This window comes from Bradyrhizobium tunisiense, assembly GCF_042263385.1.
Classification (GTDB): Bacteria; Pseudomonadota; Alphaproteobacteria; order Rhizobiales; family Xanthobacteraceae; genus Bradyrhizobium; species Bradyrhizobium tunisiense.
Genome location: NZ_JBHLEV010000005.1, coordinates 169,812 through 283,778, shown reverse-complemented (window position 1 = coordinate 283,778; position 113,967 = coordinate 169,812). Strand labels below are relative to the sequence as shown.

At 61.7% G+C, this 113,967-nt stretch carries 101 protein-coding genes and 3 pseudogenes (2 of these 104 running past the window's edge); 42 read left to right on the top strand and 62 right to left on the bottom strand.

Annotated features, from left to right (window positions below; translation table 11 throughout):
* Nucleotides 1-1,477: the 3' portion of a sulfate adenylyltransferase subunit CysN gene (cysN, locus tag ACFDR6_RS23985; protein ID WP_375859716.1), read on the top strand. Its footprint begins 428 nt before the window's first position; 1,477 of the gene's 1,905 nt are visible here — the last part of the coding sequence; the start codon falls outside the window, past its left edge; the stop codon is at nt 1,475-1,477.
* A 1,728-nt stretch (nt 1,478-3,205) separates the two neighbouring features.
* Here the strand turns inward: cysN and ACFDR6_RS23980 are convergent.
* From ACFDR6_RS23980 to ACFDR6_RS23960, 5 genes and pseudogenes are all read right to left on the bottom strand, one after another.
* The gene (locus ACFDR6_RS23980; RefSeq protein WP_375859715.1) at nt 3,206-5,362 is read right to left on the bottom strand and encodes a peptidase domain-containing ABC transporter; all 2,157 of its coding nucleotides are present in this window, start codon (nt 5,360-5,362) and stop codon (nt 3,206-3,208) included.
* A 30-nt stretch (nt 5,363-5,392) separates the two neighbouring features.
* Nucleotides 5,393-6,478 carry an HlyD family secretion protein gene (locus tag ACFDR6_RS23975; RefSeq protein ID WP_375859714.1) on the bottom strand — a complete coding sequence of 362 codons (1,086 nt, stop codon included), beginning with the start codon at nt 6,476-6,478 and terminating at the stop codon, nt 5,393-5,395.
* Nucleotides 6,479-6,662: 184 nt separating this feature from the next.
* Nucleotides 6,663-6,833, bottom strand: a complete 171-nt coding sequence (locus ACFDR6_RS23970) for a hypothetical protein (RefSeq protein WP_375859713.1) — start codon at nt 6,831-6,833, stop codon at nt 6,663-6,665.
* A 471-nt stretch (nt 6,834-7,304) separates the two neighbouring features.
* A pseudogene (locus tag ACFDR6_RS23965) lies at nt 7,305-7,769 on the bottom strand (IS701 family transposase); the annotation flags it as partial.
* A gap of 69 nt (nt 7,770-7,838) precedes the next feature.
* Complete coding sequence (locus ACFDR6_RS23960) at nt 7,839-8,024, bottom strand: hypothetical protein (RefSeq protein WP_375859712.1); 186 nt, start codon at nt 8,022-8,024, stop codon at nt 7,839-7,841.
* Nucleotides 8,025-8,182: 158 nt separating this feature from the next.
* On the opposite strand from ACFDR6_RS23960, the gene ACFDR6_RS23955 reads away from it, so the two are divergent.
* Together ACFDR6_RS23955 and ACFDR6_RS23950 are read left to right on the top strand one after the other, a co-directional pair.
* Complete coding sequence (locus ACFDR6_RS23955) at nt 8,183-8,362, top strand: hypothetical protein (protein ID WP_375859711.1); 180 nt, start codon at nt 8,183-8,185, stop codon at nt 8,360-8,362.
* Nucleotides 8,359-8,493 carry a hypothetical protein gene (locus ACFDR6_RS23950; RefSeq protein ID WP_375859710.1) on the top strand — a complete coding sequence of 45 codons (135 nt, stop codon included), beginning with the start codon at nt 8,359-8,361 and terminating at the stop codon, nt 8,491-8,493. The genes ACFDR6_RS23955 and ACFDR6_RS23950 overlap by 4 nt, the downstream gene beginning before the upstream one ends.
* Before the next feature lie 13 nt (nt 8,494-8,506).
* Here the strand turns inward: ACFDR6_RS23950 and ACFDR6_RS23945 are convergent, their stop codons facing one another.
* The 12 genes from ACFDR6_RS23945 to bioB form a co-directional block, all read right to left on the bottom strand.
* Nucleotides 8,507-8,833 (bottom strand): DUF3892 domain-containing protein, encoded by a 327-nt coding sequence (locus ACFDR6_RS23945; protein WP_375859709.1) that lies wholly within the window; start codon nt 8,831-8,833, stop codon nt 8,507-8,509.
* Between the two features lie 1,226 nt (nt 8,834-10,059).
* Nucleotides 10,060-11,979, bottom strand: a complete 1,920-nt coding sequence (locus ACFDR6_RS23940) for a methyl-accepting chemotaxis protein (protein WP_375859708.1) — start codon at nt 11,977-11,979, stop codon at nt 10,060-10,062.
* 392 nt (nt 11,980-12,371) lie between these two features.
* The gene (locus ACFDR6_RS23935) at nt 12,372-12,647 is read right to left on the bottom strand and encodes a hypothetical protein (protein WP_375859707.1); all 276 of its coding nucleotides are present in this window, start codon (nt 12,645-12,647) and stop codon (nt 12,372-12,374) included.
* Between the two features lie 224 nt (nt 12,648-12,871).
* Nucleotides 12,872-13,711 carry a pantoate--beta-alanine ligase gene (panC, locus tag ACFDR6_RS23930; protein ID WP_375859706.1) on the bottom strand — a complete coding sequence of 280 codons (840 nt, stop codon included), beginning with the start codon at nt 13,709-13,711 and terminating at the stop codon, nt 12,872-12,874.
* 19 nt (nt 13,712-13,730) lie between these two features.
* Nucleotides 13,731-14,594, bottom strand: coding sequence for a 3-methyl-2-oxobutanoate hydroxymethyltransferase (gene panB / locus ACFDR6_RS23925; RefSeq protein ID WP_375859705.1), 864 nt, complete (start codon nt 14,592-14,594; stop codon nt 13,731-13,733).
* A gap of 48 nt (nt 14,595-14,642) precedes the next feature.
* Complete coding sequence (locus ACFDR6_RS23920) at nt 14,643-14,996, bottom strand: hypothetical protein (protein ID WP_375859704.1); 354 nt, start codon at nt 14,994-14,996, stop codon at nt 14,643-14,645.
* Entirely contained in the window at nt 14,993-16,258 is a 1,266-nt protein-coding gene (locus tag ACFDR6_RS23915; protein ID WP_375859703.1) for an adenosylmethionine--8-amino-7-oxononanoate transaminase, read from the bottom strand. The genes ACFDR6_RS23920 and ACFDR6_RS23915 overlap by 4 nt, the downstream gene beginning before the upstream one ends.
* A 219-nt stretch (nt 16,259-16,477) precedes the next feature.
* Nucleotides 16,478-16,840, bottom strand: a complete 363-nt coding sequence (locus ACFDR6_RS23910; RefSeq protein WP_375859702.1) for a hypothetical protein — start codon at nt 16,838-16,840, stop codon at nt 16,478-16,480.
* Nucleotides 16,837-17,469 carry a dethiobiotin synthase gene (gene bioD / locus ACFDR6_RS23905; protein ID WP_027545479.1) on the bottom strand — a complete coding sequence of 211 codons (633 nt, stop codon included), beginning with the start codon at nt 17,467-17,469 and terminating at the stop codon, nt 16,837-16,839. The genes ACFDR6_RS23910 and bioD overlap by 4 nt, the downstream gene beginning before the upstream one ends.
* Nucleotides 17,466-18,620, bottom strand: coding sequence for an 8-amino-7-oxononanoate synthase (locus ACFDR6_RS23900; protein ID WP_375859701.1), 1,155 nt, complete (start codon nt 18,618-18,620; stop codon nt 17,466-17,468). The genes bioD and ACFDR6_RS23900 overlap by 4 nt, the downstream gene beginning before the upstream one ends.
* Nucleotides 18,621-18,701: 81 nt before the next feature.
* Nucleotides 18,702-19,055: an aspartate 1-decarboxylase gene (gene panD, locus ACFDR6_RS23895; RefSeq protein WP_375859700.1), complete on the bottom strand. Its 354-nt coding sequence runs from the start codon at nt 19,053-19,055 to the stop codon at nt 18,702-18,704.
* A 51-nt stretch (nt 19,056-19,106) separates the two neighbouring features.
* A complete protein-coding gene (gene bioB / locus ACFDR6_RS23890) occupies nt 19,107-20,102 on the bottom strand; it encodes a biotin synthase BioB (RefSeq protein WP_375859699.1) in 996 nt (331 codons plus the stop codon).
* A 126-nt stretch (nt 20,103-20,228) separates the two neighbouring features.
* Here bioB and ACFDR6_RS23885 point away from each other — a divergent pair, with 126 nt between their 5' ends.
* Nucleotides 20,229-20,861 carry a GntR family transcriptional regulator gene (locus ACFDR6_RS23885; protein WP_375859698.1) on the top strand — a complete coding sequence of 211 codons (633 nt, stop codon included), beginning with the start codon at nt 20,229-20,231 and terminating at the stop codon, nt 20,859-20,861.
* Nucleotides 20,862-21,017: 156 nt separating this feature from the next.
* Here the strand turns inward: ACFDR6_RS23885 and ACFDR6_RS23880 are convergent, their stop codons facing one another.
* On the bottom strand, nt 21,018-21,452 hold the full coding sequence (locus ACFDR6_RS23880; protein WP_375859824.1) for a nuclear transport factor 2 family protein: 435 nt from the start codon (nt 21,450-21,452) through the stop codon (nt 21,018-21,020).
* 1,739 nt (nt 21,453-23,191) lie between these two features.
* Here ACFDR6_RS23880 and ACFDR6_RS23875 point away from each other — a divergent pair.
* The 3 genes from ACFDR6_RS23875 to ACFDR6_RS23865 all read left to right on the top strand — a co-directional run bounded on the left by ACFDR6_RS23875 (nt 23,192) and on the right by ACFDR6_RS23865 (nt 25,667).
* Nucleotides 23,192-23,551, top strand: coding sequence for a Dabb family protein (locus ACFDR6_RS23875; RefSeq protein WP_375859697.1), 360 nt, complete (start codon nt 23,192-23,194; stop codon nt 23,549-23,551).
* Nucleotides 23,552-23,649: 98 nt separating this feature from the next.
* Complete coding sequence (gene pabB / locus ACFDR6_RS23870; RefSeq protein WP_375859696.1) at nt 23,650-25,059, top strand: aminodeoxychorismate synthase component I; 1,410 nt, start codon at nt 23,650-23,652, stop codon at nt 25,057-25,059.
* The gene (locus tag ACFDR6_RS23865) at nt 25,056-25,667 is read left to right on the top strand and encodes an anthranilate synthase component II (protein WP_375859695.1); all 612 of its coding nucleotides are present in this window, start codon (nt 25,056-25,058) and stop codon (nt 25,665-25,667) included. Before pabB ends, ACFDR6_RS23865 begins: the two co-directional genes overlap by 4 nt.
* A gap of 414 nt (nt 25,668-26,081) precedes the next feature.
* On the opposite strand, the pseudogene ACFDR6_RS23860 reads toward ACFDR6_RS23865, so the two are convergent.
* Nucleotides 26,082-26,596: pseudogene (locus tag ACFDR6_RS23860) on the bottom strand (transposase); the annotation flags it as partial.
* 155 nt (nt 26,597-26,751) lie between these two features.
* On the opposite strand from ACFDR6_RS23860, the gene ACFDR6_RS23855 reads away from it, so the two are divergent.
* The gene (locus ACFDR6_RS23855) at nt 26,752-27,792 is read left to right on the top strand and encodes an IS110 family RNA-guided transposase (RefSeq protein ID WP_375859694.1); all 1,041 of its coding nucleotides are present in this window, start codon (nt 26,752-26,754) and stop codon (nt 27,790-27,792) included.
* Between the two features lie 252 nt (nt 27,793-28,044).
* Here ACFDR6_RS23855 and ACFDR6_RS23850 read toward each other — a convergent pair whose 3' ends face one another.
* The 5 genes from ACFDR6_RS23850 to ald all read right to left on the bottom strand — a co-directional run bounded on the left by ACFDR6_RS23850 (nt 28,045) and on the right by ald (nt 35,258).
* Nucleotides 28,045-30,063, bottom strand: a complete 2,019-nt coding sequence (locus ACFDR6_RS23850; protein WP_375859693.1) for an AIPR family protein — start codon at nt 30,061-30,063, stop codon at nt 28,045-28,047.
* A gap of 478 nt (nt 30,064-30,541) precedes the next feature.
* On the bottom strand, nt 30,542-32,383 hold the full coding sequence (locus tag ACFDR6_RS23845) for an AAA family ATPase (protein ID WP_375859692.1): 1,842 nt from the start codon (nt 32,381-32,383) through the stop codon (nt 30,542-30,544).
* A complete protein-coding gene (locus ACFDR6_RS23840) occupies nt 32,380-32,877 on the bottom strand; it encodes an ABC-three component system middle component 2 (protein WP_375859691.1) in 498 nt (165 codons plus the stop codon). Before ACFDR6_RS23840 ends, ACFDR6_RS23845 begins: the two co-directional genes overlap by 4 nt.
* A complete protein-coding gene (locus ACFDR6_RS23835) occupies nt 32,874-33,953 on the bottom strand; it encodes an ABC-three component system protein (protein WP_375859690.1) in 1,080 nt (359 codons plus the stop codon). Before ACFDR6_RS23835 ends, ACFDR6_RS23840 begins: the two co-directional genes overlap by 4 nt.
* A gap of 192 nt (nt 33,954-34,145) precedes the next feature.
* Nucleotides 34,146-35,258, bottom strand: a complete 1,113-nt coding sequence (gene ald / locus ACFDR6_RS23830; RefSeq protein WP_375859689.1) for an alanine dehydrogenase — start codon at nt 35,256-35,258, stop codon at nt 34,146-34,148.
* A gap of 466 nt (nt 35,259-35,724) precedes the next feature.
* Here ald and ACFDR6_RS23825 point away from each other — a divergent pair, with 466 nt between their 5' ends.
* From ACFDR6_RS23825 to ACFDR6_RS23810, 4 genes and pseudogenes are all read left to right on the top strand, one after another.
* Nucleotides 35,725-36,447, top strand: a complete 723-nt coding sequence (locus tag ACFDR6_RS23825; RefSeq protein WP_375859688.1) for a LuxR family transcriptional regulator — start codon at nt 35,725-35,727, stop codon at nt 36,445-36,447.
* An 8-nt stretch (nt 36,448-36,455) separates the two neighbouring features.
* Nucleotides 36,456-36,628, top strand: a pseudogene (locus tag ACFDR6_RS23820) (transposase domain-containing protein); the annotation flags it as partial.
* A 606-nt stretch (nt 36,629-37,234) separates the two neighbouring features.
* On the top strand, nt 37,235-37,864 hold the full coding sequence (locus ACFDR6_RS23815) for an acyl-homoserine-lactone synthase (RefSeq protein ID WP_375859687.1): 630 nt from the start codon (nt 37,235-37,237) through the stop codon (nt 37,862-37,864).
* Between the two features lie 9 nt (nt 37,865-37,873).
* Nucleotides 37,874-38,863, top strand: a complete 990-nt coding sequence (locus ACFDR6_RS23810; RefSeq protein ID WP_375859686.1) for a LysR family transcriptional regulator — start codon at nt 37,874-37,876, stop codon at nt 38,861-38,863.
* Here the strand turns inward: ACFDR6_RS23810 and ACFDR6_RS23805 are convergent.
* The 14 genes from ACFDR6_RS23805 to ACFDR6_RS23740 form a co-directional block, all read right to left on the bottom strand.
* A complete protein-coding gene (locus tag ACFDR6_RS23805) occupies nt 38,830-39,075 on the bottom strand; it encodes a DUF2274 domain-containing protein (protein WP_375859685.1) in 246 nt (81 codons plus the stop codon). The two genes, ACFDR6_RS23810 and ACFDR6_RS23805, sit on opposite strands and share 34 nt — an antisense overlap.
* Nucleotides 39,076-39,080: 5 nt before the next feature.
* The gene (locus tag ACFDR6_RS23800) at nt 39,081-40,295 is read right to left on the bottom strand and encodes a TraB/TrbI/VirB10 family type IV secretion system protein (protein WP_375859684.1); all 1,215 of its coding nucleotides are present in this window, start codon (nt 40,293-40,295) and stop codon (nt 39,081-39,083) included.
* Nucleotides 40,292-41,197 carry a P-type conjugative transfer protein TrbG gene (gene trbG / locus ACFDR6_RS23795; RefSeq protein WP_375859823.1) on the bottom strand — a complete coding sequence of 302 codons (906 nt, stop codon included), beginning with the start codon at nt 41,195-41,197 and terminating at the stop codon, nt 40,292-40,294. Before trbG ends, ACFDR6_RS23800 begins: the two co-directional genes overlap by 4 nt.
* 86 nt (nt 41,198-41,283) lie before the next feature.
* A complete protein-coding gene (gene trbF / locus ACFDR6_RS23790; RefSeq protein ID WP_027545494.1) occupies nt 41,284-41,967 on the bottom strand; it encodes a conjugal transfer protein TrbF in 684 nt (227 codons plus the stop codon).
* Nucleotides 41,968-42,452: 485 nt separating this feature from the next.
* Nucleotides 42,453-43,682, bottom strand: a complete 1,230-nt coding sequence (gene trbL / locus ACFDR6_RS23785) for a P-type conjugative transfer protein TrbL (RefSeq protein ID WP_375859683.1) — start codon at nt 43,680-43,682, stop codon at nt 42,453-42,455.
* Complete coding sequence (trbK-alt, locus tag ACFDR6_RS23780) at nt 43,679-44,059, bottom strand: putative entry exclusion protein TrbK-alt (RefSeq protein ID WP_375859682.1); 381 nt, start codon at nt 44,057-44,059, stop codon at nt 43,679-43,681. Before trbK-alt ends, trbL begins: the two co-directional genes overlap by 4 nt.
* Entirely contained in the window at nt 44,059-44,790 is a 732-nt protein-coding gene (gene trbJ, locus ACFDR6_RS23775) for a P-type conjugative transfer protein TrbJ (RefSeq protein WP_375859822.1), read from the bottom strand. Before trbJ ends, trbK-alt begins: the two co-directional genes overlap by 1 nt.
* Complete coding sequence (gene trbE, locus ACFDR6_RS23770; RefSeq protein WP_375859821.1) at nt 44,787-47,228, bottom strand: conjugal transfer protein TrbE; 2,442 nt, start codon at nt 47,226-47,228, stop codon at nt 44,787-44,789. The genes trbJ and trbE overlap by 4 nt, the downstream gene beginning before the upstream one ends.
* A gap of 10 nt (nt 47,229-47,238) precedes the next feature.
* Complete coding sequence (locus ACFDR6_RS23765) at nt 47,239-47,502, bottom strand: VirB3 family type IV secretion system protein (RefSeq protein WP_375859681.1); 264 nt, start codon at nt 47,500-47,502, stop codon at nt 47,239-47,241.
* Nucleotides 47,502-47,828 carry a TrbC/VirB2 family type IV secretion system protein gene (locus tag ACFDR6_RS23760; protein WP_375859820.1) on the bottom strand — a complete coding sequence of 109 codons (327 nt, stop codon included), beginning with the start codon at nt 47,826-47,828 and terminating at the stop codon, nt 47,502-47,504. The genes ACFDR6_RS23765 and ACFDR6_RS23760 overlap by 1 nt, the downstream gene beginning before the upstream one ends.
* Nucleotides 47,829-47,839: 11 nt before the next feature.
* Nucleotides 47,840-48,760 carry a P-type conjugative transfer ATPase TrbB gene (trbB, locus tag ACFDR6_RS23755; RefSeq protein ID WP_375859819.1) on the bottom strand — a complete coding sequence of 307 codons (921 nt, stop codon included), beginning with the start codon at nt 48,758-48,760 and terminating at the stop codon, nt 47,840-47,842.
* A 201-nt stretch (nt 48,761-48,961) separates the two neighbouring features.
* A complete protein-coding gene (locus ACFDR6_RS23750) occupies nt 48,962-49,390 on the bottom strand; it encodes a ribbon-helix-helix domain-containing protein (RefSeq protein WP_270163317.1) in 429 nt (142 codons plus the stop codon).
* Nucleotides 49,391-49,396: 6 nt separating this feature from the next.
* Complete coding sequence (locus ACFDR6_RS23745; RefSeq protein ID WP_375859680.1) at nt 49,397-51,379, bottom strand: conjugal transfer protein TraG; 1,983 nt, start codon at nt 51,377-51,379, stop codon at nt 49,397-49,399.
* A 32-nt stretch (nt 51,380-51,411) separates the two neighbouring features.
* A complete protein-coding gene (locus ACFDR6_RS23740; protein WP_270163319.1) occupies nt 51,412-53,175 on the bottom strand; it encodes a relaxase/mobilization nuclease domain-containing protein in 1,764 nt (587 codons plus the stop codon).
* Nucleotides 53,176-53,223: 48 nt separating this feature from the next.
* Here ACFDR6_RS23740 and ACFDR6_RS23735 point away from each other — a divergent pair, with 48 nt between their 5' ends.
* Nucleotides 53,224-54,108, top strand: coding sequence for a hypothetical protein (locus tag ACFDR6_RS23735; RefSeq protein WP_375859679.1), 885 nt, complete (start codon nt 53,224-53,226; stop codon nt 54,106-54,108).
* Nucleotides 54,109-55,260: 1,152 nt separating this feature from the next.
* Here ACFDR6_RS23735 and ACFDR6_RS23730 read toward each other — a convergent pair.
* The 5 genes from ACFDR6_RS23730 to ACFDR6_RS23710 all read right to left on the bottom strand — a co-directional run bounded on the left by ACFDR6_RS23730 (nt 55,261) and on the right by ACFDR6_RS23710 (nt 63,010).
* The gene (locus tag ACFDR6_RS23730) at nt 55,261-55,455 is read right to left on the bottom strand and encodes a hypothetical protein (RefSeq protein WP_375859678.1); all 195 of its coding nucleotides are present in this window, start codon (nt 55,453-55,455) and stop codon (nt 55,261-55,263) included.
* 756 nt (nt 55,456-56,211) lie between these two features.
* Entirely contained in the window at nt 56,212-57,543 is a 1,332-nt protein-coding gene (locus ACFDR6_RS23725) for a tyrosine-type recombinase/integrase (protein ID WP_375859677.1), read from the bottom strand.
* A 544-nt stretch (nt 57,544-58,087) separates the two neighbouring features.
* Nucleotides 58,088-58,927 carry a universal stress protein gene (locus ACFDR6_RS23720; RefSeq protein WP_375859676.1) on the bottom strand — a complete coding sequence of 280 codons (840 nt, stop codon included), beginning with the start codon at nt 58,925-58,927 and terminating at the stop codon, nt 58,088-58,090.
* A 118-nt stretch (nt 58,928-59,045) separates the two neighbouring features.
* Entirely contained in the window at nt 59,046-59,435 is a 390-nt protein-coding gene (locus tag ACFDR6_RS23715) for a response regulator (RefSeq protein WP_375859675.1), read from the bottom strand.
* On the bottom strand, nt 59,432-63,010 hold the full coding sequence (locus ACFDR6_RS23710) for a GAF domain-containing protein (protein ID WP_375859674.1): 3,579 nt from the start codon (nt 63,008-63,010) through the stop codon (nt 59,432-59,434). The genes ACFDR6_RS23715 and ACFDR6_RS23710 overlap by 4 nt, the downstream gene beginning before the upstream one ends.
* A 234-nt stretch (nt 63,011-63,244) precedes the next feature.
* On the opposite strand from ACFDR6_RS23710, the gene ACFDR6_RS23705 reads away from it, so the two are divergent.
* Complete coding sequence (locus ACFDR6_RS23705) at nt 63,245-64,018, top strand: SDR family NAD(P)-dependent oxidoreductase (RefSeq protein WP_375859673.1); 774 nt, start codon at nt 63,245-63,247, stop codon at nt 64,016-64,018.
* A gap of 19 nt (nt 64,019-64,037) precedes the next feature.
* On the opposite strand, the gene ACFDR6_RS23700 is transcribed toward ACFDR6_RS23705, so the two are convergent.
* From ACFDR6_RS23700 to ACFDR6_RS23680, 5 genes are all read right to left on the bottom strand, one after another.
* Nucleotides 64,038-64,715 (bottom strand): hypothetical protein, encoded by a 678-nt coding sequence (locus ACFDR6_RS23700; RefSeq protein ID WP_212088900.1) that lies wholly within the window; start codon nt 64,713-64,715, stop codon nt 64,038-64,040.
* 128 nt (nt 64,716-64,843) lie between these two features.
* Complete coding sequence (greA, locus tag ACFDR6_RS23695; protein ID WP_375859672.1) at nt 64,844-65,326, bottom strand: transcription elongation factor GreA; 483 nt, start codon at nt 65,324-65,326, stop codon at nt 64,844-64,846.
* 58 nt (nt 65,327-65,384) lie between these two features.
* Entirely contained in the window at nt 65,385-65,870 is a 486-nt protein-coding gene (locus tag ACFDR6_RS23690) for a hypothetical protein (protein ID WP_212088896.1), read from the bottom strand.
* 156 nt (nt 65,871-66,026) lie between these two features.
* Complete coding sequence (locus ACFDR6_RS23685) at nt 66,027-66,362, bottom strand: hypothetical protein (protein WP_375859671.1); 336 nt, start codon at nt 66,360-66,362, stop codon at nt 66,027-66,029.
* 266 nt (nt 66,363-66,628) lie between these two features.
* Nucleotides 66,629-67,309 carry an adenylate/guanylate cyclase domain-containing protein gene (locus ACFDR6_RS23680; protein ID WP_212088892.1) on the bottom strand — a complete coding sequence of 227 codons (681 nt, stop codon included), beginning with the start codon at nt 67,307-67,309 and terminating at the stop codon, nt 66,629-66,631.
* Nucleotides 67,310-67,520: 211 nt separating this feature from the next.
* On the opposite strand from ACFDR6_RS23680, the gene ACFDR6_RS23675 reads away from it, so the two are divergent.
* The 4 genes from ACFDR6_RS23675 (at nt 67,521) to ACFDR6_RS23660 (ending at nt 72,020) form a co-directional block, all read left to right on the top strand.
* Nucleotides 67,521-68,339, top strand: coding sequence for a hypothetical protein (locus ACFDR6_RS23675; RefSeq protein ID WP_212088890.1), 819 nt, complete (start codon nt 67,521-67,523; stop codon nt 68,337-68,339).
* Between the two features lie 8 nt (nt 68,340-68,347).
* On the top strand, nt 68,348-69,055 hold the full coding sequence (locus ACFDR6_RS23670; RefSeq protein ID WP_375859670.1) for a gamma-glutamyl-gamma-aminobutyrate hydrolase family protein: 708 nt from the start codon (nt 68,348-68,350) through the stop codon (nt 69,053-69,055).
* 23 nt (nt 69,056-69,078) lie between these two features.
* On the top strand, nt 69,079-70,728 hold the full coding sequence (locus ACFDR6_RS23665) for a M23 family metallopeptidase (RefSeq protein ID WP_375859669.1): 1,650 nt from the start codon (nt 69,079-69,081) through the stop codon (nt 70,726-70,728).
* Nucleotides 70,729-70,877: 149 nt separating this feature from the next.
* The gene (locus ACFDR6_RS23660) at nt 70,878-72,020 is read left to right on the top strand and encodes an FAD-dependent oxidoreductase (RefSeq protein ID WP_375859668.1); all 1,143 of its coding nucleotides are present in this window, start codon (nt 70,878-70,880) and stop codon (nt 72,018-72,020) included.
* 55 nt (nt 72,021-72,075) lie between these two features.
* Here the strand turns inward: ACFDR6_RS23660 and ACFDR6_RS23655 are convergent, their stop codons facing one another.
* Nucleotides 72,076-72,594, bottom strand: a complete 519-nt coding sequence (locus ACFDR6_RS23655) for a hypothetical protein (protein WP_375859667.1) — start codon at nt 72,592-72,594, stop codon at nt 72,076-72,078.
* Nucleotides 72,595-72,773: 179 nt separating this feature from the next.
* Nucleotides 72,774-74,321, bottom strand: a complete 1,548-nt coding sequence (locus ACFDR6_RS23650; protein ID WP_212088872.1) for an acetolactate synthase large subunit — start codon at nt 74,319-74,321, stop codon at nt 72,774-72,776.
* A gap of 329 nt (nt 74,322-74,650) precedes the next feature.
* Between ACFDR6_RS23650 and ACFDR6_RS23645 the strand changes: the two genes are divergently transcribed.
* Together ACFDR6_RS23645 and ACFDR6_RS23640 are read left to right on the top strand one after the other, a co-directional pair.
* Nucleotides 74,651-75,148 (top strand): L,D-transpeptidase, encoded by a 498-nt coding sequence (locus ACFDR6_RS23645; RefSeq protein ID WP_375848482.1) that lies wholly within the window; start codon nt 74,651-74,653, stop codon nt 75,146-75,148.
* A gap of 229 nt (nt 75,149-75,377) precedes the next feature.
* The gene (locus ACFDR6_RS23640; RefSeq protein WP_375848480.1) at nt 75,378-76,184 is read left to right on the top strand and encodes a DUF2927 domain-containing protein; all 807 of its coding nucleotides are present in this window, start codon (nt 75,378-75,380) and stop codon (nt 76,182-76,184) included.
* 19 nt (nt 76,185-76,203) lie between these two features.
* Here the strand turns inward: ACFDR6_RS23640 and ACFDR6_RS23635 are convergent, their stop codons facing one another.
* Entirely contained in the window at nt 76,204-77,328 is a 1,125-nt protein-coding gene (locus ACFDR6_RS23635; RefSeq protein ID WP_375859666.1) for a threonine synthase, read from the bottom strand.
* 276 nt (nt 77,329-77,604) lie between these two features.
* On the opposite strand from ACFDR6_RS23635, the gene ACFDR6_RS23630 reads away from it, so the two are divergent.
* The 4 genes from ACFDR6_RS23630 to ACFDR6_RS23615 all read left to right on the top strand — a co-directional run bounded on the left by ACFDR6_RS23630 (nt 77,605) and on the right by ACFDR6_RS23615 (nt 81,193).
* Complete coding sequence (locus ACFDR6_RS23630) at nt 77,605-78,861, top strand: GTP cyclohydrolase II (protein WP_317240877.1); 1,257 nt, start codon at nt 77,605-77,607, stop codon at nt 78,859-78,861.
* Between the two features lie 7 nt (nt 78,862-78,868).
* Nucleotides 78,869-80,107, top strand: coding sequence for a URC4/urg3 family protein (locus tag ACFDR6_RS23625; protein ID WP_375859665.1), 1,239 nt, complete (start codon nt 78,869-78,871; stop codon nt 80,105-80,107).
* A gap of 164 nt (nt 80,108-80,271) precedes the next feature.
* On the top strand, nt 80,272-80,901 hold the full coding sequence (gene upp, locus ACFDR6_RS23620) for a uracil phosphoribosyltransferase (protein WP_212088860.1): 630 nt from the start codon (nt 80,272-80,274) through the stop codon (nt 80,899-80,901).
* Nucleotides 80,902-80,980: 79 nt separating this feature from the next.
* Entirely contained in the window at nt 80,981-81,193 is a 213-nt protein-coding gene (locus ACFDR6_RS23615) for a hypothetical protein (RefSeq protein WP_212088858.1), read from the top strand.
* 18 nt (nt 81,194-81,211) lie between these two features.
* On the opposite strand, the gene ACFDR6_RS23610 is transcribed toward ACFDR6_RS23615, so the two are convergent.
* Entirely contained in the window at nt 81,212-82,324 is a 1,113-nt protein-coding gene (locus tag ACFDR6_RS23610) for a M48 family metallopeptidase (RefSeq protein ID WP_375859664.1), read from the bottom strand.
* Nucleotides 82,325-82,327: 3 nt separating this feature from the next.
* Nucleotides 82,328-83,473: a YjgN family protein gene (locus ACFDR6_RS23605; protein WP_375859818.1), complete on the bottom strand. Its 1,146-nt coding sequence runs from the start codon at nt 83,471-83,473 to the stop codon at nt 82,328-82,330.
* 342 nt (nt 83,474-83,815) lie between these two features.
* Here ACFDR6_RS23605 and ACFDR6_RS23600 point away from each other — a divergent pair, with 342 nt between their 5' ends.
* Both ACFDR6_RS23600 and ACFDR6_RS23595 read left to right on the top strand, forming a co-directional pair.
* Nucleotides 83,816-85,081, top strand: a complete 1,266-nt coding sequence (locus ACFDR6_RS23600; RefSeq protein ID WP_212088854.1) for a cytochrome P450 — start codon at nt 83,816-83,818, stop codon at nt 85,079-85,081.
* A 128-nt stretch (nt 85,082-85,209) separates the two neighbouring features.
* Nucleotides 85,210-86,484, top strand: a complete 1,275-nt coding sequence (locus ACFDR6_RS23595; protein WP_317240881.1) for a cytochrome P450 — start codon at nt 85,210-85,212, stop codon at nt 86,482-86,484.
* A gap of 357 nt (nt 86,485-86,841) precedes the next feature.
* Here the strand turns inward: ACFDR6_RS23595 and ACFDR6_RS23590 are convergent, their stop codons facing one another.
* On the bottom strand, nt 86,842-87,762 hold the full coding sequence (locus ACFDR6_RS23590) for a LysR substrate-binding domain-containing protein (RefSeq protein WP_375859663.1): 921 nt from the start codon (nt 87,760-87,762) through the stop codon (nt 86,842-86,844).
* Nucleotides 87,763-87,887: 125 nt separating this feature from the next.
* On the opposite strand from ACFDR6_RS23590, the gene ACFDR6_RS23585 reads away from it, so the two are divergent.
* From ACFDR6_RS23585 to mdlC, 4 genes are all read left to right on the top strand, one after another.
* Nucleotides 87,888-89,057 carry an acyl-CoA dehydrogenase family protein gene (locus ACFDR6_RS23585; protein ID WP_375859662.1) on the top strand — a complete coding sequence of 390 codons (1,170 nt, stop codon included), beginning with the start codon at nt 87,888-87,890 and terminating at the stop codon, nt 89,055-89,057.
* Nucleotides 89,058-89,066: 9 nt separating this feature from the next.
* A complete protein-coding gene (locus tag ACFDR6_RS23580) occupies nt 89,067-90,170 on the top strand; it encodes a CaiB/BaiF CoA transferase family protein (protein WP_375859661.1) in 1,104 nt (367 codons plus the stop codon).
* A 15-nt stretch (nt 90,171-90,185) separates the two neighbouring features.
* On the top strand, nt 90,186-91,037 hold the full coding sequence (locus tag ACFDR6_RS23575; protein WP_375859660.1) for an HTD2 family dehydratase: 852 nt from the start codon (nt 90,186-90,188) through the stop codon (nt 91,035-91,037).
* A 174-nt stretch (nt 91,038-91,211) separates the two neighbouring features.
* Nucleotides 91,212-92,834 carry a benzoylformate decarboxylase gene (mdlC, locus tag ACFDR6_RS23570; protein WP_375859659.1) on the top strand — a complete coding sequence of 541 codons (1,623 nt, stop codon included), beginning with the start codon at nt 91,212-91,214 and terminating at the stop codon, nt 92,832-92,834.
* Nucleotides 92,835-93,003: 169 nt separating this feature from the next.
* Here the strand turns inward: mdlC and ACFDR6_RS23565 are convergent, their stop codons facing one another.
* Complete coding sequence (locus tag ACFDR6_RS23565) at nt 93,004-93,780, bottom strand: SDR family NAD(P)-dependent oxidoreductase (protein ID WP_375859658.1); 777 nt, start codon at nt 93,778-93,780, stop codon at nt 93,004-93,006.
* Nucleotides 93,781-93,855: 75 nt separating this feature from the next.
* Here ACFDR6_RS23565 and ACFDR6_RS23560 point away from each other — a divergent pair, with 75 nt between their 5' ends.
* Entirely contained in the window at nt 93,856-94,317 is a 462-nt protein-coding gene (locus ACFDR6_RS23560; RefSeq protein WP_212088839.1) for a MarR family winged helix-turn-helix transcriptional regulator, read from the top strand.
* A 144-nt stretch (nt 94,318-94,461) separates the two neighbouring features.
* Here the strand turns inward: ACFDR6_RS23560 and ACFDR6_RS23555 are convergent, their stop codons facing one another.
* Nucleotides 94,462-95,256 carry an SDR family oxidoreductase gene (locus tag ACFDR6_RS23555; protein ID WP_212088837.1) on the bottom strand — a complete coding sequence of 265 codons (795 nt, stop codon included), beginning with the start codon at nt 95,254-95,256 and terminating at the stop codon, nt 94,462-94,464.
* A 41-nt stretch (nt 95,257-95,297) separates the two neighbouring features.
* Entirely contained in the window at nt 95,298-95,993 is a 696-nt protein-coding gene (trhA, locus tag ACFDR6_RS23550; RefSeq protein WP_375859657.1) for a PAQR family membrane homeostasis protein TrhA, read from the bottom strand.
* Nucleotides 95,994-96,174: 181 nt separating this feature from the next.
* Here trhA and ACFDR6_RS23545 point away from each other — a divergent pair, with 181 nt between their 5' ends.
* Nucleotides 96,175-97,644 (top strand): YcjX family GTP-binding protein, encoded by a 1,470-nt coding sequence (locus tag ACFDR6_RS23545; protein ID WP_375859656.1) that lies wholly within the window; start codon nt 96,175-96,177, stop codon nt 97,642-97,644.
* Complete coding sequence (locus tag ACFDR6_RS23540; RefSeq protein WP_317240888.1) at nt 97,641-98,669, top strand: YcjF family protein; 1,029 nt, start codon at nt 97,641-97,643, stop codon at nt 98,667-98,669. Before ACFDR6_RS23545 ends, ACFDR6_RS23540 begins: the two co-directional genes overlap by 4 nt.
* Here ACFDR6_RS23540 and ACFDR6_RS23535 read toward each other — a convergent pair.
* Entirely contained in the window at nt 98,578-100,254 is a 1,677-nt protein-coding gene (locus ACFDR6_RS23535) for a glycosyltransferase family 39 protein (RefSeq protein WP_375859817.1), read from the bottom strand. The genes ACFDR6_RS23540 and ACFDR6_RS23535 overlap by 92 nt on opposite strands.
* A 255-nt stretch (nt 100,255-100,509) precedes the next feature.
* Between ACFDR6_RS23535 and ACFDR6_RS23530 the strand changes: the two genes are divergently transcribed.
* On the top strand, nt 100,510-102,243 hold the full coding sequence (locus ACFDR6_RS23530) for an adenylate/guanylate cyclase domain-containing protein (protein WP_375859655.1): 1,734 nt from the start codon (nt 100,510-100,512) through the stop codon (nt 102,241-102,243).
* Between the two features lie 138 nt (nt 102,244-102,381).
* Here the strand turns inward: ACFDR6_RS23530 and ACFDR6_RS23525 are convergent, their stop codons facing one another.
* Nucleotides 102,382-102,738 carry a hypothetical protein gene (locus tag ACFDR6_RS23525; RefSeq protein ID WP_375859654.1) on the bottom strand — a complete coding sequence of 119 codons (357 nt, stop codon included), beginning with the start codon at nt 102,736-102,738 and terminating at the stop codon, nt 102,382-102,384.
* A gap of 185 nt (nt 102,739-102,923) precedes the next feature.
* Here ACFDR6_RS23525 and ACFDR6_RS23520 point away from each other — a divergent pair, with 185 nt between their 5' ends.
* Nucleotides 102,924-103,148, top strand: a complete 225-nt coding sequence (locus ACFDR6_RS23520; RefSeq protein WP_091966320.1) for a hypothetical protein — start codon at nt 102,924-102,926, stop codon at nt 103,146-103,148.
* 280 nt (nt 103,149-103,428) lie between these two features.
* Here the strand turns inward: ACFDR6_RS23520 and ACFDR6_RS23515 are convergent, their stop codons facing one another.
* Complete coding sequence (locus ACFDR6_RS23515; protein WP_375859653.1) at nt 103,429-104,085, bottom strand: glutathione S-transferase family protein; 657 nt, start codon at nt 104,083-104,085, stop codon at nt 103,429-103,431.
* A gap of 155 nt (nt 104,086-104,240) precedes the next feature.
* Here ACFDR6_RS23515 and ACFDR6_RS23510 point away from each other — a divergent pair, with 155 nt between their 5' ends.
* On the top strand, nt 104,241-105,464 hold the full coding sequence (locus ACFDR6_RS23510) for a polyhydroxyalkanoate depolymerase (protein ID WP_212088823.1): 1,224 nt from the start codon (nt 104,241-104,243) through the stop codon (nt 105,462-105,464).
* Nucleotides 105,465-105,503: 39 nt separating this feature from the next.
* On the opposite strand, the gene ACFDR6_RS23505 is transcribed toward ACFDR6_RS23510, so the two are convergent.
* A complete protein-coding gene (locus ACFDR6_RS23505) occupies nt 105,504-106,529 on the bottom strand; it encodes an AraC family transcriptional regulator (protein ID WP_375859652.1) in 1,026 nt (341 codons plus the stop codon).
* A gap of 185 nt (nt 106,530-106,714) precedes the next feature.
* Here ACFDR6_RS23505 and ACFDR6_RS23500 point away from each other — a divergent pair, with 185 nt between their 5' ends.
* The 4 genes from ACFDR6_RS23500 (at nt 106,715) to ACFDR6_RS23485 (ending at nt 110,969) form a co-directional block, all read left to right on the top strand.
* Nucleotides 106,715-107,164, top strand: coding sequence for a cupin domain-containing protein (locus ACFDR6_RS23500; protein WP_212088819.1), 450 nt, complete (start codon nt 106,715-106,717; stop codon nt 107,162-107,164).
* A gap of 94 nt (nt 107,165-107,258) precedes the next feature.
* Entirely contained in the window at nt 107,259-108,746 is a 1,488-nt protein-coding gene (locus tag ACFDR6_RS23495; RefSeq protein WP_375859651.1) for a flavin-containing monooxygenase, read from the top strand.
* 92 nt (nt 108,747-108,838) lie between these two features.
* A complete protein-coding gene (locus ACFDR6_RS23490; protein WP_375859816.1) occupies nt 108,839-109,912 on the top strand; it encodes a hypothetical protein in 1,074 nt (357 codons plus the stop codon).
* A 67-nt stretch (nt 109,913-109,979) separates the two neighbouring features.
* Nucleotides 109,980-110,969: an NAD-dependent epimerase/dehydratase family protein gene (locus tag ACFDR6_RS23485; RefSeq protein ID WP_375859650.1), complete on the top strand. Its 990-nt coding sequence runs from the start codon at nt 109,980-109,982 to the stop codon at nt 110,967-110,969.
* 29 nt (nt 110,970-110,998) lie between these two features.
* On the opposite strand, the gene ACFDR6_RS23480 is transcribed toward ACFDR6_RS23485, so the two are convergent.
* Nucleotides 110,999-111,793, bottom strand: a complete 795-nt coding sequence (locus ACFDR6_RS23480; RefSeq protein ID WP_375859649.1) for a transporter substrate-binding domain-containing protein — start codon at nt 111,791-111,793, stop codon at nt 110,999-111,001.
* 232 nt (nt 111,794-112,025) lie between these two features.
* On the opposite strand from ACFDR6_RS23480, the gene ACFDR6_RS23475 reads away from it, so the two are divergent.
* Together ACFDR6_RS23475 and ACFDR6_RS23470 are read left to right on the top strand one after the other, a co-directional pair.
* The gene (locus ACFDR6_RS23475; protein ID WP_375859648.1) at nt 112,026-113,219 is read left to right on the top strand and encodes an efflux RND transporter periplasmic adaptor subunit; all 1,194 of its coding nucleotides are present in this window, start codon (nt 112,026-112,028) and stop codon (nt 113,217-113,219) included.
* 12 nt (nt 113,220-113,231) lie between these two features.
* Nucleotides 113,232-113,967, top strand: the beginning of a protein-coding gene (locus ACFDR6_RS23470) for an efflux RND transporter permease subunit (protein ID WP_375859647.1). Its footprint extends 2,414 nt past the window's final position; 736 of the gene's 3,150 nt are visible here — the first part of the coding sequence; its start codon is at nt 113,232-113,234; the stop codon falls past the right edge of the window.

Here is a 113,967-nt window from a genome sequence, read left to right as displayed (position 1 = left end):
CATTTGCTCGCTCTTGGGCATCCGGCACGTGGTCGTGGCCCTGAACAAGATGGATCTGGTCGATTACCGCAAGGAAGTGTTTGATCGCATCGTGCACGACTATGTCGAATTCGCGTCGAACCTCGGCTTCACGTCGATCGCGGCTATCCCGATCTCCGCACGATACGGCGACAACATCATCCGCCTGTCCCGCAATACCGACTGGTTTCACGGCCCTTGCCTGTTGGACTATCTCGAAAATATCGACATCCAGTCCGAGACGGCCGGCTTGCCCTTCCGTTTCCCGGTCCAATGGGTGAACCGGCCGAACCTGGATTTCCGCGGCTACGCTGGAACGGTGGTCTCCGGCAGCATTTCGGTCGGCGACGAAATCGTTATTCCGGCATCGGGACGCAATTCGCGCGTCAAGCAGATCGTGACGTACGATGGCGACCTTGTGCGCGCCGAAGCCGGCGATGCGGTGACCATTACGCTGACCGACGAGATCGACATCGGCCGCGGGGATATCATCGCTAAGCCGACGGAACGACCGGAGGTCGCTGATCAGTTTGCCGCCCACCTGATCTGGATGGACCAGGAGCCCATGGTCCCGGGCCGGTCCTATGCCTTCCGGATCGGCACGCAATCGATTGCGTCCGGCAGCATCACGGCGATGAAATACCGGATCGACGTCAACACCGGCGCGCACGTGGCAGCCCGCACTTTGAGCCTCAATGAAATCGGCTTCTGCAATATTGCAACCGTACAGCCGGCAGCCTTCGATTCCTATGAAGCGAATCGGCGCACCGGTTCCTTCATCGTGATCGACCGCGACACCAACCGGACCGTCGGCGCTGGCATGATTGCCTTCCCCTTGCGGCGTGCCGCCAACATAGCCTGGCAGCCGCTCTCACTCGGCAAGAAGGAGCGCGCCGCTCTCAAGCACCAAAGACCCTGCATCATCTGGTTTACCGGGTTTTCCGGCGCGGGCAAATCGACCATCGCCAACCTCGTCGGCCAGAAGCTATTTGCGATGTCGTATCACACCATGCTCTTGGACGGCGACAATCTCAGGCACGGTCTCAATCGAGATCTCGGCTTCACCGAATCCGATCGGGTTGAAAACATCCGCCGCGCCGGGGAGGTTGCCAAACTGATGGTCGATAGCGGCTTGCTCGTGATCTGCTCGTTCATCTCACCCTACAAGGCCGAGCGAGACATGGTTCGCGATCTCGTGGACGACGGCGAATTCATCGAGGTCTTTGTGGACACGCCGATCGGCGAATGCGTGCGGCGCGATCCGAAGGGGCTCTACGCCAAGGCGAAATCAGGCACGATCAAGAATTTTACCGGCATCGATGCGCCGTACGAGGCGCCGAGCGCGCCGGAGATCCATTTGACAACACTGAACCAGCAGCCGGAGCGCTTGGCCGATACGGTGCTAAACTGCCTGGCCACACGAGGGATCATCGTGCCGGCCAACCGGACGGAGAACTAGCCGGCTCGGCTGTCGGAGCTGTTTGCCGAGGGACTGGCATTTCTCACCTCCAACCTGATCTGGCGGATCGGACCAAATGCCACGCCGTCACATGATGCCGAACTCCTGCACCATCCGGCGACGTCCGGTTTTGCGTGCCTTACATCGCAGCGAGCTCAGATCGGCGAGCTTGGATCGGTCTAGACTGGCCCGACGTTCTCCATCATGAGAGGCTCGGTCGAACGCGGCGCGCTTGGTTCGGCTTCTGTGGGTAATGTCACGCGTTCCTGGGTCAGTCGGGGCATCGACGAACAGCTGACTACGTCACTCTTGTGAAGGACGCCTTTGTGGTGTGGTAGAGCTCGTCTCCGGCATTACCTTTGCCCACACGGGCTCGTATCCGGTTCAGGCGGCGTTGTCGAAAAACGAGCGCCTGTCGGCCCGGCTCGCCGCATCGCGCCACGGGGATAGGCATGCCTTGGCCTTTGCTGCTCCAGTGCGACAATGTTCTGAGCAGTTCTTGGGAAACGACTCTGCCGCCGAATAAGCGGCCGCGTGGTGTCGCCCTTACCCAAACGAGCTGCTTGCATTCGACGTTACTCGGCCGGTTCGAATAATTTACGCAGAAATGTCGCCGCAGGGTGATTTATTGATCACCTCTACCACGTGCTCTTGAACGAAGCTGCAGGCCGCACGATCTTCTAGGATTCGGTCGGTCGTTCCACAACTCCCTCTCGACTTCGCTCTGGACGAAGCAAACCCAACAAAGAAATCGCATTTCAAGCTTCAGTGTCACTTCCGCTAAACATGTTTCTTGTATGTGTCGGGTGTCACGGCAACCAAGCCGACTGCACCAATCACTAGACGACACGGGACTATCGAACGGTGGGCTTCGACGGATCTTCTCAGGAACACTGGCTGAGAGCCGAAGCCAACGCGCACAGATTTTATCCGTTGGATTAGCCCCATGACAGCTGCGAATTCAGATGCTCACCTGCGTGCCGTGTTGAGACGCGTCCTGGAGGATGCTGTCCAAATGATGCCGGAACCGGCGCGAACGTCTTCCTTAAAAGCATGCCTTGCCGAAAAGATTTTAAATCTGGCCGCGGTCGGCGAAACGAATCCAAAAGCGATAACGCGGCTTGCCGTTCGGTTGATTCATGACTCATGTCCGAGCTGTTCGGGATGTGAAGGTTGGCGACCGGCCGTTAGGGCGACAGAGCGAACCGATCACCCACATAGCTGTGCTGCACATCCACTCCCTTCAGACTAAATACCGCAATCCGCGGCGAACGACGTATGCACTGCGTGCCTTTCACAGATCGCGTCATCTTTGATGAGCAGTAAGCCAAGGATTGCGCTGTAACGTCGAAGACGGGCCGCAGCTGGCAGAATGGCCGCCCGGCGATCAACGAGCCCGCCGCGCACGACGACCTGAACTTGCCCAACTGGCCACACTATTGCCGTGTAACCCCGACCGAGCTGCTGTCCGATCAAGAGCAGTGACCGCCGCCATCAGCTCGACACTCTTGCGATCGCAACGCATCATCGGACCCGCGCAGTAATCGCGAAGCGGTTTGGCTCGGTCCGCGTGCCCGATCACGTTCGTAAGACCCTCAACATTCGCCGAAAACCGCGACGCCACGTCCTCCGATTTTGCCGGAGCCATCCCGACCTCTCCGCATGCCGAGAGGTGAGTCTTCTTCTCGGCAAAGTCCGCGACACTCTGATTCAGTAAGGCTAAAGCTGTTAGCTGGATCCGACTTGCGCTCGCCACAAGTGAGCGTAAGCGCCTTCAGCAGTCAGCAGATCACGATGTTTTCCCTCCGCAACAACCCGACCATTGTCTAAGACCACGATCTTGTCCGCCCCAGAGATGCTGCTGAGTCGATGTGAGATGACGACAATGGTTTTACCGGCCCGACGCAGCTCCTCAATCAGGCGCAGGACAAACGCCGCAGCGACTGGGTCCAGAGAGGAGGTTGCCTCGTCGAGGATCAGGATCTGCGGATCCCGGTACAGAGCCCGAGCTAGTGCAAGGCGCTGCTTCTCGCCCCCAGAGAGGCGCACACCATTCTCGCCAAGATAAGCCTGGAAGCCACCGGGCCAGCGCTCGATCAACTCCCTTAGCCCTAATCGATCGCAGATTTTCAGGATCTTGTCGATGTCCGGCTCGAACTCGCCAAGAGCGATGTTTTCGATAACCGAGCCTGAGAACACGTCGATCGATTGCGGTACCGCAGCAACAACCTGACGCAAAGATGCGACCGAGAGGTCCTGGAGATCATAGCGGCCGATCCGGATGCGTCCACCCAAAAGCGGGTAGACATTCTGCAGCAGCGCCGCAAGGGAGCTCTTGCCTGAGCCGCTTTCCCCCACCACGGCAGTCATCTCGCCTCGGCGAAAGGTGACGCTGAGGTCTTGGAAAAGCTCCGGTTGCGCGCCATGACGGAACGTGACGTTCTCCAGGCGGATATCGCCAAGGTCGGACTTTGTTGCATCAATGCCGTCGCCGCTTGCCGGCTCCAGGTCGAAGATCTCGAACAGGCGATCCGCCGCGATAAACGCATCCTGAACGATCCGATTGGTTTGGATCAGGCTCGCAACTGGCCGGGTGATATAGCCGAGCAACGTATAGCAGGACAGTAGTTCGCCGGGAGTGACGGTCTGATCGAGGACAAGCGTCGTACCGAACCACATCAGCACGATGGTGAATACGGTCGAGAGGAAAGTCGAGGCAGTGTCTCCGAAGATCGAGATGACGCCTGAGCTGTAAACGGAGTGCAGCGTCTTGATGAAGCGGCTCTCCATCTTAAAGTTGGCGAAGCTCTCCATACCGAAGGCCTTGATCGTGGAAACAGCTCCCAGTGATTCAACCAGTTGCGCCTCCAGATCGGCCGCATTCTCCATGATGGCGCGCTCGCGCTTCCTATTCAGCCTGTTGATGGTCCAATACAGTAAGAGATATAGTGGGATGGAGATCGCCACGACCAAGGCGATTCTCCACGAGTAGACGAACATCAGCCCGAACGAGAACAGTATCACTAGCACGTTGACGAACATGGTGATCGAAACGTCATTCAGGAAGCTCCTGATCTTCACCGCGTCGTTCATGCGGGAGACGATTTCCCCGATGCGCATGCCATCGAAGAACTTCTGGGGCATGCTTAGGACGTGATTGTAGTAGCCAAGGATCAAGCAGACGTCGATCTTCTGCCCTGTTTGCAGGATGAGCAGGTTTTTGAGAAGATTGATCAGGATCTGCGGCACTAGGATCAGTAGCATGGTGACGCTCATCAGATTGAGCAGGTTGCGGTTGCCCGCTGTGATCACATGATCGACGATCTTTTGGACGTAGACGGCCATCGAGAGACCGAGGATTGTCGTCACCAGCGCCCCGACGAGGGCCTGCGTCATCACCTCCCTGTGTGGCGTAAGCAGGCGGGCGAAGCGGACGACGGGTGAGACGGTCTCGTCGCGGCGCTTGAAGGTGTCTGCCGGAACCAGGAGCACCAGGACGCCAGTCCATTGCGTCTTGAATTCCTCGTGCGACAGCTTGCGGATTTCACCATAGGCTGGGTCCATGATGATGACCCACCTAGCGTCGATCGCCTGAATTACGACGAAGTGATGCAGCACCTCGTTGACGATTACGTGCGCGATAGCGGGTTTGGGGATCTTGTACAGGCAGTCGAAGCCGCCCTTCACCCCCTTGGCGATGAACCCCAGCTTTTGGGCCGCTTGCGTGAGGCTCGACACCGTGGTGCCGGAGCGGTCGGTGGAGGCATACTGGCGGATGCGTGACAATGGCAACTTGTAGCCGTAGAAGGCTCCGACAGAAGCAAGGCTGGCGGCCCCGCAATCCGTGATGTCGCGTTGCTTGAACTTGGTGACCTTGCTCGACATGGCAGCTCGCGGACTATTTGAAGAATAATCTTAGTGGGTCGTCAGGAGCGGATTGAGCCAATCGTCGACCTCGTTGTACAGCAGTTGCAGGAGAGAACGGTCCGCCACGAGGAAGCGGGCCTGCACGGTCATGCCTTTCTTCAAATGACCGATGACCCCGTTTTTGAGCGCGAGATGGTTACGAGAGAGCGCGCAACGGACCTTGAAGATCGGCTTCCTGTCGTGCAGGGTGTAGTCCTGCGCCACGTCGAGCACTGTCGCGTCGATGACACCCCATTGATTGTAGTTAAAAGCATCCACTTGGAGCCGCACTGGCTGGGCCGGCCGCACGAAGCCGATGTCCTTTGGAGATACGTAGATCTCCGCTACCAGTTCGCCGTCCGGCGAGACCCAAGCAACGGTTTGCCCCGCCTGCACGTAGCTGCCCGGGGTGAGGCCAGAGAATTGCTCTAAAGCTCCTGCCACGGGGGCTCGAATGCGGGTCAGATCCCGTTCGTTCTCAAGCTGATGCAAATTGGCTGCGAGTTCCTTAAGGCGTAGGCTCGTGTCGAAGAGCTGCTGGTTCCATTCGGCGGATTTGCGCCGGGTGATAATGTCGCCTTTGACCGCAATGCTCTGGAGGGCGAAAGCCTTTTCATCAACGGCTTTTGCGGGCGCTGCAGCAACAGAGACCAACCGCTTGGCGCGGTCGAGTTCTGCCGCAGCATTGCTTTCGGCATATTGGTTCTCCCGCAGCAAGTTGAGAAAATGTAGCCGCTCGGCCATGGCGAACCCGGTCAGGAGATGGATATCGTCCTTCGCGTCCGTGGCGGCGGAGATCAGGGTTCCCAGGTCGCGGGCAAGATCGCTCTTAGCGCGAATTTCGCCTGTAAGCGCTCTGAGCTTTTCCTCAACCACCTCATCGTCAAGGATCAGGATCTGCTGGCCTTGGGCAACCAGATCGTTCTCAACGGCAACAATATGAGAGATGCGTCCGGAGACGGGCGCGATCAAAGGCGTCTTCTCGATGGTAGGACGAATCGTACCGGCACTTTGAACAGAGACCGTTATTGTGACGAGTGGCAACGACACCAATGCCGCAACCACTGAAAGCACAATGATCTTATAGAGAACCAAAGATCGTCCTGATCGTCGCGAGAGGATGCTCTCTGCGGTGTAGCCGACAGTTTCAGGAGAAAGTAAGATATTATTCATTGTGCAGCTAGACGCGGGTTGTCACTCATCAGGACCAGCAGCTTCCATGGAAACTGCTGATCTGTATTGAGTATGGAGCACAGCCCGTGCGCCATGTTCTTCATGTCTAGTGATGCTGATGTCTCAATATCACATCCGCTATATATGCACCCGCGATGAGTCCTATCCCAATAACTCCGCCAACGATTCCCAGAATCGCCCAACTTCCTCCCGAAGTTGCAAATGCTTCGTCTGCGGTTAATTCGGTTACACCGTAGGCTGACATATCGGTCTTCATTGTCGTCTCCTTTTCAGTCAGTGGTGCCGGCCGGCAGCTGCGGCCGCAGCACAGAGAGAGAAATTCAAGAGTCGTGCCAACGGAGGAAGAGCTCCAGAAACAGCTGCGCGCCTGCTTGGCTCGGGTGGCGAATAGTTCGCTATCTCTCGGACTCCACATCGCCCGATAACGTCCACCGACGCCGACGACCGCCGAACGACCGCCATTGTTGGATGCCACTTTGACGCCGCCCGCAATTTGCAGGATTCAGGCCCGGCAGATGGGGTGCCTGTTGCTCGCGATGTCCTCTTCGCAACAATCCGGTGATGTTGACACGAAGCCGCGCGTCTGATGTCAGACAAGGGACATGATGCAGGCGGGCATTCCGGCAGGTTGAATGGATAAGCGCTCTTGCGAACTGCTCGTCTCGCTCCAATTCTCGCAGAACGTACCTTGAAAGTCTTGTTCAGTTGCCTAGCCTAGTTAGCACTACTACGGCAGATTGACTTGCAGCTTTTCACGGATTCGTTTTCGGGGTATGGGCGCCGCCGAGCTGGCGGCCGAAGAATGAGATCGACGGTGGCGTGACGTCCGGCCGGCAAGCTAGGCTGCGGCGGAGGTCTGTTGACTCTTTTCTTCGCTCCGCCTGTGCCAGGCGACGGTATTGTAGAAAGGCGTAGGCGATCTTTGCCATCAGCGCGCGACGATGAAGACCCTGCCAGGCTCGCCCCTCAAAGTGATCAAGCCCGAGCTCCTCAACTGCTGATGCGCCTGTTCGCAAATCCATCGTGCCTCGATGGTGGCAGCTAATGTGCGCAGATCTGTCGCGGCGGGCAGGTTGGCGAGATAGTACCTCTTTTCCCCTGACGTCCTTTGCTCACCAAGCCTCCTAAGGGGAAGACGCTGCTGGCCCCTATCCTTGATCCGCTGGCGAGGTCCATCGGCGATCCGCCTCCGCTCACGCGATCTCTGGCGTGGATCGTGGCGTTCGGTAGTCGACCGGTACGTCGGCGCTTTCGAGCAGCGTCAACGAGTTCCGTCGGCGTGCGTCTGGGCTGGGGCCGCCGCCACCAAATGCGCAATCCGGTAGCCGTTGTCGTGCAGGTAGCGCAGAAAAACGCGGGCATCATAGCTGACGTCCAAGCCTGCGGACCGTGCAGCAGAATGATTCCCATCTTTTGTGATTTCGAGTTGCTCGATCATCTTCTCCAATTCCTGCTCCGGGGGTCATGTTTTCCCAGTTGGCCGCCCAAAGATCAGTGCCAAAGACGAAGATGCCACGTGACTGCAGAAGGTCGCGCGTCGCAGGCGTCGAGCCGAAATAGGGAAGGCAAAAAAACGGCGTTGAGGGCGTTTTAGACGAGGCGCCGTTGAGCGCAATAGGCAGGCTCCATGGCAAACACAAAACTGACGACGAATTCGAGAAAGAAGCCCAAGAGCGTTTCGAGGCTGCGCTCCGTGGCGCGCTGAAAACGTCGCCGGTGCCCTTGAAGGAAGAGCCGAAGGTGAAAAAGGCCAAAGCTAAAAATCGGAAAAAGGATACGAAATGAGCTTCATCCAGCGAGAACTGGGTCGCATCGGCGTCGTCTTGCGGGATGGTTTTAACCACCCCAACCGCGCGGAGCTTTATGCGGCCCAGCAGGCTTTGTTTTGGGCTCAGGAGCCGACCGGATTCGCTTAGCCCCTAGATTAGATCACGGGCATTCGGGGAGTGAAAGAAGATTGTCGGGTTGGATGCCGTCAGCAGTTGTCTTGATGTACTTATTCCCGTTATGTGTGGCGACGATAACATCAACGGTGCGGCCACCTTCAGCGACAAAGAACTCCCATTCGCGGGATTCGATTTCTCGAATTGTCTGATCGACCGATTGCTTCCAGCGACCGCCGTCAGCGGATTTAACAGTGATTAGCGCGGGAGTCCGATTGCTGCGGGTGTAGCCTGAGACACCGTGGTTGTTTGGGTTAGAACCCGTCAGAGGTATTGCGCTTGCGCCGCACCAACGGACCAAGTCAACCAACACGCTGCAAACATTGATCTGAACATTCTCCCTCGGCCGTATACATCCAACGAACTTGTTGTCCCGTTCCAACCATAGTCATTGGTAGCTGACCGGCCGGGTTCACCGGCAGCTTCAGATTAAAAGACTCCCGAAGCCGCACGGGCTAGGCACGCAATCCGCCAGCGCACTCGCTTTAGATCAAGACCAAGGCAAGCAGGCTCGAGCAGAGCAGCGCAACGCCGGCCGCGGTCAGTGCCAGGAGGCTACGCGAGACGAAGTCGTGATTGGGCATACATCGCTTTCAGTTGCGGCGAAGACCATGAGCCCCATTGCTGCCTTCGCGGTTTGATCGACGAACGCATAAATGATTATTCGAATCGCGTGCACTATTTCTGCTGTTGTCAGAAAGACATGCTTTTTTCCAGCGCGCTCAGTTGACCGCGCGCCGTTTTGCAACGAACAGGGCGTTGAGGACCCGGAAGGACGAGCCTAATCCGGGCTGTCTCTGCGGCCCAACATGCTCGCCTGATTTGGAGGTCGCCGTGTTTGCACGCCGATTCTCAAACGCTCCAGAGTGCGAGGTGTTTCATAAATCCGATACTGCTAGCGGAGTAAGCTTTTTGCCATGCGTGGACTCATCATTCTCCTTGTGACCTTTGCAATTGCGCTGGCGGTCCATGGCCGACACCAGAATGGTTTCGTGCCGGGACCGACCGCGCCCACGCCACCCGTCAACGTACCCTAGCGAGCGCCAATGGCGCGGGCGCAGATTGCGCTGCCAGCGTGCTTGAGATCTGCGGCTGCTGTCTGTCCGGACCCGAGTGCCGTTGGCCCAACTCAGCAGCGTGCTGTATGACTGAGTGTAGATTGGTTAAGTGACGATGACAGAGCGGGAATTGTCGCGATTGGAGAAGCAAGCTGCGGATGCTCTTCGTCGCGCACGACGACTGCCCGTGGGTACGAGCCGAAACGATCTTCGTCAGCTCGCAAGGGCGCTTCTTTGGCTGCATCGAAACGGTATGGAAGCTCTGGAGCAGGAGCGATCGAACATGGAACATGGTCGGCGATGAGAGGAGTTACGGGTTAACTCCTGTGCAGGCCGTTGTTCGAAGGACAGGACGTGCGAGGCCTTTGGTCGCGCACGTGAAGACGCTTTCGCCCGCACCCTTGCCTTGAGCAAACTGGCGCAATCTTCGAAAACGCATCGATGTTCCGGCTCCGGCCGCTCGTGACGTTGAGCTGCCAGCTTAAGCCGCCTGGACCCTCCCGAGGAAACTGCCGAGCTCGCGCCTCAGCCGCGCGCTTTCCCCAGACAACAGCTCGGCAGACATCAGCACCTGCATCGACGCCCCTCCTGTCTCCTTTGCGCCGTTGGTCACTTCAATGGCGCTCGCCGCCACCTGGCTGGTTCGGGCTGCCGCTTCCTGCAAATTGGACGCGATGCTCTTGCTCGTTGCGACCTGCTCTGCGATGGAGTTGACCACGGTCACGGCGATCTCCGAGATGCGGCCGATAATGACGCCGATGTCGACAATTGCGCTGACCGAGTCAGTCGTTGCCGTCTGAATGCCGTGAATGTGCTCGCTGATCTCGACGGTCGCGTGCGCCGTTTGCGTTGCGAGAGACTTCACTTCATCAGCGACAACCGCAAAACCTCTGCCGAAATCGCCCGCGCGCGCCGCTTCGATTGTCGCGTTCAGCGCGAGCAAATTGGTCTGGCGCGCAATCGTGGCGATCAGCTTGACCACGCTGCCGATCCGCTCCGCCGCAGCCGCCAGACCGACCATGCGCTGGTCGCTGAGTTCGGCCCTGCGAACCGCTTCGCGCGCGATATCGGCGGCCTCTTCGACCTGCCGGCCGATGTTGACGATCGTTGCCGCCATTTCGTCCGTCGCTGTCGCGACAAGCTGAACATTGCCAGATGCTTGCTCCGATGAGCTGGCGACTTCGACCGAGAGTTGCCGGCTGTGATCAGCCGTGCAAGTAAGGCTGCGGGCGGACGCTTCAAGGTTTGAGGAGGCAGAGGAGACAGTATCGATAACCTTGCCCACAGCGGTTTCGAATTCGCCGGCGAGCCGAGCGATATCGGCCTTCCGCTGCTCGGCGGCGGTACGATCCTGTTCAGCCTTTGCATCGATTTCGGCTCGCGCCCTCTCGCGCGCTTTCAGCTTGAACAGTTCGACCGCTTCGGCCATCTCGCCGAGTTCATCCTTGCGGCCAAGGCCTGGCAGAACGACGTCGAACCGACCGTCGCCGAGCTGGCGCATGGCCAGTGTCATTGAAGCGACTGTCTTTGCGACGCGCCGGCCGAACAGCAACGCGAGCAGGCCAACGAGCAGTGTTGCAAGCCCGATCAGCCAAACCAGCTTCCGCTGGATTTGTTCTGCTTGCATTTCGGCAGCCTGCGAGTGCATGTCAGCGGCGGCCATGATTTTTGCAAGCGCCGGGCTGATGCGGTCGTAGATTTGCCCGAGATCGTCCGCCTGATCGCTCAGCGCCTGCTGCGTCACCATGAGGGACAGAAAGCTCGACTTATATGCGCGGATCAGTTCGAGGAGCTGGGATTTTATGTCCGCGGGTAGGCTCGCCTGAGCAAGCGCGATCTCGAATTCCGCCTCCCGGTCAGCCAGTCGATCGCCATCTTTGTCTTCGCCACGGAGAATGAAGTCTTTCTCGTGCCGGCGCATCGTCAGCATCAAGATCGTGAGGCGTGGCTGGTTCAGGTCGGCTAGACGTTCCTCGACGGCGTGCACGGCCTTGCGCAGCTTGCCCTGGAATCCATCATCTTCGTTGAAGCCGAGGTTACGTTGCGCCGCGACCACGTTTCGAAAGCGCGTCGCATAGAGATTGATCACAGATCGCAACGCGGTCGCTTCCTTCCGTGGGTCGTCGTCGGGCAGAGCCGACACAAAAGCTTCGACCCGGCTCAAATCTGCAAGCTGCTCCACATGACTCTTCGCATGCTTCGTGATCGCCATTTCGCTGGGCTTGCGCAGGAAGTCGCTCGCGATTTGCCGTGACTCCAGGAAGCTTTGTGACAACGATGCGACATGATCTTTGAACTGGGCGCTGTCATTCGCCTCGCTCTGGACCAGGCTCGCGTAGTTCAGGGCGGCGGCGCAGAGTGCACCTGTGACAAGAACTCCCGAAATCCCGAGCAGTGCCATTTGGCCGCGCAACCCAATGCGGAAGCCCCGGCAACTCCTCAACTGCCCGATAAGTCTGCTCGCTGCCCCGGTCATTGTACCCCGTGATGAGTTTTATGCGCCCGGTAGGGTGCTGTTTGCCGCTGATCCGATGAGCGATTATTCAGTATCGAGCAGAATTAGAGCTGGCGTGCTCTGCTCGTCGATGAGTGGCTTGCTAATTTAGATTGATTTCGGAATTCTGAATTCGCGCTTATAGGCACACACTTTTCTTCCAGCAGCACGGGCACGACGCAGCCGGTCGCGTTACAACTCTCTGCATGATCGGTTTGTGTCGGAGAACATGAAGACGTTGGGGTTTGGCCCAGTGGACCGCTCATCAGGATGTTCAGAGAACGACAACTTGCTATCGTTCACGCCCGCCGCCACATGGTCGGCGCTTCGGGAAGCGCTTCGCGGCCGATTTGTTTGAGGTCGTCGAGGGTCGTCTCACCTCTACGGGCGATTTTGGCCGCGCCCTGTTCATGCCGAACTGGCTGCTCCGCCGCGATGAACCAGTGCTCGGATCGCACGACTTCACTCCCGAGCCGCATCAAGCTGTACATCATTTGTTGCTTCTCGCGCTTGCTGCGCAGAAACAATGTCTCGGCATACGCGCCCATGCGGAACCGGTAGAAATGGCTTGCCATGTCCTGCTCCTATGCCGCGTCACCGGAATTGAGAGGGATTTGACCACGTCATTGTTGCCGGCCCGCGGCTCATAAAACGGGGTTGACCTAACCCTGCATGGTAAGGACATTTGGATGCTGATTAATGCAATTTATCTCGACCCGGCGCTTAAATTCCGCGTTCGCGCGAATGTACCGACGGATTTCACCGCACCTAATCCACTTAGCTGGTGCTAGGAAGTCGGTCACGCCAGTATCACATTGTCGATCAGCCGCGTCGAGCCTACGTAGGCTGCGGCGCATAGTGCCGCCGGGCGGCGTAGCGGACTTTCGGCGGCCTTGAGCGTGTCATGGTCGACAAGCTCAAGGTATTGCAGCCGATCGATCTCGTTCAAATGCCCTTTGGCGATTGCAAGCAGCTTTTCAACATCGCGTTCTCCTGAGCGATACTTGTCCGCTGCGGCGAACAGTCCACGGCTGATGGCACGAGCCCGCCGACGTTCTTCCTCGCTGAGATAGCGGTTGCGACTGCTCATCGCGAGCCCATCCGCTTCCCGGACCGTCGGCACGGTAACGATCTCGATCGGAAGATCGAGATCAAGTGCCATGTGACGGACGACCGCGCATTGCTGAAAATCCTTCTGTCCGAAAAACGCGACATCCGGCTGCACCATGTTGAACAGTTTGCAGACGACCGTCGCGACACCGCGAAAGTGCCCAGGCCTGAACGCTCCGCAGAGTGGTTTTGCTAGGTCGCCCGGCTCGACGAAGGTCTCAAATTGAGCCGGATAGACTTCGCCGGCAGCCGGCGCAAAGACGATGGCAACATCGGCATCGCGGCAGAGCCTCTCATCGCGCGTGAAGTCACGCGGATAGGTGCTGAGGTCCTCGTTCGGTCCGAATTGAGTGGGGTTCACGAAGATGCTGAGAACGGTGACGTCAGATTGCGCCCGGCTCGCCTCGACCAGCGCCAGGTGACCTTCGTGCAGATAGCCCATGGTCGGCACGAATCCGACGCGTTGACCGGCCCTGCGGGCGTTTGAAAGAGCGCGACGGAGTTCGGCGACGGTCGTGATTGTCTGCATTGCTTTGCTGTACCTCAGGTTAGTTGGGAGCCCAGTTTGCGATCGTTTCGCCAACACCTTGGGGAAGCCCGTAGGATTCCTGCGGTCCCGGGAACGCACCGCCGCGGACATCTGCGGCCCAGCGCGACAGCGCCTCCTGCAGCAGCTGAAAACCCTCTGCATAAGCGCGAACGAATTTAGGCCGATGACCTTCAGTCAATCCGAGGACATCATGGAATACGAGCACCTGGCCCGAGCAACTGGGACCCGCGCCAATTCCAATGGTCGGTATCGTCAGGAATTCCGTCGCGCGCGCGGCGAGCTCCGCCGGGACGCCTTCCAGGACCAGAGCGAAGCATCCGGCCTCCTGCAGACGGTGGGCGTCGTCGAGCAAGCGCAGCGCGTCGTCGGCCTTCCGGCCCTGCACCTTGAAACCACCCATGACATTGACGCTCTGCGGAGTGAGGCCCAGATGCCCCATTACAGGAATTTCGCAATCGACCAGGGCACGGACCATTTCGATGCGCTTCGCTCCGCCTTCGAGTTTAACCGCTGCTGCGCCACGCTGCAGAAAGCCCCCGGCGTTGCGTATCGTCTCCTCAATGCTGAGATGAAAACTGAGAAAGGGCATATCGGCAACGAGCAAGGCACGAGCTCTCGTGCGCGCAACAGCATCCAGGTGATGGTTCATCATGGCCATACTGACCGGCAGCGTGTTGTCAAATCCCAGGCAGACGTTGCCAACACTGTCCCCGATGAGAATGACATCGACGATGGGATCGGCGATGCGCGCCGTAACCGCGTCGTAAGCGGTGGTCATGACGATACGGCGCCCCTCCTCCTTGCATCGCTGCAGAACTGGAATCGTGACACGCTCAACAGGCTGCTCTGAAATGTGGCTCATCTAAGATCCCGATCGCTCCACTGCCCGCATCCCCGGACTCGGGGCTTCCTACGGAAGCTGAGAGAAGACTGTCAATGGTGGAGGCGAAACGGAGAGGCACGTTTCCAAAGCCAGCGGCGGGCAGATAGAAACGTCTAATGATTGCGCAATCATCAGAAGCGCAAGCTTTTCCAGCCGCCACATTTGCGCGGAGCGATTTTGTATCGCGCCGGCCACCACCGCGACAGCGCGGTACCGCTCTTCCCACATCTGGCGAGTTTGCGCCGGGCCCGGCATCGGGCATATCTGCGAGAGCGGCTCGGATGCTTTGCCAAAGCTATCGGCAGGTTCAGGTTCGGCCAGCATATTCGTCTTATGGCAGCAATTGGGTTCCGTTAGCTCGCGCTCGAGCCGCACCTTCAAGCCACCGCATCGGCAGCATCCCTGATACCGGCGTAGATCTGATCAAGATCTGCGGCCGTGACGCAATAAGGTGGCATCACGTAGATCGTGTTGCCGAGCGGTCGCAGCAGGAGATTTCGGCGCTCGAAGAAGGCCTGAAGCTTCGGACCGATGTTTGCCAGATACCCCGGATCGCTCGTTTTCAGATCGAGCGCTGTGATGGTGCCGGTCCGGCGGACATTTGCAAAGCGCGGATCGGCGCGGAATGGCTCGATTGCATGCTCTTGCATCGTGGCGACAGACGCGACGCGGCGGCGAGATTCCTGATCTTGCCACAGATCCAGATTCGCTTTTGCGGCGGCGCAGGCCACCGGATTCGCGGTATATGAACTCGAATGAAAGAACGTACGCGTACGATCTTTTGAGTAATGCGCATCGAATATATCCGCGCGGCAGAGCGTCACTGCCAGTGGGAGCGCCCCTCCGGTGAGGCCTTTCGAATAGCAGGCGATATCTGGAGTGATATTGGCCTGCTCGCAGGCAAATAGCGTTCCGGTACGGCCCCAGCCCGTCATGACCTCGTCGGCAATGAACAGGACGCGAGAGGCCTCGCAGATCCGCCTCATCTCCCTTAGCAACCAAGCGGGGTACATCAGCATCCCGCCTGCCCCCAAAATCAGAGGCTCTACAATAAAGGCGGCGGGAATTTCGTTTCGGCATGCGGACTCGAGCGCATCGAGGGTTGCCTGCTCACAGCCTTCCGCAGGGAACGGAATTGCGGTAACGTCGAACAGCAAGGACCCGTATGCGTCATTGAACACGCCCCGGGCCCCCACCGACATCGCCCCAATTGTATCGCCGTGATAGGAATGTTGCATCACGACAATGCGTGTCCGCGGCTCGCCGATATTATTCCAATAGCCGATCGCCATTTTCAAGGCGACTTCCACGCTGGTAGAGCCGCTGTCGGAGAAGAAGACATGGTCGAGCCCACGGGGTGCGAGCTTCAAGAGTAGCGCCGCAACCTCCTCAGCCGGATCGTGGGTATAGCCGGCAAAGATGATCTGGTTGAGTTTGCCCGCCTGTTCCTGAATCGCACTGACAATGTGCGGTTGGCAATGACCGTGGGTCACGACCCACCAGGATGAGATTGCATCGATGATTCGGCGGTCATCCGCGGTGTAGAGATAAGCACCATCGCCACGCAGAACCCTTGTCATCTCGCCCTGAAGCGCGTGTTGCGTGAACGGATGCCAGATCGCCGACTTCTTCTTTGGCGTCATGACTTGAAATCATCACCACGGAATGAGGCCTTGAGCGCGGGCTGTGGCGTGTTTGCAGCGAGAGGAAACAGCCTGGGCACTCGCCCAAGCCAACGCACACCCGATCGCTCTCGCAACTCGTGCACGTTCTTTCCTTCCGCAATGAAGGTATTGATCCGATCGACGTAGACGCGGCGCATTGTTGCTCCTCTATTTGCTTCCTACATATGCGCTGCGAAGCTAGCGCTGATAATCGACATTCATCTTGCCGCCCCGAACCCATACTCTCTTGCATCGTCGTAAAACCGGCCTTGCCGCCGAAGTGAAGATCAAAAAGAACTCATCCAGTGTTGGCGGAATATTCGAAAGGAGAGCGCCATCCTCCCCCGTGTTCAGAACGAGGCAGTTGCCTGCGAAGCAGCCGTCAACCGACATGTATCTTGCTTCGAGCGGCGGATTGAAGGGGACGCGACGAGCTTCACCATCTGCAGGAATGAGCCGAGACTCAAACCAGCTTTTTGAAACCAAGAAGTCATCCAGTATTGCGTGAACCGATGCCAGATCGACGACTTCTTGGGTTGAGGTCATGTTGATGGGCATCATGGCCTGAAATCGTCGGCACGGAACGAGCTCTTGAACGCGTCCTGCAGCATGTCCGGTGTGAGAGGCGAAAGCCAGGGCAGTCGCCCCAACCAACGCACCCGACCCATCTCGCGAATTGCGCTCTGCGTTTCTGCATTTCTTTCGCCAATGAATGCTATCCCAAGAATCTGAATCTGGCGCTTTCGCAGAGCTTCTATCGAGAGCAGCGAGTGATTGATCGTCCCTAGTCGCGTGCTGGCGCAAAGCAGGACGGGAAGCCGCCAACGCTCGAAGATGTCAATATAAAGTGTGCTGCCGTTCAGTGGTACCATTAGCCCGCCGGCACCCTCGATCACGAGCGGTCGCTCGCCGGTCTCCGGCACATGGAGCGAGTCCGCGTCGATGCGAACTCCGTCGATTTCGGCGGAATAGTGCGGAGAAGCCGGCGTCCGAAGGCGGTAAACCTCCGGCACGATGCGATCGCCTGGGAGACTGGCCAGCCGCGTAACGACCTCAGTATCGGTCTCTTCTTCGAGGCCGGCCTGAATCGGTTTCCAATAGTTCGCGCCGAGGAGATTGGCGAGGCCTGCGGAAAACACCGTCTTTCCGATCCCGGTATCTGTGCCTGTCACGACGATCTGCTGGCTCATCGGGCTTCACCTCTCGTCTCCTCGAACAGCGCATCGAGCATTGCACGCACGTCATCCTCCCCGACGTTGAGTGTCAGTGAAATTCGCAAACGGGCCGTGCCCGCGGGAACGGTTGGCGGCCGGATTTCGCGGATATCGAAACCGCGCGTCTGCAGTCTCGATGCGAGCCGCATCGCCCGCGCGTTGTCGCCAACGATATAGGGCACGATCTGCGAGGCCGAAGGAATTTCCCCGCCGCGCACGCCGATCTCCCGATGCGTGAACGCGACAAGCTTGGCCAGACGCTGCTGCCGCTCGGGTTCCTGCTGCAGGATGAACAGGGCCTCCCGCACGGCAACGGCCATCAATGGTGAGGGCGCTGTGGCGAAGATAAACGGGCGGCAGCGATTGACCATGAAGTCGCGCATGGCCGTTGAGGCAGTGACGAGCGCGCCTGCAGCGCCCAGCGCCTTGCCGCAGGTATGAACGACCAACAGATTTCCTCGCCCCTCATAGGGGGCGGCCAGTCCTCGTCCCAGCTCCCCGTAGACGCCTGTGGCATGGGCCTCATCGACCATCAGGAACCCGTCGTGCCGGTCCGCGATCGCGACGAGGTCTTCGAGCGGCGCAAAGTCGCCATCCATGCTGTAGAGACTTTCAACCACGATCCAGACACGGCCCATTCCGCCCTGGGTACGCCAGTCGCGGATTGTGCTTTCGACCGACTGGGGGTCGTTATGGGCGCTTATGCGAAAGTCGGCCCGGCCAGCTCGCGCACCTTCATGGATGCTTGCGTGTACGAGAGCATCGAGAACGAGCAGATCGCCGCGCTGCGGCAACGTTGTCAAAACCGCAAAATTCGCGGCATAACCGCCGCCAAAGAAGAGCGCCGTCTCCGCCCCAAAGAACCGAGCCGCTTCTGCTTCGAGACGTTCATGCTCCTCGCAATTGCCGCGCAGAAGCCGCGACCCACCCGCTCCGATCGGAGTGCCGGCCTCGATTGCCGCCAAAACTGCCTTTTTCATGCGCGGGGCGCTCGCAAGCGCAAGATAGTCGTTCGATACAAAATCGATGCCTTCGCGCGGCCTAAGGCGGCGCAGCCGGTCATCCTCTTTCAGGGCATGCAACGCCGCGACATAGTCGGCGACTTTGGCCGTATGGATTGAGCTCATTCACCCCTCCCAGGGTCGCCATAAATCATGCAAATTTCATCGGCCGCCAGGACAATGGCTCCGGCATCGGCCCGTCTGCTTTCAATCCGGTAAGATGCGGTTCTCCCGGTCAACCAGCACAACGCGTGGCCTGAACGTCTTTGCTTCCACCTCATCAAGGGAGGCATAGGCAACGATGATGACCTTATCTCCAGGCATCGCAAGTCGCGCGGCCGCACCATTGAGGCCTATCATGCCGGACCCCTTGGGTGCCTCGATCACATAGGTGGCAAAGCGTGTGCCGGTGTCGATGTTAAAGATTTCGACGCGCTCGTTGATCAGGAGTCCCGCAGCGTCCAACAGCGCGCGATCGATCGAAATCGATCCTTCATGGTGCAGATCGGCTTCAGTGACCGAGGCGCGATGGATTTTGCCTTTCATCAACGTAATCTGCATGCGTCACCTACATTGGAATTTTGCTCAGCCGGGCTCGCCGAACCGTTTCACTCAAGACAGCCCGGACGTGATGCCGAGCCGGCGCAGCAAATTGGCGTCGCGGTCGACTTTCGGATTCTTCGTGGTCAACAGCACGTCGCCGAGGAAGATTGAATTCGCGCCAGCCAAAAAGCACAGCGCCTGCAGTTCGTCCGTCATATACTGCCGTCCGGCGGACAGACGTATCACGCTCTTCGGCATCATGATGCGGGCCGTTGCGACCAGACGCACCAGCGCGATCGGATCGGGACGCTCTGCCATTTCATCGACCGGCACGCCCTTGACCTGGTTCCACAGATTGATTGGCACGCTTTCCGGATGACGGGAGAGATTGGCGAGCAGGACGAGCATGGAAAGGCGGTCCTCGACGGCCTCGCCCATGCCGATAATGCCGCCGCAGCAGACCTTGATGCCAGCCTCGCGCACATGTGCAAGCGTGTCGATGCGGTCCTGCAAGGTGCGCGTGGTGATGATCTTGCCGTAGAAGTCCGGCGAGGTATCGACGTTGTGGTTGTAGAAGTCGAGCCCGGCCTCTGAGAGGCGCGTAGCCTGCTTCGGCGTCAGCATACCGAGCGTGACGCAGGTCTCCATGCCGAGCCCCTTGACCGCACTCACCATGTCGCAGACCTGATCAAGATCGCGGTCTTTTGGACTGCGCCAGGCCGCCGCCATGCAGAAGCGAGTCGCTCCGGCATCCTTGGCGCGCTGCGCGCTGGCGACCACATCGGCGCGATCCATCAGGCGGGTGGCTTTCAGACCGGTGTCGTAGTGCGCGCTCTGCGAGCAGTAGCCGCAGTTTTCCGGACAGCCGCCGGTCTTGATGCTGAGCAGGCTTGCGGTTTCGATGTGGTTTGGATCGAAATTGGCGCGATGAAGGCTCTGCGCCTGAAACATCAAGTCGGCAAACGGCAGGTCATAGAGTGCTTCGGCCTCGGCCCGCATCCAGTCTCGACGAAGCTGCGCGCTGTTGCCTCCGTCGCTTCGCTTCACGTCCACAGCAGCAACCATAAGAGCCGTGCCCCCATTCACGATCAATCATAGATAAAACAAGCGATTATCTATGATAACGACCCTCGACCAATGCTAGAGGATGTTCTAAGTGAACGCATTCGTTTTTCTGGTAGATAATCTATGATGATGGACGAGAACACGACGGTTGCCGGCCGCATCGCTGACTCGATCAGCGAACGCATTATCTCCGGCGCGCTGCAGCCAGACGCTCCACTCCGGCAGGATCATGTCGCGCGGCAGTTCAATTCCAGTCACGTTCCGGTCCGCGAGGCCTTTCGGCAGCTGGAAGCCCAACACCTTGTCGTAGCTCGGCCCCGTCGCGGCGTACGGGTTGCTCCTCTCGACACCAAGGCGGTGAAGGAGATCGCCGAGATGCGCGCCGCGCTCGAAGTGGTCGCATTGCGCAATGCGGCTCCAAAGCTGACATCGGCTCATTTGGCACGGATCGAGCTCGCCCTTATTGAAGGAGATAATGCCGAGACAATTGAGGAGTTTGAAATGGCCAACCGAGCCTTTCATCACGCGCTGGTTTCGCCCTGCGCAATGCCGCGCCTGCTCGCTAGTCTCGATGGACTGCAACTTGCAAATTCGCGGTTGGTGTTCGCAATGGCGCGAAGTGCCGGCTGGCGACCGCGGTCCAACCAGGATCACCGGCTGATTCTGCAGGCCCTGCGAGCCCGCAACGTCGATCAAGCCTGCAACCTGCTCGCGCGCCACATTCAAACCATTGAGCGCCTTGCGCTTCCCACGTCCTGACTGGAAGAGGCTTCCGGTCCGTTGACGAAGTTGTCTAGGTTGACGCCGATCGCCATCATCACCACGCGATGAAGACGCGATCGCGTCCGGCGTAAGCATCGCGCATGCGCCATCGACGACCCCAGGACAGGGAGAGACTCGCTGGCGCCTCTCACCTCAGTTTGCCATCTTCGGGAGATGAATTTGCCGGCCGAGTGCCTGCTCGACGAGATCAAAGGTGTCGACGAGCACACGCATGCTGATGAGCCGACCGGCCTTGAACTGGGCGAACTGCGCCGCGCGCAGCGAGATCGACTTGTGGGATTCCCGCGCCGTTAGGGAACAGCGCAGCATAGAGGCTGCGGAATCCACGCCGAGCATGGTGGTCTCGCGGTCGAAACGGCGAATCTGGACATTGTCAGAGATCTCCCGGATGACGTCGAGCACGGCGCGCTTGCCATGCCGAGTGCCGAGAAATGGGAACATGTCGATCGGACCATAAAGCGTCCAATCGACCTCCTCGTCGAGGAGGGCCTCGATGTCCTCAAAATGCCGGTCATTGATCGCGCGATGCAACGTTCGCGAGAAGCGCCAGAAGCTATGCTCCGTCATTTTGGTGTTCCTGAAACCAGTTTGCAATAACGGAGCTGCTTCTTGGTATCTGTATCGACGCATCTAGCTCGGTGGACCTCATTGCGGTGGGCTGGGGCCACCTCCATAGCCCCGCCACGGGGGCGAACCAAACGTCCATGTTCCCTCGCGCACAGTGTTGGAAAGCGTTACGGCCATGAGCTCCCCCACCCGCAAGGCTGCAAGTGACATCGAATACCAGTAGGATGATCCGGCAAACGACGTCATGAGTTCAAGCGGCGAGGCGTGATACTTCGAGGCATCCGCTTCGGCACAGGACGTTTTCAGCCAGGGCATCAACAGGCTCCTGGCTTCGTGACGAAGGTAGCAATCGTAGCCACAGTACGGCCTCTGCGTCGACACGTCCCGCAGGTATCCGGTGCCGAGAACTTCTGCGCATGCGGCGCAGGCCGCCCTGTTGAGCGGAGCCCTGTGTTTGGCCAATACGAGCTTCATGATGGAGATCCACGCCTTCCCTGCGGTCGGTGCGCAGTTCGCGAGATTGTCGCGCGCTGTTCGACGTCAACGATTTCGGCGCCGCAATAAACGTGCGGCATTCCGGACCGCAGTAGGAGGCGCGTCCTCAGGGTCGGGCGCCGTCGCAGCCGCCGATGACCGCTCAGGCGGCCGGCAATCGCCGTAACCAATTGCTGTCCGCTTCGCAACGGGACTTGAAGTGCTCAACGCACCTCTTTGAGCAGAGGGCGGTTCGCGAAGAGTAGTAACGAATAAGGCCAAACTTTCCGGCGCAAATGGCGCACCGTTTGACGGTGTTGCGCTGAAGTTTTTGATGGTCTTTGGACATGTCCGTCTCCAATTCCTGCATCTCCCATTGCGCGTTGGAGGGCTCAGGCTTGCGACCAGCGGCGGGGCGCGACGTAGCTCAATCCGCGTCGCGCTTCGGCATCCATTTCCGCCTGCACTCGTTGCTTTGACCTTGACCTGCCCACCGTTCGATCGGGCACCGTCGATAAGCGCAAAGTTTATCTCTTTGTTCTAGAAGAAATTCGCCAATCTCCTTCCTGCTAGCGCATACGTCATGCGACGTTTCCCTATTTTGCGCAGAAATTCATCGCAGAAATCGACTATTGGTCCGGCATAGCGGCCTTACCGCAGAGGGACGATCGGCTGACATCCGACCAGCTCAGCCCGATCGTAAAACGGTCGCCCAAAGGTGCTTCTGCACCCCCTAGAGTGGCTGCGCGTGACGGGCCTATTGAGGACACGTCTTGAGCGTGTCGCCTAGGTCGTGGCCGGCCCGATCGCGACGCCGTCTCGACAAAGCTGGAGCGCTCACGTGCCGAGACCATCAACCGCCTCAAAACGCCGATGTGAGTTGCACCTCATGAGCGGCTACCGCCTCCCGGGAGAGCCGATTGTGCTGTTGACTACCGCTACGCGCATGGACGAACGACGAATTCACGGGGCACCTTCGTCTACGCAGATCCCAACAAGAAGAGCTGCAAGACCGATGGCGTGTGGCTGGGTTTGAGGGCGGTTTCACCCTGACACCGAGGCAACGATGACCGCCCGAGTGCCGGCGCCTCACGTCGCGGGATCTGGCTTGCGCTGGGCCTGCCGCAAATGGCGCCCCGCTTGACCGCGGGCAGAAGCTCTAGCAGCAAGGCCGTTGCGGCGATTGCGACCCGCTGCGGTAATGTTGCAGCGCGCTCAAGGCCAAGATAGTTATGCGCCTACTTTCCTGTCACCCCAGGTCCATCATGATTCGTCACATCGTTTTGTTTACCGCCAAGGATAAGGCCCAGATCGACGAAATGATCGAAGGCCTGTCAGTTCTCACCACAATCCCACATGCACGCCTGCTCGAGGTTGGTCGCAATCGCAAGACCGACCAGTTCGGCAACGATATCGACGTAGTGGTCTACGGTGAGTTCGACAATGAGAGGGAACTCGCAGCCTACAGGGCTCACGACCTATACCAGGAATCGATTAGCCGGGTGCGACCGCTCCGCGAGCTGCGGTTTGCGGCCGATTACACCGTATCAACGGATGCGCGCTTGGCCTCAACGGCTGCAACAGGTCAAGTTACTCGGCGCCTCGAGCCGACTGGCGGGGGCTAACCTGACAATCGGCCTCAAGGGTCCCCGGGTCCCAGACCAGCGCTCTCGGTCGGCTCGGGATCACAATCTGAACACATCTCACAGCAGGCAAGTCATCGGTGACTGACAGCCCAGTGCACGTCAGCGAGCTGCCGTGGATCGAGCCCGTCATGGCGATGCGATGTCTGGCTCATCGACCGCAGCTTACGTTTCTCGATAGCGCGGCCAAGCATGAATTGCTCGGCCGCTATTCATATCTGAGCTGCGATCCGTTCAGTACCTTTATGGTCGCGGACGGACAGGCGCGTTGGAACGGAGAGCCTCTTGAAGGCGACCCGTGGGAAGCTCTTCGCGCCCTTCTCGCCAACTATTCGCAAGAGCATCGCTCCGATCTCCCCCCGTTCCAGGGAGGCGCAGCCGGCTTCCTTGCTTACGATTTAAACAGGACGTTAGAGCACTTGCCGACGCCCGCAATTCCCGGGCAGGGATTGCCCCAATCGCTCCTGCATTTCTATGACGTAGTCGTGAGCTACGACCACTGGCACAACAAATGCTGGATCATTTCCACCGGATGGCCGGAGCAGGATCCTATACGTCGCGTAGAGCGTGCACGCCGTCGAGCCGACGAATTTGCAGCACTGCTTGCCAACCCAGAGACGCCGCGGGATACATCCTCCGGCAGCGTGGGCGCTTGGCATTCGAACTTCAGCCGCGAGGACTATGTTGCGGCGGTCAAGCGCGTCGTCGGCTTGATTCTGGCCGGAGACGTCTTCCAAGCCAACATTGCGCAGCGCTTCAGCGCGAGGGTGCCGATTTCCTTCGACCCCCTCACCTTCTACAGCCAGCTACGATCATCGAACCCCGCACCGTTTGGGGCGCTCCTGCGCTATGGCAAGCTGACCGTCGCATCGAGCTCGCCGGAGCGTTTCCTGAAGCTTGGTGGAGGCCGGGTCGAAACACGCCCCATCAAGGGCACGATCGCGCGTTCCGCTGATTGGAAGGAAGACCAACGCCGAGGTGAAATCCTCGTTGCGTCTGAAAAGGACCGCGCCGAGAACGTCATGATCGTCGACCTCCTACGCAACGATCTGTCACGTGTCTGCACTGCGCGTTCGATCGAAGTTCCAGCGCTGTGCGACCTCGAATCCTATGCCTCGGTGCACCACCTCGTGTCGGTCGTTACGGGTGAACTTGCAGGAGACCAGGACGCCGTTACCTTACTTCGCGCTTGCTTTCCCGGCGGCTCCATTACCGGAGCGCCAAAGGTGCGCTCGATGGAAATCATAGCGGAAATCGAGCGTGTGGCACGCGAGCTCTATTGCGGGGCGATCGGCTTCATTGGTTTTAACGGGCACATGGACACGAACATTGCGATTCGCACTGTAACGATCGACGGCGATGTGGCTGTCTTTCATGCAGGCAGCGGGATCACGGCGATGTCGGACCCAGAGGCCGAATACGAGGAGACGCTCGCCAAGGCGAAGCGCATCTTCGATGCGTTTCGTGCTGAACGATCCGGTGCAGTTTGATTTTCATCATCGACAACTACGATTCCTTCGTCTTCAACATTGCCCGCTATTTCCGCAACCTTGGTGAGGCAACGGAGGTGGTCCGGAACGACGAGATCAGCGTCAGGGACCTTGTTGGCTTGAGGCCGCGCGCAGTGGTCATCTCACCGGGTCCCTGCACTCCACTTGAGGCCGGAATATCCACGGCCGTCGTTCGCGAGCTTTCAGGTCGCGTACCACTTCTGGGCATTTGCCTCGGACACCAATGTATCGGTAGCGTTTTCGGCGGAGGCGTGGCGCGTGCACGTCGCCCTATGCATGGTCGGTCCTCCACTGTAACGCATGACGGTCGAGGGCTGTTCAAGGAGCTCCCGTCTCCACTTCGCGTTGGGCGCTACCATTCTCTTGTCGTTGAGCTCGATGAGGCATGCGCGCCGCATCTCACGGTGACAGCGCGTTCGGACGAAGGCGAGGTCATGGCTCTCGCACATCGTTTCCAACCAACATTCGGCGTGCAGTTTCATCCGGAATCGATACTCACGGAACATGGGCACGTACTGCTTATGAACTTCTTGCGCCTGACGGAGGCTTGCTGGGCGAGGATCGAGCCAATTGCCGGATCGCTATGATCGGGCTCGGCAACGGTTCGATCCCGTCGCAACCGATGACGCTCGGGCGCGGAGGGGTATTCAGGCCTGATGCCGACGCACGGTGCTCGCATCAGCGATGAAGCGTGTAGAACAGCGCCTGAGGTCCTCCTCCTCCTGAATTTCGGACTAGGTTGATTGCCGTGCCGGGCGGAACGGCCAACACATGGCTCCGACCAAAGGGCAAAAAACGGGCGCGGCGAAGATTCGTGCCGGATGCTACTCAGGGCCGTGACCAGCCTGGCACAAAGCGAGTTAGTGCGCTATCCATGAACCATCAGGCCGGCTCGGCAAAAGTCTCATTTACCTGTGTCTGTACCGGCATGCATCAAGGCGATGGTGATCTTGCACAATCGTGAGAGCCCGATGAAGGCGTACTCCGACGGGAGTGACGGTCTCCTGTCGGTCGGCCGTGTCAAGTTGGCTCAGATAGCGCGCGACGCTCTCCTCCTCCCGGTATTCACGACCTTGAACTTGCTCCCATCGATGGCGACGCTCGCCATCGTGAAAAGGCCCATCCCGCGGCAGAGCTCGACAAAGCGCGCACAGACCTTGCGCAAGCCCAGGCTGTTGTCTTCGCGGAAGTCCGCGATCGTCTTGTGATCGGGAGCAAGCCGGCCCAGCAGCCACATCACGTCGATGTTGCGTCCGGCCTCTCGTTCCAGCCGCCCGCTTGACTGCACCCGGGTTCAGATTGCCGTAGATGTAAAGCTTCAGGAGAACCGAGGGTGATACGACGGCCGGCCAGTTGCCGCCGACGCAACTCCACCGAAGCACATCTCGGCCAGATCAAGCGCATCGACAAACTCGTCGATCGCGCGAATAGGGTTGTTCTCGTCAATGAAATCATCGAGGCATTCAGGCAGCAGCGTCCGTTGCCCACGATCCGTCCCCGCAACGAAGCGCCTCATCAATTCCCCCTCAGAATCAGGGGAGAATCATAACAGCGGCACTCTGTTTTCACACATGGGGTAATTCCGGGCTCGGAGCCATACTCAGGCTCTGGGAATCAGCTCTCCAGTTCGACGAGGCCTACCTCGGGGCCTTGCAATAACGGAGAGACGCAATGGAGCGCTATGTGGGACTAGACGTGTCACTGAAACTGACTTCGATCTGCATCGTCGATCAGACAGGAAAGGTCGAGCGCGAAGGGGTGGTTACGTCTGACCCGGAGGCGATCGCGACATTCATCAAATTGCACGCGCCACACGTCGTTCGGATTGGGCTCGAGACGGGAGCAACGTCGACATGGCTGTGGACCGAACTGAATAAGATCGGGTTACCCGTTATCTGCATTGACGCCAGGCATGCGAAGGCGGTTCTGAAAATGCAGATCAACAAGAGCGACCGAAATGACGCTGCTGGCATAGCGCGTATCATGCAATGTGGTTGGTACAAGGAGGTTTGCGTCAAGGATCTCGATAGTCATGCGACCAAGGCCCTTCTTGTCAGTCGAGCTCTGCTCGTCAAGATCAAGCGGGATATCGAAAATCAAATCCGAGGGCTCCTCAAGAATCTTGGGCTTGTCATCGGACGAGCAAAGATGAATATGTTTGCTGTGCGCGCCGCGCAGTTGGCCGAGGATCGGTCAGAGCTTTTTGCCGCGGTAGATCCATTGCTGAAGGCACGCGAGGCCGTCGAGCAACAGATTGTGGACCTTGACCGCAAAGTACTGCGGCTGGCTCGCAACAATGCTCAGGTGCGACGGTTCATGACGGCTCCTGGCATCGGCCCGGTCACGGCCCTTTGCTTCCTTGCGACGATCGATGACCCCGCTCGCTTCAAGAGATCACGAAGCGTCGGAGCCTACGCAGGGCTAACGACCCGCCGATACGCATCCGGCGAGATTGACTGGACGGGCCGAATCTCGAAATGCGGCGATAAGATGCTGCGAAGTTACCTCTACGAGGCGGCCAATGTGCTGCTCACACGCGTAGCAAAATGGTCAGCACTCAAAGCGTGGGGCATTCGGCTTGCAAAACGAAGCGGGCTACGCAAGGCCAAGGTTGCGGTTGCCCGAAAACTTGCTGTCATTCTGCATCGGATGTGGATCGATGGTACCGAATTTAAATGGTCATCAAAGGATGCTGCTGATCAGCCTGCATAAAGGATAACGAGTTCCCGCCGAACAGCGGGAGCGAACGTCCCTGCCGGGACGCTGGCGTTGGTGAGATCGCCCCTGGCTTTGCGGTGCTCGAAAGGGCAAAGCGCGCTTCACACATTGATCCGCTAACGTCATCTTACGCCATCATGCGGAGGGCACGCCCCTACCGCGGAGAGAACCATGGACCCGGCAAGAATGTTCAAGGAGAGCTTGACCTCACGCCCGGAATTAGAGAACAGCCAGGGTCACAAGCGGTCATTTTTCCTTTTTTTCATTGTCCGGGTGGTCGGATGCGAGGGATGCAGCGGTAGTTTCACCTGTGATGGGAGATCCGGCCGCATCGTACAAGATGCCGTTCACTTGCTTCTTGCGGCGTCCAGAATCCACCAGTTGTGTAATCGCTCGTTGAACCCTATAGCCGGACACCTCCAGCTTAGCGGCCAATTCAACGTGAATGTTCTTCGACCACGGCTGGGTAGGCAATAAAGTGTCTACTTGATCGACAAATTCATCCGATAGCCGGGAAGTGTCGTTCCGCTGTGCTTCTCTGAAGGCCCAGCTCGACTCATCGTGTTTTAGAGCCTCGATGCCCGGCAGCGAATGCAGAGCTCCGAACTCTTTGCAAACATCCTTGCAGAACGCTGCGCTCGGCTCCTGACGAAGCGAGCTTAATCGTCGTTGCTCGACAAAGCGGAAGCATACGTCCATCAGGCCATGATCGATTTTGTCCAGGTCGATCTTTTTGCAGAACTCAGATGCAGAGAAACTGAACCGACCAATTATCTTGGAGACGTACAACAAGACGATGAGCCCGCGCCAACTTCTCAGCGCGCGTTCGCCCCAGCCTTCTCGCGCCCCGAGCATCTCACGCTCGGCAGCCTTCAAAAGTAGCACGAGACGAGGCCACATTTCGATTGGCGCGCTCTCCGAAAACACCTGTTCGTAGCGTTCTTGATTTCGCATGAAGCGTGATTTAAGCCGTGCCGCTCGTGCAGGCTGCTTCATGATGATCGCCACGTATCCTGCGGCAACGTACATTGGAGTTACAAATCTCTCCGGCGGCTTTCCGATGTTCCTGTAGTAGTTTTTGCGACGCTCATAGTAGAAGTCGTGTCGTTCGAGAATTTGTTCAATGTCTCTTTGAATCTTGTTCGTCGCGTGCAGGGCGGCCTGTTCGATGGCGCTTTGATTATTCGTCGCGCGGATGATTTGATCGCGTAACTGCTCCTCGCCGGAGACGATTATCTTTATAGACACGGTCCTGTCAGCTGATCGGCTCGAGCCAGAGCGAAAGTGTCGATATATCGACTCGGTCGTCTGCAGACCGTTAACAACCTGGATGTCTTGCATCATCATGTTCTTGCCCCCGCGTATGACCGCATTGGTGGCTAGGATGGTCACCCCATTGTTCAGCCAGAGAAAGTCAGGTCCATTCTCGTCGTCGAGCGAGGCCGCGATGTCGAGGTTGACCTTGTTCTCTCCCAAATAGTCGCGGACATTGGAATCGAACAAATACCGCCTGAGATTACCCTGCGCATCACAGATGAAATTGTAGTAATCGATAAGCTTGGCAATCAAGATATAACCACCGGCCGGCCCCGCCAGATGATCTTGAAACGGCAGCTCTAATGTGAATTGTTTGACTTGTCGGTATCGCTCTATCAGTTCAGTCGAACCCATGAACGTGAAGGTTGCGACGGTGTCGCTGAAGAAGCTGGCCGCGAGGTGACGCATTTGCTCCGCGCGAGCGCTGACACTTTCGCCGATATTGCCGGTGTCACCTCGCGAACCATATACAAAATTGAGAGTGATTTTGGGATTCGTTATTGCGAGCTTCTCATAGGTGCGAGCCAACAAGCTGCGCGACTTCAATAGCTCGGCCGAATATTTACCCTTGAAGTTTGTTGCACCAATCGAAAGATCGAACAGCTCCTGGATGGTCGCCAGCATGTTGTTCAAGGTCTGCTCTTTGAATGTATCGTGATGCTTGCAGCTAATCACGACGACATCGACTTGCGCGTTGGACCGGGGCCACGCTGCGGTCGTATCGGAGACCAGATGGCCATTGACGAAAATGAAGAAGCCGTCGATGCCGCCATCATACTGGCCGTCCACCCAGCCCGCTTCCAGCTCTTCGTCTGATAAGTCGTATTGCTTCAGGATTTGCTCAAAGCAGAAATACTCAAAAACCTCGCCTACATCGTTGGAGGGCTTCTTGTCTGCCAATCTCTGGGCGATGATGCCGTCAATGAGGATGCTATCGTTCTTTGCCATGGGTTCCGCAGTATGGTGGTGTTGTAGCAATCAACCGCGACTCGTGGTTGAAGGCAATAGCCAAAGTCCGCATGGGGTCACAACCTGCCCTATTGACGGCGGTCCACCTATGTCCGCTATCTGCATAAGCGGGGCGCGTTCGTGGCGCTGCTACCGAATAAGACTAGTGCGGCCAATCCGGCCGCAGTGTGGTGGCCGGGAGGGCGGTGAGGAATAGGACGTTAGGAGAGTCTTATGGCGGACAAGGAAGCCTTTGCCTACCTCTTCGCATACCTGTGAACACAGATCCTGGAATGCTTTCCAGCCGATGCCGTGCAGCGCCAAGTCGCTCCACGGTCCTTCGGCTCGCGCGGGTTCAGCCGCGGATTCGAGGGTGGGATTTTCTTGCGCTATGAGGGCAGTCTTCATTTGCATGAGCAAAAATCACGTCAGGATTTGTTGGCATCCCGATGCATCGATCTTGATGCGCTCGAAGCTGCTAGATCGGAAAGAAGCCGTAGCGGCCGTTGGTCGCCTGCTTCGTGAAAAAATGTGTCGTCATATTCGCTAGAAGATCGGCGGTGGGATCCTCGTTCTCGACAATTATTATTTGAAAATTCGCGGAACGCGTCGTCAAGTCTTTGTAAAATGCCTGCTTCACATGGATCTTCTGATCTGGGGCGAGGTCATCTTCATGGTCTGCCTCGCGAAAGGTCACGAGCGGCGAGTCGAGCACGATAAAACCGGTTGGCTTTCGCTTCATTGTCTTGATTGCGAGCTGCAAGCCGATCGTGAACGCAGCATGTGTAAGTGCGCGCAGGCCCTTGCCTTGCTCACCACGGCGTCGACTACCGAGTACCAGATCGTAGTTCTTCTCTTCATAGTAGACCGGTTTCTCGTACGGGAAGTGCCACGCCTCGAGCAGCATTTCGACCGCAACACTCAGCGCTTGGACAGACGCTGCTGGCAGGCCAGGGCGCTCTTCGTTTGTCTTCCCAGCGGTGCTTAGAGCTGCCTCCGCATCCGACTTTCTCAGTCGAAGTGCATTGAGCCGATCAGCAAGGCCGATTGCATTGCGAACTCGGGCTCGTGTGGTTAGCAGTTCGTCGTAATGCTGCCGTGCCACAGACAATGCCGGCGTTAATGTGTCCCGTACGATTTCATCCGCTGCGAGGAATGACGCTCGCGCCGTATGCGCGTCTGCCCGCAGGGTCTCCCGTTCTCGTCTCATGTCGGAAGTTGCCTCGCCTAGTTCGAGTCTGAGCTGATTGATCTTTGTGATCTCGCTCGCGCAAGCTATTCGCAGGCGCTCGATGTCGCCATCGTGCGGCACTCCCTCGTGACGGTGGTCTCCGGCAGGAGCGCCGCACAGTGGGCATGTTCCTGCGGCCAAGGCGACGAAGTGCTGACCGGCTTCTGCAATCGCATTGAGACGGTTGAGATCGGACGAGTAGCTTTGATCGAGTAGAGCGAAGCGCTCATCGAGGCCATCGATTTCGCTTTCTCGGATTTCAATTCGTTCTCGCGTTGCCCAGGCCTCGCGGCGCGCACGTTCTTGCTCCTGAAATGCAGATCGTTCGGTCGCGAGTGCTCTTTCGCTGGCCAAGATCGCGGCTTCGAGGCGCTGGTCCTGAGCTGCGAGGCCGCTCGGATCGTCAGTATGGTCGTTCAGTTCTGCTTCGAAGTCGGCGATTAATTGATCGAGGACGGCGATTTGTCCCTCAATCTCCGCCTTTACGATAGCCCGCTTCTTTGTGGCGACCAGCGCACTGTCATCTAGGCCAGTGAGAAGCAACTTCAATACACTGGCCTGTGCCGTTCGCTGCGTGGACTCTCCGGTGAAAACGGGTGAGCTCTTCTTGATAATACTCTCTTCGTCAACAATGACCAGGGGAGCCAGATTTCGGAAGCTCAGGTTCTGAAGTTCGTTGTTGACGTTCTTCCGCAGGCGCTTCCCATCGAGTTCAACAAACCCGAGGAGGAACGTGCTGATGTTGTTCGGATCCGTGGCGGAGTGTCGCGCAGCGAGTGTTACGTGCTCGACGCCCGGAGTCGACGGCTGGCTAAGCACGAAATCGCCGCCCTGCAATGCACGTGTGAGGACGTATGACTTCCCATCGTTGCTTTCGATTGCCAGGTGGGCTTGATCATATCCGCCGCTCTCTGGAATCTGGCGAGGTGGTGTGGCGCCACCCAACATAAAGTCGATTGCTTCGACAAGATAGGACTTGCCAGTGTCGGATGGGCCGGAAACGACGTTGAGGCCCGTACCAAAAGTGATTTCGGCGTCTCGCTTACCCGGGCCCGTCACGCGAAGCGCGCGCAACTGAAAGCCATTCATAGCAATCGCTCCGGGGGAAGTTTCATAGCTTGGAATTCTCGCGTCCAGCGCTCGAAGCGAGCATCGAAATAGCTCTTTAGCTCGTCATCGTCTAGCGGACCGAAATGATCTACCGCCCATACCGCGCGTTCCCGAAGGGACTGGCTATAGCTCGACTGAAGGCAATCGAGAAATGGCGCGGCGTCGTCGGTGGCACAATAGGCGAAGCCCTCAGCATCGGCGCGCCTTTCGACCAAGCTGCGTCCGACAAGAAGAAGAAGACCTCGTTCAATGATGCCGCGACGCACCAGGAGTTCTCCGTTTCGAAGCGGCGTGTTGGGATGAAGGCTTGCAGGGCCGTCTGCATCCTGTGAGTGAACAACCAGATAGTCGAAATACAGAAGGCGTTGAAGGTCGTATGCGGACGGATAAGCCTCGACAAGAATGGCAATTGCGCGGACTCCTGTTTCCAGCGCGCTGTTGAAGGGAGAAGAACCATGTGCGGCATCGATCATTTTGGCACCCATGTCAGTCGATCGGCGTTTGCCAGCTGATGGCAAATGCCACGCCTGTCCTTCGGCTCAACGCGCCCAAGCAATGCCGAACTCGTTATATCGAGTTTCGTGGCGTGCTCGACGGTTGCGTTAAGGCGCGTGAGGCCACAAGCATGGATGCCCGCCTCCGCAGTGTCGATTACGCCGTCGTGGATTTGGTCTTGGAGATTCTCAAATGCGCCCGGCGGCAGCGTGTCACGCGAGAAGCTGCGCAGCGCCTCAGCGCAATAGAAGCTCTCGCGCGCCCTCTGAAAATGCCGTCCCTCAGCGGAAGGCAATGCGCCGAGCGACGTGAAGATCGTGGACTTATTGTCGCCGTAGGCCTCAAGCAGCTGCGCGACATACCGGCTTTCGGAGGCAGCAATCTGCGCCGGTGGCAGAGGCGCCGGAGCCCTTTCTGGCAATCCTAGTCCAAAGCGGACGGCGAAATACGGCGTGCCGCGATGTTGCTCGATGAGCTTGAGAGGAGGTACATGAGCAACCCGACCGAAGTCGAAATTCTGAACATAGACTAGAAGCGCACCTGTAAGCGGAACAGTGGTAGTCTTCGTAATCTGCGTAGTGCATTTCTCAAACCAATTGGCGATCAATCCAGCGCGCAGCTCTTCGGGCTTCTTTAGCAGGCGCATGAGTTTTGTGCCGACACCTCGCGGTGCAACAAAATAGTAGCGACGCGGTACGGCGTAGGCATTTATGAAGGTGTAGTAGAAGAGCTTGCCCAGCTCGAGCCATATATCGCTTGGAGTTAGCGCATGGTCATAGTGCTTGCACTGATAATTGTCCCAAGGGCTATTCTTATCGGACGGATCGACCGTGGCGATGACGTCGCATCCCATGTCGCCGGCGCCGCCCGCGCGCTCGACAAGTTTGTAGCCCGGCATACTCGATGCCCACTCATCGACGCACTCTTCCCATTGCGTGGCGGAGAAGATTTTAACTCGTTCGATTGGCGGGATGGCCGGGCCGGAACGAATTTCAAGCGGATCAGCAGCACTAATAACTGCCTTCACATTAATGGCTCGCGTCGCAGGCTTCATAAACGTCCCCTGAAACGGGACGCCGCTTTTTTACAGAGCACTAGCCCCACGGTCGTTAACCCTAGTCTTGCCTTCGGAGGACATGTCACACTGCCTTGCGTAGACTTGTGCCATTCCTCCCTCAAAAAAGGGCCACTCCGAAGGAGTGGCCCAAGTGAGGGAGGAAAACGCCCCCTAAGGAGCCTCTGGGGATCAGGCCGCGGCCTGTTCGATCGGTGAGAAGGGTAGGCCGAGACTCTCGGCCACGGCCTTATAAGTTAGCCGGCCCCGATAGACATTGAGGCCTGCGCGCAGATGCGGATTCTCGAGCACGGCTGCAAATCCCTTGTTGGCGAGAGCCAAACCAAAGGGCAGCGTGGCATTGTTTAATGCGTGGCTTGAGGTGAGCGGGACAGCTCCGGGCATATTGGCGACGCAGTAATGAATGACGCCGTCCACCTCGAAGGTTGGATCCGCATGCGTCGTCGGGCGCGAGGTCTCGAAGCATCCGCCCTGATCGATAGCTACGTCCACGATGACGGAGCCCTTGCGCATCGAGCTCAACATGCCGCGGCTGACCAGCTTCGGCGCGCTGGCGCCGGGAACCAGCACCGCCCCAATGACAACGTCCGCTGCAAAGACTTCCTCCTCGACGGCTTCTATGGTCGAGAACCTGGTGCGAACGCGCCCCTCGAATAGTTCGTCCAGTTCGCGAAGCCGGGGAATCGAACGATCGAGGATCGTGACCTCGGCACCCAGTCCCGCCGCCATCCGTGCGGCATGTGCACCAACAACCCCGCCTCCGATCACAACGATACGGGCCGGCTGCACACCGGGCACGCCGCCGATCAACAGCCCCCGCCCGCCTGCGTACCGCCTCAGCGCCGCACCCGCGGCCTCGATCGCAAGCCTGCCCGCAACTTCGCTCATCGGCGCAAGCAGCGGAAGCCCGCCAGCCGGACCAGTCACGGTCTCGTAGGCAATGGCGGTACATCCGGACTTTATGAGGCCCTTAGCCTGCTCCGGGTCCGGCGCCAGATGCAGATATGTGAAGAGGATCTGGTTCTCTCGCAGCTGGGTCCATTCCGAAGGCTGGGGCTCCTTGACCTTTACGATCATCTCGCTCGATGCGAATACATCGTGAGCGGACCCCAGAATCGTCGCGCCAGCCTTGCGGTACTGGTCGTCTGTTGCGCCGATGCCAGCGCCAGCCGTGGTCTCGATCAGCACGCTGTGGCCTGCGGCCACATATTCGCGGACAGCCCCAGGAGTCAGGCCGACGCGGTATTCGTGCGTCTTGATCTCCTTGGGAACACCGACCTTCATTTGGAATCTCCTCTTGGACGGTCCCCTTCTAGTGGGAATCGCGGTGCAAACTTGCGAAAGTGGAGCCAAGTCACGCTGAAATTCCGCGATTTTTTGTGCAATCACGCAGGATTTCAAAGAAGCGCACGAGACCCGCATGGCAATCGTCGAAGCGCAGCTGTAAGTGGCGGATGACCGAACCGAATTCTCGTGTCGAGCGAAACTGTTTGCCACTGCGATCGCGCGGCTATGGGACGCCGCATCAAAACAATCACAAGATATGAAGCACGACTTGACCTGAGCAAACTTGACCTCATCATTGGAGGCAAGCGATCAGATTGCGCCGCGTTCGCGCAATATCCTGAAACAAGTCACAGGGTTGTCCTGCGGCATGACGTGATAAGGCGTATGAACCCGATATCCGAGTTTACCGATTGAGGCGAAAGTCAAACGTGTGATTTTTCGAATGCCTGCAGCGAGAAGGACAATGCGTTACGTTTTCCAAGCTTTCATCGATCAACTCATCGAAAGTACTGACGTCGACGACCTTAGGCTGGGGATGGCCGAAACTGCCGCCGCGCTCGATCTGTGTTGTTTCGCCTACCTCGCTTTACCTTCCAGACCAGGCGCGCAGCCACTTCTGATTTCGACCTATCCATCAAGTTGGACTTCGCATTACGTCCAGCAGCAGTATCATCGGTTCGACCCCGTGATTATCCAATCCCTTCGCCGGGACAAGGCCTTTGAGTGGGGCCTTGGTCTCGGACCAGAAGTACATTCGGAGCCTGCCCGCCAGCTCTTCGAGGAGGCCGCCCGATTTGGCATTCGCTGCGGCTTCACCGTTCCGATTCACGAGAGCGGCGTCGCTGTTGCCACGGTCACATTTGCCGCCAGCGAACGAGGTGCGTCCTTCGGACGTTCTGTACGCCGGCATGCTCGTATACTTCCCTTTTTAGCAACGACTTTCCATGCACATGCACAACGTAAGCTGCGTGCCCCTGATCAGATTGATGGTGTCACGCTTTCTCGGCGAGAAATCCAATGTCTGAATTGGGCCGCTCAGGGCAAGTCTTGCTGGGAAATTGGCCGCATCATGGGCATCTCTCACTATACGGTCGCATTTCACCTGGACAACGCCAGGACCAAGCTGGGCGTTCGATCGACGATCCAGGCAGTCGCGCGTTTTGTTGCTGCTGGCCGAAAGACCTAGGTGTGGACGGCCGGCGCGCCGCGGCGATCTACGCCGTCATCGCCTCCGCCAAGCTCAACGACATCGATCCCCAGGCCTGGCTCGCACACATACTGGCCCGTCTGCCGGGTCATCCCGCCAAGCGCATCCAGCACTTCGACCTTGGAATTCGCGCCCTCAGAGCGTCGCCCATGCGGCTTGAGTCCATCAGCTTGCCGACCAAGATGAGCTAACGAGGGTAAACGATGTTCCGGCATCACCCCCGAGATGCCAAACCGCGATTAATTCCCGGCGATTTGATCTTGGGCGGCAGCCAGACGTTCGGCTTCTTTTCATGCTGCAGCTTTTGTCCTGAATGGTCCGATGTCGTTCTCTTCAGTGTCAGGCAACCAGGCAGGAAGGAACCACCAGCCTCCTGGTCGTCCGTAGCTGGCCGTGCTTCGGACTGATCCGATGCCCTCAGCGATGAACCAGCCAGGATCGACCCCGTCCTGTCGCCATGAGATTTCTGACATGGTGTGTGTCATCCTCGATAGAATGTCCCCTCAAACTCTAGGTCTCGTTCCCGAGTTCTAGCCACTCCATATAGGCCGAACAGTAAAAACTCGTCGATAGTGCTCTGAGGATGTTCGGCGACACTACGGGCGAAGACCGACCAAATATGCTTGCGCGGCTCGGTCCCGCTATTCCGGATCGTCGCCGGATGCGTGCGTCGGATCTCGGTATCACACCCTCCTTAACTGAGGAGGCTGCACATTCCCGATGATTCGCCTTCAATACCCGCCCTGCGGCTTTGGAGGCACAATCAATGATGCAGATCATCACACAGGAGTTCTATGGAGCCTTTGCTGAAGACCTTTGTGAGATGCACCGACTTAGATACAGGGTTTTCAAGGAACGCCTCGCATGGGACGTTCAGACCAGCGGCGACATGGAGATCGATGAATTCGACGCCCTCGGTCCTGTTTACCTCATTCAGCGATCGAGCAATTACAGCGTTCAGGGCTGCGTACGACTGCTTCCATCTACCGGACCGACGATGTTGCGCGATACCTTTCCTGTGCTGCTCGATGGACAGCCCTTTAAAGCGAATCTTTCGGTCTGGGAAAGCAGCCGTTTTGCGCTGGATGTTGACGCTGGAACGCGCGGAACGATGCGGGGGCTAACCAGCGCGACCTACGAGCTCTTCGCTGGCATGATCGAATTCGGCCTTTCGAGGCGGCTCACAGAAATTATAACTGTGACCGACGCCCGGATGGAGCGTATCTTGCGACGCGCAGGGTGGCCCCTGCGACGGGCAGGCCAGGCAAGGACATTGGGAAACACCCAAGCAGTCGCTGGTTATCTTGAGATTTCCGCGGCCGCACTATCCCGGGTCCGCGACACCGGAACACTTCGCTCACCTGTGCTCTGGGAACCGGCGCTGAAAGCTGCGTAGAGATCTCGCATGTTCAACCCCTCAACCTCCCCAAAATTGCCGGCCGCGATCTCAAGAGACATGTCTCGCCCTGTGCAATCAACCAATATCAGTCTTCATCATTTGCGATCGGCGGTCGCCGCGGCGGACTGCGGAAGCTTTCGACAGGCGGCCGAATGCCTGGCCGTGCAGCATTCGGTGCTCAGTCGCTCGATCAGTCAGTTTGAGCACCTGGTCGGAGTGGCTCTATTTGACCGTTCGACCGGCGGGGTCGTACCAACGCGGGCCGGGCGAACGATCCTGCAAATGTCGCGAATGATCCTTGAGCAGGTCGACACACTGGTCGCAACGGGCCGCTCCAGCGGCCGCGGCGAGGCGGGCCACCTTTCCGTGGGTTTCTGCACCTCAATATCTGCAGGCAATCTACGTGCCACCCTCGCGGAGTTCAGGAAGCGAACTCCCATGGTCGCACTCACCACAGCCGAACAGTCGCGCACGCGTCTGATGGATTCTGTTCGCAGTGGCACGACCGATGTCGCCGTCGTGCCTGGAGGACGTACGCTACCCGGTCAGAAGAGTCTGCCGGTTTGGAGCGAACGCATTCTCATTGTGCTTCCAAAGGATCATCCTCTGCTCTCCCGCAACGTTATCCACTGGACCGACCTTCACGACGAGACAGTTCTTCTAAGCCAACGTGATCCTGGAAGCGATTTAAAAGAGCTGCTGGTTTCAAAGCTGGTTGCCAATGAGAGGCGGCCAAAGATCGAGCGGCATGATGTAAGCCGAGGCATCATCAAGAGCCTCGTTAGCTTGGGGCTTGGAATAAGTCTGGTCCTTGAAGCTGACGTGGGAGCCAACTTCACCGGCGTGGTCTATCGGGAAATCCAGGACGGTTCTGGACCAAGCCGTATGGGCTTTAACGCGTACTGGCGTAAGGACAATGAGAACCCGGCGCTTACGCGCTTCCTTGATCTCTTGGCCGAACGCTATCCTTCACCGCCTTCAACAGCAGAGGGATGACTTGAACGCCTAAGCTTTCTGAAACCGCGATCGGTGGCCATAAACCGTGCCAGCATCGGCGCAATCAGCTTGGCGGGCTCTACAGATTGGCTCGATTCACGCGAAAGGGTTTCGGCATAGGCAACTAGATCTCGATGCACGGGCGCCGGCAGATCAAGACTGATCTTGACGGGTTTTTCATCTGGGATCGCTCCGATTTTAAGTTTTGGCATGTGCATCACCCTTTATATGGCTCCAGAAGAAGATCGCGGTTGATGTTGACGCGGATCGGAAACCCGGGCCGAACAGTGAGTGTGGGCTGGATGTTGAGACTGCGCCGAACCACTTGCTGTCCGGTTTGGTTGAGCGAATCCGATGCGCCATGTCGCAACGCCTGAATGATCGCACTATCGTTGCTGTTTGTATCGGAGCCAGCTCCCAGTTCTGTGCCGACGGCCAGGAAGGTTGAGAGGGCGGCTGCCTTGAAGAGTTCACCCCAGTGGTTGTCAACCTCGTCTTCAAGCCCTGCATACCCTGACGAATCCGCGCCGGGTTGCCGCTCGAGGACGATGGAGCGCCCGTTGGGCATGATCAGCCGCGTCCAGACCAGCAACACACGTGACTGGCCGAAGCTGATCTGGCTGTCGTAGACACCTATGAGGCGCGCACCCTGCGGGATCAGCAAAAAGCGGCCCGTCGGCGTGTCATACACGTGCGCGGTGACCTGTGCCGTGATCTGTCCCGGCAGATCGGAGCGGACCCCCGTGATCAGCGCTCCGGGAATGACCGTTCCTGCCTGCACCACATAAGGTGAAGCAGCTTTCGTGATTCGATCCGGACTCGTGGTACGCCTGTCCACGGCAGCATTCACGAACGCAAGCTTCCGGTCCTGCGCATTCTGCGCAGATCCCTCCTCGTTGTTGAACCCCGGCGCAGCCATGTTCGCGCGATCAACTGCTTGCCCGACGCCTGTCGGATTTGAGGCCTCTCGCGTATTCGTGGAGGCAAACAGACGGCTGATGCGCGCCGCCTCTGCCTCCTGGTTCTCCCGCTGCCGCTCCTGATCGGCCGAACCTGCCGCGGTACCAGCCGGCTGCCCCTGAGCAGCGAGGATCGGGCGGCCAAGATCGCCTGGAAGCGGCGGGCCCAACTGCGGCACCTGGCGTGGCACCATCGTGTAATCCTGCGGAAGCGCAGTGATACTCTCCGCAACGTTGTGATGATCAGTGCTGTAGAGCTCTTCTGGCCTGGGACCGCGTGCCTGATTTTTCTGCAGCGCCCAGAAGGTCGCACCAGCAACAAGGAATACTGCGAGGGAGCTTCCGGTCAACAAGACCTTGCGCGAAAGGCGGGTCACGCGCGGGTATTCTGGCCGGAGCCGAAACAGCTCTGTCTGCTCCTGAGACGACCGCTGCGTGCCGGCCGGTTGTTCTTCATCCTGACGCTCGGTCATGTCGAGCTCCCGTCGGTCCGAACAATTCTGACCTTCTGCTGGTGCTCTCCGCCCAGGCGGAGTTCGGCGGCTGCGAACAGCCGATCGACAATCAGCAGATTGCCATAAGCCCGATAGTTGACGATCTCGGTCTTGCCGTCAGGGCCGAGGGCAAACAGGGGCGGCATTTCGCCCTGGACGATGCCTTGCGGGAATTCGATGTAGACCTTGCGACCATCATCGTAGGCCGCAATGGGACGCCAGGGAGCGTTGTCACCTTCGATTCGGTAACGGAACCTGCGCTGCGTGATGTCCGGCAAAGCAGGTGTCAAAGGTGCCGATTGTCTCTTCCCCTGCCGATCTTGCGGGTAGTACCACGCAACCAAGGGCATGTAGGGCTTTTCGCGCGAGCGAAGCTCAATCAGATAGGTACGCCGATCCGTGTTGATGACGAGGTTCGTCTCGATCGACGCGCGCGTCGGCTTCACCAGGACATGGACGCGGCGGGTGTCCCCACTTCCGTTCTCGGTATCCCCGACGACCCAACGCACCGTGTCACCGGCCGCGATCGGGCCGGACCCGACCAGCTGTTCGCCCTCCTCCAGCGCGATGTCCGTGATTTGACCCGGCGCTGCGTAGACCTGGTACAGGGCACCGGAACTGAAGCTGTAGATCTGCGCGGCGTTGAAATACCCGCGTTTGCGTGGCTGGACGCGAGCGGCGCTATTGGCCGCTTCGACCCTGTCGACCGGCTCGGCTTCCTCCTTTGCCCCCGATTTGCCACCGAGCGCCGGCTTCCAGGCGGGCGGGACGTGAAGTGGACGGCTTCGATCATCGACATCAGCCGGTAGCGGCGGCAGTGGCGGCACGTCGGAGTCATAGGTGATTTGGGGCGGAATATAGGTCGAGCAGGCGCCAAGCATGCACGCCAGAACCGCGAGCACTGAAACGGCCGCCCTGCCCGATAACCCTGGAGAGATGCCGGTCACGCGTTGAGAGGATTGCGGCTTCATTGCCCGAGCTCCTTCGACCAACTGATTGCATTGACGTAGACGCCGAGAGGATTCTTGCGCAACCGATCGGCATCGCGAGGGGCCTGGATGACGATCGTCAGAATGGCGGTCCAGCGCTCCGTTGAACCAAGCGATCCGTTCTCGTAGCCGCGCTCAACCCAGGCGACGCGGAAGCTTTCGGTTGAGGCGCGGATCACGCTCGAGACCTCGACTGAGACTTGCGTCTTTCCGAGCCTTGCGAAGGGATCATTGCTCCTGGCGTATTCGTTCAGAGCGGCGGCCCCGCGGTCAGTGGTGAAGTCGTACGCCCTGAGCCAGTTCTGGCGCAGGACAATGCCGTCTGCCGGCAGACCGCGGACGTCCTCGATAAAGCGAGCCAAGTGATAGGCAATCTGAGCATCGCTGGGTTCGAAATCGGAGGTCGCGGGAGCTATTCTTTGGGCCTGGCCGAGACGATCGACTTCGACGACCCACGGCGTGATTGTTCCTTGCGTTGATTGCCAGACCAGCCCTCCTGCGAGGCCGCACGAGAGCGTCAGGCAGCTGAATGCCATCAGCCGCCAATTTCTGGCCTGCACACGTGCTGAGCCGATGCGCTCGTCCCACGCTTGCGCCGCCTTCTGATAGGGCGTCACGGGCGCGGGCGTTCGCCCGTAGTGAACCGAAGACCTCTTGAACATCAGTCATTTCCCCAAGAAACCAAAATTGAGACTTGCATTTTGCTCGATGGCCAGGCGGCGAGTGCGGAGGGTTGCAATCACGTTGCTTGCTCGACGCGGACGAGGTGTCTGAACACGCAAAGGCAGCGCGAGACACGGCAGGCCCTGCATTGCCGTCTGCGAACGCTTGAGCTCAAACCCCGGAGGTCAGGCAGCAAATGCACGAGAGGCAGCGTAACGAAGGCGTCCGGCCGATCTTGCATGGCCGACATCTCGAACACTTGTTGGCTTTCGTGCAGTGGCGCTCTCAGCGACGCGGACGGGTCATGCGTGGCCTGCCAGAGAAGCGCGGGCGTAAGGCTCAACGAGAGTGCTTGAGAAACCAGCACCAGAGCTTGCCAAGCCGGACCATGCCAGGTGCGCCGACCAGGGCGCGCGCTTGAACTTGGCTGGTCAGTCCTGTGGGCGTATTCGCGCGGCTTCTCAGCGAACGGGCACTTTGACATCTAGCGCCCTCCGTCAGACAGATCGATCGAACTGCCACTTCCACCATGATCTCCCGACCGGACGGCATGAGTTGCCGCCGAAACTCCATGGCTGATAGTCTGCGCGCGCTTCATGCGCTGCGCCCAATCCGGCGGGCTTTCGCCCGAGCTGGCAGAGGTCGTGCTGGTGGACCGGCTGCCGCTATGGATCGCCGCGGAGGCTCTGCGGAGCGGACTGACAGAAGCTGAAGCAGCAGCCTCGGCAACACCACCTATGCCGCCGCTCCGGTAGGCGGCGGCCGCGCCGCTTGCGATCGCGCTGCCGCCCCGTGCCGCACCTGCGATCGCTCCGCCGGCGAGGCCGACACCGCCGGCAGCCAGACCGGCTCCTGCTGCAGCCATCCCGCCGGCCGCAAGTCCCGTACCGACCGCGCTGCCCGCACCGAGTTGGGGACCACCGGATACCAGTCCGTTCGCGATTCCGGGTCCAAAGATTCCAAGTCCCAGAAGCGACAGTGCGGCCAAGACGAGAGTCATGGCATCTTCGATCGTCGGCTGGCCGCCATTGAAGCCGGAGGTGAACTGGGAAAACAAGGTCGAGCCGATACCGACGATCACGGCCAGCACCAGCACCTTGATGCCGGACGACACGACGTTGCCAAGGACCCGTTCGGCCGCAAACGCGGTCTTGCCGAACAGCCCGAACGGAAGCAGCACGAACCCGGCCAGCGACGTCAGCTTGAACTCGATCAGTGTAACGAAGAGCTGGATCGCCAGAATGAAGAAGGCGAGCAGGACGACGGCCCAGGCGAACAGCAGGACCACGATCTGGACAAAGTTCTCAAAAAAGCTGATGTAGCCCATCAGGTTTGAGATCGAATCCAGGATCGGCCGGCCGGCATCGAGCCCGACTTGTGCGATTTTTCCAGGGTGAACGAAATCGCCTGCCGAAAGGCCCGTACCTGAGGCTTTCAATCCGAGACCGGCGAAGCTTTCGAAGACGATACGGGCGAGATTATTCCAATTGCCGATCAGGTAGGCGAACACACCGACGAACAGGGTTTTCTTGACGAGCCGCGCGACGATGTCCTCATCCGTGCCCCAGCTCCAGAACAGGGCGGCCAGGGTGATATCGATCGCAGCCAGCGTTGTCGCAAGATAACCCACCTCGCCGCCAAGAAGCCCAAAGCCATTGTCGATGTAGCGGGTGAAGGTCTCGAGGAACTGATCGATAATTCCCGTGCCGCTCATTGATCACCTCCCGCGGGTGACGCGACGGAGGGATCGCCTTGAGGCATTCGGCTCTGATCTTTCGGCGCCGACAGCATCGGCGAGCTGGCTCGATCGTTGACAGCGGGACCGGTCGGGCTCACCCCTCGGCCGAAGAACCGGCGCCGGTTCTCGGCCCAGATCCTTTGGCAATCCTGATATGCCGCAGAATGCTCTGACGTCACAGTGCGGCAGCGGGTGAGATCGGATTCCATTGTGCTGGCTGTTGTGCTCGATGGCTTCGAGCCCATGACTTTGTCCGGACCGCGTAGCTGGATCGTGCATGCGACGATGAGCGCCGCTCCGCCAATCACCGTGATGGCGAGCGACAATGCTTGGAAGGCCTTTTGATCGCTCATCAATGAAACATCTGCACGTTGGAGGACTGATAACCCTGACCGCTCGTCAGAAAGCGCCGAAGCTGCTCGCGAGCTTGGTCCTGAGCAGCGGCGCGTCGCGCAGATTCCAGGGATTGAGCCCTGCCCTGCGCCGCCACGGCCGCCGTCAAGTCGGCAAGCTGCTGCGCCTGGAGTGCGAGGATCTGGTTGCCGGCTTGCGTGGCCTGCAGGGCCCCGCTTGCACCCTGGCTTGAGCTCACCAGTGCCGAGGTCTGAATGCGGTTTGTGTCGAGATTTCCGACAACGCCAGCTTGCACACGAAGCGCGTCCTGAAATCCCACGACCGAGTCCTGCCAGCGCGATTGCGCACCTGCGATCAACGCTGAATCGGATTGGCTGCTGGTTGCTGGTCCGTAGCTGGTGGCGAAGGCCCGATCGATCTGCTGCACGTCATAGCCGATGCGCTGGGCCTGGCTGAGAAGCTGCTGGGTGCGTTGAATCGAGCTCTGGAGCTGCTGCAGCGAGGAATATGGCAGGCTTGCCAGGTTCTTCGCCTGGTTGATCAACATTTGCGCCTCGTTCTGCAACGAGGTGATCTGATTGTTGATCTGCTGCAGCTCTCGTGCTGCGGTCAGGACATTCTGGACGTAGTTGTTGGGATCAAAGACGATCCATTGCGCCCTGCTAGGCACGGCTGCCAGAAGCGAGGCAGCAACGATGCTGATCGCCAGACCGAGACGACGACGGCTCATTGCGACTTCTCCAGATTGCCAAGATTGGGAATGAGGTCCACGGCCCAACCGGCTCCGCGGTGCTGGAGCCAAGCAGGTACAAAGGCCTCGCGGCCGTGCTCTGTAACCAGTCGGTCGATTGCGGCCTGGTCTGTCTTGGATGATGCAGCCGCAAAGGCGAGTGCGACTTCACCGAGCCCGAGCTCGAACATGCGGTTGCCGCGACGGGATTGGCAGTAGTAGTCCCGTTTCGGCGTCGCGCGGCTCAAGAGCTCGATCTGGCGATCGTTGAGCCCAAAACGGCGATAGATCGCGGTGATCTGAGGCTCGATCGCACGCTCGTTCGGCAGAAGCAATCGAGTCGGACAGCTCTCGATGATGGCAGGAGCGATGTCGGATCCATCGATGTCCGACAAAGACTGTGTGGCGAAAACCACAGACGCGTTCTTCTTGCGCAGCGTCTTCAACCATTCGCGGAGCTGGCCGGCAAAATCCGCGTCATCAAGCGCAAGCCAGCCTTCGTCGACGATCATGAGCGTCGGCCTGCCATCGAGGCGGTCGCCAATGCGGTGGAACAGATAGGCCAGCACCGCGGGCGCCGCGTCCGTTCCAATCAGTCCTTCGGTCTCGAACGCCTGGACCGACCCCTCGCCAATTCGTTCGAATTCTGCATCGAGCAGCCGCCCATAGGGCCCACCGAGGCAATAGGGTTGCAAAGCGCGTTTCAGGGTCGTCGACTGGAGCAGAACGGACAGCCCTGTCAGGGTCCGCTCTGGGAGGCGCGCTGACGCAAGGGAGGTCAGCGCGGACCATAAATGATCCTTCGCCTCCGGCGTGATCTCGATCTTCTCGCGGGCAAGGATCGAGGCAACCCAGTCCGTGGCCCAGGCCCGTTCCGCCGTGTCGTCGATCCAGGCCAATGGCTGCAACGCGACCGGCTCGGACGCATCTTGCGACAGCGCGCCGCCGAGATCGTGCCAATCGCCGCCCATAGCGAGGGCTGCCGCCCGGATTGAGCCTCCAAAATCAAAGGCGAAGACCTGAGACTGGGGATAGCGGCGGAACTGGAGCGCCATCAGCGCCAGCAGGACCGACTTGCCGGCACCGGTCGGGCCAACCACAAGCGTGTGTCCGACGTCGCCGACGTGAAGCGCGAAACGGAACGGAGTTGATCCTTCTGTCTTGCCAAAAAGCAGGGGTGGAGCCTTGAAATGCTGATCCCGCGCCTCTCCGGACCATACGGCCGACAGCGGAATCATGTGAGCAAGGTTGAGGGTCGAGAGGGGCGGCTGCCGGACGTTGGCATATACCTGTCCAGGCAGGCTGCCGAGCCACGCTTCGATGGCGTTCACCGTCTCGATCATGCAAGTGAAGTCGCGCCCCTGAATGACCTTCTCGACGAGTCGCAATCTCTCGTCGGCCGAGCGCGCATCCCGGCCCCAAACGGTAACGCTCGCCGTCACGAAGGCCTCTCCGATCTGGTCCGAACCAAGCTCCTGAAGCGCCGCGTCCGCATCCATCGCCTTGTTGTGAGCGTCGGTATCGAGAAGCGTGGATGCCTCGTTGGTCATCACCTCCTTCAGGATCGCGGCGATTGACTTCCGCTTGGCGAACCACTGGCGCCGGATTTTCGTCAGGAGCTTTGTGGCATCCGTTTTGTCGAGCATGATCGCCCGGGTCGACCAGCGGTACGGGAAAGCGAGACGATTGAGGTCGTCGAGAATTCCGGGCGTGGTCGCTGTCGGAAATCCGACGACGGTCAGAACGCGCAGGTACGCTGTGCCCAACATCGGCTCGAGACCGCCGGTCAACGGCTGGTCAGCGAGCAGCGCGTCGAGATACATGGGGATCTCGGGCACACGAACCCGATGCCGTTTGGTCGAGATCGTCGAATGCAGGTAAGTCAGCGTCTCCTCGTCGTCGAGCCAGGCGCATTCAGGCATAAAGCCCTCGACAAGCTGCAGCACGCGGTCGGTTCGGTCGACAAAGCCGCTGAGCACCTCGCGCGCGTCGGCACTTGGCGTGCGCCTGCTGCCTTCATAAAGAAGCCGCTCCGCCCTGGCCGCATCCTCGGCCGGCGGCAGGTAAGCGAAAGTCAGATAATAGCTCGAGTCGTAATGGGCGCCCTCTTCCTCGAACTGCGCCCGGCGCTCGGCATCAACCAGCGCGGATGCGACGTCCGGAAAAGCGTTGGGCGGATACGCTCCTGCGGAATGGCGCTGCGCCTCCACGAAGACGGCCCAGCCGGATCCCAGGCGGCGCAGAGCGTTGTTAAGACGACCGGCCACGGCCACGAGCTCGGCCGGAACGGCACTGTCGAGGTCTGGTCCGCGGAATCTGGCCGTTCGCTGGAATGAGCCGTCCTTGTTCAGGACGATGCCCGCGTCGACCAGGGCCACCCAAGGCAGGAAATCGGCAAGCCGCGTGCTCGATCGGCGGTATTCCGTAAGATTCATCATGGAAAGAGCTCTAGATGTTGAGATGGGCTGGGACGCGCAGGTGACGGCGCACCACTTCGACGAAGGCCGGGTCTCGCTTGGCAGCCCATGCAGCCGCCGCGTGCCCGATGGCCCAGAGCAGGAGACCGGCGATCCACAAGCGCAATCCCAGCCCAAGGGCCGCGGCGAGCGTCCCGTTAACGATGGCGACCGACCGGGGTGCTCCGCCCATCAGGATCGGCTCAGTCAGAGCCCGATGCACCGGCGCGATAAATCCTGCGACGGGCTCGTCCATCACACCACCACGCCGCCGCCGAACGAAAAGAACGACAGGAAGAAGCTCGAAGCTGCGAACGCGATCGAAAGCCCGAACACGATCTGGATCAGCCTGCGAAAGCCGCCCGAGGAATCGCCAAAGGCAAGCGTCAGGCCCGTGACGACGATGATGATGACGGCGATGATTTTGGCGACCGGTCCTTCAACCGACTGCAGGATCTGATTGAGCGGCTGCTCCCATGGCATGTTGGAGCCGGCGGCCCAGGCGGGCGGACTTATGAGCAGGACCGCACCCAGCGCGGCGATGGAAACGCTCCAATGCGGAACTCGGTTTCGATTGCTCATGTTTCGATTGCTCATGTGAAGTCTCCTGCTGGTGAAAGGCTGTAATCCCCGGCCGCTCCGAGGCCGTTGACGCGCGCGAGTTCGGCAAGCCGGCGCTCGGCACCGCGCCCGGACAGGACCGCAACGACGTTGATGGTTTCGGCGATCAGGGCGCGCGGCACGGTCATCACGGCTTCCTGGATGAGCTGCTCCAGCCGGCGTAAAGCGCCGAGCGCAGTGCCCGCATGGATGGTGCCGATACCGCCGGGGTGACCGGTTCCCCAGGCCTTGAGCAAATCAAGAGCCTCAGCGCCCCGCACCTCGCCAATGGGAATGCGGTCTGGACGCAGTCGAAGTGAGGAGCGCACGAGATCCGAGAGCGAGACCACGCCATCCTTGGTGCGCAGCGCGACCAGATTCGGTGCTTTGCATTGCAACTCGCGGGTGTCCTCGATCAGCACGACCCGGTCACTGGTCTTCGCGACCTCGGCAAGCAATGCGTTTGTGAGCGTGGTCTTGCCCGTTGATGTGCCGCCAGCGACCAGGATGTTTTTGCGCGAGGCGACGGCCTGGCGCAGTGCCATGGCGTGATCGGCCGTCATGATGCCCGCCTTGGCATAGTCGTCGAGCGTGAAGACGGTGACGGCGGGCTTGCGAATGGCGAACGCTGGTGCCGCGACGACAGGAGGCAACAAGCCTTCGAAGCGCTCTCCGGTCTCGGGTAATTCAGCAGAAATACGGGGCGCGGCGGCGTGGACCTCGGCCCCCACATGATGTGCCACCAGGCGAATGATGCGCTCGCCATCGGCGGCGGAGAGTTGTTCACCTGTATCAGTCAGTCCGCTGGAGAGCCGGTCGATCCACAACCGGCCGTCAGGGTTCAGCATGACCTCGACGATCGCATCGTCTTCGAGGTAGCGCGCGATGGCGAGCCCCAGCGCGCTGCGGAGCATCCGCGCGCCACGCGAGATCGCCTCCGACTGAAGAGAATGGATTGCCACTGCCTGCCCCCCACCGATCGAGGGCTAAAGCAGCGCCCTCGGATGGGGATGATTAGAAAAACCACCAACGACCTTCCTGCAACCAGGCGATCATCTCCGTCGTAGTCTGGCGTAGAAAGAGAAAGGCCGGAGCAACCAGCAAGGCCGGCGCAATCATTTGGTGGAATCCTCGGGCGCTCCATGAACGACATCGTCCGGAATCTCCCGCAAGAAGCTTTGGCCCTTTTGCAGGCGGCGGCCCAATGTCTCGACGAAGCCTTCAAAGCGCTCACGTCCCTTGATCTGAGCGGCGGCCTGGGCTTCGTTCGGCAAGGGAGGCGTGATCGTCAGCCAAAACCGAACAAACAGGGCCAGGGTCTCGGCTGTCAGCCCGACATCCCGCTCAAGTCTCTGCACTTGCCGGGACAACCGGTCCAGCCGGCGGGCGAACGCCGCCTCTCTGCGATCGACTCCATCCGGTGACAGAAACGAGATGACGGCCGCCTCGACGATGGCCGATCGCGAGAGCTTTTTGCGATCGGCAAGGTCGGAAATCTGCTTCAGAAGCTCCGGGGGGAAATACACGTTCATGCGGTTGCGCATGGGACCTCAGAGATCAATGCCATCGTTCGGGTCAAGCGCCGCCTGGCGGGCCACGCCCCGCATCTGCTGGCGAAGAAGCCGGGCTTGACGCACGGCCTCATCGTCGTCGTCCAGGACGGCAAACTCTTCTGTCGGCGTCACATCGGTTGTCTCTTTGACGATGGCGACGTGGTCAGGAAGTTCGGGTTCCCGGCGCAGACCGCTGTTGGCGGCATCGGTTTCGGAGTCTTCGGTCTGGACGGTTGCGCCATTCCGCGCGGGGAGCTTGAGGCTGGACCAACTATCTTCCCGGGAAGACCGCCCCAGCCTGGCCGGCTCTGGCGGTGAGAGAATGCGCTCGGTAAGCCGTCTGTCTTCGTAGTAGCGCACCTTCCTGGCTCGGATCGGCGCCGTCCCGGCCACCATCACGATTTCGTCGGTGGGAGGAAGCTGCATCACCTCGCCGGGCGTGAGCAAGGCGCGTGCGGTCTCCTGCCGCGAGACCATCAGATGGCCAAGCCACGGGTTCAGCCGATGGCCGGCATAGTTCTTCATGGCTCGCATCTCGGTCGCAGTCCCAAGCGCGTCCGAAACGCGTCTTGCGGTCCGCTCGTCGTTTGTTGCGAAGCTCACGCGGACATGGCAATTGTCCAAAATCGCATTGTTGGGGCCGTAGGCCTTCTCGATCTGGTTCAACGACTGTGCAATCAGGAAGGCCTTGATCCCGTATCCGGCCATGAACGCGAGCGCCGACTCGAAAAAATCGAGACGTCCCAGTGCCGGGAACTCGTCCAGCATCATCAGGACGCGGTGGCGGCGGTTGTTGGCTTGCAGATCTTCGGTGATGCGACGGCCAATTTGATTGAGCACGAGACGTATGAGCGGCTTCGTCCGGGAGATGTCGGACGGAGGCACGACAAGATAGAGCGTCGTCGGACGAGCATCGGCAATCAGGTCCGCGATCCGCCAGTCACATCGGCTTGTCACCTGCGCCACCACCGGATCCCGATAGAGTCCAAGGAACGACATCGCGGTCGAGAGCACGCCAGAGCGTTCGTTCTCAGACTTATTCAGCAGTTCTCGCGCGGTTGAGGCGACAACGGGATGTGGACCCTGCTCACCAAGGTGCGAGCTTGTCATCATTGCCTTCAGCGTGACTTCGATTGGGCGCTTCGGGTCCGACAAAAAGGCCGCGACCCCGGCGAGCGTCTTGTCAAGTTCTGCATAGAGGACGTGCAGGATGGCACCGACAAGCAGCGAATGGCTGGTCTTCTCCCAGTGGTTCCGCTTGTCGAGCGACCCTTCCGGATCGACCAGCACGTCCGCAACATTCTGGACGTCCCGAACCTCCCATTCGCCGCGGCGTACTTCGAGAAGTGGGTTGTAGGCAGACGATTTTGGATTGGTCGGATCGAACAGCAACACCCGGCCATGTCGGGACCGAAACCCGGCCGTGAGCTGCCAGTTCTCGCCCTTGATGTCGTGCACGATTGCCGAGTCTGGCCACGTGAGGAGGGAAGGAACAACAAGGCCAACGCCCTTGCCGGACCGGGTCGGCGCAAAGCAGAGCACATGCTCCGGTCCGTTGTGGCGGAGGTAATCCTCCGCCAGCCTGCCAAGCACGACCCCGTCCCCACCCAAAAGTCCGGCCGCCTGCACCTCCCGCGGATCGGCCCACCGCGCCGAGCCGTAGGTCTGGACATTCTTGGCCTCGCGCGCCCGCCAGACCGACATGCCGATCGCGACCGCGATCGAAACAAAGGTCCCCGAGGCCACGATGAATGCACCTTCGACAAAGACCTGAGGGGCATAGGCGTCGTAGACGAACCACCACCAGAAGAAGACGGGCGGGTAATAGATCTTGAAGCCCGACAACTCGAACCACGGCTGCCCAAGCTCCGGCTGATAGGCGAGGCGCCAGGCCGTCCACTCGGTCGCACCCCATATGGCGAGCAAGACGATCAGGCCGACGACAATCACCTGTCCCCATAGGATTTTGGTTCCGGACATCCCGAACACCTTTCGAGCAATTGACAAGATAGCTACAGGCTGAGGTCGCGCTTCCGGCCGAAGCTCCATTCGATCCCGCCGCCCTCCTTCGTGGTGCCGGCAACGTGCTGGCCCAACCTTTTCTCAAGCTCGCGCGACCAGGGCACCAGCTGAAATCCGAGCCCGTCGTCGATCATGGCGAAACGCCCCGAGGCGAGCGTCAACCGCTGACGATACGTGCCCGCTACGTGCTCGCCCGAGGCGCCCTTCACGTGAGGCAGGCCGGTCTGCGCCGAGATTCTTGCCGCCACCTCGTCCAGCTCGCGTCGGCGCAACGTGTTCAGGAGATCACGCTGGAATGTGATGCGCTGGCCCTGCCGTCGCGCCAGACCTTCCCGAACCAGATGCTCTGTGCGAGCTTCGAGAGCGTCGCGCGTCTGGCGACCGAAGCCGCCCATGGCGAGCGGCATGGGGTTGGATTCAACCAGCCGGTGGTCGAGCCAGGTGGCGCCTTTCGCGGCGACCTGCTCGCCAAGATCGAGATCAGAACGGGCCGCAAGGACCAATGTCGGGCGCGGATCATCGGCCGGACCGAAGCGCCGGACCTCGACCATACCGCCGACGGATGGCGCATGTTCGAAAGCTTCGATTCCTCGGAACCGGACGTGGTGCGCGCGCCCGTCTGTTCCGTCGATCAGGGCGTAGGCCTCGCCGGTGAGCTCGTCATGCAATCCATGATCGACCAGTCGTCCGATAATCTGGGAGCTTGGCTGTCCACCTTCGATGACGTAGTCGGACACGCCACGCGCTTCCCCACGCTCGCTGAAGGCGCGATGCATGGTCTTGATGATGTCGCCGCGCATGCCGAGGTCGCGGAGATTACGTTCAGCCTCGAGCCCGACCATCCACTCCCCTGGCGCAGCTGACGCAGCAAGGCCCATCTTCTCCAGGTGCTGAAGGCGGCCGACCATCAGGCGCCGGATTTCGGGATCGGAGCTGCCGGGATTGTCGGGGCGAAGATCGATATAGCCGGTTTCGTCGGCGACCTGCCAGATCTCCCGGTCGAGCCGCGTCCATCGCTCTGCCGTGACTTCTCTCTCCAGCGCATTGCGGATTTCATGCTCAGGTCTTGGACCCAGTTCGATGCCGACCAACTCCTCGGCGCGTGAGCGCAGGCCGCGGCTGACGTAGTCGCGGGAGATCACGAGGTCTGCGCCTGTCTCATCGACTCCCCGAACGAGAAGATGGATGTGAGGGTTGTCCGTATTCCAGTGATCGACGGCCACCCATTCGAGCTGCGTTCCGAGATCGATCTCCATCTGCTTGGCCAGATCACGGGTGAAGGCCTTGAGGTCAGTCATGTCGGCGGCATCCTCGGGCGAGACAATGAATCGAAAATGATGGCGGTCGCCCTCGCAGCGTTCTGCGAAGGCCGCACCGTCAGCTCGATCGCTGCCAGCATCAAACATCTCGGCCCGCTCGCCGTTCCGGGTTACTCCGTCGCGCTTGAGGTATGAAAGATGAGCCGTCAGCGGCGCCGAGCGGAACGAACGTCCCTTGTGACGCACGATGCGCGCCTTCACCACAACGCGCCGCGTCGGACTGAACAACCGGCTGCGACCAAAGGACAGCCGGCCGCGGCCAAACGTCGAGCGCCCATAGGCCGCAGAACGCCTGCCAAACCTGCCCTGACCCGACGTGTGTCCGGCTTTCTTCGCGGCACGTAGCACCTGGTTGATGAAGCTCTTCGGCTTGGGCGCGCGGGTGCTGCGGATGCGCCCGGGCCGAATGCGCAGATCGCTGTCACGCAGGGTCATTGCCGGACCTCGAAAGGCGCCAAGGCAGCTACAGTGCCGAAAATCTGCTTGATTGCGCTGTTCAAAATGTACGGCGCGGCACGCGCCCCGACCGACCGGCACGCCAGAACCCAAGCTGACCACGGCTCCCGCATCCTGACAGACTGCTTTCTTGATTTCTTCGGGCAAACACTGATCGAGCAAATCGAGCTCAACAATGCGAAGGGATGGCCGCAAGCGGAAGCCAATTACGCTACCTGCGTGTTGATGTACCTGACGATCTTCCGGAGTGTCCGCGCATCGGATGTCGCCGCGAGCAACGCCTACCCGATGCAGGGGTACATCATTCAGCGCAGTATCAAGGACCAGGCATTTATCCTCTGTGCAGCAGCAAACAACATGGCGGATTTCGGCACACTCTTCGGATGGAAAGGCTTACCACAAGGCACGCCGTGGACCGACGAAGACAACGGAAAAGCGATCAAGAACCGACGAACGATCGAGAACCAGATCCGTGAAAAAATTATCGGCTCAAAATCCGGTCTTAAACCCGAGACGATCAAGCTCCTCATTAAAGTGGACGGGATGTTCAATACGGAGGCTCATAGAGGCCTTTTTACTCTGTTTAGCGAGTCTCATAAGCTGCTCATCGAGCACAAGCTGGATGTGAGCTTAGTGTCCGGCCCCAATAAAGTCAGCGACCCAATGTTCGTCAACCGAGCAACCGAGACGAACTGGATGATTCACCGGCTCGTCCCGTTCATGCGCCGCAAAGACACGCCAAAGAATGAGACGTGGGACAAGAACTGGAAACTGCTGGACGACCATTTCCGCTGGATGGTCGAAGGCCTGGGCTCGATCGGCAAGGAGATTGCTCCTGCGTATCTCGAAATGATCGATGCCAAGTTCAAGTTCGACGCCAGCACCCACTACACCGAGCCGACGGGACCATAAAAAGATCGGCGGTTTGCTCCCCTAAGGCTCGCATTCCATTAGCTCGACATGTTGGTGTCAAGAAGCGCCAGAAGTGAGCGCAGCAAGACTAGTCGCCGACGTCCGACCGTTGTCGTGACGATACGCCCAGCTCCTATCAACTCGTAAAGCTTCGTGCGTCCCAAGCCGGTCACCTTCGCATGCATCGTCAATCGTGCAGGTGAGCCGCTGGGCGAATGGCACCGCGTTCGGTTCTGTGGCACTCGGCGCGGATAGACTGACTGGCGACTGTTGGCCGCCAGTTTTCTCTCGTCGATTCTATCTCACGTGGCCCTCCTATTCGCACAAAACTCGACAGGACAAGAGTTGATTGTGCGACGAGCAACGTCAATGCGAACATCCAAGGGCGCTCGCGTACGACAGCGCACGTCAGCGGCGGGCTGAATATTTCCGGACACCAAGGGCGACGGGGAAATTTTTTGCGAATGCGCCAGCCACGGCGAGGCATCGCGCCAAGGCTAGTCTGCCAATTTCGGCAGCACATTCCCTTAGCGTTCGCCGCTGTTCACCAGCGTCTTATTCAACCATTATTCAACGAACGCGGCTGATGGCTACCTAAGTGCCTGAGTTTGCTGGCGCTCCCTAGGGAAATCGAACCCCTGTTTCGGCCTTGAGAGGACTACGGCAAAGCGCTTGAAGAAGTTGTGACTGTTGAGCCAATCCACCCCCGAACCGCGAACTGGCGACCGCACCAGTTTCGCACCAGAAGCGACCTCATCGATACGCAACAAAAGCGATCGAACGCAGGCGAAATCGCAGCAAAATCAACAAAGGTGATCGATAGTCCGCCGCTCATAACCGCCTGATCGATGGTTTGAGGCCTGCCGGGCATATCGGGAAATCGCCCCACTTGATTTTTACTGGCCTCCTGACCTTGCGGCTTTGGAGGCGCCTCGCAGACCTGAACGCCTCGTGATAGCTCGCCACTCGATGGGCTTGTTTTCTGCTCAGCGTTCCAGGTGCTCTTCTAGTCAACCGCTAACTGCGGTTGCCCAGCTGAAGTCATAGTGAGCGCTCAACAACTTCATTGCGACAACAGCGACGAGAACGCAGATGATTTGAAGCAACGTTCTGGTCGAGAACACTCTATTGAAGAGCCTCATGACACCACCTCTAGCGCTGGTGACCGAGCCCGATTCCGAGCTTGAGTGCCTTTTGGCGGAGTGAGCCTTCGGAGCGCTTTGTGAGCTTCGCGATTTTTGCAACCGGGGTCTTCGCTTTCGAATGAGCGCGCAGCTCTTTCACGTCGGCCTTTGTGTATTCGCGACGCGTTGCTTTCTTCGTAGCCGTCTTTGCCTTTTTCGCCACTTTTAGCTCCTCGATTCGAGAGTGGCGTACTAGCACAGTCGCGTTGAGGCGCAACTCTCCATCGGCTGACTCTATGTGTTAGTACATCGGTGAACTCTCTCGACGGCAGTATTGCGGGGATTTGCCCAACTATTGAATTGTTTTAGCAATTCCTGGTGGGGCCAATTCGAACTGAAGTAATCTGACCGATGTAGGGGCAGACTGGGCGACCTGCCAAGGACACCGCGGGGGCAAAATGCGCACGGCGTGCTCTCGGCTGCCTAATGTGCAACGCTTGATGCCGCCCGCCCTTCATCTGCCCGGCTAGGGTGAGCGACGCTTCGCATCGTTCGTCCGATTCGTACGCCACGGCATCCAGCAGCCGCACCGGCGCTCTAGATTTCTTTTTTGCTGGCAAGATTTGCGATCCTATTACCCAGGCCGGTCGAGGTTCGGTGGGAGACATGGACGGCAAGGACGAGAGAACTCGGGTCGAGGCGTTAGGGTCGTCAGATCGCACGGAAACGCCCCGGCCCACGAAGCGCGGTCGCAAGAACCGTGGCATGCCGCCGCCCGCGCCGTTCGACATCGATACTCTGCCCGGGAGCTCTAATTTGACGGCGTTGGAGGCAGCTGCCGTTCTCCGGCGCACGCCCGGCGCGCTGGAGCAGTGGCGGAGGCATCCGAACCACCCGCTGAAATGGCGTTACGTCGATGGCCGGCCGCTCTATCGTGTCGACGCAGTGCGCGACTATCTGGCCCAGCGCAATAGAACCACTAAGGCGCCTCAGCCGCATAATGCTCACGGAGACGGCCGAGGAGCTCGGCCTTGATTGGGTCAAGCGGGTTCGTCCGCTGCAGGCGCACGATTTTGCCGACCCGTTTGGCGCCAACCAACTCCGCAATGTAGTCGTGAGCCGCTTCGAACGCCATCTTGCGGATGATCCACTGTTCGTCGTGGTTGTATACCTGATCGATTCCGCTTGGCTTTTGCCCAACACACAGCCGCTGGATTTCGTTGTCGTAGCCACAGCGTGACATGATAGTGCGCAGGCTGCGCCTTAGATCATGCATGGTGAACTTGGCAACGCCCGCTTCCTTGACTAGGCGGTTGACCATCTTGGTGAAGCCGGACATCTGGCCGCCGGTCTTCGGTGAAGGGAAGACATAGTCGGAGGTTGCCCGCTGGAAATGTTTCGCGGCCGTGAGCACCTCGTCAACCAGGTGAGTGCGCGGCACATCGTGGTGCAGCCCCATCTTGGTCCACGCTGCGTCGAAGGTGATCCGGTCGTCCATGATATGCTTTCGCCACTCGATCATGGTAGGCTCGCTGCGGCGCGGGCCGCCGAGCAGGCACATGCGTGCCAGGAGACCGAAAGCTCCGAGCTTGCCGGATGCATCCCAGACCTTGATGATTTCCTCATCGGTTAGCGCGCGGCCCTTCGTGCGGCGTCCGACCCTTTGCGCACGGGTTTCCTTGGGCGCGCGATAGCCTGCGAGCACGTTGTGCTCGACGTAGCCTTCGCCGACGCACCATTCGAGGAAGGTATGCACGTGCTTGCGCAAGTCCTTGGCTGCACCGCGCTTGCCGGTTTTGGCAATCTTCTCGACCGCAGCCATGATCTGCCGTCGCGTCAGGTCCCCCACGCCGCTCTCGGCCTGATCCTTGAGCCCGCGCCGCAGCGCCGACATTGCAGGCTTCCAGTTGACGACTTGACGTTCGGTCAAGGACGTCTGATAGGGACCATCTTCGACAATGAGGGTCGCGAGCGTGGTGCGCTGCTTCTCGGCTGCCTGTTGCCGCCTCGCCTCGCGCTTCGCGTCGTTCGGGTCCAAACCTTTGACGACCTCGCCTGCGGCGATCGTGGCGGCCTTGCGTGCGGCCTTCTCATTATATTTGGGCCACGCGCCCAGGGTCTTGCGCTGGGTCCCCCGCACACCCGGCTTGGTGAAGAGGTAGACCCAGGTCCGGCCGCCGGTGGCGCGCATGCGCAAGGCGAGGCCGGGCAGCTTGTCGTCGTGGAGATAATGCTGCGCCTTACCCGGCGGCAGCGTTGCGTCGCGAATCACCGCATCGGTAAGTGTCAGCTGGTTGGCCGGCTCCGTCATAATTCATTCCCTCTCTCTGTGCCCCGGTGTGCCCCGCAAGAATGGCGGTCAGCCTCGAACAGAACCGGGTCTCAGACCTGCCCCCGTTTTTGTGCCCCAAGGGAAAACCGACGGCGGGCACAACGGGGGCATACAAAATGTGGTAAGGTCAACTATGGCCGCCTATGGCCCCAAAGGCCATAACTACCCGCAAACTCTAGGATTTCTACCTCAAAACTGTGGCTGGATTTGGTTGGCTCGGGTCTACCGATTGTGGTTCACACGGGAGAGGTCCAAGGTTCGATCCCTTGTGCGCCCACCATGCTTCGCCAAAAGGCTTCGCGTGGCGCAGCCACGTCCAATCATGGCGAAGCGTGTCCGGCGTAGCTCGAAAGCGTCGACGGACCGGGGCGTCTTGCTCCCGCTCCGGCAAAATCGCGAAAACAACCCCATGCACAGTAGACAGCACCAGCCAAATCAATGGTTTACGCCTTTTCCGATTCTTGGTTTGCCTCGTCAGGCAAAACAGGAGATGGATGGCCTGATCTGGAGAGAGGCCTGCGGCTCAATGTGCCATCAGGACAGGCAGATCAGCATGCTCCATGATATAGCTGGTCGCCCCGCCGAATATCATTTGCCGCAACCGCGTGCGGGTGAAGGCTCCCTTGATCAAGAGATCGCAGCCTTCAGCTCTACTCGCATCTAGGACTGCCTCTCCAGTATCGCGATTCTCCAGCTCAACCCTTCTCACCTGCGCAGCAATGTCATTGTACCGCAGTTGCTGGACGATCTGATCGACAGATGGTCCTGGTACCGCTTGGCCGCCAACAACGGTTAGGACCGATACCCGTTCGGCCAGACGAAGCAACGGCATGGCAAATGCGTTTGCCCGGGCTTGCTCGGTACTACCGTTCCAATGGATCATAATGTTTGTTGCGACGCTTCTTTGTGCATTCAATGGCGCAAGTAGAACCGGCCTGCCGCTCTCAAACAGCGCGGACTCAATCGCGCGACGGTGAGGGCCTGCAGCATCGATGTCAGACCGAGCCATCACGATCAGATCGAAAGCGCGCCCATAACTTCCGACAAAGTCTTCGCCCTCAGGCGCGGTCTCCAGCCAGCCGAAACAGGGTCGACCCAATCCAGCAGTGGATCGAGGAACATCGTGTTTCAGCATGAATGCTTCGAAAAAGTCGCGCATGTCGTTCAATTCGGCTTCGCTCTTGACTTCATACGAATCCAAGAGAATGCCGGTGGCCAATTCCGCGGCTAAATATTGAGGGATGCCGAACCGGAGCGGGAAGCCTTCAATATAGGCGCCGGTACGTTTCGCGAGGCGTACGGCAACATCGAGCGTGGATGTCATCATCGGAATATTTTGAAGCGGGACCAAGAGCGTCTTCATTTTGAATCCCCGGCATTTTGGGTGAACAGTGACAGGACGCCTAGTTTTCGCTTGAAATGGCGCTTGTGATAATTTCACTTGCGGGCCGTTCCGGTTTGTTCGTCAACAATGGCTGCAGTTACGCGGCCTGCTCAAGCCTCGTATCTATCTCCTGACGCAGCGCCGCGAAGTCGATTGGCTTGGTCATCAGGTCGGTTGCGCCGTTCGCGAGCGCCTTGAGCCTGGTCTCGGCATCGCCGTAGGCCGTGATCATGATGACAGGCACATCGGGACGGACGGAGCGCACGATGGGCAGCATCTCCAGCCCGCTCATTCCGGGCATGTTGATCTCGGACAGGATCAGAATCAGGGTGGCATCCTCTATCTCGGCCGCGCGTTGCAATGCCAACGGTGCCGACGGTACAAATTCCATGAGAAAACGACCGGCGCGCAGATCGCGCCGAAACTGCTGGCGGAATAGCGCCTCGACGTCGGGTTCGTCGTCGACCACCAATATAAAGACGCTCAACTTCTCCCTCCCGTCTGCAATGGTGCCGCCAGCGTACGCGGCAGCCAAATGATGAACTCCGTATAATCGCCAGGCTCGGTATCGACCTCGATGCTGCCGCCGTGCTGCTTCACAATGATGTCGTGGCAGATTGAAAGGCCAAGCCCGGTTCCTTCGCCGGCTGGCTTTGTCGTGAAGAACGGATTGAATATCTTCTCTCTCACGTCGGCCGGAATGCCGGTGCCGTTGTCGCGAATCCGGATTTCCACGGCGCCGCCGAGATTCGTCGTCGTCGCGCACAGCCTCGGCTCGAAGCCGTCCCCAGCAGCGTCCCTGTGCTTGCCAGCTGCGTAGAATCCATTTGAAATCAGATTGAGGAACACCCGCGTGATCTCCTGCGGATACAGATCGAGCGCCCCGGCCGACGGATCGAGATGCCTCTCAAGCGTGATATTGAATCCCGGCTTTTCAGCGCGTGCACCGTGATAAGCAAGGCTGAGGCTTTCCTCGACGACCGCGTTGATATCGGCCGAACGACGCTCGCCAGACCCTTCGCGCGAGTGCAGAAGCATGTTCTTGACGATGGAATCGGCGCGCTTTCCGTGCTGGACGATCTTTTCCAGATTACCTTGCAGCATGTGTATGAGCGCGTCGATTTCCTGCCTTGCCGCCTCACCGAGTGCGGCCGAGCGCAGTCCGTCGCTGAGCTCGTCGATCAACTCGGAGGAAACCCCAGCGAAATTATTGACGAAGTTGAGCGGGTTCTTGATTTCATGCGCAATGCCGGCGGTGAGTTGCCCAAGCGAGGCCAACTTCTCGGTATGGATCAACCGATCCTGCGCGTTTCGCAGTTCCTCCAACGATTGCGACAATTCCATGGTGCGCTCGCGCAGTTCATTCAGCAGGCGCGCATTCTCGATCGCGATCACGGCCTGGTGCGCGAAGTTGGATACGAGGTCGATCTGCTTGTCCGTGAAGGGTTTGACTTCCTGGCGGAAGATCGTGATGGTGCCGATCAGCTCGTCTTCCTTGAGCATCGGAACGATGACGAGGGTCCTTGCGCCGGCAAGGTCAGCAAGCGCGCGAACGTTCGGATTGCCTTCGACGTAGGGCGGTTGCGCTCTGATATCGTCGATATGAACCGTCTGATGAGTTTTCTCGACCGTGCCGAGCCCGCTCGCGGGATGTGGGCGAATGCTCTGGTACAGCCGGGTATCAACGTAGGCTTGCGGCGCGTTGTGCAGTGCGACCGTGCGAAAGCCGCCTTCTTCGTAGAGGTTCATGGTGCCGAATCCGGCGCCGCAGATCCGCGTCGCATTCTCCAGCATTTTGCGAAAGACCGGAGCCAATTCGCCCGACGAAGCGCTGATGATTTCGAGCACCTCCGAGGTGGCAGTCTGCCGCTCCAGCGATTCGTTCAATTGCTCGAACAGGCGCACATTGCCGAGGGCGATCACGGCCTGATCCGCAAAGGTCTGAAGCAGGCTGATCTGCTTGTCGTCGAATGGGCGTACCTCCATACGGCGCAGTACGATCGCCCCCATGCTCTCGCCTTCGCGCAAGAGCGGCACACTCAGAACAGTCCGAACGTTGGAGCGAACCGCATATTCGCGTCCTATCGGGTATTCCTCTCCATCGGGCCCGAGCAAGTCGTTCACTTGAACGGTGCGACGATCGACAATCGCCCGGCCGGTGGGCGATTTGACGCTGATCGCCCGCCGGCTCCACACTACGGGAACTTGTCCATGGTGCGCCTCGATGACGATATCGTCGCCATCCCTCAGAACGACCAGCGCGTCATATGCCTCGCACAGCCCGCATGCGCTTTCCACGATGGCCTTGAGCACCGGGCCGACTTCAGTCGGCGAGGAAGCGATAACCCGCAAGATATTGGCGCTGCCGGTCTGGTACCTCAGCGCCTCCGACAGATCTCGCGTCCTGGTTTGCAGTTGTTCGAACAGCCGGACGTTCTCGATGGCGATCACGGCCTGGTCGGCAAACGTAGCGACAAGCTCGATCTGCTTTTCCGTGAAGGGCTGCACCCGCTTGCGGGCGATTACGATCGCGCCGATCGGCTCGTTCTCGCGTAGAAGAGGGACACCGAGCGCCGTGCGCTGACCAGCCATGGTGACGGACTCGTGCAGGCCGTACTCGGGATCGGCAGCGACGTCGAGGATCTGCACTGGACGGCGCTCAAGCACGGCCCGACCTGTAACAGTGCTCCGACCGGGCGTAATCGGGTGACCCTTCAGGAACTCGATGTATTTCTCGGGAAACCCAACTGCAGCTCCGGCCTGATATTCATCGCCCTCGCGGCGCATGATGAATGCCATCTCCGCTTCGCACAGCCGTGCCGCCGAATCGACCAGCGTGTTGAGCACGGTCTGCAGATCGAACGTCGAGCGACTGATCACCTTCAGCACATCGGCAGTCGCGGTTTGCTGCTGGAGCGACTCGGCGAGATCGCGCGTCTTCGCTTGGACCTCATCGAAGAGCCGGACATTCTCGATCGCGATCACGGCCTGATCGGCGAAGGTGGAGACCAGGTCGATCTGCTTGTCCATGAACGAGTTCACGGTCTTGCGGCCCAGAAACAGCACGCCGATCGTTTCTCCGGACCGAAGCAAAGGCACGCCAAGAAGGGTGCGGTAACCGCCGGCCCTCTGCTGCTCGGGATAGGCGTATTCGGGATCGGCCAAGACATCCTGGATCTGGACAACCCCGCCGCATAGCAGGACGCGCCCAACGAGGCTGCCGCGCCCAGCATTGAGTCGAATGCCCGCCGAGACGTCGGCCCACTCGGGTGAGAAATTGTACCGGCTCGCGTGATAGTAGGCGCCATCAGCGTCCTGCCGGACGATTGCCGCCATGTCGGCACCACACAGCCACGCCGCCGATTCCGTCAGCGTGTCGAGAACGGCTTTCAAATCGAACGCAGAGCGGCTGATGACCTTCAACACATCCGCGGTCGCGGTCTGCTGCTGCAGCGATTCCCGCAAGTCGTCTGTACGCGCCTGCACTTCATTGAAGAGCCGCGTATTCTCGATGGCGATAACCGCCTGGTCGGCGAAGGTTTGCAGAAGCTGCACATGATGCGGAGCGAAGGTACCTGGCTCGACTCGCGTCACGCTGATCATGCCGATCACCGCGCCGCCGGTCGCGAGGGGAACGAACAACATGCTGCGAAAGCCGCGGGCACGCGCGATGGGCTTGATGTCGTTCGTCAGTGCTTCAGTGTCGGGCGTCGGTACCACCTTACCCGCCTGGACTCCCGCGAAGCTCTCGAACTCGGCAATCGGCCTCGGAAACATGTTGTTCAAGGCCTGGTCGGCGGCAGGATTCGTGGGCGTGAATGCCGCCAAATGGGCCATTCCGTCGATGAAACGGAATACGGTCGTCGAAAAGCCGGCGAGCAAGGCATTGGCCTGGCTCGCGATGGCATCGAATACCGGCTTCACCTCCGACGGCGAACTGGCGATGATCTTGAGAATGTCTGCAGTGGCGGTCTCGCGATCTTGTGCGGCGCGCAATTCGGCCAGGAGCCGCGCGTTCTCGCGCTGCAAATCTGCCACCACGTCCTGAGGAAGCGCGGCCATGATGAAAATCCATATCGCCAGCTGGTTCACAGCCGACGTCAAAATCTAATCAAGAAAGCGGCGGGAATTATTCCACCATCAGGTGCGTCCGACCAGACGTATCGTTGGTTGATTTTCAATCGACTACGCGTCAATTCGTCTCCACGATCTGTCGAGGCGGCGAGTTCCACAAATCTCTGATGCAAGCCGCATCATTCGTGCCGCGCGGCGCCTGAAACGTTGAAGGGAACACGCATGGCGACCATCTTCATCACCGGCAGCACCGATGGCCTCGGCCGCGCGGCGGCGCAATCGCTGCTCGATCAAGGCCACCGCGTGGTGCTGCACGCGCGCTCGGCCGATCGCATCGGCGCGCTCGGCGAGCTGAGGTCGCGTGTCCAAGGGATCGTGGTCGGCGATCTCAAGAGTGCGGCCGAGACGAAGGCTATCGCCGATCAGGTCAACGCGATCGGGCGCATGGACGCGATCATCCACAATGCCGGCGTCTACACGCGGCCCGGCCGTGGCGCGACGCCGGAGGGCCATGCCGAGACGCTCGCCATCAACACGCTTGCACCGTACATGCTCACCGCGCGGATCGAGCGGCCCGGTCGGCTGGTGTATCTCAGCAGCGGATTGCACAGGGGTGGAGAGGGTTCGCTCGACGACCTCGACTGGACCAAGCGTCCCTGGGATTCGGCCAAGGCCTATGCCGAGAGCAAGCTGCACGTGGTCGCGCTGGCCCTCGCGCTGGCGCGCCGCTGGCCCAAGGTTCTCAGCAATGCCGTCGACCCCGGCTGGGTGCGCACGAAGATGGGCGGCGCGGGCGCGCCGGTCGACATCGCCACCGGACAGCGGACGCAAACCTGGCTGGCGGTGAGCGAGGATTCCGCTGCCTTGGTGACCGGGCGCTACTGGCATAACCTCGAGCAGCAGCAGCCGGCCCGTGAGGCGACCGATCCGAAATTTCAGGACGCGCTCATCGACAAATTGAGCAAGCTGACTGGCGTTGAGCTGCCGCGGGTGTAGGACGCTGACGGAGCAGACTTCACGCCGCCCGCTGTGGCCGCCACGCCGTGTAGAGACCGACCAGGGTCCCGATGGCGACCAGCGCGGCTGCCAGTAGCACCTGCAATTCGCCATCGTCGGTGGGGCCGACCGACGACACGAGCCTCGTCACGATGACGAACAGAATGCCGACGGCGGCCGCGGCTCCCACGCAGAGATAAGCGAGCTCGCGTGTCAGATTGCGACCGAGAAGCCCGAGCGCCGTGAAATACATCGCGCAGGCGTTGGGATGAACGAACAAGGCAATGCGCGCGTAAGGACCGTAGGCGTCAAACAAGGACTCGCAACGGCGCAGGGCCCCTTTTGAGGCCACTCGCTGCAGGAACGGCCTGAAGAAACGAGCCTGTCCGTAGCTGAGAACGGCACCCAGGATGATGGCGAGCCACGCCACGGTGAAGACGGAGCCATCCACGGCCTTGGGATTGAGCGCCACCGACATCAGGATGAGGGCGGTGCCGGGAAAATAGCCGAAATACGGGAAGACCGCTTCCAGCAGCACGCAGACGAACATGAAGGCCGGAAACCAAGCCGACCCGGCCGCGCCATGGACGACGGCGTTCAGATCGAACAGGCTCGTCCGGTACAGGACGAGGTACATGCACATGGCGAGGCCAGCCAGCGCGTAGAACGGCAGCGCTCCCGACAGAAACCGTCTCATCCAACCATCGCGCTTTGTTTGGCGGAGACGACGGCCTCGCGCTGTTCCGGATCATGCTTTAGGCGAATGAGATTGCTCCTGTCGATAGCGCCCTTTGCCACGCAACTCCCGCCTGGCCCCGCGCGTCCCTACGCGATCGCCAAGATTTCGATCTCCTGCGCGCCCGAGCCCGCGACATCGCCGACCGCCTTCCCCATCAGCGACCTCGCCACCGGCGCGACGAACGAGATCGTCCCCGCTTTCGGATCGGCTTCGTCCTCGCCGACGATGCGATAGGTTTGCACGCGGCCGTCAGCGCGGCTGAAAGTCACGGTGCTGCCGAAGGCGACGATATCCGTCGAGGCCGGATCGGGCACGAGCTGCGCGGTGCGCAAGCGTTCCGTCAGATAGCGGGCGTCGCGCAAGGGCACGGCCGATTGCCGGCGTTTCTCGTTGACGTCCTCGATGGCTTGCGCGGCTTCATAGGCCGCGCGGGCCTCTTGAAGCTGCGCCTGCAACGCATGCAGGCCTTTTTCCGTCACGAGGTTCGGATGCGGCGAGATGGGGCGATCCGGCAACAGCGTTTCGGACGCGGTTTCGGCGCTTTCTTCCTTGGTAAAGGCGACGCTCAATTCAAGAATCCTGTCGAACGGTCCGGGGTCGGCGACGCAGCGCGCCGCCGCGACCGGATTATATCTCAAGTTCGACGAAACGACGGAGCTTGAAAACGATATCCGGCATGGCCTGGCGGAACCGGGTCGCATTCTGGAAATTGGTCGAGAACGGCGCGAAGGTGATCATCGCGTTCCAATGCCGGTAGCCATAGACCGTGACCGAGGCGCCGGTTGCCGGAAAATCCTCCAGCTTGCGCAGCTCGCCCAGCACGAGATCGGCGATCGCTTCAGCAGGAAGAAGCTGTCGGCCGTCCCGCGTCGTGACGATTTTGGCGGGCTGCTCGACCGGCTCCGCGGCAGCCGGCGCGGCATCGGGCGCATCCTCCTGCCCGGTCGGCGTCGGCTCGGCGACGGGCGGCGCAACCGCTTCCGCCCCGTTGGACGGCACTGTCGGCGGCCCCTCGGTCAGCGGCGGCGGTGCAACACTTTCTGCGCGCTTGTTGCCTCCAAGGATGCTGCTGATCATGGCCACGAGCCCAGCATCCTTCACGTCGTCGCTCATCATTTCCCCCGGGATTCAGCCTACTCTAGCACCGCTCTCGCAGACCGCCACCGGGATGTGAGGTGGGAAGCCGCCCGGCCGGGGCGTTCCTTCGATCGCGTGTCCCTCGAAGGTGCCGGCGCAACGGCTGACCACGTCGCGCCGCCATGCGATCGGCTACCGCTTATCGAACGGAATATATTGATGGTACTGCTTGGGCACCGAGCTGCGATAGCGCGCGGGCACGGTGCCGCTGTCGACGGAGTGGTCGATCTCCTGCTGCCGCGTCATCTTTTTCTTCGCCTGCTTTTTCGACGCGCTCTTCTTGGAGTCGGTCGGCTGGCTGGAGCTATCGGTGGACGCAGCCGGTGCCGTCGTCGCTGCCGGCGCAGTGCTTGTCGCCGCAGGCGCCGCGGTTCCGCCGGTGGCGGGTGCGGTCTGAGCCAACGCGAGCGATGTCTGCATCATGAGCGCCAATGCCGCGGTCGCGGCCAGCAAGTATGACTTTTGCATCAGAACCTCCAAAATTGCCTGATCCGAACCAGGCCAAACCTAGGCCTGCGGCATCGACGCGTGCAAGTTTGTCGACATTAGGTCTGTTCCTGCACGACAACTGTGGCCGAGATCACATTGCTCGGCGACGAGACCACGGGTGAAAGGCTCTGAAACCATTTGTAAGAAAGCGCGTCGGCCATTAGCTGGCCCAAATCGATTAATTCGAAGCTGGTCGGTGACCTAATCCGGCTACCGAGGACATCTTTACCAGAGCACGACGGATATCATGCCGTGAGCGAGTCTCGGGGCAACAACCAGGTTGAAATCGGACTTGCGCGGCCGGCAATTCGGCAGAGGCCATTCGGCTTCAGTTTTTCGACACCCGACCCGAGATGAGCTTGCCGTCGGATTGCGCCAAGCAGCTCGTCACTCACGACGATGAACGCGCCAAGCTTCCGTGTGAGCGCTTCGAGCTTGCGCGCCACGTTGACCGTATCGCCCGCGATCGCCTGCTCCAGATGTTGCTCCACTCCAATCTGGCCCATCCCCACCGAGCCAAAATGGACGCCGATGCCGATGCTCAGCGGCAACTCTCCGCGCGCGCTGCGCTCAGCGCTCCAGGCTGCAATCGTATGCAACATGCCGAAAGCGCAAGAGAGTGCGCGGCCAGCCGCGCAGCGCGCATCGTGCGCATCACCGAATGTCGCGACGATGGCGTCACCCTGATATTGTATGACTCTGCCCTGATGCTGAATGACTCGCATCGCCATGCGCTGCTGGTAGCTGCGCAAGAAGTTTATCGTCTCCGCCGGAGACCACTCTTCCGACATGCAGGTGGATCCGATGATGTCGGCGAAAAGGACGGCTGCGTGTTCGACCCGGACGGTATCCCGTTCCGAGGACATGCAAGCAGGCTCCCAAGCGTTTACGACTGAAGCAATACCAATCTGATTTGCGGCGGTCATGGCGTAATCTCTCTGAATTCGGTTCGAGATTCGGCTGGTCGGATGATCAGCCTGCGCCACAGAGTGAGCGCGCAGCCATCAAGCGAAAACAGCATCTCGCGGTCGCCATGAGCAACCGGCTGGCCAATGCCGGCCATTCCGCTGTCAAGTTCTATCAGGTCGTGTTAGTTTGTGTCACAATGCCCGCGCTAGACAGGTGCTGGAGCGCCCAATGTCGACCAGTCTTTCCGGACGCCACCTTCTCCGCTTCAGCGCAGACTTACGGGCCCATCGGGCGACATTTTCACTCAATGATGCTGAATACGCAGATCAAATTCTCAAGATTTCGCTCAATACCTTCAAGAAATGCCTCCACCCGAACAGTGACAAGCTTCTCCTCAAACGGCATACTCTTCTCAGCATCCTTGCCAATGCGGGCTTGAATCCGCGAGGATACGGGCTCTCGATTACCCTTCCGAGTCAATCCTCGCTGTTCGGGGGATATCATACGAGTGACTACGACCATCTGTGCGGTCGATTTTTTCTCTATCGGCGCTCTTTTCTAACCGCCCGCAATATTACCTGCAGCGTCCTGGACATCCGGCCGAGCGAGAGCCATGACTGCCTGGCATTCCATGAACTGCACTATTACGTCTCCGACTCAGGCGCCCGAGATGAGATCAATTATTCCGGGAATGTTCATATGAATCTGGAGCGCAACGTCGTCAGCATGCCTGCATATTTCGAGGGACAGGTGAGGCTGACTCTCGTGCAGCCGGAACGACTCGGCAAATCCAAGGTCAAGATGCGTGGCGCGGTTCTGACATTTGGAAATCCGAAGGGTTACTGGCAGCCGACGGTCTCCTGCGTCTTTGTCGATGGACCGGTCGAGACAAAGGTCGCGCATCCGAGAAACCTTTGCAGGACAATTCTCGAAGGATCGGAGGAGCACGCAACTCTCTCCGCCGAGATGGCTCGTGTTGAAGAGCATGCAACGATCATCACCCCCTTGATGTGGGCCAAGCTGCAGGCCGGAGCTACAGCCGCATAGGACATCCCATGGCGCGCACGCCACGCATCGCGGTGATCCTCGACGAGAATACCAGCGGCGATGGAAGCCGCTACGAGGCTGCGAAGAGCTATTTCACGGCGATCCGGGACGCCGGCGGCCTGCCGTTCGGCATCCCCTACCTCCCCGAAATCGTGGCGCCGGTCGCCGAGGAATTCGATGGCCTGCTCTGCGTCGGGGGACGGTTTTCTTACCCGGACGACTGGTATCTCCAGGGCAGGCTATCGAGGGCTCCGGCTTCGGAGAGACTGGCCATCGAGCGCGAAATCACCAACGAATTTCTGCGCCGCGAAAAGCCTGTTCTCGGGATATGCGCCGGCATGCAGCTGCTCGCCGGCCTTCATGGGTGCCGGTTGTGGTCCGACGTCAAGGCTTCGGGCCCCTCGATCATCGAACACGACAAGAAAGGTTTGCTGCACCGTGTGACGCTCACCCCCGGCACGAAGCTGGCGGCCTTGGCGAGAGTCCCCGAAATGCTCGTCAATACACTCCACTGGGAGGCGGTTGGCGAACTGTCCTCGTCAGTGATCGCCAGTGCCCGTTCCGATGACGGGGTCATCGAGGCGATCGAGATTCCAGCGCACCCCTTTGCGCTCGGCGTTCAGTGGCATCAGGAGCAGTTTGCCGCCGACGACCACCCTGGCAACCACCTTTTTCGAGGCTTCGTGAAAGCATGCGTAACGGGTAGCGGCAACTGACCGACAATTGGCGGGAGAGCGCCATGCAAAGCTGGAATTCCCGGATGGCAGCGATCGCGCTGGGACTTGCCGTCTTCGGCCTTCGCGTCCCCGCCATGGCTCAAACCGAAACGGTTCCGACCGCAAGGGTCGTGACCATCGTTTGGCAGGATGTGTCTCGAGACGTTCTGGCAATGGCACCTGAGCTTGGAGCGCTGCCAAAGAGCCTCGCAGCGAGGCTGCGGCCCGACATCGACCGGCAACTCGAAGGCCTCGTCTTTGCGGACAAGGAAGCGTTGCGGCCTCTGGTGTCGCTCAATGCGATGACGGCTAGCGTCAATCCGCGCATCGCGAAGGTACCGATTCCCGTGCTGGCACCTATCGACAGCTCTCGATATGTGTCCGCGTTCGTCAGCTCGCGTGGCTTCGGGCCGAAAGGCACCAACGCTTTTCTCAGCCCGGCCATCAGCAGAATGCAGTTCCTCGGCAAGACGACCGGCTATGACGCCATCCTCACCGTCAAACCGTCGCTGCTCCCCCGCGGCTACAAGGCGAATGCAAATCTCGTGCGGATTCATCTCGGCGGGACCGGCCTGCTGTATGACGCCAACAATGAGGACAAGAGCGGCGGGGATGCGCGGCGGGGCGATGCCGTCGAGGACCAGGCGCTGCAGGACATGTATCCGCGACTTCGACGCAATTTCAGCGACGACGGTCTGACGTACACTTTCGTCAAGTACGGCGTTTTCTACTTCGCAAACATATCCTGTGCCAGCGATCCGCCGTTCGTTGCGGATTTCCCCTGTGCGAAGGTCGAGGGGATTCTCCGGACGGTGCTTCGCGATCTCCGCCTCGTCGGTGGCTTGCCGCTTCCTATTCCTCATGCGGCGGGAAGCGCATCGCCGCGCCCCCTGAAGATGAGCCCCGCTTTCGCTTATCATGCGCCGGGCAATCTCCTGCCAGGGACAAGCCAGGACGGCCGCGGAGGCGTGACGCAGAAGATCCTGTGGGGCGGGGGTAATTTGCGTTTCCCGATAGAGCTGGATCCAACCTACGCAAATTCGCAAACCTTCATGCATGCAGGCGATTGCCTCGGCCAGAAGATCCCTGTGGGTGGCGGTCGCTACAAATGCCGGCAAAATCCAGGCCAGATACTCGAGCCTCGCGAAGACAAGACGGAGAACTACGCCTTCCCGTGGCGTGATAATTACTGCGAGGAGCGGAACGACAATTCGCGGGAGCCCAGGGACTGCCCGGCCGGAAGGCGGGCTCACGAAGGCCAGGACATCCGCCCCCGTGAATGCCGATATGACGGCACGCGTTGCAAGATCGACTTGTTCGACGTGGTCGCGGTGACCAAGGGTCAAGCGTTCTGGAAAGCCAATAACAATGTGAAGTTCATCGCCGAGAACGATACCGGCGTCTATTTTGTGTACCTTCACATGAGCCCCGATGCGCTCAGGAAGGCCGGCCTGAAGCAAGGCGACATGGTCCGCCGCAATCGTGGGGACAAGATAGGCAAGGTCGGGAATTGGATGCACACCACCCCGAACGGCACGACGGCACATCTGCACTTCGAGATCCGGTCGCAAACGGAAACATGCGGGGGCTACGGTTGCACGGCTTCCCCCTACTGGACGCTCATCCGGTCGTATGAGCAGCTGATCGGCATGCAAGGAACGGAAATTCCCTGAGAGCGGGATGCTGCGAGGAGGAGTGCGTTCGGTTTTGATTTGCGGCTGTCAGGGATTGCGAGTCCGTTCAACGGCTGTCGGAGCAATGCGCCCCGTGCGTGATAGGCCTTGGGGGCGCGGCGCTCCTTTATGGCAAGGGAGAAGGTGCGATGAGGCTTGCACGGCGGGACTTTTTACGTGTGATCGGGGGAGGACTCGCAGCGCCGGCGTTATCGGGCGCGGCCTGGAGCCAATCCACCGGGAGTGCTCAGACCGCCGATGCGGCCGCGGTCGTCGAGCCGAATCCCGATTTCACCTACGTCCCCGGGCTAACTCCGCTGAAAGCGGCACTGCGGCCCTACCGGAAGAGTACCTACCGGCTGGAGAAGCAGGTGCTGAGCGGAGGCAAGCTCGTGATTCACAATTACGGGCACGGCGGCGCCGGCATCACGATGAGCTGGGGGTGTGCGCAGGAAGTCGCGGACATCGTGACGGCGCAATTTCCTAATCCGGCAGGAAAGCCGGTTGCCGTCCTGGGAGCCGGAGTCATGGGCCTGACGGCGGCAACATGGTTGACCGAAAAGCTGCGAATGCAAGCGACGGTGTTTGCCAAGCATTTGACCCCGCAGACGACATCGAACGTAGCCGGCGGCCAGTGGGCTGCTTCGAAGGTAGCGTTCCAAGCCAGCGAAAGGGACAAGTTTGTCCGCATCCTGCGCCGATCCCACAGGGAGCATGGGTTGCGCGGCAGCGCCTACGGCGTCTCCCCTCGGGACAACTACTCCCTCATCGAGCTCCCGTCGTTCACGGAGGTCCCGCCCGATCTCGTGCCGCGCACTTTCCTGAACCGGCTGCCGTTTACAACGATGAACCGATCAGGTTGGAGATATTCGACCCTGCTGGTCGAACCCCCGATATTTCTGACCAAGCTCCAGCAGGAACTGCAGAAGAATGGTGTGCGAATCGTGCAGCAGGAGTTCTTCTCCGAAGATCAAGTTCGCGCACTTGCAGCGGACATCGTCGTCAACTGTACCGGGGCGGGCTCGGACGCCATCTGGCCCGACCCCAATCTGATGCCGATCAAAGGCCAACTGGTAATGTTGCCGGCGCAGCCCCGACTGCAATATCTGTTCAGTGGGAGCGGATACGTGTTTCCGCGCACGGACTGCGTCGTGATCGGTGGGACTGAGGAAACCAGCTTCACGGATGACAACCCCGATCCGCAACGCTGCGCGGCTTTGGTCCAGCACCTGAAAGATGTGTTCGACGGTGTCACGACGATCGCTCCGGAATGGATGATCCGGGATGAGTGACGGATGGACGGCCTGCCGCTTCGTCCTCGAAATCCGGCCTGTATGAGGACGCGCGCTACTGCGTAGCGCCGAGCCCGACCTCCGCCAGCCGCGCCGCGAACCAGCGCGACTGCGCCTCGTCGACGGCGGCGCTGACATACACTTCCGACATCGTCACGTGGTGCCGGTCCAGCACCAGCAGCACGCCGATCCAGTACGGAAACCAGACATGGACATCGGTCAGCGCCCTCAGCTTGTGCTGGTCGTGCTCGAGCGGCGTGTGATTGCTGGCCTTGCGGATCTCGACCGTGAGCAGATTGTTCGGGATCTCGCGCTGGTGCACGGCGACGTCGGGATAGATCGACTTTCCCAGATGATCGTCGGTCGAGATGATGGTGCCGTGCGGCAGATGCAGCGTGCGTTCGCCGAGCCGGTCGTAGTTGCAGTCGACCGACCAGCCCGTGAACTGCTTCTCCAGATGCACGGCGAAGCGGTGCGTGAGCGCGCGCTCGCCGATGTCCTTCTCGAACAGGAAGGCTTCATGGGCGTAGAAGTCCCGGAGCGCTGCGATCACCTTGTTCAGCTCGGTCTGCATCGTGCCTCCGGGCCCACCACGCGCACTCATTGCGCCGCCGTCAGACCCTCATGGTGAGGAGCGCGGAACGCGCGTCTCGAACCATGAAGGCCAGTATCCCACCTGCAAGCATCCTTCGAAACGCCCGCTTGGGCGAGGCCCTCAGGATGTCCTGGATTCGCGGCGCGACCAGCCAGCCCCTACATCTGGACTTCGATCAGCCGCGGCCCGGGCTCGGCGACGGCTTCGGCCAGCGCCTTGTTGAATTCGTCGGCATTGGTGACGGCGCGGCCGGGCACGCCCATGCCCTTCGCCAGGGCGACGAAATCCAGCGTCGGGCGGTCGAGCCGCAGCATGTCGTTGGCGCGCTGGCCGGGCTCGCCGGCGCCGACATTGTCGAACTCGCCGCGGAGGATCTGGTAGATGCGGTTGGCGAACACGATGGTGACGATGTTGAGGTTCTCGCGCGCCTGGGTCCACAGCGACTGGATCGTGTACATCGCGCTGCCGTCGCCGACCATGCAGATCACCTTGCGGTCAGGACAGGCGATCGCCGCACCGATCGACAGCGGCGTCGAGAAGCCGATCGAGCCGCCCATGTTCTGCAGCCAGTCGTGCGGCGCGGCGGCCGCCGTCGGCGGGAAGAAGGCGCGGCCGGTGGTGAGCGATTCGTCGACCAGGATGGCATTCTCGGGGATCGCGTAGGCGATCGACTGCGCGATCGAGGCATGGGTCAGCGCGCCGGTCGGCTTGAACAGCTCCTGCAACGCTTGCGGCTTGACGTCCTTGGCGCTCGCCTTCACGGCACCGGCCAGCGCTTCGAGCGCTGCGACCGAGTTCTCGCCCCAGGAGGTCATGCGATGGACGTCGCAGCCCTCGGGCTTGAGCATGCTCGGCTTGTTCGGATAGGCGAAGAACGCCACGGGATCGTCGGCCTCGACCAGCACGATGTGCCGGAACTTGGCCAGCATCGGCAGCGCGTTCTCGATCACGTAGTGGATGCGGTCGATCGAATAGCGGCCGCGGCCCCGCGCCATCCTGGGGCGGAAGGTCGGGCCCATCACGGTGCAGCCGGTCTTGGCGGCGATGCGCTCGGCCAGCGCAAGTCCCTGCTCACTCAAGGCGCTGCCGGTCATCAGCAGCAGCGTGCCCTCGCCGTCGCCATGCAGGATCTTTGCGGCCTGTTCGACCGCCTGCGGCGAATAGCTCGCGCGCTGCTGTTCGGCGGGAACCTCGGCGATGCCGTCGGCCTCGTTCCAGGCCGTGTCGGCTGGCAGGATCAGGGTCGCGATCTGCGGCGGCGCGCTCTTTGCGGCGGCAATGGCCGCGGCGCCGTCAGCGGCAACCGATTTGGCGTCCGGCGAGGTGCGGACCCAGGACGACATCGGCCGGGCCAGGCCCTCGATGTCGGAAGTCAGCGGCGCGTTGAAGCCGATATGGTAGACCGCGTGCTGGCCGACGATATTGACGATGCCGGAATTGGCCTTCTTGGCATTGTGGAGATTGGCAAGGCCGTTGGCGAGGCCGGGGCCGAGATGCAGCAGGGTCGAGGCCGGCGTTCCCTTCATGCGGAAATAGCCGTCGGCCGCGCCCGTCACCACGCCTTCGAACAGGCCGAGCACGCAGCGCATGCCGGGCACGCGGTCGAGCGCTGCGACAAAATGCATCTCGGAGGTGCCCGGGTTGGTGAAGCAGACGTCCACCCCACCCTTGACCATCGTCCGCACCAGGCTTTCCGCACCGTTCATCAGAGGCTCCCGCAACCGGCCATGTCCAGATATCCGTTCGATCAATCATTGTTCGCGCGTTCCGTCAAAGCAATAGGCGGCATCGCTGCCCTGCCCCGCGCGACGACGCGCGGGTTCGGCAAGCTGGCATGGTTGCCGATTTGATAACGCCGACCGTGGAGGATGACGGCCCTCACGGGCCCGTGGCTTGCGAAATGCCTGCAAATATGGCCAGTGACGTCAGTTGAATCGATTTTTTGCTGGGGGAGACAATGATCCGGTTTTTTGCCGCACCGATTGCCGCAATGGCGCTGTTGCTCGCGGGCGCGACCGCTGCATCGGCGGCGGGGATGATAGACTTCACGGGCACGAGCGCCACCGGCTTTCTCGGTAGCGGCGCAAGCCCGATCCCCCGCACCACGGTCATGTACAACGGCAACTACGCCCCCGGCACGATCGTGGTGAACACGGGCGAGCGCCGGCTGTATCTGGTGCTCCAGAACGGCCAGGCGCTGCGCTACGGCATCGGCGTCGGTCGCGACGGCTTCCGCTGGGGCGGGGTGCACAGGATCACCGCCAAGAAGGAATGGCCGGACTGGACGCCGCCGTCGCAAATGCTGGCCCGCCGGCCCGACCTGCCGCGCCACATGAAGGGCGGCGTCGACAATCCGCTCGGCGCCCGCGCGATGTATCTGGGCTCGACGCTCTACCGCATCCACGGCTCCAACGAGCCGGAGACGATCGGCCAGGCGGTATCCTCGGGCTGCTTCCGCATGACCAATGACGATGTCACGGACCTCTATGGCCGCGTCGCCGTCGGCACCACCGTGGTGGTGCTGAAGAACTAGACCGGGAATGGAGTGGACAAAGCGACTTGTCCGCCATAGCTCGAAGAGCGACGGCGGAAGCGTGCCCACGATTTGTGGCTGATGGCGAGAGACGGTGGGCACGGCGCTTTCGCGCCTTTGCCCACCCTACGGCACCGCGCTTGAAAGTAGCAGGAACCCGCCGGCCGCGTGAATTTGTGGTCTTGTGCGCGCGCGGCGAATGCGGCAGCGTTGCACGACGATGAGCGCAATGAATCCGCCCTCGCCTCGCCTTCGCATCGCACTATTGGCGCTCGCCGCGCTCACATTGGTGCCTCACCTTGCAGCCATGGCCGCCGCGGCTGAATTGCCCGCGATCTCCTCGCGCCAGCGCGCCGAGAAGAAGAGCTTCACCGACGGCGAGATCGTCGACGGTTTCCTGAAGACGGCGTTCGGCGCCGAATATCACCTCGCCGGCCGCGTCGACCGTATCCGCAAATTCGACGGACCCGTGCGCGTCTACGCCGAGAGCGAGCGCACTGACCGCAAGGCGCAGCTCGCAAAGGTCGTGGCCGACATCGGCAAGCGCGTGCAGCATCTCGACCTCGCCATGATCGCGACCTCCGAAGCGGCGAACGTGCGCGTGAAGCTGGTGCGCGACCGCGATCTCTTCCGCACCCTTACCAGCTTCTACGGCGCCGAGAAGGCGCGCGAGATCCGCACCTCCCTCGATCCGCAATGCCTGTCCGGCTTCCGCAAGAACGACAATTTCGAGATCGAGCACGCCGACGTCATCCTCACCGTCGATAATGGCGACTTCACCTTCCTCGACTGCGCCTATGAGGAGCTGCTGCAATCGCTCGGGCCGATCAACGACACCGCGAGCGTGCCCTGGACCATGTTCAACGACAACGTCTCGATGGGCTTTTTCGACGTCTACGACCAGTACATCCTCAATCTGCTGTACGATCCCCGCATCAAGGCAGGCATGACAGTGGCTGATGTCAAGGCGGTGCTGCCCGCCGTGCTCAAGGACGTGCGCGCGTGGGTGAAGCGGGTGAACGATCTGAAGGAGTGAGGTTTTCTTACCCTCCGCCCTACTGCACCAGATCCGCAACCGTCGTCGCCGCTTTCAGCCCCGTCCCGGTGAGCACCGCGACCGTGGTCTCGTTCGCCTTGATGGCGCCGGTGGCGGAGAGCTTGTCGAGCGCCGCGGCGGCGCTGGCGCTGGTCGGCTCGGAGAACAGGCCCTGACGCGCGAGACGGCGTAGCGCGGCGACGATCTCCGCCTCGGTGAGCGCGACAGTGCCGCCACCGCTCTCGCGCAAGGCGCCGATGATCTCGCGCATGCGCAGCGGATTCTTGATGGCGGTGCCTTCGGCAATGGTCTTGCTCACCTCGCGGGTCACAGGCGTATCGACGCCGGCCCTGAAGCTGGCATCGATCGGCGAGCAATTGAGCGGCTGCGCCGCGAACAGGCGCGGCAGCTTCGATATCTGGCCGGCCTTCAAGAGCTCGCGGAAGCCGAAGGCGCAGCCCAGGAGACTGCTGCCGGCGCCGACGGGAACGATGACGTTGTCGGGCGCGCGGAAGCCGAGGTCTTCCCAGATCTCATAGGCGAGCGACTTGGTGCCTTCGAGAAAGAAAGGCTGCCAATTGTGGCTGGCATAGAAGGTCTGGCTCGACTGCCGGATGGCCTCGGCTTCCGACTCCTCGCGCGGTCCCTCGACAAGCTGCACCGCGGCGCCATAGGCGCGCACCTGCGCGATCTTGGCCGGCGAGGTCGAGGCAGGCGCCAGGATCTTCACGCGCATGCCGCCGGCACCCAGCCCCGCCATCGACGAGCCGCCATTGCCCGAGGAGTCTTCGAGAATGGCTGAGACGCCGATCTGGCGCAGGAAGGACAGCATCACGGCGGAGCCGCGGTCCTTGAAGCTGCCGGTGGGATTGAACCATTCGAGCTTGAACAACGGCCGCAGATCGCCCCAGTCCTGCTGGATCAGCGGCGTGCAGCCCTCGCCGAGCGTGATCGGGTTCTTGATGTCCGCCGGCAGCGCCGCACGGTAGCGCCAGAGCGAGCGCGTGCGGCCGTCGATGTCCTCGCGCGAGATGCCGGCGCCCGGCGTCACCAGCAGCGGCGTGCGCTCGTCCGAGCACCAGCGCGGCTGGTCGAGCGGATAGAGCCGTTCGTTGCGGGGGTCGATGTAGCTGGCGGCGGGCATGGCAGTCTCCAGGGCAAAACGATTGGCCCTTGAAAACACGAAAAATGACAATATTTCAATCTCTTAAACTGACTGCGTGAGCGCAGCCGCGAGATCGGCAGGCGTCATGGATTGGGCCGCAACCGGCCCTCCCCGCCCGGCACGATTAACTTGTCTGTCGCGGCTTGCCGCTACAATATGTTGGATTGAGCTCGCGTCGCCGGTGTCCACGACTGGTAACGCGACCGAGCCAGGCCCGTCCGAGCGGCGGGCCGTTGGCTTTTTGGGAGCCTGGACATGAGCCGCGCGAACCGTACCGACCACATCCGCCTCACCTCGCATCCGGAGCCGGGCCGGAAGGCCGCCTTTCCGATCCACTGGGGCGCGGCCGACGCACGCGCCCGTGGACCGATCATCGGGACGGTGTCACGTGCCGCGGATCGCAACGTGATCGGCAGCCATGGCGGATCTTATGCGATGTACCGGGCGCTCGCGGTCTCCGCCGGCGCGCTCGATCCGATCCGGCGGCCCGATCTCACCAACACGTTTCCGGCGGCGACCATCGGGCCGTTCGAGCAATGGTGCGATCCCGCAAAAATCGTCGCGCTCGATCCGTGGGGACATCTGGTCGCCGAGAATTTCGGCAAGGACATTGCGGAGGGTGTCGACATCCGCCCGAGCATCGCGGTGACGCGGGCGCGGCTCGACCTGCCGGAGATCCGCGAGGCGCTGGCTGCAAAGCGGCTGCGCGCCGACGGCGAGGTCGTGCACGCCAATGGCAGCGTGTCCGTCGTCAAGATCGCGATTGATCCGGTGTGGTACCTGCCCGGCCTTGCGGTGCGCTTCGGCACCGGCGAGACCGAGCTGCGGCGCACGCTGTTCGAGCAGACCGCCGGCATGTTCCCCGAACTGGTCACGCGGCCGGACATGAAGGTCTTCCTGCCGCCGATCGGCGGCACCACGGTCTACATGTTCGGCGACGTGACGAAACTGCCGGACCATCGCACCAGGATCACCTGCCGCGTGCATGACGAATGCAACGGCTCCGACGTGTTCGGCTCCGACATCTGCACCTGCCGGCCCTATCTCATCCACGGCATCGAGGAATCGGCGCGCGGCGCGCAGGAGGGCGGGCTCGGGCTCGTCGTCTACAACCGCAAGGAAGGGCGCGCGCTCGGCGAGGTCACCAAATTCCTGGTCTACAACGCGCGCAAGCGCCAGGAGGACGGCGATGCGGCCGCCGCCTATTTCGAGCGCACCGAATGCGTCGCCGGCGTGCAGGACGCGCGCTTCCAGCAATTGATGCCGGATACGATCCACTGGCTCGGCTTGAAGCGGATCGACCGCTTCCTGTCGATGAGCGACATGAAACATGACGCGCTGACCTCGCAGGGCATCGACATCGTCGAGCGCGTGCCGATCCCGCCGGAGTTGATCCCGGCCGACGCCTATGTGGAGATCGCCGCCAAGAAAGCCGCCGGCTATTACTCGACCGACATCGCGCCGGAAAAGGACGTGGATGGCGTGGTCGGCCGCTCGCTGGAAAAATACTGATCGCGCGATGGCGGAGGCTTTGGAACGACAGGCGCGCGCGCTGCTCACCGCAGCAGCGGTTCGCGCGCGGGCCGGCGAGATGCTCGATATCGGCGTTGCCGGAGGCTTGAGCCATTTCACTGTTGATCTCGACCGCATGGATGGTGTCGCGGAGGCCGTGCTGGCTGTCACGCGAAAAGCCTATCCGACGCTGGACGTGCCGTTCCACGCAAGATGGCGGCATTTTGTGATTGAGGGCGTCGACCGCTGGGCGCGACTTGCCGACGCTGCATTGTGGCCGGATCGCGCGGCACGTGCGCGCGCCGAGTTCGACCTCGCCATCGTCAGCGTGCTGCTCGATGCCGGCGCGGGTGCGGCGTGGCGATATCGCGACGCGGTGACGGGAGAAAGCATCGGCCGGTCCGAGGGGCTTGCGGTCGCAAGCCTCGACATGTTCGCGAGCGGTCTCTTTTCGCGCGATGCCCGCTCGCCCTTGAGGGCCGATGCAGGCGTGCTCGCGGAGCTGCCGCTCGACGCACTTGCGGCGGCGTTTCAGGTGAACGCGGCCAATCCGCTGCTAGGGCTCGAAGGGCGAACCGATCTGCTGCAGCGCCTGGGCAGGCTGGTGGCGGAGCGCGCGGACGTGTTCGGCCTGCATGACACGCCACGGCCCGGCGGCCTGTTCGATCACATCGCCGCGCAAGCCGTCGGCGGCACTGTTGCTGCGCCCGCCGTTCTGTCGGCGGTGCTGGACCAGCTCGGACCGATCTGGCCGTCTCGGCTGGAGCTCGCAGGAATTCCGCTGGGCGATTGCTGGCGTCACCCGGCCATCACGACGGATGAGGCGACCGCAGGCCTGGTGCCCCTGCACAAGCTGTCACAATGGCTGAGCTATTCGCTGATCGAACCGCTGCAGCGCGCCGGGTTCAAGGTCACCGACATCGACGGGCTGACGGGACTTGCCGAATATCGCAATGGCGGACTGTTCGTCGATCATGCGGTACTGCGGCTGCGCGATCCCGCGGACGCCGAGCGCGCGCATGCGGTGGATTCGCTGCTCGTCGTGGAATGGCGCGCGCTGACGGTGGCGCTGCTCGATCGGCTAGCCGAACTCGTTCGCGCAAAACTCGGCCGCACGCGCGAGACATTGCCGCTCGCCAGCATTCTGGAAGGCGGCACCTGGGCCGCCGGCCGTGCCATTGCCTTCGCACGCCGCCCCGACGGCTCACCGCCGCTCAAGGTGATCAGCGACGGCACGGTTTTCTGAACCTTCTCCCCTTGCGGGAGAGGGTGGCTTCGCGAAAGCGAGGCGGGTGAGGGGTCTGTCTCCGGACGCGTCTCTCACTGGAGTTCGTGGAAGCAGACCCCTCATCCGGCGCTTCGCGCCACCTTCTCCCACAAGGGCAGAAGGGAAGAAGAGAGCAACCGATCATGGAAGGCGTCACGATCGTCGATCATCCGCTGGTGCAGCACAAGCTGACGCTGGTGCGGGACAAGTCCATCTCGACAAAATCGTTCAGGGAGCTGATCAAGGAGATCGGCATGCTCCTGTGCTACGAGGTCACGCGCGATTTGCCGCTGGCCGACACCGTCATCGAGACGCCGCTGGCGACGATGCACTCGGCCAAGATCGCCGGCAAGAAGCTGGTGTTCGTGCCGATGCTGCGCGCCGGCACCACCTTCGTCGACGGCATGATGGACCTGGTGCCGACCGCGCGCGTCGCCCATATCGGGATTTACCGCGAGCCGCACAGCTTCGCCGCGGTCGAATATTTCTTCAAATCGCCGTCCGACCTCGGCGAGCGCCTTGCGATCGTGGTGACGCCGGTGGTCGCGACCGCGAACACGACGGTCGCCGCCATCGATCGGCTGAAGGAGCGCGGCGCCAGGGACATCCGCCTCGCCTGCCTGATCGCAGCACCGGAAGGCCTGGAGCGGCTGCGCGGGCTGCATCCGGACGTTCCGATCTGGACGGCTGCGGTGGACGAGGGGCTCGACGAGAACGGTTTTATCTTGCCGGGCCTCGGCGATGCCGGCGACCGCGCTTACGGAACGCGGTAGGTACCACGCGGCCGCGTGTACCCGATGTTAGGAACGGCTTCCATGGCGCGAGGTTCTCCTGCTTTGCATGGAGAGCACGATGACCTATCAGAATGACGACAGCAGGACGGACAGAGCACGCCGCAACAGCCCGGTCGGCTGGGCGATCGGCGCGATCTTCGTGATCGCCGTGGTCGCGGCCGTCTTCTTCTACAATGGTCGCGAGTTTAGTCCGCAGGCGACGTCGACCAGTCCGAACAACGCGCCGAGCGTGACCACGGGCTCAAATCCGCCGGCTACGCCGGCGAAGTAAGGGCCGGCTGCGGGCGGCTCATACCTTCCCGCTACCGCAAACCCCCTTCAACGCCTGCCACTCCTTGTCCGTCAATAGCGGCGGGCCGCTGGCGGGGCGATCTTCCCTGGTCATGCGGGCGAGTCGGTCCTCGGTCAGGGGATGACTGGCGAGGATCGTCGTGAGCGTGGAGCCGCCTTCCTTGCCTGTGATGCGGTACATCAGCTCGAAAGCGGGCTTCGGCGAGCGGCCGAGCTTGTGCATGACTTCGATCGCGAACGTATCGGCGGCGGTCTCGGCCTCGCGCGAATAGGAGGCCTCGACCAGGCTGCGCGAGGCGAAGATCACGGCAGAGGAGCCGGTGACATCGCCGAACAACAGGCCGATCAGGAACGAGGTGCCGCCGTTGTAGATCAGGCCGCGCATATTGTCGTGATGCTTGAGATGGCCGAGCTCGTGGGCGAGGATGCCGGCGAGCTCGTCGGGGCTTTCGGCCTTGTCGAGCAGGCCCTTGAGCACGAACACCTTGCCGCCCGGCAACGCAAAGGCGTTCGGCACCGCCGTCGGCAGCACGCCCGCCGTCATGGAATCATCGTCGAGACCTGCGGCATCACGCAGGCGATTGACGAGCTTCGTGAACGCGGCCTTGCCTGCGGGGTCTTCGCACACGCTGCGGCCGAAGATGGTCTTCACCTGGACCTCGGCGGCATCGCCAATCCGCCGCTCGACTGGCTTCGGCACCAGCGGCGCGAGACGGTCGGCGGCGAGCGGCACGCCGAACAGGACGACGCAGACGATGGAGACGGCGGCGGCCACCGACCAGCCGACGATCTTCGCGGTACCGCGCCGCGAGGTCTGGTGATCGTCGAGACGCAAGCATCGCGCGGTCACATCCGCTGCGAGCGCAGCGTCGCGGATCTCGAGCCGCGCGAGTGGCGTGGCGGATGTCGACGCCAGGCGCAAGATCCCGGCCGGGCTGTCGGCACGGCGGATGTCGGCATACGCCCAGCGCACGGGCGTTCCGCCCTCCTCGACGATCTCGAGCGCATCGCCGAGCGTCAGCATCACCTGACGCCTGCGGCTCGAGACGCCGTCGAAGAAGATGGTCGGCTTGACGGACAGCGCCGGGGCCTCGGTGGACGACTCACTCACAGCTCAAAATCCCGCGACATCGAGTCCGTCGGCGAACCCTTCACCGAGCGCGCTGGCAAGCTGGCCGCTGCCACGCACATCGGCGGCGGCCGCGATGTTGTGCACCTCGACGGTCTCGAGCACCTTGGCCCAGAGATCGCGCTGGAGATAGACCCGCATGACGATATTGATCGCGAGCGCCAGGGCGAAATAGCCTATCACCATCACCACCACCATCGGGATGCTCTTGGCGGCATTGTCGGAGCCGAACACCTCCTCCACCGGAACGCCGCCCAGCGAGACGACGAGCATCGCGGCGCCACCGAGATAGGCTGCGAACATCATCGAGAGCAGCATCCACCAGCCGATCACCTTCCAGTACAGCCCGTAGAAGGCATCATGAGGCAGGTCCGAGGTCAGGCTGACGCCGCCAATGCGGATGCCGTCGAGCCACCAGCGCCACTCGCGCGCCTTGAATTCGGCATAGAAGAACGGCGCCAGCGGAAAAATCACCAGCGCGACCGGGCTGAGCAGCCACAGCCACCAGCCGCGCTTGAAGAAGGTCCAGCCGTCGCCTTCGAAATCGCCGCGGAGGTCGCCGTAATGGGTGTGCTGCATCTTGTAGCGTTCGAGCGCGGCCTCGCGCCACGGCAACGCCAGGCCGAGCGTCAGGAACACGAGCAGGCCCCACGCCATGGCGCGGAACGCATAAGCCCAGCCGGAGCCGTCCATCCAGAACCGCACGCCACGCCAGACCGTGCGCGTCAGCCGATAGCGCCGCGCGCGAAAAATCGCGAACTGGCCGAAGGCGTAGAAGCCGATGAACAGCGGCACCGAGGCAAAGGCCTGCCAGCGCTCGAACTCGATGCCGATCAGGAAGTAGGCGAGATAGATCGGGACCAGGATCGCCAGCGCGAACAGGAAGCCAACCAGCAGCTCCTTGGCCCGCCCGGTATATTCGGCGGCATCGCCGTCGACCGCGGTGTTCGCCCACAGATGGCGGCGAATGTCGGTGACGAGCCAGAACCGGTAGAAGCCGAAGGTGACGAGCTCCAGCATGGCACCCCTGGTGACCATTTTGCGGAACTCGGAGCGGCTTCCGGTGAAGTCGATGCCCGTGGGCGGCAACGGCGGCGGAATGGGCTGGGAGCCGATGGGGGTCCATTGCATGTCGTTCACGGCGGCAACCTCGGGATGCTGGTCGATTGCAATCAACTATAGGTCAGGGATTGGTCGATCCCCAACATGGTCGGGTTCGATTTACCTCGGTTCCAGACGGTTCTGGCATGATTTCACGACAAACCGTGTGCGGGGGATCACGCTTGTCGGGACCGGTAACCCGGATGCGATTCGCTCCATCCGGGTCACGGCACCGACACCCCATCCGCTCGCCAGGATTGGGCGCAACAAAACTCTCCCTTGCTCCGGCGCAGACAACCGGCTGTAATTGCAGTTCAAATACCGCAGCGCAGAATTCAACGACGCGCGGTTCATGCTTTAGGGAGAACGGTCATGCATGGGACCATCGAAAGCGCGGCAAAGCTCGACGCCCTGCGCGCGCGCGCCACCTCACTGCCGCTGGAGCAATTTGACCCGGGCGATCCGGAATTGTTCAGGACCGACACGTTCTGGCCCTACTTCGACCGCCTGCGCCGTGAAGACCCCGTGCACTACTGCAAGGACTCGATGTTCGGACCGTACTGGTCGGTGACACGCTACAACGACATCATGGAAATCGAGACGAACCATTCGGTGTTCTCCTCGGCCTCCTCGCTCGGCGGCATCACCATCCGCGACGTCGACCCGGACCTGCGCCGCGAGAGTTTTATTTCGATGGATCCGCCCCGGCACGCCGCGCAGCGCAAGACCGTGGCGCCGATGTTCACGCCGACGCATCTGGACAATCTAGCCCTGAACATCCGCAAGCGCTCTGCCGAGTGCCTGGACAATCTGCCCCGTGGCGAGGTGTTCGACTGGGTCGACCGCGTCTCGATCGAGCTGACCACGCAGATGCTGGCGGTGCTGTTCGACTTCCCCTGGGAGGACCGCCGCAAGCTGACGCGCTGGTCCGACGTCGCCACCACCATTCCAGGGCCCGACGGCCTGGTTGCGACGGACGAGGAGCGGATGGCCGAGCTCGCGGACTGCGCGGCCTACTTCTCGCGGCTATGGAAGGAGCGCGCGGAGCAGCCGCCGAAGAGCGACCTCCTGTCGATGATGGCGCATGGCGCCGCGACGCGCGACATGGACGCAAAAAATTTCCTCGGCAATCTCGTCCTCTTGATCGTCGGCGGCAACGACACCACGCGCAACACCATGTCGGGCTCGCTGCACGCGCTGAGCCAGCATCCGGAGCAATATCGCAAGCTGCGCGAGAATCCGGCGCTGCTCGACAGCTTCGTGCCCGAGGTGATCCGCTGGCAGACGCCGTTGGCGCATATGCGCCGCACCGCGCTCTCCGACTTCGAGTTCCGCGGCAAGCAGATCAAGAAGGGTGACAAGGTCGTGATGTGGTACGTCTCGGGCAACCGCGACGAGGAGGCGATCGAGAAGCCGTACGATTTCATCATCGACCGCGCCCGCCCGCGCACGCACCTGTCCTTCGGCTTCGGCATCCACCGTTGCGTGGGCCTAAGGCTTGCCGAACTCCAGCTCAAGATTATCTGGGAAGAGATCCTCAGGCGGTTCGACCATATCGACGTGGTGGGAGAGCCGAAGCGGGTCTATTCGAGTTTCGTGAAGGGACTTGAAGAGCTGCCGGTGAAGATTGCGGCGTGAATTCGAGCTATGCCCACGACAATGCTGCGCCCCCTCACTCGGCGCGCGGGACGATGCCGTGCATCGCCCGGGACGCGCCGACCTCTCCCGCAAGCGAGAGAGGTTAGAAACCAACTGGAGCCACGACGATGAACATCCAAGCGCCGGTTAAAGTGGACAAAGCTGAACGCATGCGGAAGGCGCGCGAGGAGGCCTATGCAACGCCGCTGGCGCAATTCCACCCCGGCGCGCCCAGGCTGTTCCAGGACGACACGCTGTGGCCGTGGTTCGAGCGGCTACGCAAGGAAGAGCCTGTGCATTACTGCACAAACGCGCCGATCGAGCCCTATTGGTCGGTGGTGAAATACAACGACATCATGCATGTCGACACCAATCACGGCCTCTTCTCGTCGGACTCGACGCTCGGCGGCATCTCGATCCGCGACGTGCCGCAAGGCTACGACTGGCCGAGCTTCATCGCGATGGACCAGCCCAGACATTCGTCGCAGCGAAAGACCGTCGCGCCGATGTTCACGCCGACGCATCTCGACGAGTTGGCAAAGCTGATCCGGCAACGCTCGCAGACCGTGCTCGACAATCTGCCGCGCAACGAGACCTTCAACTTCGTCGAGCGCGTCTCGATCGAGCTGACGACGCAGATGCTGGCGACCCTGTTCGACTTCCCCTGGGAGGAGCGGCGCAAGCTGACGCGCTGGTCCGACGTCTCGACCGCGCTGCCCAAGAGCGGCATCGTCGCCTCGGCCGAAGAGCGCCGCCGCGAGATGGACGAGTGCTACGGCTACATGTCGAAGCTGTGGAACGAGCGCGTCAACTCCGCACCGCGCAACGATCTGCTGTCGCTCATGGCGCACAACGACGCCACGCGCCACATGGACCCCGACAATCTCATGGGCAACATCATCCTGCTCATCGTCGGCGGCAACGACACGACGCGCAACACCATGACCGGCTCTGTGCTGGCGCTGAACGAAAACCCCGAGCAGTACGACAAGCTCCGCGCCAATCCGGCGCTGATCGATTCCATGGTACCCGAAGTGATCCGCTGGCAGACGCCGCTGGCGCATATGCGGCGCACCGCGCTTGCCGACACCGAGATCGGCGGCAAGCACATCAAGAAAGGCGACCGCGTCGTGATGTGGTACGTTTCGGGCAACCGCGACGAGGAGATGTTCGAGAAGCCGAACGACTTCATCATCGACCGCCCGCGCCCGCGCACGCACCTCTCCTTCGGCTTCGGCATCCACCGCTGTGTCGGCATGCGCCTCGCCGAGCTGCAGCTCAAGATCGTCTGGGAGGAGATGCTGAAGCGCTTCGACCGCATCGAGGTCGTCGGCGAGCCGAAGCGGATCTATTCCAGCTTCATCAAGGGGTACGAGACGCTGCCGGTGCGGATTCCGGGGTAGGCTCTCTCCGCCGTCATTGCGAGGAGCGAAGCGACGAAGCAATCCAGACTGCCATCGCGGAAACAGCCTGGATTGCTTCGCTTCGCTCGCAATGACGGAGGATTGGATACATAGGCGCGTCACATTCCGGACGGCGAACGCTGCGGCGCGCTGAACTGCTCCCCTCACCCTGAGGAGCCTGCGAAGCAGGCGTCTCGAAGGGCGAGGCCACCAGCCGGGCCTTCATCCTTCGAGACGCGCGAAGACGCGCTCCTCAGGATGAGGATCAGGCGCGACACCCGGCTATAAAATTTCGGCATGACAGCTCGCACCAGATGCGAAGACACGGCCTCGCGCGACTGTTCTACGACACGGCGTCTAACTCAATCTGATGTCCCACACGCCGTCCTTGCGGCAGGCGGCGACCTCCTCGCGCAGCAGCGCGGTGACGGCGAGCGAGGCCGTCGAGACCGGCCGGTCGATCGGAGAAGCGAAAATGAGCTCGCGCGTCATCGGCTTCGATACGGGCGCGGTTTCCAGCCGTCCGTCGGCGACCTCGCCGTGGACCGACGAGGGCGGCAGCAGCGCGAAGCCGAGGCCCTCCTCGACCAGGCTCGTCAGGACGCGAAACGAATCCGCCTCCAGTTGCACGTCGAGCTTGATCTTGCGCTGGGCGGCCGCGTGCTCGATCAGCGCGCGAAGGCCGTGCGAATGAGAGGGCAACACGAGCCGTTGCCGCAGCAGCCAGCCGATGTCGACGCTCTTCTTGCGTGCGAGGCCGCAGCCGCGCGGACCGACCGCGACGATGTTGTCACGGCCGAGGCTCGCCACGTTGAGATGCAGATCGGCCGAGCGCCCGTAGAGGATGGCGAGATCCATCTCGCCGCGATGCAGCCATTCGACCAGGTGGCCGCTGTAGCTCTCGACGATGCGCAGCGAGATGCCGGGAAACTTCTCGACGCAGCGCCGCGCAAAGCGCGCCGACAGCACGCAGCTCACGGTTGGAACCAGGCCGAGCACGACTTGCCCGGACGGCGGGCCCTTGGCCGACTGGATGTCGTCGCGGATCTGGTCGATCTGCCGCACGATGCCGGAGGTGCGCGACAGCAGCAGCCGGCCGGCTTCGGTCAGCACCATGCCGCGGCCGTTGCGGGTGAAGAGTTCGGTGCGCAGCTCGTGTTCCAGGAGCTTGATCTGCCGGCTCAGCGCCGGCTGCGCCACGCGCAGCGTGTCGGACGCCTTGGAGAGGCTGCCGAGCTCCGCCACGCAACTGAAGGTCCTGAGCTGCCGGAAATCCATGCTTGCCAATCCTGGAAGGCTACTTCATACGCTATAACAAATGAGCATAGGGGGCTGGCATTGTTTTCACAACGCCAGAGGGTTGGCCGGCGTTATCTTAACTGCCGCTATTGATTGGAAACGCCATGAGCCAAGAACACCACACCGAAGACTACGGCGACATCCGCGAAGCCGTCGCAAAACTCTGCGCGCAGTTTCCCGGCGAATATTGGCGCAAGCTCGACCGCGAGATGGCCTACCCCAAGGCCTTCGTCGATGCGCTGACCGAGGCCGGCTATCTCTCGGTGCTGATCCCCGAGGAGTATGGCGGCGCCGGCCTGAAGCTGTCTGCGGCCGCGGCGATCCTGGAAGAGATCCAGCGCGCGGGCTGCAACGGCGGCGGCTGCCATGCCCAGATGTACACGATGGGCACCGTGCTGCGGCACGGCAACGCCGAGCAGAAGGCGAAATACCTGCCGAAGATCGCCAGCGGCGAGTTGCGCCTGCAGGCCTTCGGCGTCACCGAGCCGACCAGCGGCACCGACACCTCCTCGCTGAAAACCTTCGCGCGGAAGGACGGCAACGACAGCTACATCGTCAACGGCCAGAAGATCTGGACCAGCCGCGCCGAGCATTCCGACCTGATGGTGCTGCTGGCGCGCACCACGCCGAAGGACCAGGCCAAGAAGCGCACCGATGGCCTCTCCGTGTTCATCGTCGACATGCGCGAGGCCAAGAACAACGGCCTCGAAATCCGCCCGATCCGCACCATGATGAACCACGCCACCACCGAAGTGTTCTTTACCGACATGAAGGTGCCGGCGGAGAACCTGATCGGCGAGGAAGGCAACGGCTTTCGCTACATCCTCTCCGGCATGAACGCCGAGCGCATCCTGATCGCGGCCGAATGCATCGGCGACGCAAAATGGTTCATCGCCAAGGCCACCAACTACGCCAAGGAGCGCAGCGTGTTCGGCCGGCCGATCGGCCAGAACCAGGGCATCCAGTTCCCGATCGCCAAGGCCTATGCCTCGATGCGCGCGGCCGAGCTGATGGTGAAGGAAGCCACGCGCAAATACGAGGCGGGGCTCGATTGCGGCGCCGAGGCCAACATGGCCAAGATGCTGGCGGCCGATGCGTCCTGGGAAGCTGCCAATGCCTGCATCCAGACCCATGGCGGCTTCGGCTTTGCCGAGGAATACGACGTCGAGCGCAAGTTCCGCGAGACGCGGCTCTATCAGGTGGCGCCGATCTCGACCAACCTGGTGCTCTCCTTCGTCGCCGAGCACGTGCTCGGCATGCCGCGCTCCTACTGAGGTCCGGCCATGGGAGCATTGGACGGGATCAGGGTGATTGCGGTCGAGCAGGCGGTGGCGGCGCCGTTCTGCTCCTCGCGGCTGGCGGACGCGGGCGCGGAGGTGATCAAGATCGAACGGCCCGAGGGCGATTTCGCCCGCGGCTATGACGCGGCGGCCAAGGGCCAGAGCAGCTACTTCGTCTGGCTCAATCGCGGCAAGCAATCCGCTGTGGTCGATCTCGCCACCAAAGAAGGCTGCGCAGAGCTGGAGAAGCTGATCGCCAGCGCCGACGTGCTGATCCAGAACCTGAAGCCCGGCTCGATGGACAAGCTCGGCTTTTCGCGCGAGCGACTGCTGAAGGACTATCCGAAGCTGATCTCCTGCACCATCACCGGCTATGGCGACGAGGGCCCCTACGCGCACCGCAAGGCCTATGATTTGCTGATCCAGGCCGAGAGCGGGCTTGCCTCCATCACCGGCAACCCCGATGGAGCCTCGCGCGTCGGCATGTCGATCGTCGACGTCGCGACCGGCGCGACCGCGCATGCGGCGATCCTTGAAGCGCTGATCGCGCGCGGCCGCACCGGCAAGGGCGCGGATATCCGCATCTCCATGTTCGACGTGATGGCGGACTGGTGCACCGTGCCGCTGCTCAACTCCGAAGCCGGCAACCCGCCCAAGCGCATGGGCCTGCGCCATCCCTCGATCGCGCCCTATGGCGTATTCACCTCGCAGGACGGCAAGGACATTTTGATCTCGATCCAGAGCGAGCGCGAGTGGAAGACGCTGTGTGCCAAGGTGCTGGATCAGCCCAACCTGCCCGCTGATCCCCGCGTCGCCAACATGGTCGAGCGCGTGCGCAATCGCGACTTCACCGACAAGACCGTTGCGGACATCTTCGGCAGGATGACGCGGGACGAGTTGCTGAAGCGGCTGTCGGATGCCGACATCGCATTCGCGGAGGTCAACACCATGGCCGATCTCACCAATCATCCGCATCTGCGCCGCATCGAGGTCGACACGCCGCAGGGACGCGTCAGCTATCCCGCGCCGGCGCCGATCATCGTCGGCGAAACCCGCAGCTATGGTGCCGTGCCCGCGATCGGCGAAAACCCAAAGTCCAAGAAATAACAAGAGCGAGGCAACATGACCGAGAAGCTCGACATCGATCATCTCAGGCAATGGATCGGCCGCAGCACGGAAGCCACCGACATCGTCACCGCGCAGCTCGTGATGGGCCTGCGCGCGACGCTGTTCCAGGATGTCGGCGAGCCCAAAAAGGGTGATGCCGCGCCGTTCACAGTGCACTGGTGCCTGGCGCAGCCGGTGTTTCCGATGTCGATGCTCGGGCCCGACGGTCATCCGACCCGCGGCGGCTTCCTGCCGCCGGTGCCGCTGCCGCGCCGGATGTGGGCGGGCGGCGAGATCGAATTCCTGCAGCCGCTGCAGGTTGGCGATGTATCCACGCGGACCTCGCGCATCGCCGATGTGCAGGTGAAATCAGGCTCGACCGGCACGCTGTGCTTCGTCTCGGTCGAGCATAGCATCTCCTCCCCGCGCGGCGTCGCCATCCGCGAGCGGCAGGACATCGTCTATCGCGAGATGACCAGCAGCGCGCCCGCTGGCGCCAAGGCCCCGCCCCCACCGCCGAAGGCCCAGCACCGCGAGACCCATGTCTCCGATCCCGTGCTGCTGTTTCGCTATTCCGCGCTGACCTTCAACGGCCACCGCATCCACTACGATCGCGACTACGTCACCAAGGTCGAGGGTTATCCGGGCCTGATCTTCCACGGCCCACTGCAGGCGGCGCTGATCATCGAGATGGCGGCGAAGCTGCACGGCGGCAAGGCGCCGAAGAAGTTTTCGTATCGCGGCCTGCAACCGTTGTTCGAGGGCACGGAGTTCTCCGTCAACGCCAACGAGACCGAGGCGGGCATGGAACTATGGACCGCGAACGCGGAGGGACAGCCGACGATGAAGGGGTCGGCGGTGTGGTGACGCTCTCTCCTCGTCATTGCGAATGTAACGGCGATGTAGGAAGTTAGACCCTCACCCTGAGGAGCGCGCCCTTCGCGCGCGTCTCGAAGGGCGAGGCCACCAGCCGGGCCTTCATCCTTCGAGACGCGCGAAGACGCGCTCCTCAGGATGAGGAATAAACAGGGACCGGAAACCATGGCCAAGAACGGCAAGACCGGCAGCAGATCCGTCACCGTCAAGCAGGCGACGCTCGACCTGCTGCGTTCGTTCGGCATCGCAAAAGTGTTCGGCAATCCCGGCTCGACCGAGCTGCCGTTTCTGAGCGATTGGCCCGACGACATCGACTACGTGCTGGCGCTGCAGGAAGCTTCCGCCGTCGGCATGGCCGACGGCTATGCGCAGGCGACGCGCAATGCGGGCTTCGTCAATCTGCATTCGGCCGCCGGCGTCGGCAACGCGCTTGGCAACATCTACACGGCGCACCGCAACCAGACACCGCTCGTGATCACCGCGGGCCAGCAGGCGCGCTCGATCCTGCCGCTGCAGGCGTTCCTCTATGCCGAGCGCGCGTCGGAATTCCCGCGGCCTTACGTCAAATACAGCGTCGAGCCGGCGCGGCCCGAGGACGTGCCGGCTGCAATCGCGCGCGCCTATTACACCGCGATGCAGCCGCCGTGCGGGCCGACCTTCGTGTCGATCCCGATCGACGACTGGGCGCATGCCTGTGCGCCGATCGAGGCGCGCAAGGTCAGCCGCGAAATCGGCCCCGAGCTTGATGCGATGAAGGCGCTGGTCACGGCGCTCGTCGGCGCAAAGCACCCTGCCCTCGTCGTCGGCCCCGGCGTCGACCGCGCCGGCGCGGTCGACCTGATGGTGCGCGTCGCGGAGAAGGCGAAAGCCAGCGTCTGGGTCAGCCCGTTCTCGGCGCGCTGCTCTTTCCCGGAGCGGCATCCGCAATTCGCGGGCTTCCTGCACGCTTCGCCTGCGCAGCTGTCCGATGCATTGCGCGAGCACGACCTGGTCGCCGTCATCGGCGCGCCGGTGTTCACCTTCCATGTCGAGGGCCATGCCGCGATCTTCGACGGCGGCGCGACGATCTTCCAGATCACCGATGATCCGGACGCGGCGGCGGTGACGCCCATCGGCACCAGCATCATCGCCACGATGAAGTCGGCCCTGAACATGCTGCTCGACCTGCTGCCGGAGAGCAAACGCGCGGCGCCAAAGGGCCGAACGCTGCCGCCGGCACCTCAAGCCGCCGATCCGCTCCCGGTCGAATTCCTGCTGCATTCGCTGTCGCAGGCGATGCCGGAGGGTACGTCGGTCGTCGAGGAAGTGCCCTCGCACCGGCCGGCGATGCAGAAGTTCATGCCGATGCCCGGCCAGGACAGCTTTTACACGATGGCGAGCGGGGGCCTCGGTTACTCGCTGCCCGCCGCCGTCGGCATGGCGCTCGGCAAGCCGAAGCAGCGCACGGTCTGCCTGATCGGCGACGGCTCGGCGATGTATTCGATCCAGGCGCTGTGGACCGCAGCACAGCGCAAGCTGCCGCTGACGATCGTCGTCCTCAACAATTCCGGATACGGCGCGATGCGCTCGTTCAGCCAGGTGATGCAGGTGCGGAACGTGCCCGGGCTGGAGCTGCCGGGGATCGATTTCGTCCGGCTCGCCGAAGGCATGGGTTGCCATGCGGTGCGGGTGACGAAGGCGGCGGAGCTTGGCGAGGCGCTGAAGCGCGGCATGGCGTTCGAAGGCACCAGCCTCGTCGAGGTCGTCGTGGATTCGGCGGTGCCGGTGCTGTACGGGCAGAAGCATTGATGCCGTCGCCCCTGCGAACGCAGGGGCCCATACCGCGTGATCTTTCGGTAAGGCGCAGGTGTCAATACCGCGGGCAAAAACAATCAGCCGTCGCCAAACTTCTTCCTGTGGTTATGGGTCCCCGCGTTCGCGGGGACGACACCGATGATTTGGCACGCCGACCAGCACATCACGACGCCAGGAATCCCCCGTCCGCGGCCAGCACGTGTCCGACCACATAGGACGACGCATCCGAGGACAGCCACACCACGGCTTCCGCCACCTCCTCCGGGCTGCCCATCCGTCGTAGCGGCAGGCCGGCGCTGACGGTTGCGACGTCGCCGACGCCGGCGCGCAGCATCATGTCGGTGACGACACGGCCGGGGGCGATGGCGTTGATGCGGATGCCGCGCGGGGCGTTCTCCAGCGCCGCCGAGCGGGTCAGCGAGATCGCGGCCGCCTTCGAGGCCGAATAGAGCGCGAAGCCGGGATTGGGATTGCGCACGCCGCTGACGGAGGCATTGACGACGATGCTGCCGCGCCCCTGCGCCAGCATGACAGGCAATTGATGGCGCAGGCACAGGAACAGCGCGCGGACATTGGTGTCGAACACGCTGTCGTAAATGTCCATGCCCTGTTCTTGCAGCGGCGCGCGGCGCTCCTGGAAGCCGGCATTGTTGAAGGCGATGTCGAGCCGGCCGCAGCGCTCGATCGCCGTGCCGACGAGGCGCGCAACGTCGTCCTCGCGCGTGATGTCGGTCTTAAGCGCGATCGCATCGGCGCCGAGCTGACGGCATGAAGCGGCGGTCGCCTCGATCTCGGCTTCACGCCGGCCCGCAACGATGATCGCCTTGGCGCCTTCGGTCGCCATCCGCAGCGCGGTGGCGCGGCCGATGCCGCTGCCGCCGCCGGTCACCAGGCAGACCTTACCCGTCATCCGCGTTCCCGTCGGCAAAGCTCCGCTCATGGCTCACTCCAAAACGCTTGCGCGCGCCGTTGCGCTCATATAGTTGTATGGTACAACTATATGCCGGGAGTCAAGATGGACGAGCTTGCCCTGATTGACGACATCCGCGCGGCCTCGCGCCTGATGGTGCGCGAGCTCGGCTTCATGGATGCGACGGTGGCGGCGTCGGACTATCCGCCCTCGGCGGTGCATACCATCCTGGAAATCGGCATCCGCGGCCCCATGACCTCAGGCGAGCTCGGCGATTTCCTGCGGCTGGAGAAGTCCAGCGTCAGCCGGCTGGTGCGCAAGCTGATCGATTGCGGCGAGCTGCGTGAGACGCCTGATGAGCTTGATGCCCGCAGCAAGCTGTTGTCGCTGACGGCGAAAGGGCGGCGCACGCTGGAGGCGCTGCATGCATTCGGACGGCAGCAGGTGCTCGGCGCGCTGGCGGCGCTGACAGAAGCGGAGCAGCGCACGGTGCGCGAGGGGATGATGCTCTACGCGCGGGCGCTTAGGCAGAGCCGGGTGGAGGATGAGGCGGGTGCGGCGGCGTGACCACACTCTCGGTGTCATCGCCCGGCTCGACCGGGCGATCCAGTACTCCGCGGCGCCAGTTGTGCAAACCAATGACCGCCGCGGAGTACTGGATGCCCCGCTTTCGCGGGGCATGACAGGGTCAACCGCAGCGACAGCGGCAGCCTACTTCCCGAACTCCTCCCGCATCCTGGCCTGGATCTTGGCCATGCCGCCGAGCCAGCGGTCGTAATTCTCGGTCTTCTTGCGCATGTAGCCGAGCACCTGCGGGTGCGGCAGGATCAGGAACGTTTCCTGCTCGAGGCCGGCGAGCACGTCCTTCGCGACCTGCTCGGGCGTGAGGTCGCCGTCGCCGGATTGCGGGCCCTTCGGAATCGAGCGCAGCATGTTGGTATCGACGCCCTGGGGACAGAGGATCGAGACCTTGATGTTGTCAGCCTTGTGCGAGATCGCGAGATTCTCGGCAAAGCCGACCGCCGCATGCTTGGTCGTCGAATAGGCCGGGCTGCCGACCTGCGACAGCAGACCCGCGGCCGAAATCGTATTGAGGAAATAGCCGCCGCCGCGCGCCTTCATGCGGGGGACGAGGTGCCGCGCCGCGTAGACATGGGCCATGACGTGGATCGCCCAGCTGCGCTGCCACGGCTCGTCGGAGGCGCCGCCGGCATTGACGGACATCGGGTCGAAGCCGCCGCCGATGCCGGCATTGGAGCAGAACAGCGCGATGGGGCCGAACTGCCGCTCGGTCTCCTCGATGACGTGCGAAATGTCCTTTTCCTGCGCGACGTCGCATTTGAAGGCCGCACCATCCACCATGGCCGCGACCGCCCGCGCGTTGGCGGCATCCATGTCCGCGACGACGACCTTGGCTGCGCCCGCGTTGTGAAAGGCCTCGCACAGCGCCTTGCCGATGCCGTTTGCGCCGCCCGTGACGACCACGACCTTGCCGGTCACCTGCATGCGACGTCTCCTCTTGTCTTATACCGCTTCTTGAAGCTTGCTCAGCTCAACACGAGGTCAAGCACCGCGGTATAATGGCATGCCGCGCCGGCCAAAACAAAGCCGTGCCAGATCGCATTCTGGAAGCGCAGCCGCCGCCAGGCGTGGAAAATCACGCCGAAGCTGTAGAGCAGTCCTCCCGCAAGGATGAAGCCCAGCACCAGCGCGGGCAGCGCCCGGACCACGGCGTCGTAGAGCATCACGCCGCTCCAGCCCATGGCCAGATAGATGCCGACCGAAACGCGGTCGAACCGGCCGGGATAGAAGAGCTTGAGCACGATGCCAAGGATCGCAACGCACCAGACGCCGGCGAGCAGCACCAGCGCGAACCCGCTGTCCTTCACCTCCAGGATGAACGGCGTGTAGGTCGCCGCGATCAGGAGGTAGATCGCCGAATGGTCGAACCGCCGCAGCAGCCATTTGGCCGGCGACACCGGCCAGAGATTATAGGTCGCCGACAGCACCAGCATCGAGAGCAGGCCGGCGACATAGATCGAGACGCCGACGATGTCTGTGGCGTCGGCATAGACCGCTGTCAGCACCATCAGCACGGTCGCGGCGATGATGCCGGAGAGGACGCCGATCGCGTGGACTATCCCGTCGGCGATGACCTCGGCGCGGTCATAGTTCCAGCCGATCGCGTCGGCCGCGGCGTGCATGGAGCTGGATGCGAGCTGTTTCAGTTGGAAGACGGTCATGGCAATCCGCAAAATGAGGTGATGCCCTCTTCTATGGGTGTTTCGGCATCGGCGCGTCGTTCAAACGGCTGATTTACCGACAAAGGCGGTGGAAGTATGAAGCTTGATTTTCTTCAGGCAGTTGCCACTTTTGTGACTAGTCCATTCTGCGTATCCCCGCCCCACATCCCTTAACGTTCATATGGCATTCAGTTTCCAGGATATGGTCGAAGAAGCGCGCTTGTCGGCCCAGGCGCTGATCGACTATGGGGAGCACTTCTTCAATCCGACGGTGCGGTTAGGCGTTACCGGCCTGTCGCGGGCCGGCAAGACCGTGTTCATCACCGCGTTGATCCACGGCCTCACCCGCGGCGGTCGGTTTCCGGTGTTCGAAGCCTATGCCTCGGGCCGGATCGCGCGAGCGCATCTGGCGCCGCAGCCCGACGATGCGGTGCCGCGCTTTGCCTATGAGAACCATCTGCGCGCGCTGATCGAGGAGCGGCGCTGGCCGAATTCGACCGTCGACATCAGCGAGCTCAGGCTCGTCGTCGACTATCAGCGCCCGAACGGCGCCGACCGCACGCTGACGCTCGACATCGTCGACTATCCCGGCGAATGGCTGCTCGACCTTCCGCTGCTGCAGAAGAGTTTCGAGCAATGGTCGGCGGAGAGCCTTGCGCTGTCGCGCGAGGCACCGCGTGCGCATCTTGCGAGCGAATGGCACGCGCATCTCGCAACGCTCAAGCCCGAAGCGCGCGAGGACGAGCAGGCGACGCTGACCGCGGCAAAACTCTTCACCGATTATTTGCGCGCCTGCCGCGATGAGCGCTTCGCAATGAGCCTGTTGCCGCCCGGCCGCTTCCTGATGCCCGGCAATCTCGCAGGCTCCCCGGCGCTGACCTTTGCACCGCTCGACGTGCCCGCCGGCGGGCAGGCGCCGGACGGCTCGCTGTGGGCGATGATGGTGCGCCGCTTCGAGGCTTACAAGGATGTGGTGGTGCGCCCTTTCTTCCGCGATCATTTTGCCCGGCTCGATCGCCAGATCGTGCTGGCCGATGCGCTTGCGGCATTCAACTCCGGTCCCGAGGCGCTGCACGATCTCGAAGCCGCACTCGCCGGCATTCTCGGCTGCTTCAACATCGGCCGCAGCACGATTCTCTCCAGCCTGTTCCGGCCGCGCATCGACCGCATCCTGTTCGCGGCGACCAAGGCGGACCATCTGCATCATTCCAGCCACGACCGCCTCGAGGCCGTGCTGCGCCGCGCCGTCTCCGGCGCCGTTGCGCGCGCGGAAAATACCGGCGCGGCGATCGACGTTGTGGCGCTTGCCGCGGTGCGCGCCACACGAGAAGTCCAAGTCGCGCGGGGCCGCGACAAATTGCCGTCAATTCTGGGAACGCCGGCCGCGGACGAAAGCGCCGGCGGCGAGTTCTTCGACGGCAACACGGAGGTTGCGACTTTTCCGGGCGATTTGCCCTTGGATCCCGAGCCGCTGTTCAACGGCACGGATGCGTTCCGTGGCCTCGCGACCGAAGCTGCCGAAAAGAGTGACTTCCGCTTCCTGCGCTTTCGTCCGCCCGCCCTCGATCGCGAGGGCGGCGAGCCGCCGACGCTGCCACACATCCGCCTCGACCGTGCCTTGCAGTTCCTGATCGGAGACAAGCTCGCATGAACGACCGATCGAAGCCACGGCGGCCGGCGACGTTCCGGCTCGACGATCCCGGCGTCGTCGTCACCGAGGCCGACGACACCAGCCGGCTCGGCCGCGCCACCATCCAGATCACGCCGGAGCCCGATCCGGCCATGTTGCCGGTGCCGGTTCAAACCGCGCTCCCCGCTCGGCGCGGCTTTCCCTGGGGCACGCTGTTCTGGTCGGGCGTTGCCGGGCTGACATTGCTGGGCACGGGACTGGGCGTCGTCCATCTGATCGAGGATTTGTTCGCGCGCAGCGAAAGCCTAGGCTATGTCGGGCTCGCCTTCGCGCTCGTGACCGCGTTCGCGCTCGCGGTGGTGATCGGCCGCGAGGCGGTTGGCCTTGCACGTCTCGCCACCATCGAAAAACTGCACCAGCGCGCCGCCGCCGTCCTTGCCAATGACGACCGCAAGGAGAGCCGCGTCATCGTGCAGGACCTGCTCAAGATCGCGCACCAGAACCCGCAGCTCGCGCGCGCCCGCGCCGCGCTGGAGAGCCATGCCGGTGAGATCATCGACGGCGCCGACATGATCCGGCTCGCCGAGCGCGAGCTGATGTCGCCGCTGGATGCCGAGGCGCGGCGGCTGGTGTCGTCAGCCGCGCAAAAAGTCTCGATCGTGACCGCAGTGAGCCCACGCGCCGCGATCGACGTGCTGTTCGTGTTCGTCGCCGCGCTGCGCCTGATCCGCCAGCTTGCGTATCTCTATGGCGGCCGGCCCGGCGCGCTCGGCATGATCCGCCTGCTCCGCCAAATCATCGGCCATCTCGCCATCACAGGCGGCATGGCCGCGAGTGACAGTCTCGTGCAGCAGATGCTCGGCCACGGCATCGCGGCGAAGCTGTCGCAGCGGCTCGGCGAAGGCGTCCTGAATGGTTTGCTGACGGCGAGGCTGGGACTGGCGGCGATCGACGTCACGCGGCCGCTGCCGTTCGCGGCATTACCGCCGCCGAAGCTGTCGGATCTCGCGACAGATCTGCTGCGGAAGAAGGACGGAGAGGCGTAGCGGCAAGACGGGTGGGGCTCGCAACGCGCACTAGCTTTTCAAATTTTCCCGCCAGCACTTTCCACCTAAACAGCGGCGAGTCCTTCGGCGGTGACAGCTCCGGCGTCCAGCCGGTGAGCTTCTCCAGCACATAGGTATCCGAGAGAACGCCGCGCCAGCGGCGTTCGACCCGGCCGAGCCGTTCGCGCGTGGCGGGGATGTTCTCCCACAGCGAGGAGCGATCGTCCGGCTCGCGGCCAACATAGATGCCGGCGTGGCCCTTGATCCGGTCCAGACCGGGGTCACCAAAATCCTGGAAGCGGCCACGCTCGTTGATCTCGATCACGGGCACGCGGCCCCGGAACAACCAGCGCAACATGGCATAGGTGCGGTAGTCCGTGGTGGCGATCCAGGTCGCGCCGGTTTCATCCAGCGCGGCTTGCGCGCGCGCGGCGACCTGCTCGTAACCGGCTTCGGCGCCAATCGGATCGATCTTGCCCAGGAAATTCCAGGGCGCGGCGACATAATAGAGGAACACGATCACGACGAAGGCGATGCCCGAGACGATCGCTGTCCTGGCCCAGAACAGCGACGAGTTGAGCATCCGGCCCGACCAACCCTCCTTTGCCATCGTCGCAAGGTTCACGGCCGCCGCCGCGAAGCCGACCGGCCACATGAACATCGGCCATGTGTCGCCGACCCGGAGCGTGGTCGACTTGAAGAGGAAGTACAGAAAGGGCACCAGCACCGCGGTCGCCAGCAGGATCGCGACCGGCTCGCGCGTGCGATAACCGCGCCATGCCGTCAGCACCAGGCCTGTCAGCACCACAGGCAGCATGACGAAGCCGACCAGACCGAACTGCAGGCCGATAAAGTCGCCGATCGTCCGCAGCGAGATGCCGTAATTGGCGGTGGCGCGCACGCCCTGGAATCGGAACGAGGCCCAATCGTGCTGCACGTTCCAGATCAGCACCGGCGAGAACACTGTAATCGCAACCAGCACCGCGAAATAGGGATAGGGGCTACGCAACCAGCGCCAGCGCCAATCCGGCACCAGCAGGAAGGCGGCGACCGCTGGCGCGAACATGATCGCGGTGAATTTCGACAGCATCGACAGCCCGGCGAACAGCCCGGCCACGAGCCACCAGCGTCCGTCGCCGCTCTGCGCCAGCCGCACCAGCGACCACATCATTGCCACCGCGAACGGGATCATGGCGACATCGGGCGCGACCTTGGCCATCAGCAGGCCGTAATAGAGCGCGGCTTCCGGCATCAGCACCGCGAACACGACCGCGCGCATATCATGGGTGAGGCGGCGGACGATGTCGGCGAGCAGCAGCTGCGTCACCAGCATCGCGACGATGCCGCCGAAGCGGACGCCAAGCGTGGTGTCGCCGAACATCGCGGTACCGAAGCGGATCAGCCAGGCGATGCCCGGGGGATGATCGAGGAAGCTCAGCGCTCCCTCTTTCGACCAGGTCCAGTAATAGGCCTCGTCGGTCCGCAGCTCGATCGCGGAGGCGTAGACGATGCGGAGCAGCGTCATCGCGGCGATGATCGCTGCGGCCACAAGGAGGGGCCGGCGGGAGGCGCCGCCGGAAGGCATGGTGAAGTCAGGGGCTGTCGTCACGGCCGCGCTTTTCGCCAACCTCGGAGGGGGAGTCAATGCGGGGACCACGCATTCGGTGTCGTCCACTCCCTGGGGCTAAGGATCCCGGATCTGCGCGCCTGAGGGCGCGCTTGTCCGGGACGACGGCTGAGGTGTGGTTGGCTTGCCACGCTTGTGATCCTGCAGGCTGTCCACATCAGGAATTAAACGCTACGCTGGCTGTTCTCTTTCGTGAGCTGATACAATCGAATCATGGCCATCGCTCCCGCACAGACGTCCGAACTTGTCCGCGCCATCAGTGTGCGGCAGGTGAGGCTCATCTGCGGCGTGATCCTGTTCGCCTACGTGGTCAGTCATTTCCTCAACCATGCGCTCGGCAATATCTCGGTCGAGGCTATGGAGGCCGGGGTCTACTACCACACCCTCTTCTGGCAGTTCCTTCCCGTCTCGATCATCTTCTATTCGGCGGCGCTCACGCATATGGGGCTCGGCATCTATGCGCTGTATCAGCGCCGCCAGTTCCGCTGGCGGACGATCGAACCGCTTCAGCTCTTGCTGGGATTGAGCATCCCCGCGCTGGTGATGGGGCACGTGATCGGCGTGCGGCTCGGCTACACGCTCTACGATCATCAGAAGCTCTATCCGCAGGAGCTCTACCTGTTTTTCGTCGCCGCGCCCGGGCGGCTCTGGCAGATGACGGCCCTCCTGCTGATCGCCTGGGTGCACGGCTGCATCGGCATCTATTTCTGGCTCCGCCTCAAACCGTTCTTCCCGCGTGCGGCGCCCTACCTGCTCGCCGCCGCCGTGCTGGTCCCGACATTGTCCCTGCTCGGCATCTATCAGGGCGGCCGCAGCGTTGCGATCGAAGCTGATGACCGGGAATGGCGCACGCAGAATCTCGCCCGCCGTCAGGTCGGGACGGTCGCGGAAAACAACACGCTCGACCGCATCACCGGTGGCCTCACCATCGGCTATTTCGGTCTGCTCGCGCTGGCGCTGGCGGCACGCGGCGTGCGGGCCCTGCGCGAGCGGCGCGGCGGCATGGTCGCGCTGTCCTACGGCAACGGCAAGACGGTGCGGGTTCCCAAGGGCCTCTCCGTGCTGGAAGCGAGCCTGCGCCACAATGTGCCGCATGCCAGCGTTTGCGGTGGCCGCGCCCGCTGCTCGACTTGTCGCATCCGCATCATCGGCGATCATGGCGCGCTGCCGACCCCGTCGCAGCGCGAGGCCTTCGTGCTTACCCGCGTCGGCACCGCCGATCCCTCGATCCGGCTGGCCTGCCAGCTGCGGCCGACCTCCGACCTCTCCTTCTTCCAGCTCTTCATGCCGCACACGAGTGCGGCGGACGGGCTGGCCTCGACACCCACCAGAATCGGCCAGGAGCGCTATCTCGTCAGCCTGTTCGTGGACATGCGCGGCTCGACGCAGCTCGCGGAAAAGCGGCTGCCGTTCGACACCGTCTTCATCGTCAACCGCTTCCTCGGCGCGGTCTCGCAGGCGGTGATCGAGAACGGCGGCCAGCCCAACCAGTTCGTCGGCGACGGCATGCTGGCGCTGTTTGGGTTGACCGCCGATCCGCAAGAAGCGTGCAGGCAAGCGCTGAAGGCAGCCTCCGGCATCGCCACGCATATCGACGAGCTCAACGAGCTCCTGAGCCACGATCTGCGCCAGCCGATCCGCTTCGGCATCGGTATTCATGGCGGCGAGGTCATCATCGGCGACATCGGTTATCGCGATCACATCGTCTTCACCGCGCTCGGCGATGCCGTGAATGTCGCGGCCCGGCTGCAGGACATGACCAAGACGCTGGCTTGCGAGGCCGTGGTTTCGGAAGAAGTCCGCCGCTCCGCCGGCCTTGCCGACGACGCCCTGCCGCAGCAGGAGGTCGCGATCCGCGGTCGCGACGAGCCGCTCGCCGTGCGCGTGGTGGCGGATGCGCGGGAGCTGGCAGCGCTGGTCGACGGCAACGCACGCGTTGCGGCATAGGCGTAAGCCACACGGGAAGCGCGCTCCCTCCCGCTTTGCAGGACAGAGCTGGGGGAGGGCTTCCGCGATGGGATCATCCCCCAGGGAATAGCACCCTCACCCGCGCCTCCGGCGCGACCTCTCCCGCAAGCGGCTCTGCTATTTCGCAGCGTCCTTCGGCGGCGACGCGTCCTGCTTCTTCTTCAGATCCTCCGCCGTCTTCGCTTGCGCGGCCTGGAGATCGAGAAGCGTCTTCTGCAGGCCGGCAACGCTCGTTTTCAACGCGTCGATCTGGCGAGCCGCGGCGTCCAGCTTCTGCTGGTGATCGAGGTTGAGCTTCGTGATCGTCTTCTGCAGGAAGTCGACATTGCTCTGCAGGCAGCTGGTGCGCCGCTCCATGGTCTTCTCGACCGTGCAGATTTCGATCCCGGGCACGTCTTGCGCGTGCAGGGGCGCATTCGCCAGCGTTGCGAGCAGCAACGTTGCGAAACAAATGCCGGCGTTTCGAAGCAGCATGGATGGTTCCTCGTCCGATCGATCACGGCAATGTGCGCTTTTTGCGCACCGCAAGGCGAGGCTACCACACTCGTACCGCATTCTCGCGTTGAGCTTGAGCCCGTTCCCTTGGACGGGGAACGATGATCCGCACGCGGAAGAAGTGGGCGCTCGTTCCGCGGCTTTGTTTAGGGGAGATTTTTGGAATGGCAACGCGCGATAGACGACTGGCGGAATTCGATGGCGCCGGAGAACCACCGCCGGGCCTGGCGCTCGAAGTGCTGTGCGAGGACCACAGCGGAACGTACCAACTGCCGTTCGCCTGCCGCTATGTCGAGGGACGCTGGCAGAACAACGAAGCCGGCATTGCGGTTGAAGCCACCGTCATCGGCTGGCGCCTGCCGCGCGTGAGGCAGCGCGGGGCCGCCTGAAGCCCACATCTGTTCCAGAATGCAACGGTGCCGCGCTCCGCCTTAACTAACGGAACGCGGCCCGAACGAATCACGTCCGAATCAGCGGAAAGGCCGTGTACGCAGCTGTTCACGGCTAGATGTCGATGCTGCTGTGCGGGAGCGTACAATATCTGTGCGACGCGGCGAACGGCATCGACCCCTCACGGGCGCCAAAGGTTAATTCCCACAAGGGCATAGCTCTCTCGGGTGGCTGCAGCCGGTCCCGCCCCCGAAACAGGCAAGGCCGCGTCATGCCTGCCTAATATTCGACCTCGAGCTCCTCAATCTCGGCCGGCTCCTCCTTTGCTGCCGCGATCCATTCCTGCATCTCGGGCATCGCCATGATGGTGTCGGCATAGGCCTTCAGCAGCGGCTCCAGCTTGACGTCGTAGGTGACGAAGCGCGTCACCACCGGCGCGTACATCGCATCCGCCATGGTGCGCTGCGCGCCGAACAGGAAGGGACCGCCCGATGCCGTCAGGCAGTCGCGCCAGATGGACCAGACGCGGTCGATGTCGGCCTGCGCCCGCGACCAGATCTTGAAGCCGGGGAAGTATCCTTTCAGATTCACCGGGAGCGAGGCGCGCAGCGTGGTGAAGCCGGAATGGATTTCGCCCGAGATCGAGCGGCAATGGGCGCGCTGCACGCGGTCACCAGGCAACAGACCGGCTGACGGCATCACCTCGTTGAGATATTCGCCGATCGCCAGCGTATCCCAGACCACCGCGCCCTCGTGCCGCAGGCACGGCACCAGGATCGAGGATGACAGCAGGAGGATTTCGGCGCGAGCCGACGCATCGTCCGGTGCGGTGACGATTTCCTCGAAATCGAGCCCGGAGAATTTCGCCAGCAGCCAGCCGCGCAGCGACCAGGACGAATAGTTCTTGCTGCTGATGGTCAGTGTCGCCTTTGCCATATGGCTCTTCCCTGCTCCCGCCTCCGCCGGCCCGTGGCCGTGCGCTGTGCTTGCCGTGAGGTGAACAGCAAGCGACGTGCCAATTTCGCGGCCCGGTCCGACCGACGTTTGGCGTCGTTATTGCATAGGCTTACGGAACGGGTGGGCGTTACAGTATGATGTCGATGTATTATCAGGCTTTTCAGAACCACATGGACCTGACCGCGCCGTGGCGCGCGGGGGCTTCGTCCGCCCTCAGATTCCTCAATCTGGTGCCGCAGGGCATGTCGGATCAGGTGGTCGGCCGGCTGACGGCGGCGCTGGAGCTGATCTCGCGCTCTACCCTCACCTACCACCGGCCGGCCTACGGCATCGACAGCGTCATGGTTGGAAATCGGGAAGTCGCCGTCACCGAGGAGATCGCCTACGCGACGCCGTTCGGCTCGCTGCTGCACTTTCGGAAGGACGGCGTGGGCGAGCAGCCGCGCATGCTGCTGGTGGCGCCGATGTCCGGGCATTTCGCCACGCTGCTGCGCGGCACCGTGAAGACGCTGCTCCAGGACCACGACGTCTACATCACCGACTGGCACAATCCGCGCGACATTCCCCGCAGCGAGGGCCGCTTCGGGCTCGACGACTACACCGAGCACCTGATCGATTTCCTGGGCCAACTCGGCCCGCGCCCGCACATGGTCGCGATCTGCCAGCCGTCGGTGTCGGCGCTCGCGGCCGCCGCGATCATGTGCGAGGACAACCATCCCTCGCGCCCGGCGACGCTGACGCTGATGGCCGGCCCGATCGACACGCGGATACAGCCGACCAGGGTCAACGAGTTCGCCAAGAGCAGACCGATCGACTGGTTCGAGCAGAACCTGATCAACTACGTTCCGGTTCAATGCCGCGGCGCCTTGCGAAAGGTCTATCCAGGCTTCGTGCAGCTCACCGCTTTCGTCTCGATGAATCTCGAGCGCCACATCAAGCAGCATATGGATCTCGCCAACCACATCGCCAAGGGCGAGAAGGACAAGGCCGCGAGCATCAAGACCTTCTACGACGAATATTTCGCCGTGATGGACCTTCCGGCCGAGTTCTATATCGAGACCGTGCGCGACGTGTTCCAGGAGCACCTGCTGCCGCAGGGCAGACTGATGCATCGCGGCCGCCCCGTGAACACCAAGGCCGTCAGCCGCATGGGCCTGATGACGGTGGAGGGCGAGAAGGACGACATCTGCTCGATCGGCCAGACGCTCGCGGCGCAGGACCTCTGCACCAGCGTGCGCGCCTATCGCAGGGTGCACCACATGCAGGCCGGCGTCGGCCATTACGGCGTGTTCTCGGGCAAGCGCTGGAACAACGAGATCTATCCGCTGCTGCGGGATTTCGTGCATGTCAATTCGTGAAGGGGCTTCGCGCAGAAGCAAAAAAACCGGGCCGATGATCTAACTCATCCGTCGCCGCAGCGTCGCCGACGGCGTCTCGCCGAATTTCTCGCGGTAGGCACCGGCCATGCGGCCGAGATGAGTGAAGCCGAGATCGAAGGCGAGGTCGGTGATGGAGGCATCGGGCGCAGCCTGCGCGAGGCGGGCGTTCAGACCGGCGAGGCGCATGTCGAGCAGCATCTGCGAGATCGACAGGCCGAAGTGACGACGGAAGCCGAGCTGGAGCGCGCGGATGCCGATGCCGGCGGCGCAGGCAAGTTGCGCGAGGTCCAGCGGCTCGCCGGCATTGTCCGCAAGATGGTCCCGCGCCGCTCGGAGGGCGCGCGGCAGGCGTTCGGCTCGGCCGGAGAATGTCGTGATCGCATCCGACAGGCCATGCTGCTGGCGATTGAGCAGATGATCGAGCAGAAGCTCGCGCCAATCGGCCATGGCAACCGCTGACAGCCTGCCGGAGGGACCACGGTGCTCGGCAAGCGTCATCAGTTCGGCAAGGCTGGTTCGCAAGGCCCGCCCCGACGGCGCGTCCAGATTGATCACAGGATCGAACTCAACAGGGCCTGACGCCCTGCCCGACAGCGCCGCGGCACGCTGCTCGACCACGCGGCGGTCGACCAGCAGGATCGCCTGCGCGCAGTCGCGCCACATCATCCGGGTCGGAATTGTGGGCGACAGCAGCGACGCCGTCCGCTCCGGCGTGGCATCGAGTTCGGTATTGCCGGCGCGAATGTGGGCGGTGCCCGTCAGCGGGACCTGCACCAGGAAGAAGCGCTCGAGGCAGCCGGGATCGATGCCGACCGATCCGCCATAGGCGACGTAGTTGATGGAAAATCCGTCGAAATCAGCGCAATTGTGCCGGGCGGAGAAGCCGGCCGCGCGCGCTTGTGTCGGCTTCAGATCGTGCGGGCAGAAGATGCGCCCGATCTCCTGGGCCGCCTCGTCGACATCATCAGTGGTGACGCGGGCGAAATCCGCGAGCCGTTCGGCTGCGGAGGCTCTTGCGCTCATTTCCAGCTCGGCTGCGGACATCGCTCGACCACGCTTCGCGCCCGGGAATTGCTTTAAGCTTATAATAGTTCCCCGAACGCGGAAAGGGCCGCCGCGAAATCGTCGTGCTGCATAGCAGCACCACCTCTGGATTCGTTTAGCGGATAGACAGGCGGCCCATTGTTGATTGAAGCTCCATCCTCGCCGGAATCCAATGGGAGCGCGTCATGACTGCACTCGAAAAGGGCATTACCGCCGCTGGCACAGGCTACGGCGGCAAGAGCTGGAATATCCTCGGCCAGGTCTATTTCCCCAAGGCTGTCACCGACTCCACCTTCGCATTCGAGACCAACAGCGATCCCGGCCAGTTCGTGCCGGTGCACATCCATCCGACCCAGGACGAGTTCATCCTGGTGCAGGAGGGCACGCTCGACCTCAAGCTCGACGGCAAATGGGTCAAGGCCAACGCCGGCGATCTCGTGCGCATGCCGCGCGGCATCCCGCATGGCTATTTCAACAAATCCGACAAGCCGTGCCGAGCGCTGTTCTGGGTCTCGCCGATGCAGAAGCTGGAGGCACTGTTCGAGCAGTTGCACAATCTGACGGACCCTGCCGAAGTCGTGCGCATCTCGGCGATGCACGAGGTGGATTTCCTGCCGCCCGAAGCCAACGACTAGGTCCTCGTCCACTTTCATCTGCTTGCCGGCCCGCCGGCCGCGCATTGCGGCCGAACGTGGCCGCTTGCGCGGAAAACACATTGCGAGCAAACCCATGGTCACTCCCAAGCATGTCTGCGTGATCGGCGCCGGCGTCTCCGGCCTCGCCGCCGCCAAGGCGTTCTCCTCCCGCGGCCACCGCGTCACCATCGTCGAACGCTCTGGTGATCTCGGCGGCGTCTGGGAGCCGGCGCGCTCCTATCCCGACGTGCAGACGCAGAGCCCGAAGGAGCTCTATCGCTACACCGACCGCGCGATGCCGGAGGCCTATCCGGAATGGCCAACCGGGCCGCAGGTTCACGCCTATCTCGCCGACTATGCGAAAAGTTTTAGCCTCGACCGCATGTTGCGCCTCGACACGGCCGTGGCAGGCATGGCGCGCCGCGCCGACGGCAAGCCGGGATGGACGCTCGCGCTATCAGGCAAGGACGGCACGACGAATGAGGATTTCGATTTCGTCGCCGTGTGCACCGGGCAGTTCAATGAGCCGCGCGAGCTGCGTTGCCCGGGCGAGGAAGGCTTTCTGGCACAAGGCGGCCAGATCCTGCATTCGTCGAAATATGGCGATCCCTCGCTGGCGAAGGGACGCCGTGTCGTCGTGCTCGGCGGCTCGAAATCGGCGACGGACATCGCGGTCAACGCAGTGAAATCGGGGGCGCGCGAGGTCACCATCGTGATGCGCGAGCCCGTCTGGCGCATCCCCTATTTCATCGGCGGCCTCGTGAACTTCAAGCGCATCCTCTACATCCGCGCGCAGGAGGAGATGTTTCCCGGCTGGGGCATCGGCCCGGTGGCCCGGCTCGCGCACCGCCTCGCCGCGCCGCTGGTGTGGGCGAACTGGCGCGGGCTGGAGAGCCTGCTCAAGGCGCAGCTCAAGCTTGGCCGGTGCAACATGGTCCCGAAGGAGCGGATCGAGGATGGCGTCAACTGCTCGGTGCCGATCGCAACGCCGGGCTTCTATCCGATGGTCGCGGACGGCCGCATCAAGGCGGTATTTGGCACGTTCGATCATTATGACGGCGACAGCATCGTGATGAGCGGCGGCGAACGCGTAGGTGCAGACGTTGCCGTACTCGCGATCGGATACAAGCTCGGCGTGCCGTTCCTCCCCGAGGCTTACAGGCAAAAACTGGTCGATGCCGACGGGCAGTACCGGCTCTATCGCCTGATCGCCAACCCCGACCTGCCCGAGCTCGGCTTCGTCGGCTTCAACTCCTCGTTCTGCACCGTGCTCTGTGCCGACCTCGCCGCCAACTGGCTGGTCCGCTATGCCGACGGCCAGCTCGCCAAACAACCGACGACGCAAGCGATGCGCGACAACATCGAGATGATGCTGCACTTCAAGCGCGTCGAACGGCCGGCCGCGGGCGTCTACGGCGGCCTCTGCGTCGCACCTTATCACTACCGGCATTTCGACGAGCTGATGGCCGACATCGGCGCCAAGAACCAGAAGCGCGGCGGCCTTGCCGGGCGCTTCTCGCCGCCGGATGCGGATGACTATGCCAAGTTCCTGGCCACGGCGCCGGACTACCGGGCGGCGTGAGGGGAAGACGGCCAGCCGCGACATTGCGGCTCGCCAGCTCGCGCCTTCGATGCTTACGATCTCACTGGCGACCGAATCGATGGGAACCGGCCATGGGATTGAGACGTCTTGCCGCCGCAGCCCTTGCGGCGCTCGCCTTGCTTGTCACGGCGCCCGCGCTTGGGCAGCAGCGTGAGCTTACGTCTCAGCAGGCGGCGGCGCTCGCCGCCCATGATCGCGCGCTCGCCGATTTCAGATCCATCCTGGCGGAGCGGCGGCGTCAGATCGATGCGAAGCAAACCTTGCCGAACCTGCCGGGGCAAGCGCTCTACCTGGCGCGGGTCGCCGTCATCAGCACCTACAAGGATCTCACGGACGCCATTCCTTCCAGAATCGGAAAGCCCAACAAGTTCGAGATTCCCCCGGCCTATTTCGACGCCGCCATCGAGTCGCTGATCGACGAATATGCCGCGCTGTTCGAGATCATGGAGGCGCCGCCAGCCGGCGCACAGAACTCGCCGACGCCGTTCAACGACGTCGTCGACCTCGCCGTCGCCATTGCGCGCGCCAAGGGATTGGCGCCAATTCACGCCGATATTGCGGGGCGCATCAGCCTCGGGCTGTTCTATGCGGAAACCAACGGCAAGCAGAACGTCCGCAATGCGCGCTCCAACACCTATATGGGTAGCTTCCAGACCGGCCCCTCCGAAGACCGCAACGGCCGCAGGAAATGGGAGGCCATCAAGGGCGACATCGCCGCGATCGATCCCGAATTCAGCGCACGCGACGACAAGGAGGAGGCACGAGCCCGCGGCACCGATCAGCGCTTCAACCACTGGACGAACGTGCGCAACGGGCTGATGAACGCGCATGCAGATCTCTTCAGGGAGATTCCGGGAATCGTGAAGACGCTGCCCGACCCGATCGACCAGATGAAGCTGTTCCAGTTGATCCAGATCGTTCCGACGCCGACGCGGTCGGCGCTCAAGTCGGGGGATCTCCTGAACTACAGGGTGTCAAGCCCCACGGTCATGAAGTATTTGCGCAACAATAGCATCTTCGCGTTCGGACAGGCCGACCGGGCGCGCACCTCGGCCAGCTTCCGCGAGATCCTCGCTGCGATGTGGCTATTCAACCGGAAGTTCGAGAAAGCGATGGCGAAATACGCGGAGATCAAGGGGCGCTGAGACTGCGGTTTTCAACCGCTACCGGGCGTTGTAGGCTCTTCGCCTCATCGGCGGAACGGACCTTTCCATGCGCGTCCTCATTCTCGGCGGCAGCCAGTTCCTCGGGCGCGCGATCGCCTCCCACGCTTGTGCTGCCGGCCACGACGTGACCTGCGCCGCCCGCGGTCTCGCGGGACCGATCGCGGCGGGCACCCGCCTCATCCGGATCGATCGCGACGTCGCTGACGGTCTTGCGCCACTGACCGGCGAGACATTCGATGCAGTGGTCGACGTCTCGCGACATCCAGGTCAGGTCCGCCGCGCGGTCGCCGCGCTGAAGCGGCCGGGCGTGCATTGGACCTTCGTTTCGACCATCAGCGTGTATGCGGACAATCGCATCCCGGGACAGCGTGCCGACACGGCGCCGCTGCGCGAGCCCGTGTCGGCGGATCTCGAACACAGCACCGATGCCATCTATGGCGCCGCCAAGGTCGCTTGCGAGCAGGCGGTCGGCGACGATGCCTTCATCTGCCGCGCCGGCCTCATCGCCGGACCGGAGGACCCGACCGGGCGCTTCGCCTATTGGCCGGCGCGGCTTGCGCGGGGCGGCGAGGTGCTGGCGCCGGGATCGCCTGATGATGCCGTCCAGTTCATCGACGTGCGCGATCTTGCGCAATGGATCGTGCATGCCGCGGAGGTTCGCCTCACCGGCATCTATGACGGGATCGGACCGGTGCGCACGCGCGGCGAATTGCTCGCCGAATGCGCGGCCGCGCTGAACGCGTCCTGCACGTTCGCCTGGGTCGATCGCGCCTTTCTGGAAGCGCACGACGTGCGGCGCTGGGCGGGTCCGCGGTCATTGCCGCTGTGGCTGCCCCTGCCCGACTTCGCCGGCTTCATGACCCGCGACACCTCGCCGGCCGGCGCGGCTGGCCTGAGCTCGCGCTCCGTCGCGATCACCGCACGCGATACGCTCGACTGGCTCCGCGCTAGCAACGGGCCGGTGGTCGGCCTCAACTCCGCTGAGGAAGGCGCGGTGCTTTCAGCATGGCATGCGCGCGAAGCAGCCGAACTCTAGCCGGACCGCGGCAAGCCGGGCCAACAGATCTATCCCGTCCGTATCGGCGAATCCTTCAGGCCGTTGTTGTCATAGGCCTTCCGCAACGTGCCGTTCGTTGTCGCATCCGTCATGAACCTTGTGACGAACGCCAAGGCCTGGCTGTGGCCGAGCGGGACGGCGACGGCGGTCACCGTCTTCTTGAACGTCTCGTCCAGCACCTTCGTGCCCGGAATCTTCTGCGCCATCTTGTTGAGCTGGTCGCGCGACAGCGCGAAGGCGTCGATCTCGCCGCTCTGCAGCAGGCCGAAGATCTCGTCATAGGTCTGATAACCCGCGACCTTCGCATGCTTCAGATGTGCGATCGCGCCGCGCATGGTCGTCGTGGCGTTGACGGCAGCAACCTTGATTCCGGGCTGGTCGAGCGTCGCAAAATTGCTGACCGCCGACCCGGGCTTGACGATGTAGGTGGCGTCCGCGACCTCGTAGATCGGGCCGAACAGCATCCTGGTCTCGCGCTCGGGATCTTTGGGCAACCAGGTGACGTCCCACGTCCCTTTTGACGCGGCGTCAGTGATCTGTCCGGAATTCTGGTGCACGACATAGTCGACGGGGACGCCAAGCTGTGCGGCCATCGCCTTGCCGAGATCGACGGGGACACCGGCATAGCCGGCTTCGGTCCTGGTCGACCAGAACGCGCCGCCTGCGGGGCTGATGGCGATCGCGACCCGCAGCTTGCCGGTCGGCGCAATCTCGTCTTTCAGGCCGTCTGCTAGCGCGGGCATGGCAACGATCGCTGCGAGAACGAGGAGGCCCGAGAGGGCCGACCGGAATGGCGTTGGCATGTCATGGTCTCCTCACCTTTTCTTCTTCCCGCCGCTCCGTCTGGCTCGCGGCCTTTGATACAATTCTGGTCGATCATGACCTCGGTGAAAAGCGGTTTGTCGTGATAAACTTGTCAAAGGCCATATCGCTCGTTGCGGTGCAAGGTCGGCGACTGCCATGGCTATGGTGTTTCACGGCCAGTCGTTTGTTGCTAGCCTGCCGCACCGACAGACCGCAATCGGGGGCTACCGAATGACCGCAGCGAATCCCGCCTTTCCCGCACGACGCAATGGAGCGTGGAGGCATATCGTGCGGGGCCTTTCCGCTGCGGCGTCCGTGATCGCGCTCGCCGGATGCGAGGACAAGAATACGTTCGTGGCTCCGCCGCCGCCCAAGGTGGAGGTGGCAACGCCGGTGCATCGTCCAATCACGCGCTACATCGAGGCGACCGGCAACACCGCGCCGATCAAAAGCGTCGATCTCGTGGCGCGGGTGCAAGGCTTTCTGCAATCGATCGACTATCAGGATGGCACCTTCGTCAAGCAGGGCACCCAGCTCTTCACGATCGAGCCGGAGACCTACAAGCTCAAGCTCGAGCAGGCGCAGGCGGCCGAGGCCGGCGCGCAGGCCTCGGTCAAGCAGTCGGAAGCCGATTACAAGCGGCAGGCCGAGCTGGTGCAGCGTCAGGCGGTCTCGCAGGCCACGCTCGATAATTCCACCTCGGCGCGGGACAACGCCCAGGCCAATCTGCAGCAGGCGCAGGCCAATACCAGGCTCGCCGAAGTGAACTACGGCTACACCAAGGTGATAGCGCCGTTCGACGGCATCGTCAGCGCCCACATGGTCTCGGTCGGCGAGCTCGTCGGCGTCTCCTCGCCGACCCAGCTCGCCTCCATCGTCGCGATGGACCCGATCTACGTGAACTTCACCGTCAACGAGCAGGACGTGCTGCGCATCCGCGCGGAAGCCACTCGCCGTGGACTGACGCCCGCCGACATGAAGCAAATCCCCATTCAGGTGGGGCTCCAGACCGAGACCGGCTATCCGCACGAGGGCAAGCTCGACTACGTCTCGCCGACCCTCAATCAATCGACGGGCACACTGGCCGTCCGCGGCCTCGTCCCCAACGACAAGCGGGTGCTGTTGCCCGGCTATTTCGTCCGAGTCCGCGTGCCCTTCGACCAGGAGAAGAGCGCCCTGCTCGTCCCCGACACGGCGCTGGGCAGCGACCAGGGCGGCCGCTATTTGCTGGTGGTGAACGGCGACAACACCGTCGAGCAGCGCAAGGTGCAGATCGGCCCGGTCGACAACGGGCTGCGCGTGATCGAAAACGGCTTGAAGCCGGATGACCGCGTCGTCATCGCGGGACTGCTGCGGGTGATCCCGGGCCAGAAGATCGATCCGCAAATGACCAAGATCGAGCAGCCGCAGGCGTCTGCCAAGTAAGGGGACGCAACCATGATCTCGAAATTCTTCATCGAGCGGCCGGTCCTCTCGAACGTCATCGCGCTCCTGATGATCCTGATCGGCGGCGTCGCGCTGTTCAATCTCGCCATCGCGCAATATCCGGACGTGGTACCGCCGACCGTGCAGGTCACCACGCGCTATCCCGGAGCCAGCGCCAAGACCGTGATCGACACCGTGGCGCTGCCGATTGAGCAGCAGGTCAACGGCGTCGAGGACATGCTCTACATGCAGTCCTACAGCGGCTCGGACGGCACCTACACGCTGACCGTGACCTTCAAGATCGGCACCGACCTCAACTTCGCGCAGGTGCTGGTGCAAAACCGCGTCTCCAGCGCGTTGTCGCAATTGCCGAGCGCCGTGCAGAACCAGGGCGTCACTGTGCAGAAGCGGTCGACCTCGATCCTGCTGTTCGTGACGCTGACCTCGCCGGATTCGAGATACGACAGCCTTTATCTGAGCAACTACGCCACCATCAACATCCGCGACGAGCTCTCCCGCCTGCCCGGCGTCGGCAACGTCACCGTGTTCGGCGCCGGCCAGTATTCGATGCGGGTCTGGCTCGATCCCAACAAGCTGCAGGTCCGGGGCCTCGTGCCGCAGGACGTCATCCAGGCGATCCAGCAGCAGAGCCAGCAGGTCTCGGCCGGCCAGGTGGGCGCGCCGCCGACGCCGCCGGGACAGGCTTTCCAATACACGCTCAACGTCAACGGACGGCTCGACGACACCA

Coding starts and splice junctions, on each gene's coding strand:
- ACFDR6_RS23885 (WP_375859698.1), top strand. CDS start 20,229: ATGATGGACGAGAACACGACGGTTGCCGGCCGCATCGCTGACTCGATC.
- ACFDR6_RS23510 (WP_212088823.1), top strand. CDS start 104,241: ATGATGTCGATGTATTATCAGGCTTTTCAGAACCACATGGACCTGACC.
- ACFDR6_RS23800 (WP_375859684.1), bottom strand. CDS start 40,295: ATGACCGAGCGTCAGGATGAAGAACAACCGGCCGGCACGCAGCGGTCG.
- ACFDR6_RS23615 (WP_212088858.1), top strand. CDS start 80,981: ATGACCTATCAGAATGACGACAGCAGGACGGACAGAGCACGCCGCAAC.
- ACFDR6_RS23980 (WP_375859715.1), bottom strand. CDS start 5,362: ATGTCGAGCAAGGTCACCAAGTTCAAGCAACGCGACATCACGGATTGC.
- ACFDR6_RS23855 (WP_375859694.1), top strand. CDS start 26,752: ATGGAGCGCTATGTGGGACTAGACGTGTCACTGAAACTGACTTCGATC.
- ACFDR6_RS23750 (WP_270163317.1), bottom strand. CDS start 49,390: ATGCGCAACCGCATGAACGTGTATTTCCCCCCGGAGCTTCTGAAGCAG.
- ACFDR6_RS23675 (WP_212088890.1), top strand. CDS start 67,521: ATGTCGACCAGTCTTTCCGGACGCCACCTTCTCCGCTTCAGCGCAGAC.
- ACFDR6_RS23880 (WP_375859824.1), bottom strand. CDS start 21,452: ATGACGGAGCATAGCTTCTGGCGCTTCTCGCGAACGTTGCATCGCGCG.
- panB (WP_375859705.1), bottom strand. CDS start 14,594: ATGAGCCACATTTCAGAGCAGCCTGTTGAGCGTGTCACGATTCCAGTT.
- ACFDR6_RS23520 (WP_091966320.1), top strand. CDS start 102,924: ATGGCAACGCGCGATAGACGACTGGCGGAATTCGATGGCGCCGGAGAA.
- ACFDR6_RS23950 (WP_375859710.1), top strand. CDS start 8,359: ATGAGCTTCATCCAGCGAGAACTGGGTCGCATCGGCGTCGTCTTGCGG.
- ACFDR6_RS23910 (WP_375859702.1), bottom strand. CDS start 16,840: ATGATGCCCATCAACATGACCTCAACCCAAGAAGTCGTCGATCTGGCA.
- ACFDR6_RS23540 (WP_317240888.1), top strand. CDS start 97,641: ATGAACGACCGATCGAAGCCACGGCGGCCGGCGACGTTCCGGCTCGAC.
- ACFDR6_RS23700 (WP_212088900.1), bottom strand. CDS start 64,715: ATGAGACGGTTTCTGTCGGGAGCGCTGCCGTTCTACGCGCTGGCTGGC.
- ACFDR6_RS23595 (WP_317240881.1), top strand. CDS start 85,210: ATGAACATCCAAGCGCCGGTTAAAGTGGACAAAGCTGAACGCATGCGG.
- panC (WP_375859706.1), bottom strand. CDS start 13,711: ATGCAGACAATCACGACCGTCGCCGAACTCCGTCGCGCTCTTTCAAAC.
- trbB (WP_375859819.1), bottom strand. CDS start 48,760: ATGCTCCGCAGCGCGCTGGGGCTCGCCATCGCGCGCTACCTCGAAGAC.
- ACFDR6_RS23670 (WP_375859670.1), top strand. CDS start 68,348: ATGGCGCGCACGCCACGCATCGCGGTGATCCTCGACGAGAATACCAGC.
- ACFDR6_RS23585 (WP_375859662.1), top strand. CDS start 87,888: ATGAGCCAAGAACACCACACCGAAGACTACGGCGACATCCGCGAAGCC.
- ACFDR6_RS23845 (WP_375859692.1), bottom strand. CDS start 32,383: ATGAATGGCTTTCAGTTGCGCGCGCTTCGCGTGACGGGCCCGGGTAAG.
- ACFDR6_RS23575 (WP_375859660.1), top strand. CDS start 90,186: ATGACCGAGAAGCTCGACATCGATCATCTCAGGCAATGGATCGGCCGC.
- ACFDR6_RS23760 (WP_375859820.1), bottom strand. CDS start 47,828: ATGAGCAATCGAAACCGAGTTCCGCATTGGAGCGTTTCCATCGCCGCG.
- ACFDR6_RS23710 (WP_375859674.1), bottom strand. CDS start 63,010: ATGGCCGCGCTTCCTCAGGACGTGGTGGCAGATTTGCAGCGCGAGAAC.
- ACFDR6_RS23825 (WP_375859688.1), top strand. CDS start 35,725: ATGCGTTACGTTTTCCAAGCTTTCATCGATCAACTCATCGAAAGTACT.
- trbG (WP_375859823.1), bottom strand. CDS start 41,197: ATGCTTGGCGCCTGCTCGACCTATATTCCGCCCCAAATCACCTATGAC.
- ACFDR6_RS23490 (WP_375859816.1), top strand. CDS start 108,839: ATGGGATTGAGACGTCTTGCCGCCGCAGCCCTTGCGGCGCTCGCCTTG.
- ACFDR6_RS23590 (WP_375859663.1), bottom strand. CDS start 87,762: ATGGATTTCCGGCAGCTCAGGACCTTCAGTTGCGTGGCGGAGCTCGGC.
- ACFDR6_RS23500 (WP_212088819.1), top strand. CDS start 106,715: ATGACTGCACTCGAAAAGGGCATTACCGCCGCTGGCACAGGCTACGGC.
- ald (WP_375859689.1), bottom strand. CDS start 35,258: ATGAAGGTCGGTGTTCCCAAGGAGATCAAGACGCACGAATACCGCGTC.
- ACFDR6_RS23840 (WP_375859691.1), bottom strand. CDS start 32,877: ATGATCGATGCCGCACATGGTTCTTCTCCCTTCAACAGCGCGCTGGAA.
- mdlC (WP_375859659.1), top strand. CDS start 91,212: ATGGCCAAGAACGGCAAGACCGGCAGCAGATCCGTCACCGTCAAGCAG.
- ACFDR6_RS23725 (WP_375859677.1), bottom strand. CDS start 57,543: ATGACGGAGCCGGCCAACCAGCTGACACTTACCGATGCGGTGATTCGC.
- ACFDR6_RS23740 (WP_270163319.1), bottom strand. CDS start 53,175: ATGACCCTGCGTGACAGCGATCTGCGCATTCGGCCCGGGCGCATCCGC.
- ACFDR6_RS23815 (WP_375859687.1), top strand. CDS start 37,235: ATGATGCAGATCATCACACAGGAGTTCTATGGAGCCTTTGCTGAAGAC.
- ACFDR6_RS23810 (WP_375859686.1), top strand. CDS start 37,874: ATGTTCAACCCCTCAACCTCCCCAAAATTGCCGGCCGCGATCTCAAGA.
- ACFDR6_RS23655 (WP_375859667.1), bottom strand. CDS start 72,594: ATGCAGACCGAGCTGAACAAGGTGATCGCAGCGCTCCGGGACTTCTAC.
- ACFDR6_RS23875 (WP_375859697.1), top strand. CDS start 23,192: ATGATTCGTCACATCGTTTTGTTTACCGCCAAGGATAAGGCCCAGATC.
- ACFDR6_RS23765 (WP_375859681.1), bottom strand. CDS start 47,502: ATGGACGAGCCCGTCGCAGGATTTATCGCGCCGGTGCATCGGGCTCTG.
- trbE (WP_375859821.1), bottom strand. CDS start 47,228: ATGATGAATCTTACGGAATACCGCCGATCGAGCACGCGGCTTGCCGAT.
- panD (WP_375859700.1), bottom strand. CDS start 19,055: ATGCAGATTACGTTGATGAAAGGCAAAATCCATCGCGCCTCGGTCACT.
- bioD (WP_027545479.1), bottom strand. CDS start 17,469: ATGAGCCAGCAGATCGTCGTGACAGGCACAGATACCGGGATCGGAAAG.
- ACFDR6_RS23555 (WP_212088837.1), bottom strand. CDS start 95,256: ATGCAGGTGACCGGCAAGGTCGTGGTCGTCACGGGCGGCGCAAACGGC.
- ACFDR6_RS23650 (WP_212088872.1), bottom strand. CDS start 74,321: ATGAACGGTGCGGAAAGCCTGGTGCGGACGATGGTCAAGGGTGGGGTG.
- ACFDR6_RS23900 (WP_375859701.1), bottom strand. CDS start 18,620: ATGAGCTCAATCCATACGGCCAAAGTCGCCGACTATGTCGCGGCGTTG.
- ACFDR6_RS23635 (WP_375859666.1), bottom strand. CDS start 77,328: ATGCCCGCCGCCAGCTACATCGACCCCCGCAACGAACGGCTCTATCCG.
- ACFDR6_RS23580 (WP_375859661.1), top strand. CDS start 89,067: ATGGGAGCATTGGACGGGATCAGGGTGATTGCGGTCGAGCAGGCGGTG.
- trbF (WP_027545494.1), bottom strand. CDS start 41,967: ATGTTCAAGAGGTCTTCGGTTCACTACGGGCGAACGCCCGCGCCCGTG.
- ACFDR6_RS23835 (WP_375859690.1), bottom strand. CDS start 33,953: ATGAAGCCTGCGACGCGAGCCATTAATGTGAAGGCAGTTATTAGTGCT.
- ACFDR6_RS23680 (WP_212088892.1), bottom strand. CDS start 67,309: ATGACCGCCGCAAATCAGATTGGTATTGCTTCAGTCGTAAACGCTTGG.
- ACFDR6_RS23565 (WP_375859658.1), bottom strand. CDS start 93,780: ATGAGCGGAGCTTTGCCGACGGGAACGCGGATGACGGGTAAGGTCTGC.
- ACFDR6_RS23495 (WP_375859651.1), top strand. CDS start 107,259: ATGGTCACTCCCAAGCATGTCTGCGTGATCGGCGCCGGCGTCTCCGGC.
- ACFDR6_RS23600 (WP_212088854.1), top strand. CDS start 83,816: ATGCATGGGACCATCGAAAGCGCGGCAAAGCTCGACGCCCTGCGCGCG.
- trhA (WP_375859657.1), bottom strand. CDS start 95,993: ATGACCGTCTTCCAACTGAAACAGCTCGCATCCAGCTCCATGCACGCC.
- ACFDR6_RS23485 (WP_375859650.1), top strand. CDS start 109,980: ATGCGCGTCCTCATTCTCGGCGGCAGCCAGTTCCTCGGGCGCGCGATC.
- ACFDR6_RS23720 (WP_375859676.1), bottom strand. CDS start 58,927: ATGAAGACGCTCTTGGTCCCGCTTCAAAATATTCCGATGATGACATCC.
- ACFDR6_RS23515 (WP_375859653.1), bottom strand. CDS start 104,085: ATGGCAAAGGCGACACTGACCATCAGCAGCAAGAACTATTCGTCCTGG.
- ACFDR6_RS23940 (WP_375859708.1), bottom strand. CDS start 11,979: ATGGCACTGCTCGGGATTTCGGGAGTTCTTGTCACAGGTGCACTCTGC.
- trbK-alt (WP_375859682.1), bottom strand. CDS start 44,059: ATGAGCGATCAAAAGGCCTTCCAAGCATTGTCGCTCGCCATCACGGTG.
- ACFDR6_RS23525 (WP_375859654.1), bottom strand. CDS start 102,738: ATGCTGCTTCGAAACGCCGGCATTTGTTTCGCAACGTTGCTGCTCGCA.
- ACFDR6_RS23475 (WP_375859648.1), top strand. CDS start 112,026: ATGACCGCAGCGAATCCCGCCTTTCCCGCACGACGCAATGGAGCGTGG.
- ACFDR6_RS23560 (WP_212088839.1), top strand. CDS start 93,856: ATGGACGAGCTTGCCCTGATTGACGACATCCGCGCGGCCTCGCGCCTG.
- ACFDR6_RS23705 (WP_375859673.1), top strand. CDS start 63,245: ATGGCGACCATCTTCATCACCGGCAGCACCGATGGCCTCGGCCGCGCG.
- ACFDR6_RS23660 (WP_375859668.1), top strand. CDS start 70,878: ATGAGGCTTGCACGGCGGGACTTTTTACGTGTGATCGGGGGAGGACTC.
- ACFDR6_RS23545 (WP_375859656.1), top strand. CDS start 96,175: ATGGCATTCAGTTTCCAGGATATGGTCGAAGAAGCGCGCTTGTCGGCC.
- ACFDR6_RS23605 (WP_375859818.1), bottom strand. CDS start 83,473: ATGCAATGGACCCCCATCGGCTCCCAGCCCATTCCGCCGCCGTTGCCG.
- ACFDR6_RS23805 (WP_375859685.1), bottom strand. CDS start 39,075: ATGCCAAAACTTAAAATCGGAGCGATCCCAGATGAAAAACCCGTCAAG.
- ACFDR6_RS23970 (WP_375859713.1), bottom strand. CDS start 6,833: ATGAAGACCGATATGTCAGCCTACGGTGTAACCGAATTAACCGCAGAC.
- ACFDR6_RS23915 (WP_375859703.1), bottom strand. CDS start 16,258: ATGACGCCAAAGAAGAAGTCGGCGATCTGGCATCCGTTCACGCAACAC.
- ACFDR6_RS23850 (WP_375859693.1), bottom strand. CDS start 30,063: ATGGCAAAGAACGATAGCATCCTCATTGACGGCATCATCGCCCAGAGA.
- ACFDR6_RS23935 (WP_375859707.1), bottom strand. CDS start 12,647: ATGGCAAGCCATTTCTACCGGTTCCGCATGGGCGCGTATGCCGAGACA.
- trbL (WP_375859683.1), bottom strand. CDS start 43,682: ATGAGCGGCACGGGAATTATCGATCAGTTCCTCGAGACCTTCACCCGC.
- trbJ (WP_375859822.1), bottom strand. CDS start 44,790: ATGAGCCGTCGTCGTCTCGGTCTGGCGATCAGCATCGTTGCTGCCTCG.
- ACFDR6_RS23665 (WP_375859669.1), top strand. CDS start 69,079: ATGCAAAGCTGGAATTCCCGGATGGCAGCGATCGCGCTGGGACTTGCC.
- upp (WP_212088860.1), top strand. CDS start 80,272: ATGGAAGGCGTCACGATCGTCGATCATCCGCTGGTGCAGCACAAGCTG.
- bioB (WP_375859699.1), bottom strand. CDS start 20,102: ATGGTTGCTGCTGTGGACGTGAAGCGAAGCGACGGAGGCAACAGCGCG.
- ACFDR6_RS23690 (WP_212088896.1), bottom strand. CDS start 65,870: ATGAGCGACGACGTGAAGGATGCTGGGCTCGTGGCCATGATCAGCAGC.
- ACFDR6_RS23640 (WP_375848480.1), top strand. CDS start 75,378: ATGAATCCGCCCTCGCCTCGCCTTCGCATCGCACTATTGGCGCTCGCC.
- ACFDR6_RS23535 (WP_375859817.1), bottom strand. CDS start 100,254: ATGCCTTCCGGCGGCGCCTCCCGCCGGCCCCTCCTTGTGGCCGCAGCG.
- ACFDR6_RS23505 (WP_375859652.1), bottom strand. CDS start 106,529: ATGTCCGCAGCCGAGCTGGAAATGAGCGCAAGAGCCTCCGCAGCCGAA.
- ACFDR6_RS23645 (WP_375848482.1), top strand. CDS start 74,651: ATGATAGACTTCACGGGCACGAGCGCCACCGGCTTTCTCGGTAGCGGC.
- ACFDR6_RS23685 (WP_375859671.1), bottom strand. CDS start 66,362: ATGCAAAAGTCATACTTGCTGGCCGCGACCGCGGCATTGGCGCTCATG.
- ACFDR6_RS23530 (WP_375859655.1), top strand. CDS start 100,510: ATGGCCATCGCTCCCGCACAGACGTCCGAACTTGTCCGCGCCATCAGT.
- ACFDR6_RS23480 (WP_375859649.1), bottom strand. CDS start 111,793: ATGCCAACGCCATTCCGGTCGGCCCTCTCGGGCCTCCTCGTTCTCGCA.
- ACFDR6_RS23625 (WP_375859665.1), top strand. CDS start 78,869: ATGGCGGAGGCTTTGGAACGACAGGCGCGCGCGCTGCTCACCGCAGCA.
- ACFDR6_RS23745 (WP_375859680.1), bottom strand. CDS start 51,379: ATGTCCGGAACCAAAATCCTATGGGGACAGGTGATTGTCGTCGGCCTG.
- ACFDR6_RS23630 (WP_317240877.1), top strand. CDS start 77,605: ATGAGCCGCGCGAACCGTACCGACCACATCCGCCTCACCTCGCATCCG.